We start from the raw sequence: 109,799 nt of genomic DNA, 5'->3' as shown, positions 1-109,799 counted from the left end.
AGGCCATGCGCGCCAGCCCCTGCCTGCGGGTGGACCTGCCGGAGGACGAGCGCGTGGCGCTGTTGCTGGAGGACTACCCGTTCTTCGTCAGCGACCCGGATTTCTTCTGCCGGCGGCTGGACACGCTGGCGGCGCTGCGCGGGCGCGCCGTCGTCGACGCGTGGAAGACCCAGGTGGCCGCCGGGCAAACCGAAGCCGTGGTGCGCGAGCTGCTCGAGAAGCACTACGACCCCGGCTACGCCGCGTCCACGCGCCGCCACTTCGCGCAGTTCGACCAGGCCGTGCCGGTGCTGCTGGCCGACCGCTCCGACGCCACCTTGGCGCGCGCCAGCAGGGACATCCTGGCGCGGAGCTAGATCCGGGCGCCCTGCTTCGGCGCCGCTACCTGCCGGATCCGATCCAGCAGCCAGGCCAGGGCAGGGTCGAACTCGAAGCGTGCGTGCCATGCATGGAAGAGTGTGAACGGCGGGAGGTCGACGGGCGGCTGATGCACGCTGAGGTCGAACAGTTCGGCGAATCGGTTGCCAATCTGGTCCGGGACATTACAGATGTATCCGGTTTTTTCTGCGATCGCCGGCATGGCCAGAAAGGTCTGGACGATGGCACCCACGTGGCGCTTGTGCCCCTGTGCGGCCAACGCCTGATCAACGATGCTGCCGACATTGTTGCGCAGTTGGAACACAACGTGCGGCCGTTGAAGATAGAGCGTCAGCGGAAATTTCCTGCGCCGCAGTTCTTCACGCTTCCAGATGAGCGTGACGAGTTTCACTTGGCTCAGCGGCTTGCTGCGAACACTCATGCCCATGAGCGGCTGCCCGCCAATGACGACGTCGATATCGCCGGACTCCAGCAGGTCGGAAACTGAACCGGGCTCCGGCACCGGAACGATGCGGATCACGACGCCGGGCGCTTCCTTGCTGACCGTCTCCACCAGGGCCGGCAGAAGCCAGAACTCGACCAGATCGTGTGCGGCAATGCGGAACTCGCGATGCGCTTCGGCGGGCTCGAAGGGCGGCGCATCCTCCAGCGCCTGCTCGATATGCGTCAGTGCTTTGCGCACCGGGTTGATCAGTTCGGTGGCACGCGCCGTCGGCACCAAGCCCTGACGGCCCGGCACGAACAGGGCATCGTCCAATCGCTCGCGCAGCCGCTTGAGGGCATGGCTCACCGCAGGCTGCGTCAGCGCCAACCGGTCGCTGCGGCTCACGCTGCGCGTGTCCCACAGGATCACGAACACCGACAGCAGGTTGAGGTCGAGTGACCTGATATTAAATCGGCTCATAGGGTTGATTCCAACACTTCATTATCTTTATACGACAAGCCGCCCTAAATTTGATGTCGATCAACGGCCAACACGGAGACATCACATATGGCGACTCAGCATCCCCTCTCAATGGGGTGGTTCATTCCCACCATCGGCGACACCAGCGCCTTCAGCGACCCTGAAAAGGCCATCCCGCAGTCGCTGGCGCACTTCGAGCGCGTCGCGCTGGCGGCCGAGAACGCCGGCTTCGACTACGTACTGGTGCCGGTGTCCCCGTTTTGTTGGGACGCCTGGATCACCGCCTCGTTCATCGCCGCACGCACCACGAAGCTGAAGGCGCTGCTCGCGATCAAGCCCGGCTTCATCCACCCAGTGGCGCAGGCCAAGATGGTCGCGAGCTTCGACCAGATGTCGGGCGGGCGCATTTACGTCAACCTGATCGCCGGGTTGAGCGAGAAGGACGCCTACGCCGAGGGCCAGGTCATGTCCAAGGAGGGCCGCTACGAGCAGCTCGAAGAAGAAGTCGTGCTGCTCAAGCGCCTCTGGACCGAAGAGAAGGTCGAGCACGAGGGCAAGTACTACCAGGTCCACGGTCCGACGATCATCCCCAAGTGCGTGCAGCAGCCGCATCCGCCGTTCTTCCTGGGCGGTGGTTCCGAGCAGGCGGCGGAAATCTCGGCCAAGCATTCGGCGATCCACCTCTTCTGGGGCGACTACCCCGAGCGCATTGGCGAGCAGATCAAGGAGTTGCGCGCGCGTGCCGCCAAGTACGGCCGTGCCGACGAGCTTCGCTTCGCGATGCGGCTGCAGATCATCTGCCGCGAGACCGAGGACGAGGCATGGGCCTTTGCTGACCAGTTGATCGCCGGCGCCGACGAGGGCTGGAAGGATCAGGTCAAGACCATGATGGCCGAGTCGGTGGCTAGTCAGCGCCAGAAGGAGCTGTCCAAGACGGTGGGCCGCAAGCTGACGCCGCATCTGTGGACCGGCATCACCGAGGTGCGCGCCGGTGCCGGGGTCGCCGTCGTCGGCAACCCGAAGCAGGTTGCCGCGCAACTGCAGGAATTCATCGACGTTGGCTGCTCGGGCTTCTGTCTCTCGGGCTATCCGCACCACGAGGAAGCGGAACGCTTCGGCCGCCTCGTGATGCCGCTGCTTCAAAACCGTGCCTGAGGAGGAAGACATGACCCACTCTTCGAACGTCGATGCCAAGCAGTTCCGCCAGGCCCTGGGCTCGTTCACCACCGGCGTCACGGTGGTCACCACGCGTGGCACGGAAGGCGAGGATGTCGGCCTGACGGCCAACAGCTTCAATTCGGTGTCGCTCGATCCGCCGATGGTGCTGTGGAGCCTGGACCGCAAGTCGTCGAGCGCTGCCGCATTCATGGCTGCCGAGCATTTCGCGGTTCACATCCTGGCGTCGGACCAGGAGCACGTCTCGAACCAGTTCGCCAAGCGCGGCGTTGATCGTTTCGCCGGGCTCGCCGTCGAACGCGGCCATGGCGAGGTGCCGCTGCTCGACGGTTGTTCGGCGCGATTCGAGTGCCGCACATCGTACCGCCATGACGGCGGCGACCACGTGATCTTCGTCGGCGAGGTGGTGTCGTTCGACAGCTTCGGCCGCGCACCGCTGGTTTTCCATGGCGGCAACTACGGGCTGCTGATGAAGAAGAAGACCGCAGACGTCGAGGACGCGAGCTCCAGCTTCGGCGACGACTGGCTCGGCTTCCTGCTCGGCCGCGCCTACTACCAGATGCTGATGCCGTTGCGTGCCAAGGTGGAACGGCAAGGGCTCGGCGACGTTCACTACAACCTTCTGTCGGCCTTGAGCATGGGCGACGACCGCAGCGTGGCGGAGTTGAGCCGCCTGGTCGAGATCACCGGCCACCGCGTCACCGACGAGCACTTCGAGGCCCTCGCTACGTGCGAGCTGATCGTCGTCGAAGACGGCGAGCGGGTCCGCTTCACCGAGGCCGGCCGTCGCTACGCGATCGAGCTGATGGCGGCCGGCAAGGCCGCCGAGGGAGACGCCGAGCGCGAGCTCGACTACAACGAAGCGCGCCTGCTCAAGCTGCTGCTCAAGCGCGTGATTCGGGCCACCGGGCAGACCTTGCCGGACCAATGGCGCAAGGAGAACTTCTGGCGCGAGAACAACGTATGGGGCCAGGCTGCGGCTGCGCCGAACGCGGCGGCCTCACCCTCGCCTGAATCGCCTCGCTCATGACGCGTCACGAAAACAAACAGGAGACAAACATGCATGAAGTCAAAGGTGGATGCTTGTGCGGCAGCATCCGTTACGAAAGCGCCGATCATCCCGCCTTGATCGCAGCGTGCCACTGCACGCACTGCCAGAAGCAATCCGGCGGTGCTTTCTCAGTCAATCTGGTCATGCCCTTGGCTGGCGTCAAGCTGACAGGCTCGACGCTGGCGACCTTCAACGACGTGGGCGGCAGCGGTATGCCAGTGAAACGTCATTTCTGCAGCAGCTGCGGCTCGCCGATCTTCAGCGAGCTGGATGCGATGCCGGGCGTCGCCGCAGTCAAGGCGGGCACCCTCGACGATCCGGCCTGGGCCAGCCCGCAAGTGAACCTGTGGTGCCAGTCGGCTCTGCCCTGGGTTCCGATGGCTGAGGGGAGTGCGCAGTTCGACCAGAACCCGCCCGCCTAGACACCCCGTCCGCCTAGACATCCCCGCCTGGTGATCGGCTCAGCCGAGCCGTGGCATCGCCATGCCCGTGGGCGGCCAGGCAGGTCGCGCCCGCCCACGTCCCTCTTTGACCCCAAGAACCAAATGACCGGAGACATTGAAATGAAACTCTTGAATTTTTTGCGCGCTGCGGTGCTGGCCGTGAGTGGCTGTGCCTTGAGCGCCGGAGCCCAAACATTTCCGGGCAAGACGGTGTCCCTGGCCGTTCCCTACCCCCCGGGAGGCTCGGGTGACTACATGGCTCGCTTGATACAGCCTGGTTATCAAAAGCAACTGGGTCAGACCGTGATCGTCGAAAACGTCAGCGGTGCCAGCGGTGCCCTGGCCGCGCAGAAGGTGTTGACGGCGCCGCCGGATGGCCACACTCAGTTGCTGGGCACGCCGATGGACCTGATGCTGGGGCCGCTGGCGCTCTCCGCCGTCAAGCACAAGCCCGAGGACTTTCGCCTGGCGGGCATGATCTCCACGGGTTCCCTGGTGCTGCTGATTCCCGGCGGCATTCCCGCCCACAACATCGACGAGTTCATCGCATGGGCCAAAGGGCGCAAAAGCATTTCCTATGGATCCACGGGGCATGGGTCGCTGTTCCATCTGGTGGGCGAGAAATTCGCATCGGTCACAGGCCTTCAGATGGTCAACGTCCCGTACAAGGGTGGCAGCCAGTTCTTCGCGGACATCGTTGGCGGGCAGGTCGACATGGCCTTCTGGACGCTGTCCGGCCCGGTGCTTGGTTTGGTGAAGCAAGGACGTTTGCGTGCCATCGGAATCACTGCACGCGAGGCGCACCCGGATCTTCCTGACGTCCTTCCGATGCACAAGCACGCGTTGCTGAAGGATTTCACGTTCGACCTGTGGATGGGCGCCCTGGTGACGAAATCAACGCCTGAGCCCATCGTGGCGGCGATCCATCGGGCGATGGCCGAAGTCGTTCAACTGCCCAACGTGAAGAAAGGCATTGTCGAGACCGGCGCGCAGACCGTCAAACCCATGAACCAGGCCCAACTCGACAAGTTCTACGCTGATGAAAACGACCGCTACCGCGAACTGGCGCGGTCGATCAACCTGCAGCGGCAATGACGCCGTGACGCACGCGGCGCAATCCGCGCGTGCCCATCTTTCTCGCAACCAGCCACCACGGAGACATTCATGACCATCGAACACAACGCATTCTTCATCGGAGGCGACTGGGTATCGCCCTCGTCGTCGAAACGCTTCACCCTCATCAACGCCAGCACCGAAGAGGCCATTGGCAGCGTGCCCGAAGGGGTCGAGGCTGACATTGATCGCGCCGTCGCGGCGGCACGCAAAGCCTTCGACGGCTCCGGCTGGTCCGACATCGCCCCGGCGGAGCGGGCGGCAGCGATGCTCCGCTTTGCCGACGCGATCGAGAAGCGCAGCGCGACGCTGGCGCAAACCGTCACGCTGCAAAACGGCATGCCCATCGCGCTGAGTCAGGCGTTCGAGGGTGGATTCGCGGTCGGCATGCTGCGTTACTACGCGGACCTTGCCAACTCCCTGCCGGTCGAGGACCAGCGGCCGTCGCAGCTGGGCAAGGAAACGCGGGTCAGGCGCAGCCCCATCGGCGTGGTCGGCGCGATCGTGCCGTGGAACTACCCGGTCGTGCTGGCGATGAGCAAGATCGCGCCAGCGCTCGCCGCCGGCTGCACGCTGGTGATGAAGCCTTCGCCGAACACGGTGCTCGACAGCTATATCCTGGCCGAAGCCGCACTGGAAGCGGGGCTTCCTCCCGGGGTCATCAACTGGGTGGCCGCCGATCGCACGGCCGGTGCGCATCTGGTTGCCCATCCAGATGTGGACAAGGTCAGCTTCACCGGGTCGACCGCCGCAGGCCGCGCCATCGGCCGCGTGTGCGGCGAGTTGCTCAGGCCCGTGTCGCTGGAACTCGGCGGCAAGTCGGCGGCCATCGTGCTTGACGACGTGGACCTCGGCGCCATCATGCCGAGCCTGCAATTCGTCAACTTCATGAACCAGGGCCAGACCTGCGTCACCTGCAGCCGCCTGCTCGCGCCGCAAAGCCGCTACAAGGAGGTGGTGGAGGCAGTGGCAGCGATGGCATCGTCGATGAAGGTCGGCAACCCGCTGGAGGCCAGCACCGAGATCGGGCCGATGGCGACGGCCGAGCACCGCAGCAAGGTCGAAGGCTACATCGCCAAGGGCAAGGCAGAGGCGACACTGGTTGCCGGCGGCGGCCGGCCCAAGGGGCTTGAGCGTGGCTGGTTCGTCGAGCCCACTGTGTTTGCCGACATGAGCAACTCGGCGACGATTGCACGGGAAGAGATCTTCGGCCCGGTGTTGTCGGTGATCCCGTACAAGGATGACGCCGATGCGGTGCGCATGGCCAACGACTCGATCTACGGCCTGGGAGGCTCGGTCTTCAGCGCGGACCCCGAGCGAGCCATGGCGGTCGCGCGGCGGGTTCATACCGGCACGATCGGCATCAACGGCTATCCGGTCGCCATCGGCTCGCCATTCGGCGGTGTCAAGGCCAGTGGCATCGGCCGCGAGTTCGGCCCCGAAGCGATGCAGGGCTATCAGCAACTGAAGTCGATCTACGTCGCCGGCTGACATCGGCCAAGGTGTCCCAGACGCGGATTTCCACCGTGGCGCTTCTGCGCCACGGTGGCACGCGTCACCGGGAGCTGGCAACCAGCAAAGGGCGGCCGTGCGCCGCAGCCACCAGAACGACCATCACGATGACTCTCCATTCCTTCGGCCTCCGCGCGGCGGCCTGCCAAGCCCGGCTGCCGGGACTGCTGACCGCGGTCACGCTCGCACTGGCAGCGAGCTTCATTGCCGAGCATCACGGCGGCCCGGCACTGTTGTATGCGCTGCTTTTCGGGATGGTGTTCAACTTCGCCGCAGAGGGTCCCAAGGTCAAGGAGGGCCTGGAATTTACCGCGCGCCACGTGCTGCGCCTGGGCATCGCACTACTGGGGGCGCGCATCACGCTGGACCAGATTGTCAGTCTCGGGCCCTGGCCGGTTGCGCTGGTGCTCGGCGCAATGGCGTTGACCATGGCGCTCGGCGCCTGGTTCGGACGCCGCCTCGGACACACCGGCGCCGAAGGGCTGCTCGCCGGTGGTGCCGTCGCCATTTGCGGCGCGTCCGCGGCGCTCGCGTTGTCGGCGGTCCTGCCTCGCTCGGCTTCGTCGCAGCGCTTCACGTTGCTCACCGTCGTCGGCGTCACCACGCTGTCGACCATCGCCATGGTCGTCTACCCGCTGCTGGGCAAAGCGATCGGACTCGACACCCGTGCGATGGGCACCTTCCTCGGCGGCACGATCCACGACGTGGCGCAGGTCGTCGCATCGGGCTACATGGTGTCCGCTCAGGTTGGAGATGTGGCGACCGTCGTCAAACTGATGCGCGTGTCCATGTTGGTGCCAGTCGTGCTGCTGATGTCCATGATCTATCGCGGCACCGGGACAGACCCGAGCTCGCGACCACCTCTTCTGCCAGGGTTCCTGGTCGTGTTCGTCGTCTTGGCAATTTGCAACAGCCTCGGATGGATTCCTGTGGCCGCCGGTCACGCAGCGGGTGAACTGTCGCGCTGGTGCCTCATCGTTGCGATCGCCGCACTGGGCGTGAAGACTTCGTTCAAGCAACTGGCCGAGCTCGGCTGGCGCCCCGTATGGCTGTTGGTCATCGAAACGACCCTGCTCGCGGCCATCGTGCTCGGGGGCATGCTGGCAGTCGGCTGAACGGGCTCGATGATACAAAGCGTCGTTGGCAGGCTCCCTCCATGCCAGCGTCAAACGTGCATGTTCTCGGGTTGCGTTCCATCTGGAGCGGAGTCAGAGCATCTGGTCCGGCGCCAGTCACAGCGCCAGGCAGCCTTCGCGCAGGCTGCGCGCGATCAGTTCGGTGGCCCGCGCCGACAATTGACGGCTGCGGATTAGCAGCGCGACTTCGGTGTTCTGCAACTGCGAGCGCAGGTCCAGATTCATGAAGCAGACCACCAGCAGCCAGCTATGTAAGTGGGCTAAAGGAACTTCACCCTCAGCCTCTCGCAGACCCGGACGTGAGCCTCCCGCTCATCCGGCTCCGATCATCCAATCTTGTCCATCATGCGCCAATGCTCGAACATTCCGGGGTACGCGCGCTCTATCCTGCAAAGCCACTCGACACTGCTTGGCTTGTAACCCTACAGGAATTCGTGTTTGCGCCGCATCCAGCGTTCTAGTACATCAACACGCAAATTTCGGAACGAAATGCGTAGCGAGTTTCTGATCCGCATCCTGTCGAGTGAACCGCCATTCGATGGTTCGTCGCTGGTCGTTGCGCGCCTGCTGCCAAGCATCAACCTCGGATCGCAGCAGGTCGCGGTTGGGGATTCGCCGGTCCAGGCATTGACGACTCAAGATGCCGATCTCGATCTCCGCCATGTTCAGCCAACTCGCGTGCTTGGGTGTGTGGTGGAACTGCACGCGACGCAAGAGCCTTGCGGCCGCGCGCCGGCCCAGCACATCGTCGAAGCACTTTCTGAAGTGAGTGTTCAGGTTGTCCAGCACCAGATGAACACGGCGTGCCTGGGCGTATGCGCCGGTGAGAAGCTCGCCGATGAAGGCCACGAAGTCAACCTTGCCCCGGTGCGCGGTGACCGAGACGATGCGCTGGCCGGCCTTGGGTTCCACGGCCACGAACAGATTGGTGGTGCCGTGGCGCTTGTACTCGTAGTCCTGTTTGAGCGGGCTGTGCGAGGCCATGGGCAGCGCCTCGCGACCGTGACCGAGGAGTTGCAAGCTCTTCTCGTCGATGCAGATCACGGGTTCGGCCTTGGACACCGGCCGCGCATACAGCTCGAGCAGGTTGTACATGCGCGCGCGGTACTCCTCGGTCAACGCCCCGATGCACCACATCAGTCGGCGCCAGGGCTTGAGGTCGTTTTTTTGAGCATGCGTCGCACGGTTTCCCGACTCACCGTGCCCAGACCGGGCTCCTGGCGGGCAGCACGTTCGAGTTCGACCATCGTCCAGCGCTGCCGGCCCTTGGGAGGCGCCGAGCAGGCCAGTGCCGTCACCCGCGCTTGGGCGTCGGTGTCATACCGCGGAGGTCGACCCGAGCGCGCCACGTCGAACACCGCCAGGTCGACCCCACCTTGCAGATACGCCGCGCGGGTGCGCCACACGGCGGTGCGACCGATGCCCAGCACGGCCATGATCCGGGCCTCCGGGATGCCCCGATCCAGGCATGACAGCACATGAGCGCGATTGACCTCCCGCGAAGAATGAACACCCTTGCTGCGAATTTCCTCGATGACCGAGCGATCCTCCTCGCTCAAGTGCAGTTCGGTCTGGCGCATGACAACTCCTTCGTGAGCCAAGTGGCAACGAATGGAGTCTATTCATGTTTCGTTAATTACGTGTCAATGTACTAGTTCACTCCCTCGCCTTCCTGCAAACGCTGCCGCAGCGCCAGGCAGAAGCGCCTGACGCGCTCGTCGAAAGCCAGTTGCACGTGCGCCACGTCGGTCAGGGACTGTTCGGCGCTGTGCGGCAGCGTCGCCACCGGCCAGGGAAAGACGATGTTGTCGCAGGCGCTCCACCAGCAGGTGAAGGGCACCTCGGCGGGCGCGCCCGCCAGTTGCCGCAGCCAATCGCTGTCCTGGCGCATCTCGTGCCCCGGCAGGCTCCGCGAAAAGCGCGCCAGCCAGGTGCCGCGGTGCGGCGTGCCCAAGGTCACCACGTGGGCCGCCAGCGCACGCCGCTCCTGCGGTGCCAGTTGACGCAGCCAGGCACGCGCCGCCAAGCCGCCCATGCTGTGGGCCACGATCAGCGGCGGCCGCCCCGTGGCCTGCGCCATGCGGCGCGCGCAGGCGTCCAGGCTGGGCACCATGGCATCGATGGACGCGCCCTGCGCCGGCTCCAGCGTCATGGCCGCGCAGGCGATGCCCTGCGCCTTGAGCGCGCGCAGCCACGGCGCCCAGAACCCGCGGTTGCAGAAGTACCCATGCACCAGCACCACGCCGACCTGTCCGCCGCCGTGCCCGGCCTGCGGCCAGCCGTCGGGCTCGGCCTGCTCGCGAAACGGCACGCGCCAGCCGAACACGCGCAGCATCAGCCAGCCTTCGGCCCGCCAGGCGGCCACCGCCACGCGCCAGGGCGGCATGGGCGCCCCGGCCGCGCGGGCGACGCGGCGCATCAGCGCCATCTGCAGGCCCAATTGCAGGCCCGGCGCGATCAGCCCGAGCGCCAGGCCCGCCGCCGCCACGGCCGGCGAGCGCGGCCACCAGAACCCCAGCCAAGCCAGCGCCGACGCCAGCGCGCCCAGCACCACCCATTGCAAGATACGTGCGTTCACGAAATCAGGCTCCCTTCATGGCTTTCAGGTTCATGCCAGGCCGTGGCATCGTCCGCATGCCGCCGCGCAGGTCAATGACGTGCATGGGCCAGAGTCAGTCGCCGTCGCCGCTGCCGCCCGCGCTGCCCGCATCGCCGCCGGCGGCATCGGGGGCGTCGCCGTCCTGCTCGGGCGCGTCATCCCCGTGCACGGGGTCCGTCTTGCGCGCGGCTTTGGCCTGCGCCTTTTCTGCCTTCTTGCGCTTCTTCTCCAGTTCGCGCTGGCGCTTCTCGTAGCCGTAGTTGGGGGTGGCCAAGGGGATGTTCTCCGGTTCGTTTCAGTCGGCGGGGGTGCCGGCGGGTTCCTGCCAGCGCACGGCGCCGCGGTAGGCGTGCCAGGTGGCATGCCCCAGGACGGGCCCGGCGATCACCAGGCCCGCGCCCCAGGGCAGCAGGGCCAGCACGATCAGCAGCGTGATCAGCAGGCCCCACCACAGCATGGTAACGGGGTTGGCGGCCACCACGCGGATGCTGGTGATGGCGGCCGAGATGGCGTCGGTGTCGCGGTCCAGGATCATCGGGATCGACACCACGGCGGTCGAGTACACCAACAGCGCGAAGATGCCGCCGACCATCAGGTAGACCAGCACGAATTCCAGGTTGTCGGGGTTGAAAATGGCCTGCAGCACGCCCGTGGTGGAAGGCATGCCGGTGTTGAAGAACACGGCGAACACCACCAGCGACGCGCGGCCCCACAGCAGTTCCAGCACGATCAGCACCAGCACGAGCATGCTCATGCTGCGCAAGTGCCGGTCCCAGCAGGTGAGCGAGGCCGCCAGTTCGGGCGCCACGCCCTGCTCGCGCCGGCGGCTGACCTCGTACAGGCCCATGGCCATGAACGGCCCCACCAGCAGGCAGCCCGAGGCGATGGACATCACGTACTCGGGCTGGCGGCTGAACACCAGCGCCAGCACCGCCGCCATGGCCCAGAAGCACAAGCCATAGAACAGGCCGATGCCCGGCGCGGCGCGGAAGTCCGCCCAGCCCGCGCGCAGCCAGCGCAGCGGATCGACCAGCCCCAGCGGCGCCATGACGGCCTGGGGCACGGTGGACGGCGGGGGCACGTAGGGCTGGTAGGCGCCCCCCGGCGGCGCAGGCGGGTCGGAAGGGGCGGCGGCGGGACGGTCGGACATCGTTGGGAGCGTGGCGGTGCGGGAAGCGGCTTGCGGCGCGCAGCATAGCCGCTGGGGGCGGCGGCGGCAACCGCCGGGCTAGGAGCCGACGGCCGGCTCGTGCCAGATGCGCCGCCAGATGGCGCGCCATGCGGGCGCCAGGCCGCCGGGCGACAGGATGCCGCCCTCCCCGGCTGGCACGGCCTGCGGGGCGATGGGCCGCCAGCGCCCGCCCGCGCGCGCGGCGACGGCGAAGTTGAAGGTGTAAGCCGGCTCCAGGCCCATGCGCAGGTCGCTCAGCACCAGGGCGTCGCCCCGCGCCTGCGCGCGCATGAACCCGTGGTTGAACCAATTCAGGCGCCGCACGGCGGGCGCGCCGGCCACCTCGGCCAGCGCCGCCGTGTCGGAGGCATGGTGGGTGAAGCGCATCGGCGCGCGGTCCACCAGCACCGAGCGGTCGCCGACGACGTAGCCGTCGGGCGTCATCGCCACCACGCGCCACAGCAGGGTGTTGAAAGGCATCGGCACCGAGAAGCGCGGCGCCCCGGCCAGCCCCAGCGGCGCCAGCGCCGCGTCGGCGGCGCGCTCGACCATCGCCTTGGCCGCCACCGACCAGGCCAGGTAGCCGCACGACAGCGCCAGCCCCGCCAGCAGCGCGCCGCGGGCCAGCGGGCGCCGGGGCACGGCCCACGCGACGATGCAGGCCAGCAGCAGCCAGACGGTGTAGAGCGGGTCGATGATGAACACGCTGGACCCCATGGCCGGCCGCACGGGCAGCGGCCACCACAGCTGCGTGCCGTAGACGGTGAAGGCGTCCAGCATCGGATGGGTGATGAGCGCCAGGAAGATGGCCCAGAACCACGCGCGCGGCGCCTGCGCCACGCGAGCGCCCCGGCGGCGATGCCAGGCCCAGATCGCCCAGGCCGCGAAGGGCAGCACCAGCAGCGAGTGGGACGGGCCGCGGTGCCAGGTCATGCGCAGCACCGGATCGGCGGTGAGCAACGCGACCGGCAGGCCGTCCAGGTCGGGCAAGGTGCCCAGCGCGGCGCCGGCCAGTAGCGCGGCGCGGCGGTGCGGCGCGGGCACGCAGGCCGCCGCCACGGCCCCGCCCAGAACGATTTGCGACAGGGAGTCCATGCAGAGCCGTAGCAAACGCTGTTGATGAAAGAAAAGGCCGATTTCCCGCGTGGATCAAGCGCCAGCAGCTATTAAGAAATGAGCATCCAAATAGCCGCCGTCACACCGGCAGCGCCCGCGCCAGGGCCTGCGCCAGATCGGCCTGCAGGTCGGCCGGGGCCTCCAGCCCGATCGAGAAGCGCACCAGCGTGCCGCGCGCCAGGTGCGCTGGCCAGGCGGCGCGCATGGCGGCCAGGTCGTAGGGCACGGCCAGGCTGACGGGCCCGCCCCAGCTGTAGCCCAGCCGGAACAGGCGCAGCGCGTCGCAGAAGGCATCGACCTGGGCCGGCGCATGGCGCTCGTGCACCAGCACGCCGAACAGGCCAGCCGCCGCGCCGCCGCCGCGGTCGTCGGCCGCGCCGCACACCTGCCGCCAGTGCGCGTGGCCGGGCGCGCCAGGCAGCGCCGGGTGCAGCACCTGGGCGATCTGCGGCTGGGCCGCGCACCAATGCGCCAGCGCGCGGCCGGCCTGGTCCTGCGCGCGGTAGCGCAGCCCGATGCTGGGCAGCGCGCGCAGCACGGCCTCGGCGTCGTTGGCGCCCACGCCCAGGCCCAGGCGCATGTGCGTCAGCTTGATCCTGCGGTGCAGCGCCTCGTCGCGGGTGACCACGCTGCCCATCAGCACGTCGCCGCCGCCGCTGGGGTATTTGGTGAGCGCGTGCGCCGTGGCATCGACGCCCAGGCCCTGGCCGTCGAGGTCGAAAGCGTTGAAGGCCAGGCCCGCGCCCCAGGTGTTGTCGAGCACGCAGGCCACGCCGCGCGCGCGACACGCCCGCACCTGCGCGATCAGGTCGGGAAACTCCATGGTCACCGAACCGGCGGCCTCCAGCCACACCAGCCGGGTGCGCGGGCCGATGCGCGCGGCCAGGTCGGCCACGTCCATCGGGTCGTAGAACTGATGGGCGATGCCGAAGGCCGCCAGCTCGCCCTCGGCCAGCGCCTTGTTGGGGCCGTAGGCGTTGTCGGGGATCAGCACCTCGTCGCCCGTGCGCAACAGCGCCAGCGCCACGTGGGCGATGGCCGCCAGGCCGCTGGGCACCAGCACGCAGTGCAGGCCGCCCTCCAGGGTGGCGATGCGCTCCTCCAGCATGAAAGTGGTGGGCGTGCCGTGCAGGCCGTAGGTGTAGCCGCTCTTGTGCTTCCAGTCGCGCGCGCGCATGGCGGCGACGTTGGGGAAGATGACGGTGGAGGCCTTGAACACGCCCGGCTGCGGCGCTTCGAAGCCGGCGGGCGGCTGGTAGGGATGGTGGATGAGCTGGGTGATGGCGTCGGTCATGGGCCGATGGTAGGGCAGCGCCGGGCTCAGGCGCTCCGAGGCGCTTGAGCCGCCTCGGCCATGCACACCAGCACCAGCAGGGCGCGGTTGACGGGCGTGGCCACGCCCAGGGCCGCGCCGCGCCGCGCCGCGTAGCCGTTCAGGTGCTCGATCTCGGTCGGCTTGCCGCGGGCCAGGTCCTGCGCGGTGGACGAGCGCTGGTCCGGCATGGTCTGCGCGATGCCGCGCACGGCGGCGTGGATGTCGCCGGGGATGCGCACCCCGTCCGCCCGCGCCACGGCCAGGCACTCGGCCACCAGGTCGTCGATCACCTCGGTGGCGCCGCTTTGCCGCACCAGCCAGCCGTAGGGACGCTGCGCGAGGGCGGACAGCGCGTTGTAGGCGCAGTTGACGACCAGCTTGGCCCAGAGCGCGCCGCGCACGTCGCCGGACACCTGCGTGGCGATGCCGGCTTCACTGAACTCGCGGGCCAGGCGCTCGCCGAGGGGAGACGGCGCCACGATCAGCTCGCCGCGCCCGAAATGCCGCACGTGGCCGGGCCCGGCCATGGCCGTGGCCACGTAGACGACAGCGGCGGCCACGGGGTGGCCGGGGCCGAGCACGACGCGCACGCGCTCGTCGTTGTCCACGCCGTTCTGCAGCGTGAGAACCAGCGCGCCGGGCGCCAGGTGCGGCCCGATCTGCCGCACGGCGGCCTCGGTGTCGGTGGACTTGACGCACAGCAGCACCACGTCGGCGCCGCGCACGGCGCTGGCCTCGATGCTGGCGGCCAGCGGCACGTGACTGTCCTGCGCCGCCGTCTGCAGCCGCAGGCCGCGCGCGGCGATGGCCTCCACGTGGGCGGGCCGGCCGATGAGGGTGACGGCGTGCCCCGCCCGCGCCAGCAGGGCGCCGAAGTAACAGCCCACGGCGCCCGCGCCCATGACGGCCACGCGCAGGCGGGCGGAAGACGGGCTCAGGCCTTCAGGGCTCAGACTTTCCATTTGGCCAGCAGCTTGTCCGGCGTGAGGCTGTCGTAGCCCTCGAAGGGCTGGTGGATCCAGGGGTTGGTGGGCAGGTCCTCGACCGAATAGTCGGCCTGGAAGGTGGAGCAGCCCTTGGTCCAGATGACGGCGGTGCGCAGCTCGGCGATGGGCTGATAGCTGCGCCGCAGCAGATCGACCACGGCCTGCTGCGTCACGCCGGTGTCGGCCAGGTCGTCCACCAGCAGCACGCGGCCGGCGATCTGGCCCTTGGGCGTGGTGATGTAGTGGGCGATGTCCAGGTGGCCCTGCACCGTGCCATCCTCGGCGCGGTAGGAACTGGTGGACATGATGGCCAGCGGCACGTTGAAGATGCGGCTGAGGATGTCGCCCGGCCGCATGCCGCCGCGCGCCAGGCACAGGATGGTGTCGAACGCCCAACCCGACTGGTGCACCTTGATGGCCAGCTTCTCGATCAGGTTGTGGTACTCGTCGTAGCTCACGTACAGGTGCCTGCCGTCTTCGGTCAACATGGGTCGTTCACTCCTGATTTAATAGCTTTCATCGTAATGCGGACGCGGGCTAGTGGCTGATTTTTCTTGAAACCCGGCGCATCAGTCGGCCAGGTACGGGTGCCGCATCATGATGGTGTGGTCGCGATCCGGGCTGGTGGAGATCAGATCGATGGGCACGCCCGTCACCTGCTCGATGCGCTGCAGGTACAGGCGCGCGTTGATGGGCAGGCGGTCGAACTGCGTGACACCCACGGTGCTCTCGCTCCAGCCCTGCATGGTCTCGTAGATGGGCTGGCAGCGCTCGATCTCGTCGGCGCCCAGGGGCAGGATGTCGATGGTCTCGCCGTCCAGCTCGTAGCCGATGCACAGCTTCAGTTCCTCCAGGCCGTCCAGCACGTCCAGCTTGGTGATGCACAGGCCCGACAGGCCGTTGACCTGCGCCGAGCGCTTGAGCAGCGCGGCGTCGAACCAACCGCAGCGGCGGCTGCGCCCGGTGGTCACGCCCTTCTCGGCGCCGACGGTGGAGAGGTGGTGGCCGACGGTACCCGGCGTCTCCCAGTCCAGCTCGGTCGGGAACGGGCCGCCGCCCACGCGGGTGCAATAGGCCTTGGTGATGCCCAGGATGTAGTGCAACAGGCCCGGCCCCACGCCCGCGCCGGCGGCGGCGTTGCCGGCCACGCAGTTGCTCGACGTCACGTAGGGGTAGGTGCCGTGGTCCACGTCCAGCAGCGTGCCCTGGGCGCCCTCGAACAGCAGGTTGGCGCCGTTGCGGTGCGCCTCGTTCAGCTCGCGCGAGACGTCGGCGATCATGGGCCGGATGATCTGCGCATAGCGCATAGCGTCGTCGTACACCGGCTGGTAGTCGATCGCCTCGGCGCCCAGCACCTGCGTCAGCACGTGGTTGTGCAGCTCCAGCAGCACCTTCAGCTTCTCGGCGAAGCGCGCCGGGTGCTTCAGGTCTTGCACGCGCAGGGCGCGGCGGGCGATCTTGTCCTCGTAGGCCGGGCCGATGCCGCGGCCGGTGGTGCCGATCTTGGCGATGCCGCCTTTCTCGCGGTAGGCCTCGCGCGCGATGTCCAGCGCGGCGTGGAAGGGCAGGATCAGCGGGCAGGCCTCGCTGATGCGCAGGCGCTCGCGCACCTCCACGCCAGCCTTCTCCAGCCCCTCGATCTCTTCCAGCAGCTTGGGCACGGACAGCACCACGCCGTTGCCGATGTAGCACTTCACGCCGGGGCGCATGATGCCGCTGGGAATGAGGTGCAGGGCCGTCTTCACGCCGTTGATGACCAGCGTGTGGCCGGCGTTGTGGCCGCCCTGGAAGCGGACCACGCCCTGGGCGCTCTCCGTCAGCCAGTCCACCAGCTTGCCCTTGCCCTCGTCGCCCCACTGGGTGCCGACGACGACGACGTTGCGTCCAGTTGTCACGCTTTGGCTCCTATCGCTCGAAAAATGGAAGAAAGGTCAGAGCGCGATCACGACCCAGCGCTCGCCATGCCGGACCAGCTCGCGGTCGCAGTGGAACTCGTCGATCTCGCTCTCGTGGCCCGGCAGCACGCACACCACGGTCTCGCCCTGGCGGCGCAGCCCGGCCACCGCCGCCGGCAGGCCCGGCGCGTCGCTCCAAGGCGCGCGGATGGCCGCGCGCAGCGGGCGCGACGCGGCCACGCGCACCAACTGCTTGACGTCCAGGCTGAAACCCACGGCCGGCCGCTCACGGTCGAGCTTGTGGCCGAACACCGCGCCCACGCCGTCGTAGCGCCCACCGCGCAGCAACGCATCGCCCGCGCCCTCGGCATAGATGGCGAAGCGCGCGCCGCTGTAGTAGCCCCAGCCGCGCGCGTCGGCCAGGTCGAAGCTGACGCGAACGCCCTCCAGGCGAGACGCCAGCCACTTCAAATCCGATAGCGCCTGGCGCAATTCCGGCGCGGGCTGGAGGACTTTTTCGGCCTTATCCAGCACCTCGGCGCCGCCGTACAGGCCGACCAGCGCCCGCAGGCCCTCGCGCGTGGCCGCCGGCAGGCCGCGGCTGACGCGCGCCAGTTCGCTGGCGTCCTTGGTGGCCAGGGCGCGGTGGATGTCGGCCCGCACGGTCTCGTCGGCCGGCACGTCCGCCAGCAGCGCGCGCACGATGCGCGCGTCGGCCAGGTCCACGCTCAGGCCCTCCACGGGCGCGGCGCGCAGGCAGTCGAGCGCCAGCGAGAGGATCTCGAGGTCGGCCTCGCGCCCCGGGTGGCCGTAGATCTCGGCGCCGAACTGCAGCGGCTCGCGCGTGGCGTGCGGGCGTTCGGGGCGGGTGTGCAGCACCGGACCGCAGTAGCACAGGCGCGTGACGGCGCCGCGGCCCAGCAAGTGGGCGTCGATGCGCGCCACCTGGGGCGTGGTGTCGGCGCGCAGGCCGAGGGTGCGGCCGGAGAGCTGGTCCACCAGCTTGAAAGTCTGCAGGCCCAGCGCCTCGCCGGTACCGGTGAGCAGGGATTCGAGGTGCTCGATGAGCGGCGGGATCACCAACTCATAACCGTACCCGCGGGCGGTGTCGAGCAGTTGACGGCGGAGTTCCTCGATGTGCCGGGCCTCGGAGGGCAATACATCGGCGATGTGATCCGGCAGGAGCCAGGCGGACATGGCTTGTCAGCTTTCGCGGGGCTGTTAAAAACGTGATTCTACCGGCCAGGTGGATGTGGCCCCCACGCTTCCCCGCTGCGCGTGGTCCGCTGCCCCCCGAGGGGGCTCCGGCCGCCTTGGGGCGGCCCGGCAGCGGCCGGCGGCCCCCAACGCTTCCCCGCTGCACGGGGCTCGCTGCCCCCGAGGGGCCTCAGCTCAGCCAGAGCAGGATCAGCCCGCCCAGCACCCCGGCCAGGCCGAAGAAGCGGATCTGCCCGTCGTGCAGTTGCAGCATCTGGGTGAAGACCCGGCGCCAGGCGCCGGGGGCCAGGAGGGGCAGCAGGCCCTCGATGAGGAAGACCAGGCCCAGGGCGGCCAGCAGGACGTCGCTGTTCATGCGGCGCGTCCTGCCCGCGGGTCTACCGACGCGCTGGCGCGCCGCGCAGGTTCTTGAAGAAGTCCGACGAGGCGGGGTCGATGACCAGCACGTCGCCCTTCTGGCCGATGCTGGCCTTGTAGGCGTCGAGGCTGCGGTAGAACTCGGCGAACTGCGGGTCCTTGCCGAAGGCTTCGCCGTAGGTGCGGGTGGCCGCGGCGTCGCCCTCGCCGCGCACCTTCTCGGCGTCGCGGTAGGCATTGGCCACGGTGATCTCGCGCTGGCGGTCGGCGCTGGCGCGGATCTGCTCGCCCTCGGCGGCGCCGGTGGAGCGCAACTCGTTGGCGACGCGCTGGCGCTCGGCCTGCATGCGGCGGTACACCGATTCGGTGATGGACTCGACGTAGTCGGCGCGGGTGATGCGCACGTCGACGATGTCGATGCCCCAGGGCTTCTCGCCCTTGACGGATTCGGTCACCTCTCGCTTGACGTCGGCCATCAGGGTCTCGCGCCGGGTGGAGATCAGCTCGCGCACGGTGCGGCGGTTGATCTCCTCCTGGAAGGCGTTGCGCACGACGCGGTTGAGCTGCATGGCGCCGGCGTTCTCGTCCAGGCCGACGTTGCGGATGTAGGCCTGCGGATCGGTGATGCGCCAGCGCACGTACCAGTCGATGACGACACGCTGCTTCTCGGCCGTGAGCACCGGTTCGGTGTCCATGCTGTCGAGGGTGAGCAGGCGCTTGTCGATGTAGTTGACGTTCTGGAACGGCGGTGGCAGTTTGAAGTTAAGGCCCGGCTGGACGATGACTTCCTTGATCTGGCCGAGCTGGTAGACCACGCCGAACTGGCGCTGGTCAACGACGAACATGGTCGAGGCCAGCAGGGCCAGGGCGATGAGGACGGTGGTGCCGATGAAGCCGACTTTATTCATGGTGTGCAGCCTCCTGATCAGCGGGATTCGCGCTCGCGGCCGCGAGCGTCGCCCCGGGCGCGCGCGTCGGGCGCGGTCTGCGCGGCGGGCGCGGGCGCCGGTGACGGCGCGGCGGCCGCCGGCGTGGCGGCGCCGGCCGACTGCAGGATCTTGTCGAGCGGCAGGTACATCAGGTTGCCGCCGGCGCGGCTGTCGATGATGATCTTGTTGACGCCGCCGTATATCTGCTGCATGGCGTCGACGTACATGCGGTCGCGGGTGACCTGCGGTGCCTTCTGGTATTCGGCCAGCACGGACGAGAAGCGCTGCGAATCGCCCTGCGCTTGCGCGACGATGCGGGCCTTGTAGCCCTCGGCCTCCTGCGTCAGGCGGGCGGCGGTGCCGACGGCGCGCGGCACCACGTCGTTGGCGTAAGCCTGGGCCTCGTTCTTCACGCGCTCGCGCTCCTGGCCGGCCTTGAGCACATCGTCGAAGGCGGCCTGCACCTGCTCGGGCGGACGCACGCCGCCCTGCTGCATGTTGACGGCCACCACCTCGACGCCGACCTTGTAGCGGTCCAGGATGGTCTGCATCAGGTCGCGCACGCGCGGGGCGATCTGGTCGCGTTCCTCGGCCATGGCGGTGTCCATGGTCATCTTGCCGACGACCTCGCGCACGGCGCTCTCGGCGGCCTGCACCACGGCGTCGTCGGGGCTCTTGCTCTCGAACAGGTAGGCGCGCGCGTCGTTCAGGCGGTACTGCACGGCGAACTTGATCTCGACGATGTTCTCGTCCTGCGTCAGCATGGCCGACTCGCGCAGGCCGGTGGACTTGATGACGTTGTCGCGGCCCACGTCGACCGAGCGGATCTGCGTCACGCGCACGGTCTCGTGGCGCTGGATGGGGTACGGCAGGCGCCAGTTGAAGCCGGCGCCCACGGTGGACTGGTAGCGCCCGAACTGGGTGATGACGGCCTGTTGGCCTTCCTGCACGATGAAGAAGCCCGTGCCCAGCCAGATCAGCACGGCGACGGCGCCGATCAGGCCCATGCCGAGGCCGGCGCTCTTCATGTCGGGATGGAAGTTGCCGCCCCCCCCGCCACCGGGACGGCGGCCGTTGCCGCCCCTGCCGAACAGACCGTTCAGCTTGCGGGTAAGGTCGCGCCACAGCTCGTCCAGGTCGGGCGGGCCCTGGCTGGGGCCGCGGCCGCGCAGGGGCTGCGACGGCGGCGAGGGAGGCTGCGGGCGCGGCGGCTCGGCGGGACGCTGGTCGTCCGGGCGCGGCTCGTCCGGGCCGCCGGCATCGCCGCCACGCCCCCACTGCGGGTCATTCAGGTTGAACATGCCCCGGAGGCGACCAGGCCAGGCGGCCAGGCGCGGGGAGCTGAAGCGGTCTTTCATTCGTCGAGGTCTCGGCTGTGCAACCCATGATTGTGCCCAATCGGGGTGGCGGGACCGGAAGTCGGGTTGTTCAGCGGCGGCGCGGCCTGGGCGCGACGCGCCAGTTCGGCGCGCAGCAGCGGCAGGCCCTCGCCGGTGCGCGCGCTCACGAACACGCGGCCCACCGAGCGGCCTTCCACGTCCATCGTGTCCTGCAAGGCGTGGGGACGGCGCGACTCGTCCAGCGCGTCGAGCTTGTTAAACACCGCCAGTTGCGGCACGCCGCCGGCGCCGATGTCGTGCAGCACCCGCTGCACCTCGGCCATCTGCTCGGGAAAGCCGGGGTTGGCGGCATCGACGACGTGCAGCAGCAGGTCGGCGTCGGCGGCCTCCTGCAGCGTGGCCTGGAAAGCCTCGACCAGGCCGTGCGGCAGGTCGCGGATGAAGCCCACGGTGTCTGACAACGAGACCGAGCGCCCGGCGCTGCCGTCCTCGGCGGCGCCGGCGTGGGCGAGGTAGAGCTGGCGCGTGGTGGTGTCCAGCGTGGCGAAGAGCTGGTCTGCCGCGTAGGCGCGCGCCTTGACCAGAGCGTTGAACAGCGTGGACTTGCCGGCGTTGGTGTAGCCGACCAGGGAGATGTTGAAGGTCTCGCGCCGCTCGCGCTGGCGGCGCTGGGTGCGGCGCTGGCGCTTGACCTTGATCAGGCGCTCCTTGGTGCGCTTGATGGACTCGCCGATCATGCGACGATCCAACTCGATCTGGGTCTCGCCGGGACCGCCGCGCCCGCCGATGCCGCCCTGCTGGCGCTCCAGGTGCGACCAGCGGCGCACCAGGCGGGTGCTGAGGTACTGCAGGCGCGCCAGCTCGACCTGCAGCTTGCCCTCGTGGCTGCGCGCGCGCTGGGCGAAGATTTCCAGGATGAGCAGGGTGCGGTCGTTGACCGGCAGGCCGATGGCGCGCTCCAGGTTGCGCTGCTGCGCCGGGCTGAGGGCCTGGTCGAACAGCACTTCCTGCGCACCCTCGGCCTCGGCCAGCAGGCGGATCTCGTCGGCCTTGCCGCTGCCGACGAACAGCGCCGCATCGGGCGCCTTGCGGCGGCAGGTCAAGCGCGCCACCGGGTCCATGCCGGCGGTCTCGGCCAGCAGGCCGAGCTCCTGCAGCTCACCGTCGAAATGCGGCGCGCCAAGGTCCACCCCCACCAGCACGGCGGCGGCGCGTTGAGGAGGTGCGGTGGCGGGCAACGTGGAAGGGCGGCTGGTTCGCCGATCCACGCGTTTGCTCCTTTTTTAGGAGCTGTTGGCGCAGATGTGGCGCGGGCTGCAGGCTTATTTGGCTTCGGATTCAGGGTTGTCGGCGCTGGCCGAGAAATTGACGGGGCGTCCCGGCACGATGGTCGAGATGGCGTGCTTGTAGACCATTTGCGTGACGGTGTTGCGCAGCAGCACGACGTATTGGTCGAAGGATTCGATCTGACCCTGGAGCTTGATGCCGTTCACCAGATAGATGGAAACCGGGATGTGCTCGCGCCGCAGGGTGTTCAGAAACGGGTCTTGTAGGAGTTGCCCTTTGTTGCTCACGATATTCTCCGTGTTCAAAATGGAGGTGTTGAAGAGGAATGAACTTACCACATGGGGATGGTCAAGCCCATCACAAGAGGCGCGATCAGGGCCATGGACGCCGAATTGGCGATATCGGCCTACAAAGGCGCTTCATCGGGAGTTAGGAGTCTTTTTCGGCGTAGGGGTTCCGCGCCGTTTTCATCTCGACGCGCAGCGGCGTGCCGGTCAGATCGAACGCCTTGCGGAAGCGCCCTTCCAGGAAGCGCTTGTAGGCATCGGTCACGCCTTCGAGCGAGTTGCCGTGCACCACGATCACCGGCGGGTTCATGCCGCCCTGGTGGGCGTAGCGCAGCTTGGGCCGGTACATGCCCGAGCGCTTGGGCGCCTGGAACTGCACCGCCTCCTGCAGCAGGCGGGTGAGCTGCGGCGTCGGCATCTTGCGCATGGCCGCCTGGTGCGCCTTGGCGATGGAGCGCCACAGCGGGCCCAGGCCCTGGCGCTTCCTGGCCGAGATGAAATGCAGCTCGGCGAACTTCAGGAACGCCAGCCGCGTCTCGATGGAGCGCTGGACCAGCTCGCGCTGGTAGGCATCCACCGCGTCCCACTTGTTGATGGCCAGCACCACGGCGCGGCCGGCGTCCAGGATGAAGCCGGCGATGTGCGCGTCCTGGTCGGTCACGCCCTGCGTGGCGTCCAGCAGCAGCAGCACGACGTTGGCCGACTCGATGGCCTGCAGTGTCTTGACGACGGAGAACTTCTCGATCGCCTCGAACACCTTGCCCTTGCGGCGCAGGCCAGCGGTGTCGATCAGCGCGAACTTCTGGCCGTCGCGCTCGAACGGCACCGTGATGGCGTCGCGCGTGGTGCCCGGCAGGTCGAAGGCGACCAGCCGCTCCTCGCCCAGCCAGGTGTTGATGAGGGTGGATTTGCCGACGTTGGGGCGCCCGGCCACGGCCAAACGGATGGTGCCGTCGTCCTCGGCCGCCGCATCCTCCTCGGGCTCGGACAGGCCGATGGCGTCCAGCGCGGCTTCCACCAGGTCGCGCACGCCCTGGCCGTGCGCGGCCGACACGGGGATGACCTCGCCCAGGCCCAGCTCGTAGAACTCGGCCAGTTGCGCGCCCTCGCGCATGCCCTCGGCCTTGTTGGCCACCAGCAGGCAGTGCTTGCCCAGGCGGCGCAGGTAGACCGCGATGTCGTGGTCCTGCGCCGACAAGCCGGCGCGCGCGTCGACGACGAAGAGCACCACGTCCGCCTCGGCCACGGCCTGCTGGGTCTGGCGGGCCATCTCCTTGACGATGCCGGACTCGGCGTCCGGCTCGAAGCCGCCGGTGTCGATGACGATGTACTCGCGCCGGCCCAGGTGGCCCTGGCCGTAGTGGCGGTCGCGCGTGAGGCCGGCGAAGTCGGCCACGATGGCGTCGCGGCTCTTGGTGAGCCGGTTGAACAGCGTGGACTTGCCGACGTTGGGGCGGCCGACGAGAGCCAGGACAGGTTTCACGCAGGGGCCTTGGGAGTCAGTCCGGCACGTAGCCGAACACGCCGCCGGCGCGCGTGACGACCACCAGCGTGTTGCCCGCCGCCACGGGGGTGGCGGCGATGCCGGAGCCGTCGGTGCTGAAGCGGTTGAGCGGGCTGCCGCCCTCGCGCGAGAGCATGTGCACCAGGCCCGTGCTGTCGCCGACGATGACGGAGCGGCCGAGCACCAGCGGCCCGGTGAGGTGGCGCCACTGCAGGCGCTCGCTGGCCCAGGCGCGCTCACCGGTGTCGGCGCGCCAGGCCAGCACGCGACCGTCGGATTCGGCGCCGTACAGGCGCTGGTCGTCGCCGTGCACGCCGGTGGCGCCGTTGGCCGGGCGCGCCCAGCGCAAGTTGCCGTTGCTGGCGTCCACGCAACCCACGGCGGCCTGGAAGGCGCGCACGCAGACCGTGTCGCCCTGGCGGCTGAAGCCGCCCACCAGATCGACCAGGCGCTCCACGTCGTTGGTGCCGCGCGCCGAGGCCACGGGCGCTTCCCAGCGCACGCCGCCGTCGTCGGGGTCGATGCCGATCAGGCGGCCCGCCATGCCGGCCACCAGGGTGTTGCCCACCGGCAGCAGCACGCCGGCCTGGCGCAGCACCAGCGGCTCGGCCGGGCGCTGCAGTTTCCACAGGCGCGCGCCGCTGCGGCCGTCGAGCGCGGTCAACGAGCGGTCGGCCCCCAGCACGAACACGCGTCCGCCGGCCACCAGCGGCGCGGTGTAGCTCTGCGTCGGCAGCCGCTGGCGCCACAGCTCGCGGCCGCCTTCCAGCGCCACGACCTGGTTGGCGCGCGTGACCACGGCGGTGATCCGGCCGTCGCTGCCGACCCCGGCCGACAGCTCGGCGCCGGCGCTGGCGCGGCCCAACTCGCGGCCGCTGACCGCGTCGAGCGTGACCACCGTGCCGTCGCTGGCGGCCACCACCACCTGCGTGCCCTGGGCGTGGACCTGCAGCGGGAAGCTCACCGCCGGCAGCCTGACGGCCCAGGCCTGGCGCACGGCGACCAGCGCCACGTTAGGCGGCAGTTCGGCGGGCGTGGGCCGCGCCGAGCCGCCGGCGCAGCCGGCCAGCACGGCGGCCATCGCCAGGGCCAGCACGGCAGGGCGAGAAGGGAAGGCGCGCCGCATCATGATGCCGCTCCGGTCTTGCCGGCCTCGGGGTCGATGCCCAGCGCGTTGAGCTTGATGCCCACCAGGCGCCGGTAGTCGCCGCTCTCGGCGGCGAGGCCCTGGTAGGCCTTGCCGAACTCGGCCCCCGCCTCGCTGCGCTTGCCCTGCAGCAGCAGCACGTCGCCGCGGCGGTCGGCGGCCAGCGCCACGTACTGCGGCGGGAAGCTGGCCGAGAGGGTCTTCAGCGCCTCGTCGTAGGCTTTCTCGCCGGTCTGCAGCGAGGCCAGGCGCAGGCGCGCCACGGCGCGCAGCCCGTCGTCGGGCGCCTTGTCGGCGACCCAGGCCAGCGCGGCCTTGGCCTCGGCGGGCTTGGCCTTGTCCTGCAGCACCTTGGCGGCCAGCAGCGCGCCGTGCGCGGCGTAGGCGGTGCCGCCGTACTTGTCCTTCATGTCGACCAGGGCGCGCTCCAGGCGGGCCACGTCGCCGGCCTCGGCGCTGCGGTCGATCTCCTCGTACAGGGCCGAGGACAGCGCGCCTTGCCGGCGCTCCCAGTATTGCCAACCGTTCCAGGCGGCGTAGGCGCCCAGCGCGACGATCAGCACCCAGGTGATGAGGTTGCCCCAACGGTTCCAGAAGTGCTTGAGCGCGTCAAGCTGCTCCTGTTCTTCGAGGTCGAGATGTTTCGCCATGTGTGTTCAGTCTGCGGTCAAGCGGGGGATTTTAGGCTGTCGGCCCAGGTGGCCGGATCGGCCAGCGGCCGGCGCGCCTGCGCGCCCGCGCCGTCACGCAGCGCCTTGACGGTGACTTCGCCCGCGGCCACCTCGTCGGCGCCGAAGATCAGGGCGAAGCGCGCGCCGGAGCCGTCGGCCTTCTTGAACTGGCTCTTCATGCTGCCCAGGCCAGCCTCGCCGCCAGCGTGCATCTGCACCGCCACGCCGCGCGCGCGCAGCGCCCGCAGGCAGCGCATGGCCTGGGGCACGCCGCCGGCGTCGGGGATGACGGCGTAGGCGTCAGGCACGGGGTCGGGCACGGCCACGCCCTCCTCCTTGAGCAGCTCCAGCACGCGCTCCACGCCCAAGGCCCAGCCGACGGCCGGGGCCGGCTTGCCGCCGATCTGCTCGATGAGGTAGTCGTAGCGTCCGCCGCCGCAGAGGGTGCCCTGCGCGCCCAGGTGCTCGGTGATGAACTCGAACACCGTCAGGTTGTAGTAGTCGAGCCCGCGCACCAGGCGCGGGTTGATGGCGAAAGCGATGCCGTTGGCGGCGAGCACGTCCTGCACGGCCTGGAAGTGCGCGCGCGAGGCCTCGCCCAGGTGGTCGATCAGCTTCGGCGCGCCCTCCACCAGCGCCTGCATGGCGGGGTTCTTGGTGTCGAGGATGCGCAGCGGGTTGCTGTGCAGGCGCCGGCGCGCGTCTTCGTCGAGCTGGCCCTGGTGTGCCTCGAAGTAGGCGATCAGCGCCGCGCGGTGCCCGCGCCGCTCGTCGGGCTGGCCCAGGCAGTTGAGCTCCAGCCGCCAGTGGCGAATGCCCAACTCGGCCCACAGGTGGGCGGCCAGCAGGATCAGCTCGGCATCGACTTCCGGCCCGCCGAAGCCCAGCGCCTCGGCGCCGATCTGGTGGAACTGGCGGTAGCGGCCGCGCTGCGGGCGCTCGCGCCGGAACATGGGGCCCATGTAGTACAGCCGCTTGCCGCCGTCGTACAGCAGGTTGTGCTCGGCGGCGGCGCGCACCACGCCGGCGGTGTTCTCGGGGCGCAGGCTCAGGTGGTCGGCGTGGCCGTGTTGGTCCTGCCGGTCTTCGAAGGAGTACATCTCCTTCTCGACGATGTCCGTCACCTCGCCCAGCCCGCGCGTGAACAGCTGCGTGTGCTCCATGATCGGCGTGCGCACGTTGCGGAAGGCGTGCGCGGCCATGGCGCGGCGCACCACGGCCTCCAGCCATTCCCAGCGCGCCGACTCGGGCGGCAGGATGTCGTTCATGCCCTTGACGGCGGTGATGCGGAGCGGCTTGGACATTCGATGGAAACTATGATTTTTATAGCTAATGGCGCTTGTTCCGCGCCGGCTGGAGGCCGATTTGTCTTGAAATCCCGGGTTCAGGCCGCTGCCTCGCCGAAGCGCTGCTCGATGTAGCGCTCGACGATGGCGTGGAACTCGCGCGCGATGTGCTCGCCGCGCAGCGTCAGGGCCTTCTCGCCGTCGATGAACACCGGCGCGGCCGGCGCCTCGCCGGTGCCGGGCAGGCTGATGCCGATGTCGGCGTGCTTGCTCTCGCCCGGGCCGTTGACGATGCAGCCCATCACCGCCACCTTGAGCGACTCCACGCCGGGGTAGCGCGCGCGCCACACCGGCATCTGCGCGCGCAGGTGGTCGTCGATCTGCTTGGCCAGTTCCTGGAACGTGGTGCTGGTGGTGCGCCCGCAGCCGGGGCAGGCGGTGACGCTGGGCACGAACACGCGCAGGCCCAGCGACTGCAGTATCTCGGACGCCACCACCACCTCCTGCGTGCGCGCCTCGCCCGGCTGCGGCGTCAGGCTGACGCGGATGGTGTCGCCGATGCCCTCCTGCAGCAGGATGGCCAGCGCGGTGCTGGAGGCCACGGTGCCCTTGGTGGCCATGCCGGCCTCGGTCAGGCCCAGGTGCAGCGGGTAGTCGCAGCGGCGCGCCAGCGCGCGGTACACGGCGATCAGATCCTGCACGCCGCTGACCTTGCAGCTCAGGATGACCTGCGCCGGGTCCATGCCCAGTTCCACCGCCTGCGCGGCCGAGCCGACGGCGGACTGGATCAGCGCCTCGTACATCACCTGGCGCGCCTCCCACGGCTCGCGCCGCCGGGCGTTCTCGTCCATCAGGCCGGCCAGCAGCTCCTGGTCCAGGCTGCCCCAGTTGACGCCGATGCGCACCGGCTTGTCCCATTTCAGCGCGGCCTCCACCATCTGGCCGAACTGCGCGTCGCGCTTGGCGCCCTTGCCGACGTTGCCGGGGTTGATGCGGTACTTGCTCAAAGCCTCGGCGCAGGCCGGATGATCGGTCAGCAGCCGGTGGCCGTTGTAGTGGAAGTCGCCGATCAGCGGCACGTCCACGCCCATGCGGTCGAGCTGCTCGCGGACGTAGGGCACCTGCGCCGCCGCCTCGGGCGTGTTGACGGTGATGCGCACCAGTTCGCTGCCGGCCAGCGCGAGTTCCTTCACCTGAATGGCGGTGGCGATGGCGTCCTGCGTGTCGGTGTTGGTCATCGACTGCACGCGCACCGGCGCGTCGCCGCCCACCGTGACCACGCGCGCGCCCCAGGCCACGCGCGCCTGGCGCGTGCGGCGCGGCGCGGGCCCGGCCACGGCGATCGGCTGCGGGGAAGCCAGCGGCGCGTCCATCAGTTCACCTCGAAGCGGGACACGGTGGTTCTGCTCAGGGACTTGTGGTCGAACGGCTGGCCGCGCACCGTCACCGTGACGGCGTCCTTGCGGCCGACGGTGACCGCCAGCGGCAGCACGCCGGTCACGCCCACGATCTGGCCGCTGGCCAGGGTGCGGTTGAGCAGTTGCCGGCCCGCCGCGTCGCGCACCGCAACCCAAGTCTCGCCCGTCGCGGTGAAGACCAGCAGGTCACCGGCGGTGGCGGAGCCGGGCTGGGACGCCGCCGCGGTCGCGGGCGCTCCCTGTTCGGCCGACGCGGCGCCCTCCGGCATCTCGGCCGGCGCCGAGGGCTCGGGCGCTGCCACGGAGGGCGTCACGCTCTCGCGCACCGTGCCGTCGCCCGACGGCGTGACCGCCGGCTCCGGCGCGCCCAACCGGATTGGCAGCGTGGGCAGCAACCACAACAGGGCCGCGCCCGCCAGCAGCAGCGCCACGGCGATCAGCAGCGGCCGCGAGAAGCTGCCGGACAGCATCGACGCCGGCCCATCGCTGGCGCGGCGGAAGGGCTGGTTGATGCTGGGGCCGGACGACGGCAGGCCCGGCGCGACCACCGGCATGCGCTCCAGCACCGGCGCCGGGTCGGCGCCGAAGGAGCGGCAGATGGACGAGGCCAGACCGCGCGCGAACGTCACGTCGGGCAGCAGTTCCAGCCGGTCGGCCTCCAGCGCCTCCAGCTTCTGCACCGACACCTTCATGGCGCTGGCCAGCACGGCCGCGTTCACGCCGGCCGACTCGCGCAGCTGGCGCAGCATGGCGCCGGCCGAGGGCTGGTCCGCGGAAGGCGGCGCGACGTGCGCGCCGGCCGGGCCCTGCTCCTGCTCACTCATCGAAATTTCCTTGTTCATAGGCCAGCAGCTCGCGCGACTGCGGGAAGCGCCGGCGCAACTGCACCCCCAACTGCTCCATGGCGCGGCGGTCGTTCAGGCGCCGCTCGACCCGGATACCCAGCCACAGGGACTCGGCGTTGGCCAGCTCACTGTTGTTCAGGCGCCGGATATAGAACTGCGCACGGGCGTTGTCGCCGCGCCGGAACAGCAACTGGGCCAGGGTGTAGCCGGTGACGGGGTTGCCGGCGTCCAGCTCGTAGGAGCGCATCAGCGTCGCCTCGGCCTGGGACGCGTCGCCGCCACGCGCCTCGCAGATGCCCTGCGCCATCAGCGTTTTGGCGCGGCCGGGGTAGGTCGGCACCGCCACGGCGCGCTGGAACTGCTGCACGGCCTGCGGATACTGCCCTTGCTGGCACTGCAGCCAGCCCAGATTGTGCAGGGCGTCGGCGTCGCGCGGGTTGAGCGCGATGGCGCGCTGGAAGTGCGAGCCGGCCAACGCCATGTCGCCCAGCGCCATGTAGACCAGGCCGCCCAGGTTGTAGGCGTCGGCGAAGGACGGGTCGGCCTGCAGCGCCTTCTTCTGCTCGTCCAGCGCGATGGTGTACTGGCCGTTCTCGTAGTAGCCCGTGGCCAGGGCCAGCCGGGTGCGGGCGCGCTTGCGCGCGTCGGTGTCGTCGGAGGCCGTGTGCCACTCGGCCGGCGCGTCGCCGCCGACGGGCTGCGTGCCGCAGCCGGCCAGCAGCCCGACCCAGCCCAGGGCCAGCAGCGCCAGGAGCTTGCGTGAACGGAGGGAAGCAAGGGTCATGAAACGGCCTTTCCGGGCAGTGCATCGGCCGTGTCCGCCACGCGCAGCATCACCGTGCGCTGGCGCGCCATGCGTTGGTGGACCCGGGTGCGGTCCTGCACGTCGCCGGCCAACTGGCCGCAGGCGGCGTCGATGTCGTCGCCGCGCGTCTTGCGCACGGTGGTGACGATACCAGCCTCGTTCAGCACCTGGGCGAAGGCCTGCACGCGCGGCGCGGGCGAGCGCACCAGGCCCGAGGCCGGGAACGGGTTGAAGGGAATCAGGTTGAACTTGCAGCGCAGGCCACCGGCGGCGTGCGCGCGCACCAGATCGACCAGGTCGCGCGCCTGCTCGGGCGCGTCGTTCACGCCGTCGAGCATGCAGTACTCGAAGGTGATGAAGTCGCGCGGCGCGCTGGCCAGGTAGCGCGTGCAGGTCCGCAGCAGCTCATCGAGCGGGTACTTGCGGTTGAGCGGCACCAGGTGGTCGCGCAGCGCATCATCCGGCGCGTGAAGCGACACCGCCAGCGCCACCGGGCAGTCGTGCGCCAGGCGGTCGATCATGGGCACCACGCCGGAGGTGGAGACCGTGACGCGCCGGCGCGACAGGCCGTAGCCGTGGTCGTCGAGCATGGTGCGCAGCGCGGGCACCAGGCGGTCGTAGTTCTGCAGCGGCTCGCCCATGCCCATCATCACCACGTTGGAGATGACGCGCTCGTCCGTAGCGAGGTGCCGGCGCAGGAAGTGCTCGGCGAACCAAAGCTGGGCGACGATCTCGCCCGTCGTCAGGTTGCGGCTGAAGCCCTGGTGCCCGGTGGAGCAGAAGCGGCAGCCGACGGCGCAGCCGGCCTGCGACGAGATGCACAGCGTGCCGCGGTCAAGCGCTGACAGCCCCCGGCCGCCTGCGGCAGCCGCGCCCCGAGGGGGCGGTACGGCGTCGCCGTACTCGGGGATGAACACCGACTCGACCGCGTTGCCCCCGCCGACGTCGAACAACCACTTGATGGTGCCGTCCTTCGACTCGTGCTGGCTGATGACAGACAGCGCGGCCACGTGGGCGCGGCCGGCCAGCTTTTCGCGCAACGACTTGGCCAAGTCGCTCATCTGGCCGAAGTCGGCGACGCCGCGCTGGTGAACCCAGCGGAACAGCTGCGTGGCGCGGAACCGCTTCTCGCCCAGCCCCTCGCAGAACGCGGCGAGGCCGTCCAGATCGAAATCGAGCAGGTTGACGGGAGCGGTGGTCATGCCAGCGGGGCCGGGCCGCGCAGCGGCCTCAGCGGCTGTAGATCGCGAGGCCGGGGAAGAAGAACGCCACTTCGGCGGCGGCCGTCTCGGGCGCGTCGGAGCCGTGCACGGCGTTGGCGTCGATGCTGTCGGCGAAGTCGGCGCGGATGGTGCCCTTGTCGGCCTTCTTGGGGTCGGTGGCGCCCATCAGGTCGCGGTTCTTGGCGATGGCGCCCTCGCCTTCCAGCGCCTGGATCATCACCGGGCCGGAGATCATGAAGTCCACCAGGTCCTTGAAGAACGGGCGCTCCTTGTGCACGGCGTAGAACTGCTCGGCCTCGCGGCGCGACAGGTGCTGCATGCGGGCGGCGGCGACCTTCAGGCCGGCGGCCTCGAAGCGGGCGTAGATCTGGCCGATGACGTTCTTGGCGACGGCGTCGGGCTTGATGATGGACAGGGTGCGTTCGGTGGCCATGTGCTTGGTTTTCCTGATGGATTGAAAGGGACTTCCGCCCGTTGGGCAAAGCCTATGATTTTAACCGGGGCTGGTCATCCGCGGCGCTTGCCGCCGCCTTGCCCGCGGCGCGGGCCGGCCGGCCCGCCCGCGGCCTTGCTGGCGCGCTGGCGGGTGAAGCTGTCGGCGCCGATGTAGCCCAGCGAGGTCTTCATCGGATCGGGCTGCGGACTGTCGCCGCCCGCGCCGAGATTGCCGCCGCCGCGACGCTTACCGCCGCCCGGCCCCTGGCGCGGCGGCTGCTCGCGCGGGCCGCCGGCGCCCGCGCCCGCGCCGGCCATGTTGGGGCGCGGTCCGCTGCCGCGCGAGCGGTCGCCCCGCCCGCGGCGCGGCTTGTCGGGCACTGCCGCGTCCGGATCGCGCCCGCCGCGCAGCACCCGGTCGGGCGTGCCGGAGGCCTCGCCCAGCGCGCGGATGTCGCGCTCGCCCAGCTCCATCCACATGCCGCGCCGCAAGCCGCGCGGCAGCAGCATGGCGCCGTAGCGGATGCGGATCAGGCGGCTGACGGCGTGGCCGACGGATTCGATCATGCGCCGCACCTCGCGGTTGCGGCCCTCGGAGATGGTCACGCGGTACCACTGGTTGGCGCCCTCGCCCAGGCCCTCTTCCTGGATCGAGCTGAACTGCGCCGGGCCGTCGTCCAGCGGCACGCCGTCCAGCAGGCGCTGCTTCTCGCCGTCGGTGAGCGCGCCCAGCACCCGCACGGCGTACTCTCGCTCCAGGCCGAAGCGGGGGTGCATCAGCCGGTTGGCCAGCTCGCCCGAGTTGGTGAACAGCAGCAGCCCCTCGGTGTTCAGGTCCAGCCGGCCGACCGACTGCCACTTGCCCTGCGGCAGACGCGGCAGCCGGCGGAAGACGGTGGGTCGGTTCTGCGGGTCGTCGTGGGTGACGACCTCGCCCACCGGCTTGTGGTAGGCCAGCACGCGCGCGGGCGGCGGCGCGATGCGCAGCGTGATCGGCCTACCGTTGATCTTGACCTGATCGCCGAACTGGATGCGCTGGCCGATGTGCGCCGGCTGGTTGTTGACCGAGATGCGGCCCTCCACGATGAGCTGCTCCATCTCCAGCCGCGAGCCCAGGCCCGCCTGCGCCAGCACCTTGTGCAGCTTGGGCTGCTCGGGCTGGGGCAGCAGCACGCGCTTGGGCGCGGCCGCCGGCGCGGCGGCGGCGTCCTCGTCGAAGCGGCCTGAAACCAGGTCGTCGAAGGCCACGGGCTGATCGTCGGCGGCGGACGGCACGGCGCTGTCCGGCATGTCGATTGCTATATTTTCAATAGCTTCCGGCGCTTCATCCATGCTGGCTGGAGTCACTTTTTTCTCCAGATTCTCAGGATGCCCGGAGGGCTCGCCGGCGTCGCCGGACTGCGGTGCGGAAGGCTCGTCGGGGCTCATGGCGTGGTGGGGTCTGGAACGGGGGATTCGGAAACGGCGGCGGCCTGCGGATCGGCGTCCGCGTCGGCGGCAACGGCTGCGGGAGGTTCGGGTATCGGGGTTTCGCCGGAGAGCGTCGCGGTGGCCAGCGCGTCTTGCGCGGCCGGGCCGAGGGCGTCGAACATGCTGGCCGCCTGGTCGGAGGCGGCTTCCAGCAGCGGCAACTGGTCCAGCGACGCCAGGCCCAGGTCGTCCAGGAACTGCCGGGTGGTGGCGTACAGCGCCGGCCGGCCCACGGTTTCGCGGTGGCCGATGACCTCGACCCAGCCGCGGTCCTCCAGTTGCCTGAGCAGCAGGGAGTTGATGGTGACGCCGCGGATGTCTTCCATGTCGCCGCGCGTCACCGGCTGGCGGTAGGCGATGATGGCCAGCGTCTCCAGCGTCGCGCGGGTGTAGCGGGGCGGCTTCTCGGGGTGCAGGCGGTCCAGGTATTCGCGCATCTCGGGCCGGCTCTGGAAACGCCAGCCGCTGGCCACCTGCACCAGTTCGACGCCGCGCTGCGCCCACTCGTCCTGCAGCTCCAGCAACAGGGTCTTGAGGGTGTCGGCGCCGACCTCGTCGGCGAACAGCACGCGCAGCTCGCGCATCGGCAGGGGCTGCTGCGCGCAGATCAGCGCGGTTTCGAGGATGCGCTTGGCGTCCGCGGAAGTCAAGGCTTGAGTCTCTTTGCTGGGAAAGGGCGCGCCTGGGACGCGCGGTTCGGGCCCGGGGCCCGGGACTGGAATGACGGGGCCGCTGGCGCGGCGCCCACGACGAAACGGTCAATCAACCTAGCTGTCCGGCGGCCGCGTCGTCAGCGCCAATTGTAAGGCCCCAGGCCGCCAGCGCCGCCGCCAGGTCGCCGGGCAGCGGCGCGGCGAAGGCCAGCGGCGCGCCAGTGACCGGGTGCGCGAAGGCCAGCCGCCGCGCGTGCAGCGCCTGCCGCGCCATCCCGGCGGCCGGCAAGCCGCCGTACAGCGCATCGCCCACCAGCGGATGCCCCAGGCTGGCCAGGTGCACGCGGATCTGGTGCGTGCGGCCGGTGCGCAGCAGGCAGCGCACGAGGCAGCCCTGCTCCGCATTCTGGAGCAGCTCGCACAAAGTCTGCGCGGGCTTGCCGGCGTTCCGGTCCGGATCCACCACGGCCATGCGCAGGCGGTTGCGGGGATCGCGCCCAATGGGGGCGTCCACCTCGCGCCGGGCCGGGCCGGCCCAGGGCCGGTGCGCCAGGGCCAGGTATTCGCGCCGCACCTCGCGCGCGGCGATGCGCGCGACCAGGGCGTCCATGGTCGGGCGCGAGCGCGCCACCATCATCAGGCCGCTGGTGTCCTTGTCCAGCCGGTGCACGATACCGGCGCGCGGCAGCAGCGCCGCCCGGGGGTCGCGCGCCAGCAGGGCGTTGAGCAGGGTGCCGCTCCAGTTTCCCGGCGCGGGGTGCACCACCAGGCCGGCGGGCTTGTTGATCACGGCCAGGTGCTCGTCCTCGTACACCACGTCCAGCGGCAGAGCCTGCGGCACGAAGGCCTGGCTCATGGGCGTGGGGCGCAGCTCGATGGTCAGCGCGTCGCCGGCCTTGACCTTCTGCGCCGGCTTGGCGGCGGCGGCGCCGTTCAGGCGCGCGGCGTCCTGCTCGATGAGCTGACTCAGGTAGCTGCGCGAGAACTCGGGCACCAGCGCGGCCAGCGCGCGGTCCAACCGCTGGCCGTGCAGCCCGGCCGGGACGGCCAATTGGCGCTTCTCGGCCGCGCCGCCGGGGTCGGCCGCGTCGTCCTCGGGGTCTTCGAAGGGGGGCGCCGATATAATCGACCGAGCTTGTTTCAAGAGGAATGCCACCGATGCAACGTGCCCGATTATCGGCGGCAGGCGCTGCGGCGCTGACCGCCGCCGCGCTGCTGGCGGCCTGCTCGTCCACGCCGACCGACCGCACCGCCGGCTGGAGCCCCAACCGCATCCACGCCGAGGCCAAGGACGAACTCAATTCCGGCGGCTACGACAAGGCCATCCCGCTGTACGAGAAGCTGGAAGGCCGCGCCGCCGGCACGCCGCTGGCGCAACAGGCGCAGCTGGACAAGGCCTACGCGCAGTTCAAGAACGGCGAAAAGGCCGAGGCCGTGGCCACCCTGGACCGCTTCATGCGGCTGCACCCGGCCAGCCCGGCGATCGACTACGCGCTCTACCTGAAGGGCGTGATCAACTTCAACGACGAGTTGGGGCTGTTCTCGTTCCTGTCGCGGCAGGACTTGTCCGAGCGCGACCAGAAGGCGGCCAAGGAAGCGTTCGAGTCGTTCAACGACCTGGTCACGCGCTTCCCCGACTCGCGCTATGCCCCCGACGCGCGGGCACGCATGCGCTACACCGTGAACGCGCTGGCGCAGTACGAAGTGCACGTGGCGCGCTACTACTACACGCGCGGCGCCTACGTGGCGGCGGTCAACCGAGCGCAGCAGGCCCTGGCCGACTACCGCGACGCGCCGGCGCTGGAAGAAGCGCTCTACATCCTGGTGCAGTCCTACGACAAGCTGAACCTGGCGCAGTTGCGCGACGACAGCAAGCGCGTGCTGGAGCAGAACTACCCCAACAGCGAATACGTGGCGCGCGGCTTCAAGCCCAAGTCGTCGGCGTGGTGGCAGTTGTGGTGAGGCCCTGCCCTTGCTGATGCCCCGCGCCTTGCCCGTGATCCCAGTGCCTTCTTCGTGACCGCCGCCCTCACCCATCAGGAAATCTACGAGCGCATCTACTCGGCCATCAGCGAGCGCCGGCTGCTGCCCGGCATGAAGCTGAGCGAGGAGCGCCTGGCACAGACCTTCCGCACCCACCGCGCTCGCATCCGGGAAGTGCTGATGCGGTTGAACCAGGAGATGGTGATCGAATTGCGTGCCAACCGGGGCGCGTTCGTGGCCTGCCCGACGCCGCGCGATTTGCAGGACGTGTTCGACATGCGGCGCGCGCTGGAGCGGGCGATCGTGATCCAGCTTGCCGAGCGCCATGGCGGCCAGCCGGTCGTCGCGCTGCGCAGCCACGTGCAGAGCGAGGACGAGGCGCGCGCCAGCGGCGACCGCGCCCGGCTGGCGCAACTGACGGGCGAGTTCCACGTGCAGTTGGCGCTGATCACCGAGAACCGGATGTTCAGCGACACGCTGCGCCGGCTGTCGGCGCTGACCAGCCTGGCGATCGCCCAGTACGACGCGCTGGCGGCCGGCGCCTGCCCGCCGCACGAACACGCGGAACTGGTGGCCGCGATCGAGCAGGGCGACGTCAAGCGCGCCGAGCGCTTGATGCTGGACCACCTGGACCACGTGGAGCAGGGCATCCAGCACCCCACGTCCGAGCCGGCTGAACTCGACTTCGAGCAAATTTTCCAGTTGCCCTCCCACCGGCCCGGCCCGGCGGCCAAGCCCGCCCGCAAGCGGGGCTGAGCGGCCCGCGTTACGCGGGCCGACGCGGCGGCGCCCCGCGCCCCATTTCATCGCCCAGAGCCCCCTGTCAGAACCGAATGCCGTCTCCTGGTGCGGTGAATTGGCGTAAATGGGGCATTGCGCCTGACGACAACCCGTGAGCCAGGATGGTCGAACACCTGCGCAGCGCACGCTCTCGGCCGCCCCCGCGCACGTGAAAAATTCAACCGAATCAATTACTTGACGACAATCTTAATCCGGCCAGAGAACAAGATATCAAATATTTTGTCGTCTTTGGCCCGCTTCTTGCATCACGAGAGAGACGGCCAGGATCGGGGCCGTCAAAGCCCGGGCCGTGCGGTGGCAGCCGCCGGACCACTTTCGAGCTCCCGATGCTCTTTCCATCGACACGCAAGGAGTAAGTCATGTCTCACAGTGATCGCAAGGGCGATGACATCGAAGTCATCCCCAACGCCTCGCCCAGTCTGTACAACCACGAGTTGGCGCCCCTCAAAAACCAGACTTGGTCCCGCTTCAACATTTTTTGTTACTGGATGAGCGACGTTCACAGCGTCGGCGGCTACATCTTTGCCGGCAGCCTGTTCGCGCTGGGCCTGACGAGCTGGCAGGTGCTGGTCTCGCTGCTGGCGGGCATCCTGATCGTGCAGTTCTTCTGCAACCTGATCGCCAACCCGAGCCAGACGCACGGCGTGCCCTATCCAGTGATGTGCCGCTCGCCCTTCGGTGTGCGCGGCGCGCAGATTCCGGCGCTGATTCGCGGGCTGATCGCGGTCGGCTGGTACGGCATCCAGACCTACCTGGCCTCGCATGCGCTGGTCGTGCTGGCGCTCAAATTCTTCCCCGAAGTGGCGCCCTACGCGCAGCTTGAGCTGCACGGCTTTGCCGGCCTCTCGACGGTGGGCTGGGCGGCGTTCATGACGATGTGGGTGCTGCAGGCCCTGGTCTTCTGGAACGGCATGGAGGCGATCAAGAAGTTCATCGACATCGCCGGCCCCGCCGTCTATGTCGTGATGTTCGTGCTGGCGGGCTGGATGCTGTGGAAATCGGGCGGCGACCTGAGCCTGAAGCTGGGCGACAAGCAGCTCGAAGGCTGGGGTGTGGTCACCACGATGATCACCTCCATCGCGCTGGTGGCGGGCTACTTCGCCGGGCCGGTGCTGAACTTTGGCGATTTTTCGCGCTACGCCAAGAGCTTCGACGAAGTGAAGAAGGGCAACTTCCTGGGTCTGCCGATCAACTACCTGGCCTTCTCCATCGTCACCGTGGTGACGACGGCGGCCACGGTGCCGGTGTTCGGCGCACTGATCACCGACCCGGTCGAGATGGTCGGCCGGATGGATTCGCCCACCGTGGTGCTGCTGGGCGCCGTGACCTTCGTGCTGGCCACCATCGGCATCAACATCGTCGCCAACTTCGTGCCTTCGGCCTTCGACTTCACGAACCTCGCGCCGAACAAGATCAGTTGGCGCATGGGCGGCATGATGGCCGCAGTGGGCTCGATCTTCGTGACGCCGTGGAACCTGTTCAAGAACCCCGAGATGATCCACTACACGATCGACATGCTGGCCTGCGCCATCGGCCCGCTGTACGGCATCCTGCTGGTGGACTACTACCTGGTGAAGAAGCGCTCGGTCACGGTGCCCGACCTGTACACGATGAACCCGAATGGGCGCTACTGGTACCAGAACGGCGTCAACATGAAGGCGGTCTACGCGCTGATTCCGGCCTCGCTGATCGGCTTCGCGACGGCGATGCTGCCGGCACTCTCGGCCTTCTCCCACTTCTCGATCTTCGTCGCGGGCGCCGTGGCGGCCGTGATCTATTGGGCACTCAACCACCAGGCCATCAGCGCAGCGGTCCCGGGCGCCTACGCGCCGAAGCGCACCGCCACGTGAGGTTCTGAAGCCATCCGCGCACGCGAATCGGGCCCCCTGGCTGGGGCAGGCTCGACTCCCCGTGCGGACCAACCAGTGCCCGCCCGGCCTCAAGCCCAGCGGGCACTGGCGCCACCACGAGGGCGTGGCGAGAACACGATCCGACCCGGACCCCGCCTTGGAGATGACATCCCATGCCCATCCGCATCAAAGCCTCCTTCATGCAGCCGCTGATCTGCGCGACCGCTTCCGCCGCCATGGCCAGACTCCAACCGCTGCTGCATGACCTTCACGCCGCGGGCGGCCTGCATTCAGGCGACGTCATCGTGTGCGCGAACATGCACTTTCGCATTGCCCAGCGCATCTGGCACGGCGGCCCCGACGGACTGGCGCTGGAGATCGTTCTGCAGCACGAGTCGTGGCATGGCCACGCCACCAAGCTCGCCGCCCGCGATTGAGCTTTGCCGACGGGCGCTGCACGCACGGAAGACCTTTCGCAGGCATAGATGACTTGAAATAGAAGACAATTCAAGTATTTTTTGAAGACAATCCAAGTTGTCGCCATTGAACGAGCCCGGAACACCAGCAATGCGCATCAAGGTCATCAACCCCAACACCAGCCAGTCCATGACCGGGCTGATCCGCGTCGCGGCGCAGGCCGTCGCGTGGCCAGGCACCGTGATCGAGGCCGTCTGCCCGCGGCACGGCCCGGCGTCGATCGAAGGGCATTACGACGAGGCGCTGGCCTGCGTCGGCCTGCTCGAAGAAGTTCGCCGTGGCGAGCTGGAGGGCGTGGATGCCTATGTCATCGCCTGCTTCGGCGACCCGGGCCTGGACGCCGCGCGGGAGTTGGCCCGCGGCCCGGTGATCGGCATCGCCGAAGCGGCCATGCGCAGCGCCAGCTACCTGGCCACCGGGTTCTCGGTCGTCACGACGCTCAAACGCACCAACGTGATCACCCAGCACCTGGTCGACAAGTACGGCGTGCGCCGCCACTGCCGGCGCGTACGCGCCACCGAGATCGCGGTGCTCGATCTGGAGAACCCGGCCACCGATGCCTACCGCACGATCCTGGCTGAATGCCGGCGTGCGCTGGCCGAGGACGATTGCGGCGCCATCGTGCTGGGCTGCGCCGGCATGGCCGATCTGTGCCAGCGGCTCGGCGACGAACTCGGCGTGCCGGTGATCGACGGCGTGGCCGCCGCCATCGTCACCGCCGAGGGACTGGTGCGCGCCCGGCTGGCCACCAGCAAGCGGGGCGACTATGCGCCGCCGCTGCCGAAGGCCTACGACGGCCTCGTGGCCGCGTTGGCGCCGGCAGGCTGAATCCAGGCGCGGTCACCCGACGCCCGGGAGCAGCCAGGTGCTGGACGGGCCCCCAACCACTTCTACTATCATAACGATAGCTTTTACCGCAGTATTGGCGCGGGCTATGGGCTGATTTTCCTTGAAATTCTAGCAACAAGCATTGCCACCGCTGACAACCCCGCCGACAGCGTCAAGGCCACCTACGGGTTCGGCGCGCTGGCGTCGGCGCACGACGGCGCCATGCTGTCCGGTGGGCCTGCCGCCAGCGCATTCAGCGCCGCGGCCCATGCCGGCTCGTCGAGCAGGCGGCGCATCGGCGGCAGGGCCGCCAGCAGGCGCCGGCCGTAGCCCATGGTGACCAGGCGGGTGTCGCAGATGACCAGCAGGCCGGTGTCGGTCTCGCGCCGGATCAGGCGCCCTGCCCCCTGCTTGAGCGCCACCGCCGCCTCGGGCACCGAATGGTCGGCGAAGGCGCTGCGTCCCTCGGCTTCGATGCGGCGGCAGCGCGCCTCCACCAGCGGGTCGCCCGGCGGCGGGAAGGGCAGTTTGTCGATCACCACCAGTTGCAGCGCCTCGCCCGGCATGTCCACGCCCTCCCAGAACGAGCTGGACGCGACCAGCACGCAGCCCGGCCGGCCCTGCGCGCCGCCCTCGCGGAAGCGCTCCATCAGCACGCGCTTGGGCAGCTCGCCCTGCGCCAGCACCTCGATGCCGGCGCCGGGGCCAAAGCGCTGCGACAGCGCCTCGGCGATGCCGCGCAGCGCCCGCAGCGTGGTGGTGAGCACCATCGTGCGCCCGCCCAGCCGCGCCGCCGCGTCGCCGGCCAGCCGCGCCACCTGGGCGCTGTGCGCCGGATCGCCGGGGCGCACGAGGTGCGCGGGCACATACAGCGCGGCCTGGCGCGTGTAGTCGAACGGGCTGCCGACGCGCAACACCTCGGCGTCCTGCAGGCCGCAGGGGCCGGTGAACCAGCTCAGCCGGTCGTCGTCGCCCAGGGTGGCGGAGACGAACACCCAGGCGCGCCCGCGCGCCTCCTGCCCGTCCTGCGGGTCGTCCGGCGTGGCCAGCAGGCGCGTGCGCACGGCCTCGGCGATGTCCAGCGGCGACTCGACCAGCCGCAGCGCCAGCCCGGCGTCGACCCAGCGCACCAGCGCCGGATCGCACGGGGCGGCGAAGCCCGCCGCGCGGGCGGCCAGCAGCGCCGCGCGCTCGTGCAGGCGCGGGAAGTCGGGGGCCAGCTCGCTCACGGTGTCCAGCGCCTCGGCGGCCTGCGCCAGCGCCTGGCCCACGCGCGCCAGGGCGGCCTGCCATTCATCGGCATCAACGCCTTCGGGCGCGCCGTCGATCCAGCGCAGGCGGGTGCCGCCGCGCACGCTGCCGGCCGCCAGCCGCAACTGGCGCGCCGCCATCTCCACGCCGCCGGCCAGTGCCGTCCAGTCCACCAGCCCGCGCGCGTGCCGCAGCCCGGTGGCCAGCAGGTCGCGCGCCAGGTCGAGCAACTGGCCGGTGCCGAGTTGCCGGCCGAGGAACTGGATGCCTGTCTCGTTGAGCTGGTGCGCCTCGTCGAAGACCACCACGCGCGCCGTGGGCAGCAGCTCGGCCATGCCCGATTCGCGGATCGCCAGGTCGGCGAAGAACAGGTGGTGGTTGATGACCACCACGTCGGCCGCCATCGCCTCGCGCCGCGCCAGGTTGACGTGGCAGGCGCGGAACTTGGGGCAGTCGGCGCCCAGGCAGTTCTCGCGGGAGGAGGTGACCAGCGGGATGACGGGCGAGCGCTCGTCCAGGCCCGGCAGCTCGGCCAGGTCGCCGGTGCGCGTGGTGGCCGCCCATCGCTCCACTTTCGATAGCGAATGGCGCAGTCTGGGCGCCGACTGATCGATGCTTTGGCCCGCAAAACCGAGCCGGTGCAAGCACACGTAGCTGCCGCGCCCCTTGAGCAGCGCCATGCGCACCGGCAGGCCCAGCGCCTGCGCCAGCCGGGGCAGGTCGCGCCCGAAGAGCTGGTCCTGCAGCGCCTTGGTGGCGGTGGACAGCAGCACCCGCTCGCCCGACAGCAGCGCGGGCACGAGATAGGCGAAGGTCTTGCCCACCCCGGTGGCGGCCTCGGCCACCAGCACGCCGCCCTGCTCCAGCACGCGCGCCACGGCCAGCGCCAGGCGCGTCTGCCCCTCGCGCGCGCGAAAGCCCTCGGCCGCGCGGACCAGCGGGCCGTGGGGCTCGAACATCGCCTGCACGGCCTGCTGCAGGGACGTGGGCAGGCCGGTCCCGGGGCTCTCCACGGCGCGTGGTTCGCCGCTCATGCCGGCTCTTTGGGGTCCAGCGCCGCCTCCAGCCGCGCGATGGCGTCGCGCAGGGCCAGGCGCCGCTTCTTCAGGCGCTGCAGCATCAATTGATCGGCGGGCGGGGGCTCGTGGACGAGGCGGTCGATCCAGGCGTCGAGGTCGGCGTGCTCGATGCACAGCTCGATCAGCCGGCGATCGGGCGAATGCAGGTTGGATGTCACGTTCGGCGAGGGGAAGCGGGCGGCGGCGTGGTCACTTCGCTCGATGATACGGCGTCACCAGCCAGCGGCTGCCATGGACACGCGCGGCCGGCGTTCAGTCGGCGGCCTTCCGCTTGCCCTCGAGCTGGCGGCGGCGCGCCTCGGTGCGGCGCTGGCGCTCCAGCTCGTTCAGCGCCAGGTCCTGCGCGCGCAATTCATCGGCCGCGGCACGGCGCCGCGCGCGCGCCTCGCGCACGCAGTCGTTGACGGCAAAGCGCCGCCAGCAGGCGGATTCGTCGTCCTGGAAGCGCTGCTGCACGCCGGCGCGCGCGCTGGCGAGGCGCGCGCGCTCGGCCTGCAGCCACGGCTCGAACTGCGCGTCGGCGGTTGGCGGGACCAGCGCCGGCGGCACGGTGACCGCATCGGACACGGGTACCCGCGCGCACGCCGTGACGAGCGCCAGCGCCGAAAGAAGGACAGGCAGGCTTCTCATGTGATGTGGGTATCGACGGTGCGGTGTTCCTGCGCCAGGTACTCGGCCGACTGCATCTCGTTCAGGCGCGAAACGGTGCGGGGAAACTCGTGCGCCAGCGGCCCTTCGGTGTAGAGCAGCTCGGGCGCCACCTCGGCCGACAGGATGAACTTGACGCGCCGGTCGTACAGCACGTCCACCAGCCAGGTAAAGCGCCGCGCCTCGGAGGCCATGCGCACCGGCATGTGCGGTACGCCGGACAGCAGCACGGTGTGGAACTGGCTGGCGATCTCCAGGTAGTCGTTCTGCGAGCGCGGTCCGCCGCACAGCGTGCGGAAGTCGAACCACACGACGCCGCCGGCGCGGCGCCGGGCGCGGATCTGGCGCGCCTCGATGTGCAGCGTGGGATCCTCGTCGGGCGAGGCCACCAGTTGGCTGAACGCGGCGTCCATCGCGGCGTCGGCCTCGAGGCCCAGGGGCGTGTGGTAGAGCCGCACCTGCTGCAGCGTGCGGTGGCGGTAGTCGGTGCCGTTGTCGACGCTGAGGACCTCCATGCGCGCGTTCAGCAGCGCGATGGCGGGCAGGATGCGGTCGCGGTGCAGGCCGTCGGGGTACAGGCCGTCGGGCTTGAAGTTCGACGTGGTGACGAAACCCACGCCGTTGTCGAACAGCGCCGCCAGCAGGCGATGCAGGATCATGGCGTCGGTGATGTCGGCGACGTGGAACTCGTCGAAGCAGATCAGCTTGAACCGCGCCGCCATGCGCCGGCCCAGCTCGTCCAGCGGGTTGACGGTGCCCTGCAGGCCGGCCAGCTCGCGGTGCACCTCGCGCATGAATTCGTGAAAGTGCAGCCGCGTCTTGCGCCGGATCGGCACGGCGTTGAAGAAGCAGTCCATCAGGAAGCTCTTGCCCCGCCCGACGCCGCCGTGCATGTACACGCCCTTGGGGACGTCGGGGCGGTTGAAGATCTTCTTGAGGGCGTTGGAGCGCTGGATCTTGTACGCGGCCCAGTCGTCGGCGCAGCGCTGCAGCGCCTCGACGGCGCGCAGCTGCGCCGGGTCGCTCTGGTAGCCGCGCGCTGCCAGCTCGGCCTCGTAGGTGGCGCGCACGCTGGTCATGCGACAGCTTCGATTACTATTATTTTCATAGCTAATGGCGCAATACCCGTGCAGGTCAGCGCCTATTTTTGCTTGAAAACCGCCGGTCAGAAGTTCAGCGTGCGCTTGTCCACCGCCAACGCGGCTTCCTTGGTCGCCTCGGACAGCGAGGGGTGGGCGTGGCAGATGCGCGCGATGTCCTCGCTGCTGGCCTTGAACTCCATCGCCACCACGGCCTCGGCGATCAGCTCGCTGGCCATCGGGCCGACGATGTGCACGCTCAGGATCTCGTCCGTGGCCGCGTCGGCCAGCATCTTGACCATGCCGGTGGTGTCGCCCAGCGCGCGCGCGCGGCCATTGGCCAGGAAGGGGAAGGTGCCAGCCTTGTACTTCACGCCATCGGCTTTGAGCTGCTGCTCGGTGCGGCCGACCCACGCGATCTCGGGGCTGGTGTAGATCACCCACGGGATGGTGTTGAAGTTGACGTGCCCGTGCTGGCCGGCGATGCGCTCGGCCACCGCCACGCCCTCCTCCTCGGCCTTGTGCGCCAGCATCGGGCCACGCACCACGTCGCCGACGGCCCACACGCCCGGCAGGTTGGTCTTGCACTCGTCATCCACCACGATGGCGCCGCGCTCGTCGAGCTTCAGGCCCACGGCCTCGGGGTTCAGGCCGATGGTGTTGGGCACGCGGCCGATGGAGACGATGAGCTTGTCCACCTCCAGCGTCTGGTCCTCGCCCTTGGCATTGGTCCAGGCGATGGAGACGCCCTTCTTGGACGGCTTGATCTCGCCCACCTTGACGCCCAGCTCGATCTTCAGGCCCTGCTTGTCGAAGGCCTTCTTGGCCTCCTTGGCGATCTGCTCGTCCACCGCGCCCAGGAAGGTGGGCAGGGCTTCGAGCACCGTCACTTCAGCGCCCAGGCGGCGCCACACGCTGCCCATCTCCAGGCCGATCACGCCAGAGCCGATCAGCGCCAGCTTCTTCGGCACGGCGCCGATGCGCAGCGCGCCGTCGTTGCTGAGGACGTTCTCTTCGTCAAAAGGCACGCCCGGCAGCGCGCGCGCGTTCGAGCCGGTGGCGACGATGATCTGCTGGCCCACGAGGGTGTCCTCGGCGCTGCCGGCCACCGTGATCTCGTAGCCGCCCTGGACGGCGCGCGCGAACGCGCCGCGGCCATGGAAGAACGTGACCTTGTTCTTCTTGAACAGGTACAGGATGCCGTCGTTGTTCTGCTTGACCACCGCGTCCTTGCGGCCGACGAGCTTGGCCAGGTCCAGCCCGAGGCCCTTGACGGTGATGCCGTGCTCGCCGAAGTGCTTGGCGGCGTGCTCGTAGTGCTCCGAGCTTTGCAGCAGCGCCTTGGAGGGGATGCAGCCCACGTTGGTGCAGGTGCCGCCGGGCGCGGGGCCACCCTGGGCGTTCTTCCACTCGTCGATGCAGGCGACGGTGTAGCCCAGTTGCGCGGCGCGGATGGCGGCGACGTAGCCGCCGGGGCCGCCGCCGATGACGATGACGTCGAATTGCTTGTTGCTCATGATGGATCGTTTCGAACCGGGCGAAGCCCGCCACAAGGACACGGCCCCACGAAGGGGGCCGTGTTTTTTCCGTTTAAATGTCGAACAGCAGGCGCGACGGATCCTCCAGCGCCTCCTTCATGGCCACCAGCCCCAGCACGGCCTCGCGGCCGTCGATGATGCGGTGGTCGTAGCTCATCGCCAGGTAGTTCATCGGGCGCACCACGACCTGGCCGTTCTCGACCATGGCGCGGTCCTTGGTGGCGTGCACGCCCAGAATGGCCGACTGCGGCGGGTTGATGATGGGCGTGGACATCATGGAGCCGAACACGCCGCCGTTGCTGATGGAGAAGGTGCCGCCGGTCATCTCCTCGATGCCCAGCTTGCCGTCGCGCGCCTTGGCGCCGAATTCGGCGATCTTCTTCTCGATGTCGGCGAAGCTCATTTGGTCGGCGTTGCGCAGGATCGGCACCACCAGCCCGCGCGGCGAGCCGACGGCGATGCCGACGTCGAAGTAGCCGTGGTAGACGATGTCGTTGCCATCGACCGAGGCGTTGAGCACCGGGAACTTCTTGAGCGCGTGCACGGCGGCCTTCACGAAGAAGCTCATGAAGCCGATCTTGACGCCGTGCTCCTTCTCGAACTTGTCCTGGAAGCGCTTGCGCATGTCCATCACCGGCTGCATGTTCACTTCGTTGAACGTGGTCAGGATGGCGTTGGTGGCCTGCGACTGCAGCAGGCGCTCGGCCACGCGGGCACGCAGGCGCGTCATGGGCACGCGCTGCTCAGGCCGGTCGCCCAGGTGGGGGACGGCGGGGCCGGCCACCTGCGGCAGGCTGGCGGCGGGCACGCCGGTGGGGATCTGGGCAGCCTTTTGGCCTCCAGTCCCCGCCGATGCTGCGCCAGATGCTCCTGATTGAATAGCACCCAGCACATCGCCCTTGGTCACTCGGCCGTCCTTGCCGGTGCCGGACACCGAGCCCGCGCCAAGGTTGTTGTCGGCCATCAGCTTGGCGGCGGCCGGCATGGCGATGCCGGACTTGTCGCCACCCGCGGGCGCCGCGGCGGCTGCAGGTGCGGCGGCGGCGGGGGCCGCGGCCGGCGCGGCAGTCCCGGCGACGGCGGCGGTGTCGATGCGGGCCAGCAGCTGGTCGGCCACCACGGTGGCGCCGTCGGCCTCGACGATCTCGGTCAGCACGCCGGCGGCGGGCGCGGGCACCTCCAGCACGACCTTGTCGGTTTCGACCTCGATCAGTATTTCATCGGCCTTGACGGCCTCGCCCGGCTGCTTTTTCCACTGCAGCAGCGTGGCCTCGGCCACGGATTCGGACAGTTGGGGGACTTTGACTTCGACGATAGCCATTTCGTTGTTTCCTGGTTCTTATGGGTGCGGTGAGACGCCCGGACGCTCGACGTGCTTCATGCTCGACGCCGAATGCCCAGGGCCCGGTGCGTGTTCACTTGTTCAGCACGAAGCCCTTGAGCCGCCCGAACGCCGCATCGACCAGCGCCTTCTGCTGCTCTTGGTGCAGATGCGCGTAGCCGGCGGCGGGCGAGGCCGACGCGGCGCGGCCGGCGTAGCCCAGCTTCTGGCCCGCGAGCATGTTCTCGTGCACGTAGTGCTGCACGAAGAACCAGGCGCCCTGGTTCTGCGGCTCGTCCTGGCACCACACGATATCGGTCGCGTTGGGGTACTTCTTGATCTCGGCCCCGAAGGCCTTGTGCGGGAAGGGGTAGAGCTGCTCGACGCGGATGATGGCCACATCGTCAGCGCCCTTGCTTTCGCGCCTCTTGACCAGGTCGTAATACACCTTGCCGGAGCAGGCGATGATGCGCTTGACTTTGTCGGCCTTGAGTTCGCCCCGGTCGGTGATGACGGTCTGGAAGCCGCCCTTGGTGAACTCGGACAGCGGCGAAGTGGCGTCCTTGTTGCGCAGCAGGCTCTTGGGCGTCATGATGACCAGCGGCTTGCGCAGCGGGCGGATCATCTGGCGGCGCAGCACGTGGAAGATCTGGCTGGCGGTGGTGGGCTGCACGATCTGCATGTTGGTGTCGGCGGCGAGTTGCATGAAGCGCTCCAGGCGCGCCGAGCTGTGCTCCGGCCCTTGCCCCTCGTAGCCGTGCGGCAGCATCAGCGTGAGGCCGTTGACGCGGCCCCACTTGACCTCGCCCGAGGCGATGAACTGGTCGATCAGCACCTGCGCGCCGTTGACGAAGTCGCCGAACTGAGCCTCCCAGATCACCAGCGTGTTGGGATCGTTGGAGGCGTAGCCGTACTCGAAGCCCAGCACCGCCTCCTCGGACAGGATGGAGTCGATGACGACGAAGGGCGCCTGATTGTCGGCGACGTTCTGCAGCGGGATGTAGATGCCCTCGTCAAACTTCTCGCGCTTCTGGTCGTGCAGCACGGCATGGCGGTGCACGAAGGTGCCGCGGCCGCAGTCCTCGCCCGACAGGCGCACCGGGTAGCCGCTGGCCACCAGCGAGGCGAAGGCCATGTGCTCGCCCATGCCCCAATCGACGTTGACCTCGCCGCGACCCATGGCGGCGCGGTCCTCCAGCACCTTCTTCACCAGGTTGTGGACGGTGAAGCCCTCGGGCACGGTGGTGATGCGCTCGGCCAGGCGCTTCCACTCGGTCATCGGGATGGCGGTCTCGGCGGCGTCGGTCCACTTGGTGTGCAGGAAAGGCTGCCAATCGACGGCGTACTTGCTCTTGAAGTTGGTCAGCACCGGATCGACGGTGTGGCGGCCGGCGTCCATGGCGGCGCGGTAGGCGGCGACCATGCCGTCGGGCCCGTCGTCGGCCAGCAGCTTCTGGGTGATCAGCCTGTCGCCGTAGAGCTTGCGCGTGCCGGGGTGCTGGCCGATCTTCCTGTACATCAGCGGCTGCGTCAGCATGGGCGTGTCCTGCTCGTTGTGGCCGAGCTTTCGGAAGCACACGATGTCGACCACCACGTCCTGGTTGAACTCCTGGCGGTACTCCAGCGCCAGTTGCGTGCACAGCACCACGGCCTCGGGGTCGTCGCCGTTCACGTGCAGCACGGGCGCCTCGATCATCTTGACGATGTCGGTGCAGTACAGCGTGGAGCGGCTGTCACGCGGGTCGCTGGTGGTGAAGCCGATCTGGTTGTTGATGACGATGTGCACCGTGCCGCCGGTGTAGTAGCCGCGCGTCTGCGCCAACGCCAGCGTCTCCATCACCACGCCCTGTCCGGCGAAGGCCGCGTCGCCGTGCACCTGCACGGGCAGCACGGTGTCGCCCTCGGCGTCGCCGCGGCGGTCCAGGCGGGCGCGTACGCTGCCCTCGACCACCGGGTTGACGATTTCCAGGTGCGAGGGATTGAACGCCAACGTCAGGTGCACCGGGCCGCCGGGCGTGGCCACGTCGCTGGAGAAGCCCTGGTGGTACTTCACGTCGCCGGAGGCCAGTTCTTCCGGCGCCGTGTGGTCGAACTCGGCGAACAGCATCGAGGGCATCTTGCCCAGCGTGTTGACCAGCACGTTCAGGCGGCCGCGGTGGGCCATGCCAATCACGATCTCCTGCACGCCCGCCTTGCCGGCCTGGGTGACGAGTTCGTCCATGGCGACGATGAAGCTCTCGCCGCCTTCGAGCGAGAAGCGCTTCTGGCCGACGTACTTGGTGTGCAGGAAGCGCTCCAGCCCTTCGGCGGCGGTCAGGCGCCCCAGGATGTGGGTCTTCTCCTCGGCGTTCAACTGCGGCTTGGCGCGCACACTCTCCAGCTTCTGCTGCCACCAGCGCTTCTGGCCCTGGTCGGTGATGTACATGTACTCGGTGCCGATGGTGCCACAGTAGGTCTCGCGCAGCGCGTTGACCAGTTCGCGCAGCGACATGGCCTCCTTGCCGAAGAAGGTGTTGCTGGTGTTGAACACCGTCTCCATGTCCGCATCGGTGAAGCCGTAGAACGAGGGTTCCAGCTCGGGGATGGAGGGGCGCTCGGTGCGCTTGAGCGGATCGAGGTCGGCCCAGCGGGCGCCGACGTTGCGGTAGGCCGCGATCAGCTGCTGGACGGAGGTGCGCTTGCGCCCCAGGTCGGAGTCGGCGCTGGTGGCACCCACGACCCGGGTGCCGCCCTGCTTGGCGCGCTCGGCAAAGGCGTTGATGACCGGCAGGTGCGGCACGTCGCGGGCGCTGCCGCCATCGGCGGCCGGCACGTGCTGCAGGGCGTCGAAGTAGTCCCGCCAGGAGTCGGGCACGCTGCCCGGGTTGGCCAGGTAGTTCTCGTACATCTCCTCGACGTACGGCGCATTGCCGCCGAAGAGGTAGGTGTTCCCCTGGTAGGTTTGGTATACGGACTTTGTCTCACTCATTGTTGCGCTGACCTTCACACCCCTTGAGGGTGCTCAAGATGGTAAAGAAACCTTCCGCGTCACGGCTGAACCGGATGGCGGACGCGACTGGCTAGGAAGGGCCGGGGGTACTTCGCAAAGCTTGGATTCTGCCACCGAACGGTGCGGGCGACGCGTCGCGTCAGGGCGCCCGCACCCGCAGCGGGCATCCGCGCCGGCGCGCATCAGGCCTGGCCGGCCACGATGTCCTTGATCTGCTGCAGTGCCGTCGGGTCTTCCATCGTGGTCAGGTCGCCCGGATCGCGCCCCTCGCACACCGCCTGTACGGCCCGGCGCAGCAGCTTGCCCGAGCGCGTTTTGGGCAGCAAGTGGACGAAGCGCACGCGCGCCGGGCGCGCCACGGCGCCCAGCGACGCATCCGCGGCCTTCATCACCTCGCCCTCCAGCCTGAGCAGGGCCGGGCCGTCGCCCAGCAAGCCGGCGTCCCGGAGCACGGCGAAGGCCATCGCCACCTGCCCCTTGAGCTGATCGGCCACGCCCACCACCGCCACCTCGGATGGCGGGGTGGCCGGCGATGGCCTCTTCGATCTCGCGCGTGCCCAGGCGGTGGCCGGCGACGTTGATGACGTCGTCGGTGCGCCCCAGGATGAAGTAGTAGCCGTCGGCGTCGCGGATGCCCCAGTCGAAGGTGCTGTAGACCTGCCGGCCCGGCACGCTGGACCAGTAGGTGTCCACGAAGCGCGCGTCGTCGCGCCAGACGGTCTGCATGCAGCCGGGCGGCAGCGGGCCCTCGATGGCGACCACGCCCTTCTGGCCCGGGCCGGTCAGCTCGGCGCCGGTCTGGTCGTCCAGCAGCTTGACGTCGTAGCCGTACACCGCCTTGCCGGGCGAGCCGAATCTGGACGCCTGCTTCTCGACGCCGTTGCAGACGGTGAGGATCGGCCAGCCGGTCTCGGTCTGCCAGTAGTTGTCGATGATGGGCTTGCCCTTCAGGCCCTCGCTGATCCACTGGGCCGTGGGCTCGTCCAGTGGCTCGCCGGCCAGGAACAGCGCGCGCAGGCTGGACAGGTCGTACCGGGTCAGGAAGGCCGGGTCCTGCTTCTTCAGCACCCGCACCGCAGTGGGCGCGCTGAACATCACGGTGACCTTGTACCTCTCGACCAGTTGCCACCAGATGCCGCCGTCGGGCCGCGTCGGCAGGCCCTCGTACAGGACGGTCGCCATGCCGGCGATCAGCGGGCCGTAGATGATGTAGCTGTGCCCCACCACCCAGCCGATGTCGCTGGTGGAAAAGAAGGTTTCGCCCGCCTGCCCGCGGAAGATGTGCTTCATCGACGCGGCCAGCGCCACCGCGTAGCCGCCCGTGTCGCGCTGCACGCCCTTGGGCTTGCCCGTGGTGCCGCTGGTGTAGAGCGTGTAGCTGGGATGCGTGGCATCGACCCAGGCGCAGGGCACCTGGGCCCGCAGGTGTTTCTCGCGCAGCGGCGCCCACAGGTGGTCGCGGCCGGCGGCCAGGTCCATCGGCACCAGGCCGCGGTCGACCAGCACCACGGCGCCGGGCTTGTGGCGGGACAGGCGGAGCGCCTCGCCCAGCAGCGGCTTGTAGGCCACGGCCTTGCCCCCGCGCGAGCCGGCGTCGGCACTGACGATGACCTTCGGCTCGGCATCCTCGATGCGGCTGGCCAGCGAGCCCGAGGCAAAGCCGCCGAACACCACCGAATGCAGCGCCCCGATGCGCGCGCAGGCCAGCATGGCGAAGCAGGCTTCGGCGATCATGGGCATGTAGATCAGCACGCGGTCGCCCTGCCCCACGCCCAGCTCCAGCAGCGCCGCCGCCATGCGCTGCACCTCGGCGTGCAGTTCACGGAAGCTGTACACGCGCTCCTGGTCGGTTTCGGTGGACACCCAGACCAGCGCCGACTGGTCGGCCCGCTCGCCCAGGTGCCGGTCCACGGCGTTGTGGCACAGGTTGGTGGTGCCGCCGGCGAACCAGCGTGCGAACGGCGGGTGGCTGTAGTCGCACACCACCTGCGGCGGCGTGTGCCAGTCGATCAGCCGGGCCTGCTCGGCCCAGAAGGCGTCGCGGTCCTCGATGGAACGGCGGTAGAACTCGGCGTAGCTCGTCATGCGGGTCTCCTCGGCCTCGTGCGGCGGCGAGCGCACGCCGGCCGCACCTCGCGACCCGCCTGGCCAGCCCGTCACCCGATTGCTGAATTTTTAATTATGGCGAGCGGGGACTTGCGCCAGGCTGACGCAGCGCAAGATCACCAAAGCAAACCGCCGCCGCGCTGCCCCGGCGCGCGCCGCGTCAGGGGCCCGAGCGATTCAGCCGGCGCGCATTGGCCACCGCGCGCCGGTGCACGGGCGCCATGCCGCGCGCCGTCATGTCCAGCACCGCGCCAGCCCACTGCCGGCCGGCGCCGAAGAAGAGCTGGCTGACCGCGGGCGGATTCATCCACCCGCCCGGCGCCATCTGCCACCAGGCGCGCCACCACCACAACATGAACTGCTGCTGCGCCGCGAACGCCTGCGACGACATGGCCAGCCACGACTCCTGGAACGCCGCCACCTTCTCGGCCCCCATGCGGTAGAACTCCTGCTGGTCGCGTGCGCCCGGCAGGGGGCCGGCGGCCATCATGCGGCCCACGCGGTGCGCGACGACCTGCGGCACCGCCGCCGCCAGCTCGCCGGTATGGCGCGACAGCCGCAGTTGCTTGGATGCGATCATGGTTGCGATTCCTTCATGCAGGTGTTTGCTATATTAATGAGAGCTTATGGCACAATGACCATGCGGGCCAGGGCACGAAATGATTCATGATCATGCCCTGGCGCCACCGGGTCACCTGACCAGCGCTTGCAGCGCCTTGAAGCGCGGGTGCTCGCAGTCGCGCAGCCATTCGAAGCCGACCATCTCGGTCGTCACCAGCTCGCAGCCCGCGCCGGCCAGCCGGTCGTAGGCGGCGTCGCGGTTGCGCTCGGTGCGCGAGCCGCAGGCGTCGGTCACCACGCACACGTCCCACTCGGCCTCCAGCAGCATCAGCGCGGTCTGCAGCAGGCACACGTGCGCCTCGCAGCCAGCGATGACGACCGTGCCGCGCGCCGGCTCGGCCGCGGCCGGGGCGCGCAGATGCTTGGGCAGGCTGCGCACGTTGCCGCGCGGCGCGGCAACGGGTGGCGCCAGCAGCGGCTGCAGTTCCTCGGCGCCGCTGAACGCCATCTTGGGCACGATGCGGTCGCACAGCGCCGCCAGGCTCTCGTCGGTGCCGCCCAATTTTTCGGGGTACTGTTCCGTGGCCCACACCGGCACCTGCATCAGCCGGGCCATCTGCGCCAGCCGGCGCGCGTTGGCCAGCACGGCCGGCGCGTCGTGGATGGCGGGCATCAGGCGTGCCTGGTAGTCGATCAGCACGAGTTGGCAATCGTCGGCGTCGAGCAGCATGGGTTTCCTTCGCGGCGGGCAGTCCGTGCGCCCCGCCAGAAAGCACAAAGGCCGCTGGAAGCGGCCTTGGGCGTTGGAATCGGTGGTGGGTGATGCAGGGTTTGAACCTGCGACCCCTGCCGTGTGAAGGCAGTGCTCTACCGCTGAGCTAATCACCCGCTTCGCCGAGGTCATCAGCGAAAGATGGAATTATATACCGGCCCGGCCCACCTCGTCCGGCGCGCGGCGCCACACGGTCTTGCCGCCGCTGGCCTTGTCGAGCTGCGCTAGCACCTCGTCGTGCGCGGCGGCCTCCTGCGCATTGGCGCACAGCACGGGCAGATCGAACCCGCTGAGGTCGATGCGCTGGGCGCCCTCGCCCGGGCCGCCGACGTCGCCCAGGTCGATCAGCAGCGCCTCCTGGCCGCGCGTGAGGTTGATGTAGACGTCGGCCAGCAGCTCGGCGTCGAGCAGCGCGCCGTGCAGCGTGCGGCCAGAGTTGTCCACGCCGAGGCGGTCGCACAGCGCGTCGAGCGAGTTGCGCTTGCCGGGGTAGAGCTCCTTGGCCATCGCCAAGGTGTCGGTCACGCCGCCGACGAAGGTGCGAAACGGGAGGTGGCCCAAGCGCTCCAGCTCCTTGTCGAGAAAGCCGACGTCGAAGGCGGCGTTGTGGATGATGATCTCGGCGCCTTCGAGGTAGCGCAGGATGTCGGCGGCCACCTCGGCGAACTTGGGCTTGTCGCGCAGGAACTCGTTGCTGATGCCGTGCACCTTGAGCGCGTCCTCGTGGCTGTCGCGCTCGGGGTTCAGGTAGAAGTGCAGGTTGTTGCCGGTCAGCTTGCGGTGCAGCAGCTCGACGCAGCCGATCTCGATGATGCGGTCGCCGCCTTCGGCCGACAGGCCCGTCGTCTCGGTGTCCAGGACGATCTGGCGCATCAGTGTTTTTCCTTGGCGTGGTTGATGGAGTAGCGCGGGATCTCGATCGTCAGATCGTCCTTGGCCACGATGGCCTGGCACGACAGGCGCGACTGCGGCTCCAGGCCCCAGGCGCGGTCGAGCAGGTCCTCCTCCTCCTCCTCGGGCTCCTCCAGCGAGTTGTAGCCCTGGCGCACGACGACGTGGCAGGTGGTGCAGGCGCGGCTCATCTCGCAGGCGTGCTCGATGGGGATGTCGTGGTCCAGCAGCGCCTCGCAGATCGAATCACCCACGCTGGCCTGGATCTCGGCGCCCCGCGGGCAGTACTCGGGGTGAGGAAGGATCTTGATGGTGGGCATGGTCAGAAGTTCTCGACGTTCTTGCCGGCCAGGGCCTTCTGGATGCCGGCGTTCATGCGCGCGGCGGCGAAGGCCTCGGTGCCATCGGCCAGGGCCTGGGTGGCCGCCTCGATCGCGGCCGCGTCCACGCTGTTGGCGGCGATGCCGCGCAGCGACAGCATCAGGGCCTCGATCTGGGCGTGCTCCCCGGGCGACAGCAGGGCGCCGTCGGCCTGCAGCGCGCTGTGCGTGGCCAGCAGCATGCGGTCGGCCTCGACCTTGGCCTCGGCCAGGGCGCGCGCCTTCACGTCGGCCTCGGCGGTGGTGAAGGATTCCTGCAGCATGCGGGCGATCTGCTCATCGCTGAGGCCGTAGGAGGGCTTGACGTCGATCCGCGCCTCCACGCCGCTGCCCTGCTCGCGCGCGGCGACGTGCAGCAGCCCGTCGGCATCGACAGTGAAGGTGACGCGGATGCGCGCCGCGCCCGCCGCCATGGGCGGGATGCCGCGCAGCTCGAAGCGCGCCAGGCTGCGGCAGTCCTGCACCAGGTCGCGCTCGCCCTGCACCACGTGCAGCGCCAGGGCGGTCTGGCCGTCCTGGTAGGTGGTGAAGTCCTGCGCCATCGCGGTGGGGATGGTCTGGTTGCGCGGCACGATGCGCTCGACCAGCCCGCCCATGGTCTCCAACCCCAGCGACAGCGGGATCACGTCCAGCAGCAGCAGGTCGCCCGCCGGGTTGTTGCCAGCCAGTTGGTTGGCCTGGATGGCGGCGCCCAGGGCGACCACCTCGTCCGGGTTCAGGTCGGTGAGCGGCGCGCGCCCGAACAGATCGGCCACGGCGCGGCGGATGACAGGCATGCGGGTGGAGCCGCCGACCAGGACGACGCCCTGCACGTCCGCGGGCGCCAACCGGGCGTCGCGCAGCACGCGGCGCACGGCGGCCAGGCAGCGGGCGGTCAACTCGGCCGTGGCCTTCTCGAAATCGGCCTGTTTCAGGTCAAAAGTGATGGAAGCCCGCTCCAGCTCTGCGCTGAACGCTACTTTATCTGCAGCACTCAAGTGCTCCTTGGCGGCGCGCGCGGCGATGCGCAGCAGCGCCTTGTCGGTGGGGCTGACGGCCTGCGCACCGGTGCGCGCCAGCACCCAGTCGGCCAGCGCGCGGTCGTAGTCGTCGCCGCCCAGGGCCGAGTCGCCGCCGGTGGCGATGACCTCGAACACGCCCCGCGCCAGGCGCAGAATCGAGACGTCGAAGGTGCCCCCGCCGAGGTCGAACACGGCGTACACGCCCTCGCTGCCGTTGTCCAGCCCGTAGGCGATGGCGGCGGCCGTGGGCTCGTTGATGAGGCGCAGCACGTTCAGGCCGGCGAGCTGCGCCGCGTCCTTGGTGGCCTGGCGCTGCGCGTCGTCGAAGTACGCGGGCACGGTGATGACGGCGCCGTGCAGGTCGGCATCGAAGCTGTCCTCGGCGCGCTGGCGCAGCGTGGCCAGGATCTCGGCGCTGACCTCGACCGGCGACTTGGCGCCCTGCGCGGTCTGCACCGCCACCATGCCGGGCTGGTCGATCAGTTGGTAGGGCAAGTGGCCCTGCCCGGCGATGTCGGCCAGGCCGCGCCCCATCAGGCGCTTGGCCGAGGCGATGGTGTTCTCGGGGTCGCGCGCGGCGTGGGCCAGCGCGTCGTGGCCGATCTGGCGGCCGCCTTCGACCAGGTAGCGCACCACCGAAGGCAGCAGCACGCGCCCTTCGGCGTCGGGCAGGGATTCGGCCACGCCGTGGCGCACGGCGGCGACCAGCGAATGCGTGGTGCCCAGGTCGATGCCGACCGCCACGCGCCGCTGGTGCGGGTCGGGCGAGTGACCGGGTTCGGAGATTTGGAGCAGGGCCATGGGAGCTGACGTTGACGTGGTGGGAGCGGCGCCGGGCGCCTCGTTCTTTTTTGGATTCTCAGGGCTGCAGCGCCTCGGCCCTGGCCTCGATGTCGTCGGCGAAGCGCTCGATGAACATCAGCGCCCGCACCTGCCGGGCCGCGGCGGCGTGGTCGCCCTGCTCGTCGAGGAGCCCGCCGAGCGCGGACACGGCCCGCGCCCGCGCGGCCTGCACCTCGGCGCGCAGGGCATCCAGGCCGGCGGCGTCCCGCACCTCGTCCAGCGACTCGCGCCAGGCCATCTGCTGCATCAGGAAGTCGGCCGGCATGGCGGTGTTGTTCTCGGCCTGGATGGGCGCGCCGTGCAGCTCGCACAGGTAGGCGGCGCGCCGCAGGGGATCCTTCAGGCGGCGGTAGGCCTCGTTGATGCGCGCCGACCACTGCATGGCCACGCGCTGCGCGGCGGCGCCCTGGGCGGCGAAGCGGTCGGGGTGCACCTCGCGCTGCAGCCCCTTCCAGCGCGCGTCGAGGGCGCCCGCGTCCTGCGCGAAGCGCGCGGGCACGGCGAACAGCTCGAAATCGGTGGACTGCAGGTTCATGCTGGGGCGGACGGGAGGGGGGCGACCATGTCGGCGGGCAGCTCGCTGAAGGCTTCGGGCGGCGCCTCGACGCGCCAGACGTCCATGCAGCAGCCGCAGCCCTGGTTGTCGGAACAGCGGATGCGCGGGCCCCAGCGGCGCAGCCAGGCGTTGAGGGCGGCGATGTCGCGCTCGTTGTCGATGGTGACGGTGACCGTCGCGCGGGCGCGCGCGTCGCCGGCGGGCGCCATCAGACGCGGAACGATTCGCCGCAGCCGCAGCGGTCGCGCTCGTTCGGGTTGTTGAAGCGGAAGCCCTCGTTCAGGCCCTCGCGCACGTAGTCCAGCTCGGTGCCGTCGATGTAGGCCAGGCTCTTGGGATCGATCATGAGCTTGACGCCGTGCTGCTCGAACAGCGCGTCCTCGGGCGCCACCTCGTCCACGTACTCGAGCTTGTAGGCCAGACCCGAGCAGCCGGTGGTCTTGACGCCCAGGCGCACGCCCACGCCCTTGCCGCGCCGGGCAAGGTATTTGTTGACGTGCCGCGCGGCGGCTTCGGTGAGTGAGACGGCCATCGTGCGGGCGATCAGGCGTGCTTTTTCTTGTAGTCCTCGACCGCCGCCTTGATGGCGTCCTCGGCCAGGATCGAGCAGTGGATCTTCACCGGCGGCAGCGCCAGCTCCTCGGCGATCTGACTGTTCTTCAGCTCGGCGGCCTGGTCCAGCGTCTTGCCCTTGACCCATTCGGTCACGAGCGAGCTGGAGGCGATGGCCGAGCCACAACCGTAGGTCTTGAAGCGCGCGTCCTCGATCACGCCCGTGCTGGGGTTGACCCGGATCTGCAGCTTCATCACGTCGCCGCAGGCCGGCGCGCCGACCATGCCGGTGCCCACCGCGTCGTCGCCCTTGTCGAACGAGCCGACGTTGCGGGGGTTTTCATAGTGGTCGATGACTTTGTCGGAATAGGCCATGATTTACTCCTTTTATGATAGCTGCCTGCGCAATGTCCATGCGGGATTCAGGCAGTTTTCATTCAAAAAAACTCAGTGGGCCGCCCACTGGATGGTGGACAGGTCGATCCCGTCCTGGTGCATCTCCCACAGCGGCGACAGCTCGCGCAGCTTGGCCACGTTCTCGCGGATGACCTGGACGGCGTAGTCGATGTCCGCCTCGGTGGTGAAGCGGCCGATGGTGATGCGCAGGCTGCTGTGCGCCAGTTCGTCGCTGCGGCCCAGGGCGCGCAGCACGTAGCTGGGCTCCAGGCTGGCCGAGGTGCAGGCCGAGCCGGACGACACCGCCAGCCCCTTGATGCCCATGATGAGCGACTCGCCCTCGACGTAGTTGAAGCTCATGTTGATGTTTTGCGGCACGCGCTGCGTGGCGTGGCCGTTGAGGAACACCTCCTCGAGGCCCTGCATGCCGTCGATGAAGCGCTGGTGCAGCGCATGGGCCTTGGCGTTGTCCTGCGCCATCTCGGCCTTGGCGATGGCAAAGGCCTCGCCCATGCCCACGATCTGGTGCGTGGGCAGCGTGCCCGAGCGCATGCCGCGCTCGTGGCCGCCGCCGTGCATCTGCGCCTCCAGGCGCACGCGCGGCTTGCGACGCACGTACAGCGCGCCGATGCCCTTGGGCCCGTAGGTCTTGTGGCTGGCCAGGCTCATCAGGTCGATGGGCTGGCGCGCCAGGTCGATGGCGACCTTGCCGGTGGCCTGCGCGGCATCGACGTGGAAGATCACGCCCTTTTCGCGGCAGATGGCGCCCAACGCGTCCACGTCCTGGATGACGCCGGTCTCGTTGTTGACCAGCATCACGCTGGCCAGGATGGTGTCGGGGCGGATGGCGGCCTTGAACTGCTCGATGTCCAGCAGGCCGTCTTCCTTCACGTCGAGGTAGGTCACCTCGAAGCCCTGGCGCTCCAGCTCGCGCATGGTGTCCAGCACGGCCTTGTGCTCGGTCTTGACGGTGATGAGGTGCCGGCCCTTGCCCTTGTAGAACTGGGCCGCGCCCTTGATGGCCAAGTTGTCGGACTCGGTGGCGCCGCTGGTCCACACGATCTCGCGCGGGTCGGCGCCCACCAGGTCGGCCACCTGCTGGCGCGCGGCCTCGACGGCCTTCTCGGCCTCCCAGCCCCAGGCGTGGCTGCGGCTGGCCGGGTTGCCGAAATGCTCGCGCAGCCAGGGGATCATGGCATCGACCACACGCGGATCGACCGGCGTGGTGGCGCCGTAATCCATGTAGATGGGGAAATGCGGGGTCTGGCTCATGGCGGTTCGGTTCGTGGGTAAAACAATGATTTTTTAACGATTTCAGGCGCCAGCCAGCGTCCAGCTTGCGCCGTCAGCTCTCTATTTCGTAGTCATCCCGCCCAGCGCGAAGACCGAGTTGGGTGCGTTCACGCGGATCGGCTTGACCACCGGGCTGCTGGAGATGGCGCGCTTGGTGGCGGGCTTGTCCTCGACCTCGACGCCGTTGGCGTGCTGGTCGTCCACCAGCTTCTGCAGCGTGACCGACTCCAGGAACTCCAGCATGCGGGCGTTCAGCGTGGTCCAGAGGTCGTGCGTCATGCAGCGGCCGCCGTCGCCCCGGCAGTTTTCCTTGCCGCCGCAGTGGGTGGCGTCCAGCGGCTCGTCCACCGAGACGATGATGTCGGCCACGGTGATGTCGCTGGCCTTGCGCCCCAGCGAATAGCCGCCGCCGGGGCCGCGGGTGGATTCGACCAGCTCGTGCCGGCGCAGCTTGCCGAACAGCTGCTCCAGGTACGACAGCGAGATCTGCTGGCGCTGGCTGATGGCCGCCAGGGTCACGGGGCCGCTTTCCTGCCGCAGGGCAAGATCGATCATCGCGGTGACGGCGAATCGTCCCTTGGTGGTCAGGCGCATGGCTCACTCCTTGATCGGTCGATGAACATCGGCGGCGCTGCGCGCCCCGCCGTCAAAACTGCCCGGACCGCCGCCCCGGCGCCGCGCCAGCAGGCGCCGCCGCCAAGGTTCGGCCATTTCCGAGTATTTTTATCAAGTATACATCAAAGTTGACTGCGGCGCGGGGGCATCGGTTCCCCTGGCCCGCTCTGGCGCCTTGTGGACGGCCCTTTCGGCGGCACCGGCGTGGTGCGATTTCCTACATGCATTTCATCCCTGGACGACGCGGGCGCCGCCGCCAGGCGCCTATTGTCGAACCCAGGCGCCTCGCTGCCCGAGGCCCATCCAAACCCAAAAGGAGCCCTTCCCATGTCCGCACCCCATGCATCCCTGCGCCGCCACACCATGGTGGCCGCCGCCCTGATGGCGGCCCTCGGCCTGGCCGCCTGCAACAAGCAGGACGACCGCACGGCCAGCCAGAAGCTCGATTCGGCCATCACCCAAGGCCAGGAAGCGGCCCGCGAAGCCGGCCAGGAGATCAAGCAGGCCGGCCAGAACGCGGCGGCCGACATCCGTGAAAGCACGGCGGAGATGCGCGCCGACGCCAGCGCGGCCCTGTCCAAGGCCGAGGAGGCGGTGAGCGACGTCAGCATCACCGCCGCCGTCTCGGCGGGGCTGGCCAAGGACCCGGACCTGAGCGCCCTGAAGATCAACGTGGACACGCGCGATGGCGTGGTGTCGCTGAACGGCCCCGCCCCGTCGGCCGCCGCCAAGGCGCGGGCCGAGAGCATCGCCCAGGCGGTCAAGGGCGTGAAGTCGGTCCACAACAACCTCAGCGCGCCAGGCTGAAGAACGCCGCCGCCCCCCTCAGGCCGCCGCCGGAGCGCTCTCGCCCGACGCGCCGAAGGTGCGGGCCTTGAGCGCGGCCAGCTGGTCGCGCACGCGCGCGGCCTGCTCGAACTCGAGGTTGCTCGCATGGTCGAGCATGAGCTTTTCCAGTCGCCGCAGCTCCTTCGATAAATCCTTTTCTGACATTTCGATGGGCGCCGCGCCCACGGGCAGGCGCTCGGCGTCGCGCCCGCTCTTGTCGCTGTAGACGCCGTCGATCAGGTCGCGCACCTGCTTGACGATGCCGCGCGGCGTGATGCCGTGCTCGGCGTTGTACGCGGTCTGCCGGGCGCGGCGGCGGCTGGTTTCGTCCATCGCCCGCTTCATCGAGTCGGTGACGCGGTCGGCGTACAGGATGGCCTTGCCGCGCACGTTGCGCGCGGCGCGGCCGATGGTCTGCACCAGGCTGCGCTCGGCGCGCAGAAAACCTTCCTTGTCGGCGTCGAGGATGGCGACCAGCGACACCTCGGGAATGTCCAGGCCTTCCCGCAGCAGGTTGATGCCCACCAGCACGTCGAAGGCGCCCAGGCGCAGGTCGCGGATGATCTCCACGCGCTCCACCGTCTCGACGTCGCTGTGCAGGTAGCGCACCTTCACACCGTTGTCGCTCAGGTATTCGGTGAGCTGCTCGGCCATGCGCTTGGTCAGCGTGGTGATGAGCACGCGCTCGCGCAGCTTCACGCGCTCGTGGATTTCCTGCAGCACGTCGTCCACCTGGTGGGTGGCGGGGCGCACCTCCACCTCGGGGTCCACCAGGCCGGTGGGGCGCACCACCTGCTCCACCACCTGGCCGGCGTGCGTCTTCTCGTAGTCGGCCGGGGTGGCGCTGACGAAGATGCACTGGCGCATGCGGCGCTCGAACTCGGCGAACTTGAGCGGCCGGTTGTCCAGCGCCGACGGCAGGCGAAAGCCGTACTCGACCAGCGTGGTCTTGCGCGAGCGGTCGCCGTTGTACATGGCGTTGAGCTGGCCGATCATCTGGTGGCTCTCGTCCAGGAACATCAGCGCGTCCTTGGGCAGGTAGTCGGTCAGCGTGGCCGGCGGGTCGCCCGGCGCGGCGCCGGAGAGGTGGCGCGTGTAGTTCTCGATGCCCTTGCAGTGGCCCAGCTCGGCCAGCATCTCCAGGTCGAACCGGGTGCGCTGCTCCAGGCGCTGGGCCTCCACCAGCTTGCCCTCGTCCACGAACTGCTTCAGCCGCCCGGCCAGCTCCAGCTTGATGGTTTCCACGGCGGCCAGCGTCTTCTCGCGCGGGGTGACGTAGTGGCTGCTGGGGTAGATGACGAAGCGCGGCACCTTCTGCTGCACGCGGCCGGTGAGCGGGTCGAAGAGGGAAATGGCCTCGACCTCGTCGTCGAACAGCTCGATGCGCACCGCCAGCTCGCTGTGTTCGGCCGGGAACACGTCGATGGTGTCGCCGCGCACGCGGAAGCACCCGCGCGCGAAGTCGGTGTCGTTGCGCTGGTACTGCATGCGCACCAGCTGCGCGATGGCGTCGCGCTGGCCCTGCTTGCCGCCCACCTTCAGGATCATCCGCATCTGCAGGTAGTCGTCGGGCGCGCCGATGCCGTAGATGGCGCTGACGGTGGCCACGATCACCACGTCGCGCCGCTCCAGCACGCTCTTGGTGGCCGACAGGCGCATCTGCTCGATGTGCTCGTTGATGGCGCTGTCCTTCTCGATGAACAGGTCGCGCTGCGGCACGTAGGCCTCGGGCTGGTAGTAGTCGTAATAGCTGACGAAATATTCCACCGCGTTCTTCGGGAAGAACTCGCGGAACTCGCTGTACAGCTGCGCCGCCAGCGTCTTGTTGGGCGCGAACACGATCGCCGGCCGGCCCAGCTGCGCGATGACGTTGGCCATGGTGAAGGTCTTGCCCGAGCCGGTGACGCCCAGCAGCGTCTGGAACGCTTCGCCGTCCCGCACGCCCTCCACCAACTGCGCGATGGCCGTCGGCTGGTCGCCGGCCGGCGGGTAGGGCTGGTAGAGCTGGAAGGGCGAGTCGGGAAAGCTGATGAACTGGCCGCTTTCACCGGATGCGGCAGGCGGCGCGGCGGAGACTTCTTGCAGGGGCATGGCGCGATTGTCGTCGTCGGGGCGGGCCCGTGCCGGCGTGGCAGAAATCGCGCGATGGATGTCATTGCCGCCACGTCCGGGCGCTGCGATAGTGCCCGCCATGCCCCGCCCGTCGCCCTCCAGCCCGCGTCCCCCGCCGCACCGCGTCGTCTGCCTGGCCTTTCCTGGCGTGATGAGCCTGGACGTGCTCGGCCCCTTGCAGGTCTTTGCCACCGCCAACGACCTGCGCCGCAAACACGGGCAGGCGCCGCGCTACCGGGTGGAAGTGGCCGGGCCGCAGGCGGGCGTGGTGCTCACGTCGGCAGGCATCGGGCTGATGGCCACCCGCGCCTGGGCCGCGGTGCGCGGCGGCGCCGATTGCACGGTGCTGGTGCCGGGCGGCGATGGCATCGACGCGGCCGTGCGCGAGACGCCGCTGCTGGCCGTGCTGCAGCGGCTGGCGCCGCGCGTGGGGCGGCTGGGCTCGGTGTGCTCGGGCGCGCTGGCGCTGGGGCAGGCGGGGGCTGCTCGACGGGGTGCTGGCGACCACGCACTGGTCGCGCGCCGAGCAACTGCGCCAGTGCGCGCCGCGCGCCACCCTCGACGCCGACCGGCTGCACACCTTTGACGCCGCGCACCCGGTGCGGTCGCGCCGCTTCACCTCGGCCGGCGTCACGGCCGGCATCGACCTGGCGCTGGCGCTGGTCGAAGCGGACTGCGGCCGCCCGCTGGCGCTGGCCGTGGCGCGGCAACTGGTGATGTTCATGCGCCGACCCGGCGGGCAGCCGCAGTTCAGCCCGCTGCTGGCGCCGGAGCCGGTGCGCGCGCCCCGGCTGGCGCGGCTGCTGGACTGGATTCCTGGCCAGATCGGCAGCAACCTGACGGTGGACGCGCTGGCCGCCCAGGCCCGCCTGGCGCCGCGCACGCTGGCCCGCGCCTTTGCGCAGGAGCTGGGCACCACGCCGGGCCGCTACGTGGAGCAGGTGCGGCTGGAGGCGGCCACCGCCCTGCTCGGCCAGCGGCAGGCCTCCATCGCCACCGTGGCGCGGCTGTGCGGCTTTGGACACCCGGACACGCTGCGGCGCAGCTTTCAGCGGCGCATGGCGATCAGCCCGCGCGCGTTTGCCGAGCGCTTCGGGCTGGGGTGAGCCCTGACCCGTCCGCCGCAGCACCAGATACTCCTGTTTTCATAGCTACAGGTCGTTTTAAATCAACGGCTGGTGCCACTTTTTATTCATAATTTTTCATCTTCCATGCCCGCACCCAGAACGCCCTTGCAAGACCTCGTCGTGCTCGCCATCGGGCAGGCGCTCACCAGCACGGTGACGGCGCTGCTCACCGCCGTCTCCAGCCTGTCGGGTGAGCGGTTGGCGCCCTCGCCCGCGCTGAGCACGCTGCCCGTCACCGCCACGGTGCTGGGCGCGCTGGCGATGGTGTACCCGGCCTCGGCGCTGATGGCGCGGCTGGGGCGGCGCAGCGGCTTCATGCTCAAGGCGGTGGTGGGCATCGCGGGCGGGCTGCTCGCCTGCGTGGCGCTGTGGGCGGGCAGCTTTGCGCTGCTGGTGCTGGGCACCTTCCTGCTGGGCGTGTTCAGCGCCTTCGGGCAGTACTACCGCTTTGCCGCCATCGACGCCGCGCGCGATGAAGGGGAGCGCACCCGCGCCGTCTCGCTGGTGATGGGCGCCGGCGTGGCGGGCGGCATCGCCGGGCCGTGGCTGGGCGAGCGCTTCAGCGCGTGGTGGCCCGGCGTGCCCTACGCGGGCGCCTTTGCCGCGTTGGCGGGGGTGTGCGTGGCGCTGGCGGTGTCGCAGCTTTTTCTATCGGCGCAGCTGGGGCGGCAAGACCATGCACCGCACACACGGGTGGCAACAGCGAGCCCTGCCCCGCTCGGCGCGGCCTTCTACGCCGCCGCCGCCCTGTGCGCCATCGGCTTCGCGGTGATGACGCTGGTGATGAACGCCGCGCCGCTGGCCATGCACCACGACGGCCATTCGATGCACGCCTCGTCGGTGGTGCTGCAGGCGCACTTCGCGCTGATGTACCTGCCGGCCTTCATCCAACCCTGGCTGGCGGCCCGGCTGGGCCTGCGCGGACTGGTGGCGGCGGGCGTCGCGGCCGGTGGGGTGGGCACGCTGCTGGCGCAGTGGCCGCAGCAGAACTTTGCGCTGTACCTGGTCGAACTGGGCCTGGCGGGCATGGCCTGGAGCTTCATCTTCAACGGCGGCACGCTGCTCTCGGCCCGCACCTACGCCCCGGCGCAGCGGGCGCGGGCGCAGGGCCTCAATTCCACGCTGGTCTACCTGGCCAACGTGGCCGCCGCCTTCGCCGCCGGCGGGCTGCTGCATTGGCAGGGCTGGGCGGTCGTCAACCTGGCGTGCCTGCCGCTGCTGGCGGCGGCGGGGTGGTTGCTGCTTCGGATGCGGCGAGCGGGGTAGCGGGCTGGTTGCGGCGCAGGGGTGGCGACCGCCGCGCTACGGCGCGACGACCGCCAAGCGTGGAAAGTAGTTTCGGTACGGCACGGGATCGCGCGTGAGCACCGCCAGATTCGCCACCGCCGCGTGGGCGCCGATGTAGAAGTCCGGCAAAGGCTTGGCTCTGTGGCCGCCTCGGCTGCGGTACCGCGCAAAGGCGGCGGCGGTCAATGCGGCGCAGGCCCAGGGCAGGGGGCTGCGCACGGTGTCGTACACATCGAGCAGCGCATCCAGCGCCTCTGGGTCGGGGCCGGGAACCAGCAGTTCGGTATAGACCACCAGGTTGATGTGCAGCGCAGCGCGCTCGCTGCGCGACTGAAGCTGCGTCACGGCCCATTCATGCCAGGGGCTGGTCGCGTCGATGCAGTCGATCCAGATGTTGGTATCGACCAGGGTTCCGGCGCTGCCGTCGTAGCTGGCGAGCCTAGCGGTGCGCATTGCGCACCGCGCCTGGCGTGGCCGGAGCGCCCTCGTCGTCGCGCAGAAAGGCCATGATCTCGTCAGCCCCGAGTTGCCTGAACTCGGGCTGGAGGCTGCCTCGCACGCGCGCGGCGGCGGCACGCAATTTCGCGCGCCGGTCTTCCTTGACGCCGGTGCCCACCAGGGTGATGACGATCTTGCCGCCTTCCAGGCTGAAGGCCACTTCGCTGCCCGGCGCAACACCCGCGGCCATGCGAATGGGCTTGGGAATGGTGACCTGGCCTTTTTCAGTGACTTGCATAGGGCCTAAAGTTGGAATTGAAAGTAGGAATCTTACTACTACGGATGCCAACCCGCGAGTTGCCCAAACGCCGGGCTGGCCGCATCAGCGCCGATGACGCTTTGAGGCCGCAGCGCCCTAGAATTCAGGGTTTCCCCTTCATCCACCCCCCACTGGCAGGCCCGCCCATGTCTCTTTTCACCGCCGTCGAAATGGCCCCCCGCGACCCGATCCTGGGTCTGAACGAACAATTCGCGGCCGACCCCAACCCCAACAAGGTCAACCTGGGCGTGGGCGTGTACTACGACGACAACGGCAAGCTCCCGCTGCTGGCGTGCGTGCGGGCAGCCGAGGCCGACATGATGAAGGCGCCCAGCGCGCGCGGCTACCTGCCCATCGACGGCATCGCCGCCTACGACGCGGCCGTCAAGGCGCTGGTATTCGGCGAAGACAGCGAGCCGGTCACGTCCGGCCGCGTCGCCACCGTGCAAGGCCTGGGCGGCACCGGTGGCCTGAAGATCGGCGCCGACTTTCTCAAGAAGCTGACCCCTGGCGCCACGGTGCTGATCAGCGACCCGAGCTGGGAGAACCACCGTGCCCTGTTCACCCAGGCCGGCTTCCCGGTCGAGAGCTACCCGTACTACGACGCGGCCAAGCGCGGCGTGAACTTCGACGGCATGCTGGCCGCGCTGAACGCCGCCGCCGCCGGCACCATCGTCGTGCTGCACGCCTGCTGCCACAACCCGACCGGCTACGACATCACCGCCGCGCAGTGGGACCAGGTGGTCGCCGCCGTCAAGACGCGGAACCTCACGCCCTTCCTCGACATGGCCTACCAGGGCTTCGGCCACGGCATCCAGGAGGACGGTGCCGTCATCGGCAAGTTCGTCGCCGCGGGCATGGACTTCTTCGTCTCCACCTCGTTTTCCAAGAGCTTCAGCCTGTATGGCGAGCGCGTGGGCGCCCTGTCGGTGCTGTGCGAAAGCAAGGAAGAAGCCGCGCGCGTGCTGTCGCAGCTCAAGATCATGATCCGCACCAACTACAGCAACCCGCCCACGCACGGCGGCGCGGTGGTGGCGGCCGTGCTGGGCAACCCCGAATTGCGCGCTCTGTGGGAGAAGGAACTGGGCGAGATGCGCGTGCGCATCAAGGCCATGCGCCAGAAGCTGGTCGACGGCCTGAAGGCCGCCGGCGTGCAGCAGGACATGGGCTTCATCACCGAGCAGATCGGCATGTTCAGCTACTCGGGCCTCTCCAAGGACCAGATGGTGCGCCTGCGCGGCGAGTTCGGCGTCTACGGCACCGACACCGGCCGCATGTGCGTGGCGGCGCTGAACAGCAAGAACATCGACCACGTGTGCCAGAGCATCGCCAAGGTCGTTGGCTGAACAGGCGGGCGCTTTGACCGAGCCGGGCCGCGCCGATGCGCCGGCCCGGCTTTTTGTCGACCAGGCGCTGGCCAACCCGGCCAACCGCGCCATCCTGCAGCGGCTGCCGGCCCTCGGCCTGCCCGACGCCTGGCTGGTGGCCGGGTGCCTGTTCCAGACGGTGTGGAACCTGCGCGGCGGCCGTCCGCCGGCCGAGGGCATCCGCGACCACGACCTCTTCTACTTCGACGCCTCGGACCTGTCACTCGAAGCCGAGGTCGCCATCGGCCGCCGCGTGCAGGCCGCCTGCGCCGACCTGGGCGTGACACTGGAGGTAAAGAACCAGGCCCGCGTCCACACCTGGTACGAGGCGTACTTCGGCGCGCCCTACAGCCCGCTGCGCAGTTCGATGGAAGGCATCGACCGCTTCCTGGTGGACGGCACCTGCGTCGGCCTGCAGCCGCGGCCGGGCGGCCTGACGCTCTACGCACCGGACGGCCTGGGCGGGCTGATGCACGGCGTGCTGCGCCCGAACCCGCGCAGCCCGGACGCCCGGCTGTACGCGGCCAAGGCGCGCGACTACCAGCGCCGCTGGCCCGGGCTCCAGGTGCTGGACGACGTGGCGACGCAACGTGCCGGGGCCCTTCTCGTGCACGGGATCGCTGCGGCGCAGGGTTGATTGGTCACCCGCCCCATTTCGGCCACGCCCTTCAAGCTATCTTATTAATAGCTATTAGCGTAATAGGTATGCGGGCCATCGCCCGTTTTGTTCAAAGAAAGCCACCGGTCGCTGCTGAACGTTTTCAGGCATTGCCTCCACCCTCATGACCATCCTGGAGACTGACCATGCAAGCCGCACAGAACATCGCCGCCGCGCCCGCCCTGGGGCTGATCGGCAAAGCCCGGCGCATGGCCGAGGGCATTGCCCAGCCGTGGCTCGCGCAATTCGTGCTGCGCATCGCGCTGGCCGTGCCGTTCTGGAAATCCGGCATCCTGAAATGGGATGGCTTCCTGCAACTCAATGACACGGCGGTCTACCTGTTTTCCGACGAGTTCCAGCTGCACCTGCCGGGCGGGCCCTACCCCTTCCCCGCGCCCGCCGTGGTCGCTTTCCTCTCGGGCTGCGGCGAAGTGCTGCTGCCGGTGCTGCTGGTGCTGGGCATCGGCACGCGCTTTGCCGCCCTGGGCCTGCTGGCGATGACCTGCGTGATCGAACTGACGGTGCCGGAGGGCTGGCCCGTGCACCTCACCTGGGCCGCGATGGCGCTGGCGATCGCCGCCTGGGGGCCGGGCCGCCTCTCGATCGACCATGCGCTGGGAGACCGCGCGCCCCGGTCGTGAGCGGCGGGAGGGCAGCGCTCCCTACAATCGCCCGCATGCCGCAAACGCCCGCCCCTCGCGCCGCCCAGGTTCACCACATCACCCACCCCCTGGTGCAGCACAAGCTCACGCTGATGCGCGACAGGGAGGCCAGCAGCACCACCTTCCGCACCCTGTTGGGCGAGCTGGCGATGCTGATGGCCTACGAGGTGACGCGCGACATGCCGACCCAGATGGTCGAGATCGAGACCCCGCTGGAGAAGATGGCCAGCCCCATGATCGACGGCAAGAAGCTGGTGTTCGCCTCCATCCTGCGCGCCGGCAACGGCATGCTCGACGGCTTGCTGCGCGTGGTGCCCAACGCCCGCGTCGGGCACGTCGGCCTGTACCGCGATCCGAAGACGCTGGAAGCGGTGGAGTACTACTCAAGATGCCCACCGACATGGCCGAGCGCGACGTGATCGCGGTGGACCCGATGCTGGCCACCGGCCACTCGGCGGCGGCGGCGCTGGCGCGGCTGAAGGCCCTGCGGCCGCGCTCGCTCAAGTTCCTGTGCCTGCTGGCGGCGCCGGAGGGCATCCGCACCTTGCACGCCGAGCACCCCGACGTGCCCATCTACACCGCCGCCATCGACCGCGAGCTGAACGACCACGGCTACATCCTGCCCGGCCTGGGCGATGCGGGCGACCGCATCTTCGGCACCAAGTAGCGGCGCGCGGCGGGCAGCATGTTTGCTGCGTTTTAAATAGCGGGTTACGCAAGACTGGCGCTGGATAGAGGCCGAATTGATTCAAATTTCGGTGTGCGAATGCGGAATTGACTTCCCGGCAATAGCGCTGCGGATCTAGCTCCAATACTGTTCAGATAGACAAATGGCCAGCATAATTCGGCTCCATCTAATCCATGGAGGACGGAGCCGATGGCAAGAACGCGCAAGGTACTGCCGCACCAGGTCGATGTCGCCCACCTGATCAGCACAGGTGTACTGGCAAGCGTGTGTTCGAGGCCTCTGATCGACGAGGTGCTGGCCGAGACAGGGCGAGGCAGTCAGCGCAATCGGCTACCCCACAGCCGTACGCGGCCAGAGCGCCTTCCCGCAGGCGCGCCTGCTCGGCCTGGTCGAGTGCGGCACGCACGCCATCGTGGCCGCCGGCATCGCCGCGTACGCACGCAGCGAGAAGGCGATGGCCACGGAACTGCTGCCGGGCTGGCTGCGCAAGGACATGTTGGTAATGGCCGACCGGGGCTTCTACAGCTTCAAGCTCTGGGCGCTCGCTTGCGACAGCGGCGCCACGCTGCTGTGGCGCGTGAGTTCCAACATCAAGCTGGCGGCGCAGCAGGTCCCGCCCGATGGCTCGTACCTGAGCACCGTCTTCGACAGTGAAGACAGCGCCCGGCGGCATGGCCGCACGGTGCGCGTCATCGAGTACACGCTGCGCGACTTGGCCGTCCCCACAAAGGACAGCTACCGCCTGGTGACCACTTTGCTCGACCCCGAGCAGGCGCCCGGCCAAGAATTGGCGGCGCTGTACCACGAGCGCTGGGAGATCGAGGGTGTGTTCGATGAGTTCAAGACGCACCTGCGCGCCAGCAGCACCGTGCTGCGCAGCAAGACGCCCGATCTGGTGAAGCAGGAACCGTGGGGGCTGCTGCTGGCGCACTTCGCCATCCGCCAACTCATGGCACAAGCGGCTTGGCAGCGCGCACTCGACCCGGATCGCCTGAGCTTCAGCCACGCGGCGCGCGTGATCAAACGCAAGATGCCGCAAGCCGCGGCCGTTCCCCCTGAGCGCCTCGAAAGCTGGCGTGAGTCCCTGCTGGCCGAGATTGCCCGTGGTCGCTGCGTTAGTAGCCGCGGACGCCTCAACCCGCGCGGAGTCAAGCGCAAGATGAGCAGCTTCACCGTCCGCCATCGCGGCGCGTTGCTCCACCAGCGACATCAGCCCACGCCAGTACTGCGTATCTGAACAGTATTGGATTTAGCCCACAACTGCGTCCACGCCCAGCCATGCCCCAAACAGTCAACGTCCGCGACGCCAAGACCCACTTCTCGCGCCTGCTTGAACAGGCGCACGCGGGTGAAGAAATCATCCTGGCCAAAGCCGGCAAGCCCTACGCACGTCTGATGCCGCTGGCGCCCGACACCCCCGAGCGCCGCCCCGGCCGGATCAACGGCAAGGTGGATGCGGCCTTCTTCGCCCCCCTGACCGACGAAGAACTGGCCGGCTGGGAACCACGGTGAAACTGCTGCTGGACACCCATGCCCTTCTGTGGTGGTGGACCGACGACCAACGCCTGTCACCCAACGCCCGCGCGGCCATCCTCGACCCTGGCCACACGATCCTCGTGAGTGCCGCCAGCGCGTGGGAAATTGCCACCAAGCACCGCTTGGGCAAGCTGAGCCTGGCAGACGAGATCGTTCCGCGGATGGACGAACTGGTGCGCGCCGACGGTTTTCGAACTGCTGCCTATCCTGCACACCCACGCACTGCGCGCTGGCAGCTACCCACAACACCATCGCGACCCTTTCGATCGCATGCTGGCCGCGCAAAGCGAGACCGAAGCCGCCACCTTGCTCACCGCCGACCCCGCTTTCGAGCTGTTTGGCACGCGAACGCTCTGGTAGCGCCGGAAGACGCAGCCCTCGTCACAGTGGGCCGTGCGTGGCGATCTTGATGAGACCCAGTATTCTTTGTGTGGAAATTTTGATCTGACCCCAGTTCTCACCAGTTCTCAGACCCCAGTTCTCAGCATTGAAATTGAGCTTAGACACTCGCCGCAACAATTACCTATTTTTCATCTATATTTCGGTCCAGCCACTCAGATACCGCCGCGTTAGTAATGCTGGCTGGAATGCCTACGCTACTGACATACGTCGGCAAAGCCAAATTGCATTTAGCACAAATGGTAGCTACATGCATCATTATAGACTCGCCGCATCCTGGGCAATTTCTCCCTGGCATCGCCTCTTGACCCTCATAATTCAGTACCCTCAAAGTTCTCGCCGAATTGATCACACACAACGCCAACAGCATACGATAATCCCAATCAGATATTTTTCCCTTAAATTCATACACTTCGTCATATCCAGGAGCCCGGAATTGACTCGGAAAGTACGTTGGCAAATCATCCTCAATTCCCCTTCTCAAGGAAAATTCGAGGGCCATCATTTGATTCGGGCCGATTAATTTTACTCTATACTTCAAAATATCGCACAATATTTGTGTCAGCGCATCGAAATCAATGTAACCCTCATTTGAATCAATGAGTTGAACGACTTGTTGATGGCAATATTGCATCGCAACGTTATTTGAAATAATACTCATATTGGTGTTCTCAATTTTAATACTGCACCCTCTCAATAGGATGTGGCGCTTTTCTATGAACTATTGCATCCATGGCGGGCGCAACCAGCTCGGTCAATCGTGAGCCATTGCATCCCGGCCAGTTCTCCAGAATTGCGAAAAAACGCAATCGGTGGGCCCGTTCGATCGGTGTGAACGCATTCCACGCGTCGGCGGAGTAGCGACCATTCAGCCATCCGCTATATGGTTCAACGTCCATTGGCAATGAGGTTGTCGGCTCGACTTCAAGTGTCTTGGATTCCTCCAGATATTCCTGCAACCCCTTGCGCCGCCACGTGCCATGCTGCTGGCGCTCGCGGCTGGTGATTTGTAGTGCCTGCTGGAATTTCTGAAAGTCACTGGCGGACAACGCGGCCAATGCGGTAACGATATCGTCTGATTTGACATCAGCAATCAGCAGGCGCCACGCCTGATCCGTCTTCAGGCATTCATAGCGGAAGGGGTCATAGAATGGGCTTTCCACGAACCGACGCAAGGCTGAATAGATCGTCAACGCCACGTCGAGTCCTGGCGCGCGCACGGTGCGCCGATATTCCTTCCCGTCCTCTTGGTGCCACTCGATAGCCAAGGCGACCAAGAATTTGTCGCTTGACTCTGCGTATCGAGATAATTCCCTGCGCCATTCGAGTTTTCCCCATGCGCCATCACATTCCCATCCGTGGCTTCCGCCCGGTTTCCCCTCTGCCATGGCATCGCACTGCGCAAGCACCCATTTGATATCACAGGTCGTTTGCACAGAAAAGGCAACCGTGAGATCGAACGGCTCAGCTGAGTTGGGCAGAGTGCGCTGCGGCTCCTCTGGCGCGAACTGGCGCAGTCTCAATTCCACGACATGCGGGCGTGGCGAGGCTGAAAAATGAGCGTCGAAGTTTTGCTGGGCACCTGACTTCCAGGCCACGACTTCGGGAAGCAGGTTGTTGTAAAGATGAAAAACCGGCGCGCCCTTGATTACTCGGTCATCGCGCTCGGTGCGCATGGCACGCAACACGCCGTTTTTTATTTCTAGATAAACGTTGTCGCGATAGAGGACGCCATACGTCGTTCCGCGTGATGTCCGGACGCGGGCACCAGTGCCAAGGTGCAGTTCACCGCTGAACCACTCTGCAAAGATGGGTGGCTGGGCGTTCGGAAGCAGTTCGTCGAGCGCGAGAAGCTCTTCGCGGCCCTCAACATGGCCTTGAAGTTTGTCCAAATACAAGCGGCCGTCCTTGATCTTCCATGTACCGTGATAGCCGCGCCAGTTGGCGGTCATGGTGGCTCGGAAAGCAGGAAAACCTACTGGCCACAGTTTGCAGCCGTTCAATGGCGTGCTGTAAAGCGGGAATCTCCAACCGTTCCAGTACAGTGTCTCACTAGCTTGCACAGTCATACGTGGGTCACCTTTGAAACTTTTCAGTTTAGCATTTTTCGGTGGCCGATACAAAAATACAATGAAATGACCGATAATTCGGCAAAACTCCCCTGTATTTCGTCTTGTTTATAGATTTTCTCTATTGATTCGATGCCCTGGCACCCTGACCCATCAGAACTCACTGCACCTGCTGCTCCGGCCCCGCGTGCAGGTTCCGCACCAGCCACGCCAGCACCGAATCGACGGTGACCGTTTCGATGCGGTCGGCAAAGCGCTGCGCATTGGGATGGTCGTCAAACGCCACGTTGGCCGAGGTGAGGCGACCGCCCAGCCGGATGAGCGCGCCAAGGAATTAATGGAGGAATTAATGGGGTCAGATGACAATTTACACGCTGGCACCTTCGTCGACCGCACCGATGGAGAACGTCGGGTGGCTGTGCGGCCGGTAGCAGGCCCGGCTGCGGCAGGCGCGCCGACTTTCAGCGCAGGGCATCGCGGGGTCGCTCCAGAACTGGACGGTGCTTTTCATGCCCGCTGTCTACTATGTTTTCAATAGCTTCTCGCGCTTGCTGGACGCCGGCCAGCAGCCGATTTAGCTTAAATTTCTGATGTTCAGGTCGGACCCGCGCCGTAGTCCTCGTGCAGCCCGCGCCCGGTCTTGGCGCCCAGGTTCCCTTCGGCCACCAGTTTGCGCAGCAGGGCGCGCGGCGCTTCGGGCAGGCCGGTGCGCTTCTCGGCGTAGTGCTCCTCGATGCTCAGCACCACGTCCAGGCCCACCGCGTCCATCAGCCGGCACGGGCCGTAGGTCATGCCGGTCGCCTGGACGTAGATGGCGTCCACCTCCTGCGGCGTGGCCACGCCCTCGGCCACCACGGCCAGCGTCTCGCGCTTGATGGCGGCCCAGATGCGGTTGAAGATGAAGCCCATGCTTTCGCGCCGCACCACGTAGGGCGTCAGGCCGTAGCCGGGCAGCACCCGCGCCAGCAACCCGATCACCGCCGGGTCAGTATGGCCGCAGGACATCAGCTCCACCGGAATCATGTCCGGCGGCATCAGGAAGTGCGTGTTCAAAAGCCGCGCGGGGTTCTTCACGCTCGCCGCGAATTCGCTGGACGCGTAGGACGAGGAGTTGCTGGCCAGGATGGCGTCAGGCTCGGCCAGCGCATCGACCTGGGTGAAGAGGTCCTGCTTCAGCGCCAGCTGTTCGGGCACCGACTCGATCACCAGCCAAGCGTCTTTCACCGCGTCGGTCAGGTTGTCCACGGCCACGATGGTGCCGGCGGTGCTGCCGGGCAGCTTGGCCAGCAGGGCGGGCAACTGCTCTTGCGCATAGGTCACGCCCGCATCGCGCGTAGCGGCGCTGCGCGCGTACAGGCGCACCTCGGCGCCGCGCGTGGCCAGCATCAGCGCGATGCGGCGGCCCAGCGTGCCGGCGCCCAGCACGGCGATGGGGCGGGTGTCGATGCGGTCGGGAAGGGTGAAGCTCATGGGGTCTCCTGCTGTTGTTCGGGGATTGTCGCAGGCTGCGCAGGCGGGTGTCAGCCCGCGAGGACTCCTGTTTTCATAGCTTCAGGCGCATATTCCGCGCCGGCTAGCGGCTCAAAAAGCTCAGTAGTCGTCGCTGGAGCCCATGGCCAGGCTCTCGAAGCGCGTGAGCGGCTTGAGGAAGGCGAGCTTGACCGTGCCCGTGGGCCCGTTGCGCTGCTTGCCGATGATGATCTCGGCCACGCCGGGCTCGCGCGAGTCCTTGTTGTAATAGTCGTCGCGGTAGATGAACATGATGATGTCGGCGTCCTGCTCGATGGCGCCAGACTCGCGCAGGTCGCTCATCATGGGGCGCTTGTCGGTGCGCTGCTCGACGCTGCGGTTGAGCTGCGACAGCGCGATGACGGGGCACTGCAGCTCCTTGGCCAGGGCCTTCAGCCCGCGCGAGATCTCGCCCAGTTCGGTGGCGCGGTTCTCGTCGGCTGAGTTGCTGCCGCTCATCAACTGCAGGTAGTCCACCACGATCAGGCCCAGCTTGCCGCACTGGCGCGCCAGGCGCCGCGCGTTGGCGCGCAGCTCGCTCGGGGTCAGGCCCGGCGTCTCGTCGATGTGCAGGCTGACGTTGCGCAGGCGTTCGATGGCCTCGGTCAGGCGCGGCCATTCTTCGTCGGTCAGCTTGCCGGTGCGCAGGTGGCCCTGGTCGATGCGGCCGATGGAGCCGACGATGCGCACCGCCAGTTGCGAGGCGCCCATCTCCATCGAGAACACCGCCACCGGCAGGCCCTCGTTCAGCGCCACGTGCTCGGCAATGTTGATGGCGAAGGCGGTCTTGCCCATCGACGGGCGCGCGGCCAGCACCACCAGGTCGCCCGCCTGCAGGCCGGCGGTCATGCGGTCCATGTCGACGAAGCCGGTGGGCACGCCGGTGACGTCGTTGGGGTTGTCGGCCATCTCCTGCACGCGGTCGAGCAGTTGCACCACCAGCGAGTCCATGGCCTGGAAGCCCTGCTTCATGCGCGAGCTCTGCTCGCCGATCTTGAAGATCTTGGCCTCGGCGTCGTCCAGGATCTTGGCGACCGGCTTGCCCTGGGTGCTGAAGGCGCTGGTGGCGATCTCGTCGCTGGCGCTGACCAGCTGGCGCAGGATCGAGCGCTCGCGCACGATCTCGGCGTAGCGGCGGATGTTGCTGGCGCTGGGCACGTACTGCGCCAGCGAGTTCAGGTAGGCCAGCCCCCCGATCTCGTCGGCCTTGCCCTGGCGCTGCAGCTCCTCGTGCACCGTGATCACGTCGGCGGGCTTGGTCTCGTTGATGAGCTTGCCGACGACGGCGTAGACCAGGCGGTGCTCATAGCGGTAGAAGTCCGCGTCGATCAGCACGTCGCCCACGCGATCCCAGGCGCCGTTGTCCAACAGCAGCCCGCCCAGCACGCTGGACTCGGCCTCGATGGAATGCGGCGGGATGCGCAACTGCGCGACCTGGCGGTCGGGCGGCGCGTCGTCGCCGAGGTCGGCGTAGCCGGGTTGGAAAACGGAGGACATGGGCGGTGGAAGGAAACAGCTCATCCGATGCTACGCCGCGCGCCTAGCCCTGTCATCGGACAAGCCTGTGGACAAGGTGTGGGTCGGCGGTGCATGCGGGCAACGAAGCTGTGATTAAAAACGGCTGGCCAAGAAAAGCAAAAAGCCGCCCGAAGGCGGCCTGGCCAGCGCGGGGGCCGGGGATCAGGCGCTTTCGCCGTAGACCGAGACGGTGATCTCGGCGTCCACGTCGGTGTGCAGGGACACGGCCACCGTGGTGTCGCCCACGGTCTTGATCGGGCCGTTGGGCAGGCGCACCTGCGACTTGTGCACGTCGAAGCCCTGCTTCTTCAGCTCGTCGGCGACGTCGTGGTTGGTGACCGAGCCGAACAGGCGGCCATCGACGCCGGCCTTCTGCGTCAGCTTGATGGTCTGGCCGTTCAGCTTCTCGCCCAGGCCCTGGGCCTGGGCCAGCTTGTCGGCGGCCTGCTTCTCCAGCTCGGCGCGGCGGGCCTCGAACTCGGCCTTGGCCGCGGCGGTGGCGCGACGGGCGCGGCCGGAGGGAATCAGGAAGTTGCGGGCGTAACCGTCCTTGACCTTGACGATTTCACCCAGGCTGCCCAGGTTGAGGACTTTGTCCAGAAGAATGACTTGCATGGGGGCGGCTCCTTCAGACCTTGTGCTGGTCGGTGTAGGGCACCAGCGCCAGGAAGCGCGCGCGCTTGATGGCGGTGTTGAGCTGGCGCTGGTAGATGGCGCGCGTGCCGGTCAGGCGCGCGGGCACGATCTTGCCGTTCTCGCCGATGAAGTCGCGCAGGATATCGACATCCTTGTAGTCGATCTCTTCCACGCCGGCCACGGTGAAGCGGCAGAAACGCTTGCGCTTGAACAGCAGCGACTGGGTATTGCGCTTGGGGCGCTTGTCCTTGTTGAATTTCTTGAACGTGGCCATGAGGCCTCCTTGAAACTAATCTTGCTGAAAATCCTGGATGTGCAGGGCAACGTGCCTGCCGTGCCGCGGACTGGCCAGGAAGCCGGTGAAGCACCAGCGCGATCCGACCGCCTGCCGCCCGAGCCGCTCGGCCACCGCGCCCAGCGCGATGGCCTTGAGCACCGCCTTGACCTGCCGCTGCTGGCCCGCTTCCTCGACGCTGGACTCGTGTTCGAGCCGCAGATCGAGCGCGGGCACGCCAGCGGGTGTGTGACGCGCGGCGCCCACTTCGGCGATGCAGGCGGTCAGACGGGTCTGGTTCACCACCGGCTCGCCGCGCGGCCGCGTGTCAGTTGCTGGTCTCCGCCTGCTGAGCCTTGCGGGCCTCTTCGCGCTCGACGGTCTTCATCATGGACGAAGGGCCGGTATCGGCTTTCTTCTTCTGCACCGTCAGGTGGCGCAGCACGGCGTCGTTGAACTTGAAGGCGTGTTCCAACTCGCCCATCACGGCCTGATCGGCCTCGATGTTGACGCACAGGTAGTGGGCCTTGCCCAGCTTGTTGATCTGGTAGGCCAGTTGGCGGCGGCCCCAGTCTTCCACGCGGTGGATCTTGCCGCCGCCGGCGGTGATCATGCCCTTGTAGCGCTCCAGCATGGCCGGAACCTGCTCGCTCTGATCCGGGTGGATCAGCAGAATGATTTCATAGTGACGCATCGACTCTCCTTGTGGATGGCGGCCTCGCTGTCCGCGAAGCCCAGTGCAAAAGCCGCCCCTGGCGTCGATCAGGGTGCGGCAAGGGAACCAAGGATTATAGCGACTGGCGAAAACCCGGCCTGGCTACTTCAGTCGCGCCAACCGCTCGCGCCCGGCCTGCGCGGCCTCGGACTGCGGGTAGGTCTTGGTCAGCGACTCCAGCGTGGCGCGGGCGGCGCGCGCGTCCTTCAACTCGATCTGACAGTTGGCGATGGACAGCAGGGCCTCGGGCGCCTTGGCGTGGTTGGGCGCGGCCGTCAGCAGGGAGCGGAAGTTGGTGACGGCTTCCTTATAGTCGCGCGTGGCGTACTGCGCGTTGCCCAGCCAGAACAGCGCCGAGGGCGCCAGGCTGCTGCGCGGATGGCGCTTGATGAAGTTGGCGAAGCTGGTCTGCGCGGCGTTGAAATCGCCGGAGCGGAACACGGCCAGCGCCGCGTCGTATTCGGCCTTGTCGCCGCCCTCGCCCGTGCTGGCCGCCGCGCCGCTGGCCGGATCGGTGGCCGCCGGCGCACCGGATTCGAGCTTGCGCAGGCGCTCCTCCAGGGGCTCCAGCGTGGCCGCCTGGCGCTTTTGCAGCTCGGCGATGTCGCGCGTGAGCTGCTCTTCCTGGCCGCGCGAGCGGGCCAGTTCGCCGCGCAGCGACTCGATCTGCTGCTGCAGGTCGAGCATGCTGCGGCGCATCTGGGTGTTCTCGTCCACCAGGCGGTTCTGCGCCGCCACGGCCTGATCGAAGCGCTGGCGCAGATCCAGGATGGCCTGGCGCGCCTGGTCGTCACCGAAAAGCTGCGCGTGCGCGCCCTGCCCGGCCAGACAGGCCACGGCCAGCACGGCGGCGCGGAAATAAGGCGTCGGCATGCGGCTCATGCTCAGCGGTAGCGCAGCTCGACGCGGCGGTTCTGCGAGTAGGCGTCCTCGGAGCTGCCCGACACGGCGGGTTTTTCCTCGCCCAGGCTGACGGCTTCGATCTGGCCGTCGCTGGCGCCCACCAGCGTCAGCGCTCGGCGCACGGCCTCGGCGCGCTTCTGGCCCAGGGCCAGGTTGTACTCGCGGCTGCCGCGCTCGTCGGTGTGGCCTTCCAGAATCACGTTGCGACCGCGGTTGGCCTGCAGGAAGCGGGCATGCTGGTCCACCACGGGCTGGTAATCAGCCTTGACCGAGAAGCTGTCGTAGTCGAAGTAGATCACGCGCCCCACCCCGGCCGGCCCGGCCGCGTCAGCGCCCGCGCCGCCCGCCTGCACCTGCGTCACCGAGCTTTGGCCCGCGCCCTGGCCGGCCGCGCCGGAGCCCTCCGTGCCCGTGGTGGCGCTCGCGTCGCCCTGCACCGGCGGATCGAGCTTGACGTTGGAGCCGCAGCCGGCCAGCGCCAGGGCCAGAGCGGCCAGCAAGACATGACGTTTGATCATTCGTGTACTCCTGAAGTGGATGTCAAAGCAAGTAAATCAGCGCTGGAACGGGCCCCACGAGGGTTCGCGGATGTCGCCGCCCTGGCCTGCCAGGCGCGCCTTGATCTTGCCGTCCAGCGTGGTGGTCATCAGCGCCTCGCGCCCGCCCTGGCGGGTGGCGTAGACGATGAGCCTGCTGTTGGGCGCGAAGCTGGGGTTCTCGTCCTCGGCGGTGTCGGTGAGGGAGGTGACGTTGCCGGACGCCACCTCCATCACCTGCAGCTTGTAGCCGCCGCCATTGCGCGACACGTAGGCCATCCAGCGGCCGTCGGGGCTGATGGCGGGCGACACGTTGTAGCCGCCGCTGAAGCTGACGCGTTGCGCCGCGCCGCCGCCGGCCGGCATGCGGTAGATCTGCGGCGCGCCGCCGCGGTCGCTGACGAAGTAGATCGATGCGCCGTCGGGCGAGAACACCGGCTCGGTGTCGATGCTCTGCGATTGGGTCAGCCGGCGCGGCTCGCCGCCGCTGGCGCTGATCAGGTAGAGCTGCGAACCGCCGTCGCGCGACAGGGTGACGGCCAGCGAGCGGCCGTCGGGCGACCACGCCGGCGCGCTGTTGGAGCCGCGGAAGTTTGCCAGCAGGCGCCGGCGCCCAGTGGCCACGTCGTGCACGTAGATCACCGGCTTGCGCGACTCGAAGGACACGTACGCCAATTGGCTGCCGTTGGGCGACCAGGTGGGCGAGATGATGGATTCGGGACTGGAAAGCGCGGCCTGCGCGTTCTCGCCGTCCGAATCCGCCACCCACAGCGTGTAGCGGCTGCCGCCCTTGGTCACGTAGGCCAGGCGGGTGGAGAACACGCCCTTCTCGCCCGTGAGTTTCTCGTAGATGTAGTCGGCGATCTTGTGCGCCGCCAGCCGCAGGTCGGCCTGCGGCACCACGTAGCCCTGGCCGCCCAGGTCCTGGCCGCGCACCACGTCCCACAGGCGAAAGCGCACGTCCCAGCGGCCGTCGGGCAGGCGCGTGACGCTGCCGCCGGCCAGCGAATCGGCGTTGCGCTGGCGCCAGACCGACATGTCCGGCCGCGTGGTTTCGTCCATGGCCTCGCCGCCGGGTTCGACGGCGCGGAACCGGCCGGTGCGCTCCAGGTCGGCGCGGATGATGGCGCTGATCTTCTGCGGCGCGCCGGACTCGCCGCGAAACGGCACCAGCGCGATGGGCAGCTGCGTCAGGCCGACGCCGGACACCTCGACGCGGAACTGCGCCAGCGCCGGCAGGGAAGGCGCCGTCATGAGCGCGGCGATCAAGCCGCGGCGGCGGAAGTCGGGGGAGAGGCTGGGGATATTGTCAGAGGTCATGCGATGCGGTTTCGATGCCGGCGGATCCGGCTGCGCACGGGCGTGCATGTTACACATTCGGGGCGGTGGCACGTCACAAACTGTAGAGCGCGCGCAGCGGTCCGGGCTCGCCGTGGGAGCGCGCCGCGCGGCGATTGGTTCCCGCCGCGCCGGGCCGCCATCCTAGAATCGCCGGTCACCTGACACGCCCTTCATGCCCCCCGCTCCCGACCCAGCCTCCGCCGCCGCCAGCCTGTCCCTGACGCAGCGCCTGCGCCGGCTGTGGCCATATTTCCGCCAGTACAAGGCCGGCTGGGCGCTGGCCGTGGCCGCCACGCTCACCAGCGCGCTGACCGAACCGGCGATCCCCGCCCTGCTGCAGCCGCTGCTCGACCAGGGCTTCACGCAGGGCAACCTGCGGATCTGGATGGTGCCCGTGGCCATCATCGGCCTGTTCGCCATTCGCGGGCTGGCGCAGTTCGCCAGCCAGTACGCCCTCTCGCGCATCGCGGGCGACGGCATGGTGGTGCTGCGGCGCCGGTTGTTCGAGCGCCTGCTCACGGCCGACCTGTCGCTGTTCACGCGCCAGTCGGCCAGCCAATTGGCCAACACCATCGTGTACGAGGTACAGACCGGCGCGGCGCAGCTCGTGCAGGCGCTGCTCAACCTGGCGCGCGACGGCTTCACCGTGGTCGCCCTGCTGTCCTATCTGGTCTACCTGAACTGGCGGCTGACGCTGATCGTGCTGGTGCTGGTGCCCTGCGTGGCCTGGATCCTGAAGACCCTGTCGCGGCGCCTGTACCGGGTGACGCGCGAGAGCCAGACGGCCACCGACGAACTGGCCTACGTGGTCGAGGAGAACGTGCTGGCCCACCGCATGGTGCGCCTGCACGGAGCGCAGGCGCGGCAGGCCGAGCGCTTCGACGCCCTGAGCCGCCACCTGCGCGGCCTGGCCCTCAAGGCCACGCGCGCCTCGGCCGCCACCACGCCGCTGACGCAGCTGGTGGCCGCCGTGGCCCTGTCCTCGGTCATCGCCATCGCGTTGTCGCAGGGCCAGGGCGCCCCCGGCCAGGGCGTGACGGTGGGCGGCTTCGTCGCCTTCATCGGCGCCATGCTGATGCTGGTGGCGCCCACGCGCCGGCTGGCCGACGTGGTCAACCCCATCACGCGCGGGCTGGCGGCGCTCGAGCGCGGGCTGGAGCTGATGGACGGCGTGCGGCCCGAGACCGACGCGCCCCAGCCCGCCGCCGCCGTGCCCGAGCGCGCGCGCGGCGACCTCGTGCTGGACGCCGTGCGCATGGTCTACCGCGACGACGCCGCGCCCGCGCTCGACGGCGTGAGCCTGCACGTGCGCGCGGGCGAGACGGTGGCCCTGGTCGGCCCCTCCGGCTCCGGCAAGACCACGCTGGTCAGCCTGCTGCCGCGCTTCGTGGCGCCCACCGGCGGCCAAGTGAGGCTGGACGGCATCGACATCGCGCGCTGGCCCCTGGCGCTGCTGCGCCGGCAGTTCGCGCTGGTGAGTCAGGACGTGACCATGCTCAACGACAGCGTCGCCGCCAACGTGGCCCTGGGCGCCGCCGCCATCGACCGCGAGCGCGTGCAGCGCTGCCTGGAGGACGCCAACCTGGCCGCCCACGTCGCCGCGCTGCCGCGGGGCATGGACACCGTGCTGGGCCACAACGCCACGCAGTTGTCGGGCGGGCAGCGCCAGCGCCTGGCCATCGCCCGCGCCCTCTACCGCGACGCGCCGGTGCTGCTGCTGGACGAGGCCACGTCGGCCCTCGACACCGAGAGCGAACGCCTGGTGCAGCAGGCCGTGGCCCGCGCCATGGCCGGGCGCACCACCGTCGTGATCGCGCACCGGCTCTCGACCATCGAGCACGCCGACCGCATCGTCGTCATGGAGCGCGGCCGCATCGCCGAGCAAGGCACCCACGCCGAGTTGGTGGCCGCCGGCGGCCTGTACGCGCGGCTGCACAGCCACCCGGCGGCATCGCCCTCGGCACCTGCCTGACACTATCTTTTTGATAGCTTCTGGCGCAATACCAGCACCGGCATTCGGCCTTCTTATTTCAAATCTCGGACTGCGGGGGCGGCTCGGTCAGCACCCTCAGGACGTCCGCGTACCAGACGCAGTTGAGTCCCAGGGACTCATCTTCCGTCAGGTGGCGCGTGCTCATGTCCATGCGCGTGGAATGCACGCCGAGCAACTGCCAGGGCAGCGGCGCGCCGTCCCCGCGCGGCCCGCTCCTGCGCCGCAGCACGGGGGCGCCGCTGCTGCCGCGGTGCGTCCTGGCGTCGGACAGGAAATAGCCCTGCTGCTGGAAGCGCACGCCATAGGCCGACGCGATCGAGGCGGCGCGCGCGACGGCCAGGTGGTGCACCGTGTCGTGGAACCCCAGCGGAAAGCCGATGACCGTCAAGGCATCGCCGATGGCGACGTCCTCGCCTCGCGGGTCGAGATGCGCGTCATCGAACGCCTGCAGCACCGCGTCCGCTGGCAAGCGGTCGACCTCGATCTCGATCACCGCGACGTCCACGGTCCCGGCGCTGTCGGCGGCCTGACGCCACAGCCCCAGCCCATGGCGGTACAGCGGTATCGAAAAGGCCGTGTACCGCGTCAGATCGCGCGCATCGGTGTGCACCTCGATCTCGATGCGGTCCGGGACATGGCCGCTCGGCTCGTCGACGAGGACATGGCGATTGGTCACCAGGAACAATCGCCCGTCGCGGCGAAAGAAGAAACCGCTGGCCCCGGTCAGGCTTTGCGCCCCCACGAAGGTGCTGATGCGCGTGGTGGTCAGCAGCACCGCCTCGACGGCGCCGCGGGGCGCCGGGACCTGCTCCGCCGGGATGAGTCCGGCCAGCACCGCGCGGGTCCGGGCGATGTCGCGCTCGAAGGCGACCAGCACGTGTTCGGAGATGTCGGTGTTCAGCATGACCGTGCGCGCCGCTTCGGCATGCGCCTCGAAGGAGCGCACCAGGGCGGCGTGGGCGGCCGGCGGTACCGTTTCCAGCAAGGCCGGAAGCAGTGCGTCCATCGCGATCAGGCTGCCCTTGAGGTCACAGATGCGTTCGGTGGCTTCCTGCAGATTCTTCATTGCGAGAGCCCTCCAAAAATGAAAAAAGCGCGGACAAGCCGCGCTTCAGGTCAGGGTCGGGGCGGCTGCGAGGCCGCCGGAGCCCTGCACGGTTCAGCCCAAGACACGAATGTTGGAAGCCTGGGGACCCTTGGCCCCTTGGGTGACTTCGAACTCCACGCGCTGGTTCTCGGTCAGCGTCTTGAAGCCGCCGGCCTGGATTTCACGGAAGTGGGCGAACAGATCCTTGCCGCCATCGTCGGGGGCGATGAAGCCGAAGCCCTTGCCATCGTTGAACCATTTCACGGTTCCGGTTTGAGTTGTCATAGCGATTCCTTTCAAAGTTGCCAGGGCGCAAAAACCGCGCCTGGCGAAGAGACGCCAAGAAAATCATCAAGAGGGGGATTCGACAGATCCGCCAGCAGAACGCCGGGGAGAGAGCAGAAAAAGCCTAAGAGGTGACGGTCTTGCACATATCAACAAGCCGATGGTACACCGCTTAAGAGATGCATGCCGCTTTGCGCGCGAATATAAGCTCTTGCGTCCGCTACAGCAGCACGATGTCGTACTGGTCCGGCCCCAGCGCGCGCTCGGCCTGCAGCGAGATCGGCTTGCCGATGAAATCCGACAGCCCCGCCAGGTGCTGGCTTTCCTCGTCCAGCAGCATCTCGATCACGGCCGGCGCGGCCACGATGCGGAACTCCTTGGGGTTGAACTGCCGCGCCTCGCGCAGGATCTCGCGCAGGACGTCGTAGGCCACGGTGCGCGCGGTGCGCACGCGGCCGGCGCCCTGGCATTGCTCGCAGGGCTCGCACAGCAGTTGCGCCAGCGATTCGCGCGTGCGCTTGCGCGTCATCTCCACCAGGCCCAGCGTGGAGAAGCCGCCCACCTGCGTCTTCACGCGGTCGCGCGCCAGCTGCTTGCGAAACTCCGACAGCACGGCCTGCTGGTGCTCGGGCTGCGTCATGTCGATGAAGTCCACGATCACGATGCCGCCCAGGTTGCGCAGCCGCAACTGCCGCGCGATGGCCTGCGCGGCTTCCAGGTTGGTCTTGAACACCGTGTCGTCGAAGCTGCGCGCGCCGACGTAACCGCCGGTGTTGACGTCGATGATGGTCAGCGCCTCGGTCTGGTCGACGATCAGGTAGCCGCCGGACTTGAGGTCCACGCGCCGGCCCAGCGCCTTGGTGATCTCCTCGTCCACCGAGTACAGGTCGAAGATCGGTCGCTCGCCCGCGTAGTGCTGCAGGCGCGCGGCGGCGGCGGGCATGAACTCGCGCCCGAAGGCCATCAGCACCTGGAACTGCTCGGCCGAGTCGATGCGGATCGACTGCGTGTGCTCGCCCGTCAGGTCGCGCAGCACGCGCTGCAGCAGGCTCAGGTCCTCGTGCAGCAGCGAGCCCGGCGGCAGGCGCGTGCTGCCCTCGCGGATGCGCGCCCAGGTCTTGCGCAGGTAGGCAATGTCCTCGGCCAGCTCGGCGTCGCTGGCGTCCTCGCCGTTGGTGCGCAGGATGAACCCGCCGGTCTTGCCGCCAGCGACGCCCTCGCTGGCCAGTTGCTGCACGCGCCCGCGCAGCAGCTCGCGCTGGCCGGCGGGGATGCGCTGCGACACGCCGACGTGGTCGTCCTGCGGCAGGAACACGAGCAGGCGCCCGGCGATGCTGATCTGCGTGGACAGGCGCGCGCCCTTGGTGCCGATGGGGTCCTTGATGACCTGCACCATCAGCGTCTGGCCCTCGTACACCTGCTTCTCGATGGGGCGCGGCGGCGCGCCGTGGCGGTGCGCCGGCAGGCTCTCGCCCTCCAGCGGGAGCTGCCACAGGTCGGCCACGTGCAGGAAGGCCGAGCGCTCCAGCCCGATGTCGATAAAGGCCGACTGCATGCCCGGCAGCACGCGCGCCACCTTGCCCAGGTACACGTTGCCGACCAGGCCGCGCTCCAGCGCGCGCTCGACGTGCAGCTCCTGCACCGCGCCGTGTTCCACGATGGCCACGCGCGTCTCCTGCGGCGACCAGTTGATGAGGATGTCTTGCTGCATTTTGAATAGCGGGGTTTCAAGTCTTCACGCCGGCCTGCCGCAGCAAGGCAGCCGTCTCGTGCAGCGGCAGCCCCATGATGCCGCTGTAGCTGCCGCTGATGTGTTCGATGAACGCCGCGGCGCGGCCCTGGATGGCGTAGGCGCCGGCCTTGCCCTGCCACTCGCCGCTGGCGACGTAGGCGTCGATGGCGGCCTCGGGCAGCGGGGCGAAGCGCACGCGCGAGTCGCTCAGCGCCTCGCCGCGCCAGTCGCCCTGCTGCAAGGCCACGGCGGTGATGACGCGGTGCGTGCCGCCCGACAGCGCGCGCAGCATGCCGGCGGCCTCCTGCGCATCGCGCGGCTTGCCCAGGATGCGGCGGCCCACCGCCACCGTGGTGTCGGCGCACAGCACCGGCGCGGGCGGCCGCTGCTGCTGCTGCTGCGCGAGCCGCCGCGCGGCGTCGCCCAGCTTCAGGCGCGTGACGCGCCGCACGTAGGCCGCAGGCGCCTCGCCCGGACGCACCGCCTCCAGCGCCTCGGCGGCCTCGGCGTCGTCGGGCAGCAGCAGGCTGACGGCAACGCCCAACTGGTCGAGCAGTTGGCGCCGGCGCGGGCTCTGGGAGGCGAGGTAGATAAAGGTCACGTTGAGCGTTTGGCGTTGAGCGAGGATTAGCGCGCGCTGAATGCTGGGCGCCGAACGTTCGACCTCATTATTCCCGGTGGTACGGATGCCCCGCGTTCACCGACCACGCGCGGTAGAGCTGCTCGACGAGCAGCACGCGCACCATGGCGTGCGGCAAGGTCAGGTCGGACAGGCGCAGGCGCTCGTGCGCCGCCTGGCGCAGGCCCGGCTCCAGCCCGTCCGGGCCGCCGATGAGCAGGGCCACGTCGCCGCCCAGCCCTTGCCACTCGGCCAGCCGCGCGGCCAAGGCGTGCGTGGTCAGCGCGGCGCCGTGCTCGTCCAGCGCCACCACGTGGGCGCCCTTGGGCACGGCGGCCTCGATGCGATGGCGCTCGGCCGCCATGGCCTGGGCGGCGGTCTTGCCGCCGGCGCGCGGTTCGGTCTTGATCGCCTTCAGCTCCACCTTCAGCTCGGGCGGAAAGCGCTTGGCGTAGTCGTCCCAGGCCGTTTGCGCCCAACCGGGCACGCGCTGGCCGACGGCGACCACGACGAGCTTCATCGCGCCGTGCGAGGCGCGGCTTTCTTGGCGGCGGCGGCGGTGCGGGCCGTGGCCGCCTTCTTGGCCGTGGCGGGCTTGCCGACGACCATCACTTTCGGCGCCGCCGCTTTCCGGGCGGGGGTCTTGCGAGGCGCGGCCTTTCCGGCGACCGCTTTCTTGGCCGCCGCCTTCCTGGCCACGGCCGGCTTGCCGGCGGCGGCCTTGCGGGCCGGGGCGGGCTGGGCGGGTGTTTTCTTGGCCGCTACCTTTTTAGTAGCTGCAGGCGCAGTATCGGCGCTGGCTTCAGATGCTTTTTTCTTGGAATCGGCGGCTTTCCGCTCGGCCGGCGCGGCCGAGCGCAGCCGCACGGGCTTGTCGCCCCAGATTTCTTCCAGGTTGTAGTACTGGCGAATGGCGGGCTGCATCACGTGGACCACGGCAGCGCCGCAGTCGACGACGATCCATTCACCGTTCTCCTCGCCCTCCATGCGCGGCTTGGCGAAGCCAGCGTCGCGCACCTTGTCGCGCACGCTGGAGGCCAGGGCCTTGGTCTGCCGGTTGGAGGTGCCGCTGGCGACGATCACGCGCTCGAACAGCGGCGAGAGGTGCTCGGTGTTGAAGACGCGGATGTCCTGGGCTTTGACGTCCTCCAGGCCATCGACGATGGCGCGCTGGAGTTTCTGGACATCTTTCTTGGCGGCGGTTTCGCTCATCTAGGCAGTGGTGTAGAGGTGGTGGTCGGCAATATACCCCGCGACGGCCGCGGGAACCAGGTGATCGATGGGCCGTCCCGCCGCGGCGCGCGCGCGCACGTCGGTGGCGCTGTGCGGCAACACGGGCAGGCCGAGCAGGCGCACGCCGCGTTCCCCCAACCCCAGGCCAGGCAACGGATTTTTTGGATCAAATTGGCATTCAGCCCGCTCCGGATAAGAGCGAATAGCTATTGAAATAGTAGCAATCTCGATGATGTCCCGCGCCCGCCGCCAGCCGTGGAACGCCAGCGCCTGGTCGGCACCGATCAGCAGGAACAGCTCGGCGCCAGGGTAATCGGCGCGCAGCGCGGTCAGCGTGTCGATGGTGTAGGTGGGGCCGGCGCGGCGCAGTTCGCGGTCGTCCACCACCACGCCGGGCAGGTCGGCGAAGGCCAGGCGGCACATCGCCAGGCGATCGGCGGCGGGGCTCAGGGGGCGCGACTTGTGCCACGCGTCGCCGGTGGGCATGACGTGCAGGCGGTCCAGCGCCAGCTCGTCGAGCGCGGCGCGCGCCAGCGTCACGTGGGCGTCGTGCGGCGGGTCGAACGCGCCGCCGAACAGGCCCACCCGACGAATCTGGCGCACGCCGGCCGTCAGACCCATGCGCGCGGCACCAGGTAGCGCGCGGTCAGCTCGGCCTCGGGCGAGCCCACGGGCGGCTGGTGCTGGTAGGCCCACGCGGCCTTCGGCGGCATGGACAGCAGGATGGATTCGGTGCGCCCGCCCGACTGCAGGCCGAAGTGCGTGCCGCGGTCCCACACGAGGTTGAACTCGACGTAGCGGCCGCGCCGCACCAGTTGGTGCTCGCGCTCGCGCTCGCCCCAGGGCAGGCCGTGGCGTCGCAGCACGATGGGCTGGTACGCGGGCAGGAAGGCGTCGCCCACGGCGCGGATGAGGTCGAAGCCCTGCCCGGCCCCGTCCTCGTTGAAGTCGTCGAAGAAGATGCCGCCGATGCCGCGCGGCTCATGGCGGTGCTTGTTGACGAAGTACTCGTCGCACCACTGCTTGAAGCGCGGGTACTTGTCGGCGCCGAAGGGCGCCAGCGCGTCGCGGCAGGTGGCGTGGAAGTGGCGGGCGTCTTCGTCGAAGCCGTAGTACGGCGTGAGGTCCATGCCGCCGCCGAACCAGCACACGGGTGGCTGGCCCGGATGGCCTGCAGCGATCATGCGCACGTTCATGTGCACCGTGGGCACGTAGGGGTTGCGCGGGTGGAACACCAGCGACACGCCCATGGCCTCGAACGGCGCGCCCGCCAGCTCGGGCCGGTGCTGCGTGGCCGAGGGCGGCAGCCGGGGGCCGCGCACGTGCGAGAAGCCGACGCCGGCGCGCTCGAACACGGCGCCGCCTTCCAGGATCTTCGTGATGCCGTCGCCTTGCAGCGGCTCGCCGGGCGCCTTCCGCCAGCGGTCCTCGAGAAACCGGGCCTGGCCGTCGATCGATTCGATGGCGCTGGTGATGCGGTCTTGCAGGCCGGCCAGCCACACGCGCACCGCGCCGGTGTCGATAGTCAACATCTCAGTCATTCATGGCGCCGACGCACGCTTCGCAGCGCACCGCCCCGAAAGAGCCTGATGGTCGCGGAGCAGGCCATGCCAGTGCACTCGTGGCCGGGGTCTCCCCGGCCACGGGTGCGCCCCCTTGAGGGGGGGATGCCGGAACATCGCGCAGCGAGTGGAGCAACGGGGGGTGGTCATTTGATCGCGCGGTGGCCGATGTCGCGGCGGTATTGCATGCCGTCGAAGTGGATGCCGCGCGCCACGTCGTAGGCACGCGCCTGGGCCTGCTTGACCGAATCGGCCAGCACGGTGACGCACAGCACGCGCCCGCCGGAGGTGGTGACCCTGTCGCCCTCGGCCTGCGTGCCGGCGTGGAACACCATGGCATCGTCCGCGGGCCGGGGCAGACCGGCGACCAGGTCGCCCTTCTTGGGATTCAGCGGGTAGCCGCCGGCCGCCATCACCACGCCCAGGGCGGCGCGGCGGTCCCATTGCAGATCGACCTCGTCCAGGCGGCCAGCGGTGGCGGCCAGCAGCACGTCCACCAGGTCGGACTTCAGCCGCATCAGGATGGGCTGGGTCTCGGGATCGCCCATGCGGGTGTTGAACTCCAGCGTCCTGGGCCGGCCCTCGGCGTCGATCATCAGGCCGGCGTACAGGAAGCCGGTGAACGGGATGCCGTCCTGGTCCATGCCGCGGATGGTGGGCAGGATGACGTCGTGCATCACGCGCGCATGCACCCTCGGCGTGACGATGGGCGCCGGCGAGTACGCGCCCATGCCGCCGGTGTTGGGGCCCTCGTCGCGGTCCTTCAGGCGCTTGTGGTCCTGGCTGGTGGCCAGCGCGGCGACGTTCTTGCCGTCGCACAGCACGATGAAGCTGGCCTCCTCGCCGGCCAGGAACTCCTCGATGACGACGCGCGCACCGCCTTCGTTGTGCGCCACGCCCAGCGTGTTGCCACCCAGCATGTCGTCGATGGCGGCGTGCGCCTCGTCCGCGGTGGCGGCCACCACCACGCCCTTGCCGGCCGCCAGCCCGTCGGCCTTGACGACGATGGGCGCGCCCAGGCGCTCGACGTAGGCGTGCGCGGCCGCCGGGTCGCTGAAGGTCTCGTAGGCCGCGGTGGGGATGCCGTGGCGCTTCATGAAGTCCTTGCTGAAGGCCTTGGAGCTTTCGAGCTGCGCGGCGGCCTTGGTCGGGCCGAAGATGCGCAGGCCGTGCGCGCGGAAGTCGTCCACCACGCCGGCGGCCAGCGGCTGCTCGGGACCGACCACGGTGAGCGCGATCTTTTCCTTCAGCGCCCAGTCGCGCAGCGCGGCCAGGTCGGTGATGGGCACGTTCTTGAGATGGGGCGCCAGCGCCGTGCCGCCGTTGCCGGGCGCCACGTACACCTGCTGCACCTTGGGCGATGCGCTGAGCTTCCAGGCCAGCGCGTGCTCGCGGCCGCCGCCGCCGATGACGAGGACTTTCATGTCACAGCGCCGCGTTGTGGAAGACTTCCTGCACGTCGTCCAGGTCTTCCAGCATGTCCAGCAGTTTCTGCATGCGGGTGGCGTCGTCGCCGGCCAGGTCGACGGTGTTCTCGGCGCGCATCGTCACCTCGGCCACCTCGGGCGCCAGGCCGGCGGCCTCCAGCGCGTTCTTCACGGCCTCGAACCGGGCCGGGTCGGTCAGCACCTCGATGGCGCCCTCGTCGTCGGCGATGACGTCGTCGGCGCCGGCTTCGAGCGCCAGCTCCATCACCTGGTCCTCGCTGGTGCCGGGCGCGAAGATGATCTGCCCGCAATGCTTGAACTGAAACGCCACCGAACCCTCGGTGCCCATGTTGCCGCCGTGCTTGCTGAAGGCGTGGCGCACTTCGGCCACGGTGCGCACGCGGTTGTCGGTCATGGTGTCGACGATGATCGCCGCGCCGCCGATGCCGTAGCCCTCGTAGCGGATTTCCTCGTAGCTCACGCCTTCGAGGTTGCCGGTGGCCTTGTCGATGTTGCGCTTGACGGTGTCGGCGGGCATGTTGGCCGCCTTGGCCTTTTCAATCGCCAGGCGCAGGCGCGGGTTGGCCGTCGGGTCGCCGCCGCCGGTGCGCGCGGCCACCATGATCTCGCGCACCACGCGCGTCCAGACGCGCTGGCGCTTTTCGTCCTGGCGCCCCTTGCGGTGCTGAATGTTTGCCCATTTGCTGTGGCCGGCCATGACGAGTCGCTTTCTCGGGAAGTCGCTTGATAATCGGGCGATTTTACTTTTCAAAGGCGCCGCACCATGGCCGACCCCTTGCTGATCGCCAAGCACGGCGACATCGAAGCCCTTCTCCTGCCCGGCTTGGCCAACCGCCACGGCCTCGTCACCGGCGCCACCGGCACCGGCAAGACGGTGACGCTGCAGAAGATGGCCGAGGCCTTCAGCCGCATCGGCGTGCCGGTGTTCATGAGCGACGTCAAGGGCGATCTCTCCGGCATCAGCCAACCCGGCAGCGTGCAGGGCAAGATGGCCGAAATTCTGAAGGAGCGCGGCCTGCCCGCGCCCGAGCCGCTGGCCTGTCCGGCCACCTTCTGGGACGTGTTCGGCGAGAAAGGGCACCCGGTGCGCGCCACCATCTCCGACATGGGGCCGCTGCTGCTGGCGCGCATGCTGGATTTGAACGACACGCAGGCCGGCGTGCTGAACCTCGTCTTCAAGATCGCCGACGACAGCGGCATGCTGCTGCTGGACCTGAAGGACCTGCGCGCCATGCTCATCCACGTGGGCGAGAACGCCAAGGACTTCACCACCAAGTACGGCAACGTCAGCACCGCCAGCGTCGGCGCCATCCAGCGCGGCCTCATGCAACTGGAGAGCCAGGGCGCCGACCGGTTCTTCGGCGAGCCCATGCTCGACATCGCCGACCTGATGCAGACCGTCCACGGCCAGGGCGTGATCAACATCCTCTCGGCCGACAAGCTGATGACCGCGCCGCGCCTGTACGCCAGCTTCCTGCTGTGGCTGCTGTCCGAGCTGTTCGAGCACCTGCCCGAGGTCGGCGACCCGGAGAAGCCCAAATTCGTCTTCTTCTTCGACGAGGCGCACCTGCTGTTCGCCGACGCGCCCAAGGTGCTGCTGGAGCGCATCGAGCTGGTGGTGCGTCTGGTGCGCTCCAAGGGCGTGGGTGTGTACTTCGTCACCCAGAACCCCATCGACGTGCCCGACACCGTGCTGGCCCAGCTCGGCAACCGCGTGCAGCACGCGCTGCGCGCCTTCACCCCGCGCGACCAGAAGGCCGTCAAGGCCACGGCGCAGACCATGCGCGCCAACCCCGGGCTCGACATCGAGACCGCCATCACCGAACTCGGCACCGGCGAAGCGCTGGTGAGCTTCCTCGACGCCAAGGGCCGCCCCGCCGTGACCGAGCGCGTGTTCGTCATTCCGCCGGGCAGCCAGATCGGCCCCATCACCGAGACCCAGCGCGCCGAGCTCATGAAGAGTTCCCTGGTGGCCGGCGCCTACGACCAGGCGGTGGACCGCGAATCGGCCTACGAGATGCTGGCCGCGCGCGGCGGCGCGCAGACCGCGCCGAGCGCCGCCGCGCCCGCCACGGCCGACGACGGCGGCCTGCTGGGCAGCGTGGGCAACGTCGTCAAGGAAGCCCTGTTCGGCCGCACCGGCCCGCGCGGCGGCCAGTACGACGGCATCGTGCAGAACGTGGTCAAGGGCGAGATGCGCCGCATGGGCCGCGAACTGGTGCGCGGCGCCCTGGGCAGCCTGCTGGGCGGCAAGCGGCGCTGAGCCCGCCCGGACCCGGGACGTCGGCGCACGGCAGCCCGTTTCATGGTCAAAACGGGCTAGATCCCGCTTCCAATAAGCGCCAATAGCTATTATTATGATAGCTATCGGCGGGTGCGCCGACTCGGTCAGTCCTTCAGCTTGATCTTCTTCTCGACCTCGGCGCCGGCTTTTTCCGCCTTCTTGCGGCGGTTGAACACCCGCCGCATGTAGCGCACGTCGGCCAGCGCCAGATGCTTCTGGGCGGCGACGAACTGCTCCTGCTCCTCCTCGCGCACGTGGTGCAGGTATTCCTCGCGCAGCTTGGCGAAGCGCCGCAGCCAGCCGCTGGAGGCCATGTCGCGCGCGGCCAGATCGGCCAGCATCTCGTCCATCTCGTGGTGTTCAGCCACCGCGTGGCGCGCGTCCTCGGTGGTGGCCGGATCGCGCAGCACGGTGGACCACAGCGCCTGCTCCTCGGCGGCGGCGTGGCCCTTGATCTCCAGCACCAGTTCCTTGAACAGGCGTTGACGCTCGGGCGACTTGCCCTCGGTGGCGTCGATCATGGCCAGCAGCGCCCGGTGCCGGTCGTGATCCTCGACCAGGCGGCCGAAGATGTCGGGATCGCCACGGAACCGGGTGGCGGGCGTGGCGCCGATGCGCGCGGGCAATTCGGGCGCCAGCGCCTTGGCCTTGGCGACGGCGGCTGACTTGGCCTGCCGCTCGGTGGCGGCGCGGGTGGCGCTGTTGACGGTCTTCTTGGCAGTCTTCATCGTGGTCTTCCTCTTTCTGTTGCGTTCAAGCCAGCATGCGCACCTTGGGCTCGCGCGCCCAGCGCCGCGCGATGCCGGTCTCGACCAGGGCCTCGTACGGCACCACCCCGTCGTCCGGCTCGACGCCGGCCTTGTCCAGCAGCACCTGCGAGCCCTTGCAGTGGCCGATGACCTTGCAGTGCCCGTAAGCGTCCATGAACCACTGCACCGCCGCGCCGTCGCGCGCCAGCTTGTCGGCCTGCGCGGGCATCAGGATGCTGGCCACGGCGTCGAACAGCACCGAGGGCGAGCCGGCCAGCTGCCCGTCGGCCTTCAGCGTGCCGCCCTTCACTGCAATGCCACCCACCTTGGGGGCCACCAGGAACACGCCGCCGCCGGCCTGCTCGATGTCGCCCTTGAGTTTCTGGATGGCCGCCTTGTCCGAGCCTTCGTCGAACAGGATGGCCACCTTGCGGCCAGCGAAGGTGTGCTTGGCGTTCTTCTGGATCGAGAGCGCGTCCGACGGCGGCAACGCCACCGACTCGCGCGCGGCAGGGGCCTTGGCCGGCAGGTCGATGGCCAGCCCCGCCGCCACGCGCGCGGCCAAGTCTTCATCGATATTGCGCAGACGCGCGACGATGCGCGCGCGCACGTGCGCCAGTGTCACCTTGGACAGCTCGAACACCAGCGCGGAGGCGATGTGGGCCTGCTCGCTGACGGTCTGCGAGACATAGAACTGGCGCGCCTGGCTGTAGTGGTCGGCGAACAGCTCGGCGCGCACGCGCAGTTTCTCGCCGCCGTCGTTGCGCTCGTCGTTGACGGGGAAGGTGGTGAAGCCGGTCTCGGGGCAGGCGCGCGGGCCGCCGTCCTCGCCCGTCTCGGCCAGGCTGTTCGGCTCGTAGTTGGCGCGGCCGGTGGGCACCAGCGTCTGCATCATGCCGTCGCGCTGGAAGTTGTGGAACGGGCACTTGGGCGCGTTGATGGGGATCTGGTGGAAGTTGGCGGTGCCCAGGCGCGATTTCTGCGTGTCCAGGTACGAAAACAATCGCCCCTGCAGCAGCGGGTCGTTGCTGAAGTCGATGCCGGGAATGACGTTGGTGGGCATGAAGGCCACCTGCTCGGTCTCGGCGAAGAAGTTGGACGGGTTGCGGTTGAGCGTCATGCGGCCGATGCGCTGCACCGGAATGTCTTCTTCGGGGATCAGCTTGGTCGGGTCCAGCACGTCGTAGGGCTGCCGGGCCGCGAACGCTTCGTCGAACACCTGGATGCCCAGATCCCAGGCCGGGAAGTCGCCCGCGGCGATGGCGTCGTGCAGGTCGCGCCGGTGGAAGTCGGGGTCGGCGCCGGCGATCTTGACGGCCTCGTCCCAGCAGGTGGATTCGAGCCCCAGCACCGGCTTCCAGTGGAACTTGACGAGGTGCCCCTGCCCTTGAGCGTTGACCAGACGAAAGGTGTGCACCCCGAAGCCTTCGATCATGCGCAGGCTGCGCGGAATGGCGCGGTCGGACATCGCCCACATGATCATGTGCATCGACTCGGGCATGAGCCCGATGAAGTCCCAGAAGGTGTCGTGCGCCGAGGCCGCCTGCGGAAAGCCGCGGTCGGCCTCCATCTTCACGCTGTGCACCAGGTCCGGGAACTTGATCGCGTCCTGGATGAAGAACACCGGGATGTTGTTGCCCACCAGATCCCAGTTGCCGCTGTCGGTGTAAAGCTTGACGGCGAAGCCGCGCACGTCGCGCGGCGTGTCCACCGAGCCAGCGCCGCCGGCCACGGTGGAAAAGCGCACGAACACCGGGCAGGTGGCGCCCTCCTTCTGGAAGATGGACGCCTTGGTCAATTCAGGAATGGCCCGCGTGCATTCGAACACGCCGTGCGCGCCGGAGCCGCGCGCATGCACGATGCGTTCGGGGATGCGCTCGTGGTCGAAGTGGAAGATCTTCTCGCGCAGGATGAAGTCTTCCAGCAGCGTGGCCCCGCGCGCGCCGGCGCGCAGCGAATTCTGGTTGTCGGCCACGCGGTGGCCGAAGTTGTCGGTCAGGGCGGCGGCGATGTCGTCGTCGGCCGTGGCGGGCGCCAGGTTCTGGTGCAGCTCGCCGCCCTCGCCCACCACGTCCACCAACGGCGCGTGCCGCGCGCCAGGGGCGTGGTGGTGCAAGCCGTTGTCCAGCGCAGGGGAGGCTTGGGCGGCAGGCGAGGTGTTGGCGCGGGGCGCCTTGGGCTGACGAGGCATGGCAGGTTCCTTGAAAAGAGAGCCGCACAGCCGCACGCCGATGGGCAGGCGGTGGCGCAGCCGGTGAGGGGTGCCCCAGCTTAGGTGGCACGCGCCAGCCCGCGCGTATCCGCACACGCGCCATCGCTGTCGTCCGGCGCCGCCGCCGGGCGTCGGCGCTGGCCTACGCCCGCGGCGGCCGGCGCGGCGCGCTTGTAGGACAGATGACCTGTTCAAGGCGGGTGCAAGGTGCTACAACGATTCCCTACGGTAGCCACCGCCTTGCCACTTTGCGGCACCCTCAGCTTCCGAAGTGCCGCCACGGAGGTTGTATGGATGTCATCAGCAACTCTGTCGCACGCTACGCTCGCCTGCGCGAAGAGGAAATGTCGATCGACGAGTACCTCGTGCTGTGCCAGCGCGATCCCATGGCCTACGAGGGTGCTGCCCGGCGCATGCTGGCGGCCATCGGTGAGCCCGAGATGGTGGACACGCGCAATGACCCGCACCTGTCGCGCCTGTTCGCCAACAAGGTCATCCGCCGCTACCCCGCCTTTGCCGAGTTCTACGGCATGGAAGACGCCATCGAGCAGGTGGTGAGCTTCTTCCGCCATGCGGCCCAGGGCCTGGAGGAGCGCAAGCAGATCCTGTACCTGCTGGGGCCGGTGGGCGGCGGCAAGAGCTCGATCGCCGAGCGCCTGAAGTACCTGATGCAGAAGGTGCCGTTCTACGCGCTCAAGGGCTCGCCGGTGAACGAGTCGCCGCTGGGCCTGTTCGACCCCATGGAGGACGGGCCGGTGCTGGAGGAGCAGTTCGGCATTCCCAGGCGCTGCCTGCAGCACGTGCTGTCGCCCTGGGCCGTCAAGCGCCTGGAAGAATATGGTGGCGACATCCGCCAGTTCCGCGTCATCAAGCGCTACCCCAGCATCCTGAAGCAGATCGCCATCGCCAAGACCGAGCCGGGCGACGAGAACAACCAGGACATCTCCAGCCTGGTGGGCAAGGTGGACATCCGCAAGCTGGAGAACTTCGCCCAGGACGACACCGACGCCTACAGCTACAGCGGCGGCCTGTGCCTGGCCAACCAGGGCATCCTGGAATTCGTCGAGATGTTCAAGGCCCCCATCAAGGTGCTGCACCCGCTGCTCACCGCCACGCAAGAGGGCAACTACAAGGGCACCGAGGGCTTTGGCGCCATTCCTTTCGACGGCATCGTGCTGGCGCACAGCAACGAGAGCGAGTGGAAGGCCTTCCGCAACAACAAGAACAACGAGGCCTTCCTGGATCGCATCTACATCGTCAAGGTGCCCTACTGCCTGCGCGTGTCCGGGGAGGTGAAGATCTACGAGAAGCTGATCCGCGAGTCGTCGCTGGCCAAGGCCGTGTGCGCGCCCGGCACGCTCAAGATGATGGCTCGGTTCTCGGTGCTCACGCGCCTGAAGGAGCCCGAGAACTCCAGCATCTTCAGCAAGATGCAGGTTTATGACGGCGAGAGCCTGAAGGACACCGACCCGCGCGCCAAGAGCTACCAGGAGTACCGCGACTTCGCTGGCGTGGACGAGGGCATGTCGGGCATCTCCACGCGCTTTGCCTTCAAGATCCTGTCGAAGGTGTTCAACTACGACAGCACCGAGGTGGCGGCCAACCCGGTGCACCTGATGTACGTGCTGGAGCAGCAGATCGAGCGCGAACAGTTCCCCGCCGAGCTGGAGACCAAGTACACCGGCTTCATCAAGGAATACCTGGCGGCGCGCTATGCCGAGTTCATCGGCAAGGAAATCCAGACCGCCTACCTTGAGAGCTACAGCGAGTACGGCCAGAACATCTTCGACCGCTACGTCACCTACGCCGACTACTGGATCCAGGACAACGAGTACCGCGACAACGACACCGGCGAAGCCTTTGACCGCGCCGCGCTCAATGCCGAGCTGGAAAAGGTCGAAAAGCCCGCCGGCATCGCCAACCCCAAGGATTTCCGCAACGAGATCGTCAACTTCGTACTGCGCGCGCGGGCCAACAACCAGGGCAACAACCCCAGCTGGACCAGCTATGAAAAGCTGCGCCTGGTGATCGAGAAGAAGATGTTCTCCAACACCGAGGAGCTGCTGCCGGTCATCAGCTTCAACGCCAAGGCCAGCGCCGAGGACGCGCGCAAGCACGAGGATTTTGTCACCCGCATGGAGGCCAAGGGCTATACGCCCAAGCAGGTGCGCCTTCTGTGCGAGTGGTACCTGCGCGTGCGCAAAAGCAGTTGAGCGACCTACCGGCGTCCAGTGCGCCGGGCCATGCATTGGGGGCACCGATGGCATTGCAAATCATCGACCGCAGGCTTTCGGGCAAGAACAAGTCCGTGGGCAACCGCGAGCGTTTCGTGCGCCGCTACAAGCAGCAGATTGCCGAAGCGGTGCACCGGGCCATATCCGGGCGCGACATCCGCCACATCGAGCAGGCGGAGAGCATCACCATCCCCCGCAAGGACATCCGCGAGCCGGTGTTCCACCACGGCCCGGGCGGCATACGCGACACAGTGCACCCTGGCAACAGCGAACATGTGCGCGGAGACCGCATCGCCCGCCCCCCCGGCGGGGCGGGCGGTTCGGGCGCCCAGGCCAGCGACAACGGCGAAGCGGAAGACGACTTCAGCTTCACCCTGACCAAGGAAGAGTTCATGGAGCTGTTCTTCGAGGACCTGGCGCTGCCGCGCCTGCTGCGCACGCATCTGGGCCACACCCTGCAATACAAGACGCGCCGCGCCGGCTACAGCCACGACGGCACGCCGCACAACCTGGCGCTGCTGCGCACCATGCGCGGCGCCTTAGGCCGGCGCATCGCGCTGACCAAGGCGCCGCACCGCGAACTGCAGGCGTTGCAGGACGCGCTCGACGCGCTGCTGGCGCAGGACGACGGCACCAGCGAGGCCGTGGCCGCGCTGCGGCAGTGCATCGACGCGCTGACGGCGCGCATCCGCAAGGTGGCCTTTCTCGAACCCCTGGACCTGCGCTTTCGCAACCGCACCAAGGTGCCCGTGCCCAGCAGCCAGGCCGTGATGTTCTGCGTGATGGATGTCTCCGGCTCCATGGACCAGGCGCGCAAGGATCTGGCCAAGCGCTTCTTCATCCTGCTGTACCTGTTCCTCACGCGCCACTACGAGAAGATCGACATCGTCTTCATCCGCCACCACACCCAGGCCGCCGAGGTCGGCGAGGACGAGTTCTTCCACTCCACCGAAAGCGGCGGCACGGTGGTCAGCAGCGCGCTGGTGCTTCTGGAGCAGATCATCCGCATGCGCTACCCCGTGGCGGACTGGAACATCTACGTGGCGCAAGCCAGCGATGGCGACAACTTCGCCAGCGATGGCGACAACTGCCGCCACCTGTTGGCGGGCAGCATCCTGCCGCTGGTGCGCTATTTCGCCTACGTGCAGGTGGTGCCGGATGAACAGAACCTGTGGCGGGAATACAGTCAGCTGGCGCCGCTGTTTTCCCACTTTGCCATGCGCAAGGTGTCCGCGCCAGCCGACATCTACCCGGTGTTCCGCGACCTGTTCAAGAAGGAAGGCGTATCGGCATGAACCCTTCTCAATACCCCGTGCTGGCGCGCCGCGCGGGCTCCCACCACGGCAAGCAGATCGCCCGGGGCGAACGCGCGCAGCGCGGCGTGCCCCCCGACCTGTTGCCGGCCGGCAGGCACCCGGTCCGCCCGCTGCCCGACCCCAGCGACTGGACCTTCGAGCTGATCGAGCGCTACCACGCGGTCATCGCCGCCACGGCCGCGCGCTACGGCCTGGACACCTACCCCAACCAGCTGGAGGTGATATCGGCCGAACAAATGATGGACGCCTACGCCAGCGTGGGCATGCCGGTGGGTTACCGCCACTGGAGCTACGGCAAGGAGTTCCTGGCCACCGAGCGGCGCTACCGGCGCGGCCACATGGGCCTGGCGTACGAGATCGTCATCAACTCCAACCCATGCATCAGCTACCTGATGGAGGAAAACACCACCGCCATGCAGGCGCTGGTGATCGCCCACGCGGCCTACGGGCACAACAGCTTCTTCAAGGGCAACTACCTGTTCGGCATGTGGACCGACGCCGGCAGCATCATCGACTACCTGGTGTTTGCCCGGGACTACGTCGCCCAGTGCGAGGAAAAGCATGGGCAGGACACCGTGGAGCAGTGGCTGGACTCCTGCCACGCGCTGGCCACCCTGGGGGTCGACCGCTACCACCGCCCGTCCAAGAAGACCCTGGCGCGCGAGCGCGCCGAGCGCGAGCAGCGCGAAGCCTATGCCCAGCAGCAGGTGAACGAGCTGTGGCGCACGCTGCCGGCGCGCCCGGACAAGGACAGCGCGGTGCCGGAGCATGAGCGCTTTCCCAAGGAGCCCGAAGAAAACCTGCTGTACTTCATCGAGAAGAACGCCCCGCTGCTCGAGCCCTGGCAGCGCGAGATCGTGCGCATCGTGCGCAAGATCGCCCAGTACTTCTACCCGCAGCGCCAGACCCAGGTGATGAACGAGGGCTGGGCCACCTTCTGGCACTACACGCTGCTGAACACCCTGTACGACGAAGGCTGGTTGACCGACGGCGTGATGATCGAGTGGCTGTCGTCGCACACCAACGTGATCCACCAGCCGCCCGCCGGGCACCGCGCCTACAGCGGCATCAACCCCTACGCGCTGGGCTTTTCCATGTACCGCGACATCCGGCGCATCTGCCAGAGCCCCACCGAGGAAGACCGGGTCTGGTTCCCCGACATGGCCGGCACCCCGTGGCTGCCGGCGCTGCACCACGCCATGCAGAACTTCAAGGACGAGAGCTTCATCGGCCAGTTCCTGAGCCCGCGGCTGATGCGCGACATGCGCCTGTTCGCCATCCATGACGACGCCAGCAAGCCCGAACTGCTGGTCAGTGCCATCCACGACGAGGACGGCTACCGCGCCCTGCGCCAGACCCTGTCGCAGCAGTACGACCTGGGCGCGCGCGAGCCCAACATCCAGGTCTGGAACGTGAACCTGCGCGGCGACCGCTGCCTGACCCTGCGCCACACCCCCTACCAGGGCCGCCCGCTGGCCGAGGATGCGCTGGAAGTGCTCAAGCACACGGCGCGCCTGTGGGGTTTCGGCGTGCGGCTGGAAACCGTCAAGGGCGACGGTGACGCGCCGGTGCTGCTGCATGCCGTGCCGGCACCGGCCGCCTGAGCGCTTTTTTTTAGCATTTCAGCCATCCAGCCAGCACCAGCATTACGCTTTCAGCTATTTATTATATAGCATTCCAGTGCTTGCATGCGCCTCACCACCGCAGCACGCGCGGCCCCAGCCAGGCGCCCAGCGCCACCGGCAGGGCCATGCCCAGCATGTACCACACGGCGATGAAGGGGGCGCTCAGTTCGGGACAGTGCAGCGCGTAGACGGCGGCGCCGGCCCCGCCGGCCAGCGCGCCGGCTGCCGCACCGGCCAGGCGCAGCCGCGTGGGCGCCATTTCGCGCAGCGCGCCCAGCGCGGCCACCAGCACGGGCAGCGCGATCAGGCCGATGCTGAAGGCGCAGCTGCGCCAGGTCTGGCCCCACAGCAGTTCGGCGCGCGCGGACGGCGGCGCCGCCAGCCACTGGCCGGCCGCCACGCCCCACACCACCACCAGCGCCAGCGCAATGCCCCAGCCGGCACGGCCGGCCGGCACGCCGGGGCGTGCCAGGCGCGCCGCCATCACGCCCGCGCACAGCGCCACCAGCATCGGCATGCCCAGCTTCATCCAGAACAGGGGCATGCCCAGCACCCGCGGAAACTGGTGGTTGAGGCCGTAGCCCGCCAGCACGATGGCCAGCGCCCCCAGCAGCCCCAGGCACACGGCGCGCGCCAGCGCCGCGCCCGTGGCGGGCCGGCGTTCGGCCCCGGCGTGGGTGGCCAGCAGGGCAATCAAGTCGTCGGTTTTCATGCGTGACCCTCCAGGCGCCGCGCGGCGCCAAAACGCGCGGCCAGCACCTTCAGGCCGCGATGGATGCCCACCTTCACGGCCGATTCCGACAAGCCCGTGAGCTGCGCCGTCTCCGCCACCGACAGGCCCTCGATCTTCACGCACTCGATGGGGCGGCGCTGCTTGTCGGGCAGGCTTTGCAGCATGCCCATCAGGTCGCGCTGGGCATCGTGCGCGTCGTGCGTGCTGGCGGCGAACAGGGGCATCTCCTCATCCAGTGGGTCGTGCAGCGCTTCGCGCGCGCCACGGGCGCGCAGCAGGTCGATCAGTTTGTAGCGCGCAATGGCATGCACCCAGGCGGTAAGCGGCTGGTCGGGCTGGTAGGTGTGGCGCTTGTTGTGCATGGCAAGCAGGCATTCCTGCACCAGGTCTTCCACGTCGTCCGGCCAGCCAAACAGGCGCCGCCGCAGGTAGGCGCGCAGGTGCCCCGCCAGCAATTGCAGAAAGCGCCGGTAGGCAGCTTCGTCGCCACCCAGGCCGGCCAGCAGCAGGCGGTGCAATTCGGTTTCGGGGTCGGGTGTGGACATGGGCGGACAGGTGACGACTATGCCTTCGGATCGGCCCGCGATCCGGTTACAGCGCCATTGCAGATTATTTGAACCCGGTTTTTTTTCCGGGACATCGCAGCCGGTGAAGATTTTCTTGTCGCCGGGCCGCCCCAAGATAAAAACGCCCCCTCGGGAGGCAGCGGACCACGCGCAGCGGGGGAGCGTGGGGGGATTTTTTTCCCGCGCTGTAACCCAGCCAGCGGCGCCGACGAATTAGTCCACGTATCCGTCCTGGATACCTTGCACATCAACCCGAGGAGTTATTTCATGTCCACCACCACCAAAGTCACTTCCGCACTCCTGGCCAGCGCCGTCGCCGGCCTGCTGGCATCGGCCGCCCATGCCGCCCCGCTGACCAAGGCAGAAGCCGATGCCGCCATCGCCGCGCACAAGGAAAAATGCTACGGCGTGGCCCTGAAGGGGCAGAACGACTGCGCCGCCGGCCCCGGCACCACCTGCCAGGGCACGTCCACCATGGACTTCCAGGGCAATGCGTGGAAGTTCGTGCAGAGCGGCACCTGCGCCAAGATCCAGACGCCGAACGGCGGCCACGGCACGCTCATGCCGATGAAGTCCTGATTCTTCAAGAGAACCCAGGGGACGGCCATGCGCGCGGGCACCAGCTTCAAGCACCCACACCTGCCCGCGATCCTCGCGGAGCCGCCGGCCGATGGCTTGTTCTTCGAGGTGCATGCCGAGAACTACATGGGCGCGGGCGGCCCGCCGCACCGCATGCTCACCACCCTGCGCGAGCGGCACGCACTGTCCCTGCACGGGGTGTGCATGTCCATCGGCGCGCCGGGCCTGCTGGACCCGCGCCACCTGGCGCGCTTTCGCGACCTGGTGCTGCGCTACCAGCCCGCCTTGGTGTCGGAGCATTTGGCCTGGTCTTCGCATGGCGGCACCTTCTTCAACGACCTGCTGCCCCTGCCCTACACCCGCGCCACGCTGGAGCGGGTGTGCGAGCACATCGACCAAGTGCAAGAGGCGATCCAGCGGCCCCTGCTGCTGGAGAACCCCGCCACCTACGTGGCGTTTGCGTCGTCCACGATGGGCGAAGCGGAGTTCATCCGCGCGGTGGCGCGGCGCACCGGCTGCGGCCTGCTGCTCGACCTCAACAACGTCTTCGTCTCGGCGGCCAACCACGGCTATTCGGCCGCAGGGTATCTGGACGCCTTTCCGCTCGAACAGGTCGGCGAAATCCACCTGGCCGGGCACAGCGAACAGCGCGACGACGAGGGCGCACCGCTGCTCATCGACAGCCACGACCGCGCCGTCGCGCCACCGGTCTGGGACTTGTACCGCAGCGTCATCGACCGCATCGGCCCCGTGCCGACGCTGATCGAATGGGACAGCGACCTGCCCGACTGGCCCACCCTGCGCGCGCAGGCCCAGGCGGCGTGCCGCGTGATGCAGCAGGAGGCCCACCATGCAACCTGCTGAATACAGCGCGGCGTTCGCGCCAGGCCTGACCTGCCCGCGGTACCCGGCGCCCGCCGATGTGGCCGCCCACCGGGGCAAAGGCGTGGTGCAGCGCTACAACGTCTACCGCAACAACGTGACCGTGAGCCTCATCCATGCGCTGGCCGACATCTACCCGGCCGTTCAGCGCATCACCGGCGCCGAATTTTTCCGCGCGATGGCGCGCTTCCACCTGCGCGCCACGCCGCCCACGTCGCCGCTGCTGTTCGACTACGGGCGCGACTTTCCCGCCTTCATCGCCGCCTACGAATACGCGCAAGCGCTGCCCTGGCTGGCCGACGTCGCGCGCATCGAACGCGCCTGGCTGGACGCCTACCATGCCGCCGACCGGCCGGCGCTTGGCGCGGGCGCGCTGGCCGCCGTTGATCCGGCCCTGCTGGCCGACCTGCGCTTTGAACCCCACCCCGCCGCGCGCATCGTGCGCTCGCGCTACCCCGCCGTGGCGATCTTCACGCAGCACAAGACCGAGGGCGCGGCCCCGCCGCCGCAGTCTCATGGCGCCGAAGACGCGCTCATCAGCCGGCCCGGCATGGACGTCATCGTCTCGCGCCTGCCCGCGGGCGGCGCGGCCTTTCTCGGCAACCTTCTCGCAGGCGCCCCGCTGGGCACGGCCGCCGCCGCCGCGTTCGACGAGGCGCCGTCCTTCGACCTGTCCGCCAACCTGGCGGGCATGGTCTCGGCGGGCGTATTAACCGCCCTTCAACCAGGAGACTAGACATGTCAGCGACACACCCTGCGGCACGCACGTCCGCAACCGCGCCCGCCCTGGGGCTGATCGGCAAAGCCCGGCGCATGGCCGAGGGCATTGCCCAGCCGTGGCTCGCGCAATTCGTGCTGCGCATCGCGCTGGCCGTGCCGTTCTGGAAATCCGGCATCCTGAAATGGGATGGCTTCCTGCAACTCAATGACATGGCGGTCTACCTGTTTTCCGACGAGTTCCAGCTGCACCTGCCGGGCGGGCCCTACCCCTTCCCGCGCCCGCCGTGGTCGCTTTCCTCTCGGGCTGCGGCGAAGTGCTGCTGCCGGTGCTGCTGGTGCTGGGCATCGGCACGCGCTTTGCCGCCCTGGGCCTGCTGGCGATGACCTGCGTGATCGAACTGACGGTGCCGGAGGGCTGGCCCGTGCACCTCACCTGGGCCGCGATGGCGCTGGCGATCGCCGCCTGGGGGCCGGGCCGCCTCTCGATCGACCATGCGCTGGGAGACCGCGCGCCCCGGTCGTGAGCGGCGGGAGGGCAGCGCTCCCTACAATCGCCCGCATGCCGCAAACGCCCGCCCCTCGCGCCGCCCAGGTTCACCACATCACCCACCCCCTGGTGCAGCACAAGCTCACGCTGATGCGCGACAGGGAGGCCAGCAGCACCACCTTCCGCACCCTGTTGGGCGAGCTGGCGATGCTGATGGCCTACGAGGTGACGCGCGACATGCCGACCCAGATGGTCGAGATCGAGACCCCGCTGGAGAAGATGGCCAGCCCCATGATCGACGGCAAGAAGCTGGTGTTCGCCTCCATCCTGCGCGCCGGCAACGGCATGCTCGACGGCTTGCTGCGCGTGGTGCCCAACGCCCGCGTCGGGCACGTCGGCCTGTACCGCGATCCGAAGACGCTGGAAGCGGTGGAGTACTACTTCAAGATGCCCACCGACATGGCCGAGCGCGACGTGATCGCGGTGGACCCGATGCTGGCCACCGGCCACTCGGCGGCGGCGGCGCTGGCGCGGCTGAAGGCCCTGCGGCCGCGCTCGCTCGGGTTCCTGTGCCTGCTGGCGGCGCCGGAGGGCATCCGCACCTTGCACGCCGAGCACCCCGACGTGCCCATCTACACCGCCGCCATCGACCGCGAGCTGAACGACCACGGCTACATCCTGCCCGGCCTGGGCGATGCGGGCGACCGCATCTTCGGCACCAAGTAGCCCCGGGCTCGCCACTCCCCTTTCCTACGCGGATGTCGGCCTCGGCCGACAGGAATGCCGTCGCCCCGCCGACGCGCCGGCGCCCGCGCCCCTGCCAAGAATGGTCTGGCAGAGGCGCCCACCCATGGCCCCTCTCCCGACCACCAGAAAGGAAAAGGTCCATGTCCCTCACGCTTCGAACATCACCGCCCGCTCCTCGCGCGCCGCTGTGGGCCGCGCTGGCCGCCGCGCTGGCGCTGGGCGCCTGCTCCGGCACGCCGGCGCCGCGCGAGGAGATGGCCGTGGCCAAGACCACGGTCGACCGCGTCACCACCGCGCCCGACACCGCCGCCGCCGCGCCGGTCGAACTGCAGGCCGCGCGCGACAAACTCTCCCGCGCCGAGCGCGCCATGGCCGACAAGGACTACGACCAGGCCCGCCGCCTGGCCGAGCAGGCCCAGGCCGATGCGCGGCTGGCCGAGGCCAAGGCCCAGGCCACGCGCAGCGAGCGGGCCGTGAACGAACTGCAGGATTCGGTCCGCGCGCTCAACGAGGAGCTGCAGCGCCGCAGCCCCCCGAAGTGACCGCCACCCGCCCTGCATCGACACGGAGTTCCCCATGACCACACGACTTTTCCCCACCCGAGGCGCGCCGCGCGCCGGCGGCGCCCTCGCGCTCGCCGCCGCCCTGGCCCTGGCCGCCTGCGCCACGCGCGGTCCCCTGCCTGAGCTGGAAGAAGCGCGCTCGCAGGTCAACGGCGCCGCCGCCAACCCCGACGTCGCCCGCCGTGCGCCGCTGGAGCTGAAGGCCGCCACCGACACCCTGGCCCGCGCCGACTGGGCCTGGCGCGACGACGGCGACCAGGACGAGGCGCGCCACCTGGCCTACCTGGCGCGCCAGCGCGCCGAGACCGCCACGGTGCTGACCCGCGCGCGCACGGCCGACGACCAGATGAAGGATGCCAGCGCCCAGGCCGACCGCCTGCGCCTGGAGGCCCGCACGCGCGAAGCCGACGCCGCCCGTGGCGAGGCGCGCGCGGCGCAGGCCCAGGTGGGTGCCGCGCAGGCCCAGGCGGCGCAGGCCAACGCCCGCGCCGCCGCGCTGGAGGCACGGCTGAAGGAGCTGCAGGCGCAGCAGACCGAGCGCGGCCTGCTGGTGACGCTGGGCGACGTGCTGTTCGAGTTCGGCAAGGCGCAGCTGCTGCCCACCGCTGGCCAGCGCCTGGACCAGTTGGCCGACTTCCTGAGGCAGTACCCCGACCGCCGTCTGCTGATCGAGGGCCACACCGATTCGGTGGGCTCCGAGGCCGCCAACCTGGCGTTGTCCGACCGCCGCGCCCAGGCCGTGCAGCAGGCACTGACCATGCGCGGCGTGGACGCCGGCCGCATCACCGCGCGCGGCTACGGCAAGGCCTACCCGGTGGCCAGCAACGGCACGCCCGAGGGGCGCGCCCTGAACCGCCGCGTGGAAGTGGTCATCGCCGACGACAAGGGCACCTTGCGCTCGCGCAACTGACCGCATCGCCGGTAGCTATGTTATTCATAGCTACCGATGCAATGCCAGCGCAGGCTGGAACCTTGGAACACCCGCATTCCGGCGCCACCCCCTTCACGAGAAAAACGGCAAACGGCTCTCCTGGGGAAGACGTCATACCCCGCCGAAGCGCAACGACACGCCCACCGCGACGAAGGCCACCGACAGCAGCGTGACCGCCGCGACGTGCCCGGCCATCAGCGGCAGCGTCCGCGCCGACAGGCTCGGAATGACGCGAAAGCGCGCGTGCAGCGCGACCAGCGCGGTGGCCGCCAGCAGCGCCAGCTTGAGCGCGATGGCGCGCGCCACCGGCGTGGACGGCGAGAGCCAGTCCGACACGTCGGGCACCAGCAGGTGCGCCATCCACACGCCGGTGACGACCTGCACCGCCAGCGCCGGCATGCCGATGCGCTCGTAGCCCTGCTCGAAGCGCAGCAGTTGCTCCGGCGAGCGCTCGCGCAGCACGCGCGGCAACACGGCGAAGGCCAGCACCAGGTGGCCGCCCGTCCAGACGGTGGCGGCGAGCACGTGGAGGAACAGGGCGAAGGCGTACATCGGGGTCGCAAGGCGGATCGAGCGCCGATTGTCGCTCACGCCAAGGGCGGGCCATGGCGCGCCGTTCACCCCGGATTACTATCAATACAATAGCTTCTGACGCAATATCCGCGCGGGCATTCAGGCGTTTTCATCCATAACCAAGCCGGCTGCCGCCTCATTGCCGCGACCAGTCGCGGAAGGTCTTGCGGAACTTGGCCACCTTGGGCGCCGCGACGGCCATGCAATAACCCTGGTAAGGGTTGCGCTCGAAGAAGTCCTGGTGCTCGTCCTCGGCCGGCCAGTAGTTCGCCAGCGGCGCGACCTCGGTGACGATGGCGCCGTCGTACACCCCGTCCTGGCTCATCTCGCGGATCAGGGCCTCGGCCACGTCCTTCTGCTCGGGCGTGGTGAAGTAGATGCCGCTGCGGTACTGCGTGCCCACGTCGTTGCCCTGGCGGTTGAGCTGCGTGGGGTCGTGCACGACGAAGAAGATCTCCATGATTTGCCGCGCGCCGATCCGCGCCGGGTCGTAGACGAGCTTGACCACCTCGGCGCAGCCGGTGCGGCCGGTGCACACCTGCTCGTAGGTCGGCCGCCCGGGCTGGCCATTGCTGTAGCCCGACTCGACGTCGAGCACGCCGCGCACTTCCTTGAAGACGGCCTCGGTGCACCAGAAGCAACCACCGCCTAAAACGACGGTTTCAAGTTTTTTATCTTGTTGGTTTTCAATGATTTTTTCCATTTGGACTGCTCTCCGCCCTGCGTCAAAACAAACAAGACCAAGCTGGAGATTGGCAGAAATCCGCCCAAGAATCCACAGGCAAAGCAAAGCACCCACGGCGCAGGACGCCGGGGTGCTTTCAAATCAATAGCTTCTAGCGCAGCGCCGATGCGGGCCAGCGCCGGATTTGGTGCTTATTTCTTGTAGGCGGCCATGCCGTCGGTGATTTCCTTTTGGGCCGAGGCCACGCCTTCCCAGCCCAGCACCTTGACCCACTTGCCCTGCTCCAGGTCCTTGTAGTGCTCGAAGAAGTGGCTGATGGCGCTCAGGCGCATGTCGTTGACGTCTTCCACCGTCTTCCAGTGGCTGTAGATGGGCAGGATCTTGTCGGTGGGCACGGCCAGCACCTTGCCGTCGATGCCGGCCTCGTCTTCCATCTTCAGGATGCCCAGGGCGCGGCAGGTAACCACCACGCCGGGGTGCAGCGGGTACGGCGTGATGACCAGCACGTCCACCGGGTCGCCGTCGCCCGACAGCGTCTGCGGCACGTAGCCGTAGTTGGTCGGGTAGTACATGGCGGTGGTCATGAAGCGGTCGACGAAGATCGCGCCGGATGCCTTGTCCACTTCGTACTTGATCGGGTCGGAGTTCATCGGGATCTCGATGACCACGTTGAACTCTTCGGGCGCTTTCTTGCCGGGGGATACGTTGTCGAAGGACATGTTTGTCTGCCGTTATGGTTGGAGTGGGGGAGGCTGGAATCGGTGCTGATTCTACGAGTGCGCCAAGGGCATTGGCCACCGGCCGCGTTTTCGGGCTAAATTTGGCCTGTTGGCCAATCGTCCGCCCCAGCCTGCAGCCAGGGAGCGAGGAAGCAACGCAGTGGAGGAGCCGGCTGCGTTGTCCCAGGGACAGGGCCGGCCCCTCCGAGGCGCAATCGCTTTGTGAGGAGATTCATTCATGACAGGCAACTCGGCGCTGGTTCTGGCGCTCATCTGCGGCCTCATCGCCGTCATCTATGGCTTCTGGGCGCGGGGCTGGATCCTGGCGCAGGACGCCGGCAACGCCCGCATGCAGGAGATCGCCGCCGCCATCCAGGCCGGCGCGGCGGCCTACCTGGCGCGGCAGTACAAGACCATCGCCCTCGTCGGCGTGGTGCTGGCGGTGCTGATCGGCATCGTGCTGGACCTGACGACGGCCGCCGGCTTCGTCGTCGGCGCGGTGCTCTCGGGCGCCTGCGGCTTCATCGGCATGAACGTCTCCGTGCGCGCCAACGTGCGCACGGCGCAGGCGGCCACGCGCGGCATCGGGCCGGCGCTGGACGTGGCCTTCCGCGGCGGCGCCATCACCGGCATGCTGGTGGTGGGTCTGGGCCTGCTGGGCGTGGCGGCGTTCACGTGGGTCCTGGTCGGCACCGGAGCGGCGGCGCCCGGCGGGCTGGCCACGCTGCTGAACCCGCTGATCGGCTTCGCCTTCGGCTCGTCGCTGATCTCGATCTTCGCGCGGCTGGGCGGCGGCATCTTCACCAAGGGCGCCGACGTGGGCGCCGACCTGG

At 68.7% G+C, this 109,799-nt stretch carries 112 protein-coding genes, 1 tRNA gene and 6 pseudogenes (2 of these 119 running past the window's edge); 36 read left to right on the top strand and 83 right to left on the bottom strand.

Annotation, left to right across the window (positions count from 1 at the left end; translation table 11 throughout):
• Positions 1–356, top strand: the 3' portion of a protein-coding gene (gene mnmH, locus IPG65_RS03400) for a tRNA 2-selenouridine(34) synthase MnmH (RefSeq protein WP_293187865.1). The gene continues 703 nt to the left of window position 1, outside the view; 356 of the gene's 1,059 nt are visible here — the last part of the coding sequence; its start codon lies beyond the left edge, outside the window; the stop codon is at positions 354–356.
• Here mnmH and IPG65_RS03395 read toward each other — a convergent pair.
• Positions 353–1,282 carry a LysR family transcriptional regulator gene (locus IPG65_RS03395; protein ID WP_293187864.1) on the bottom strand — a complete coding sequence of 310 codons (930 nt, stop codon included), beginning with the start codon at positions 1,280–1,282 and terminating at the stop codon, positions 353–355. The two genes, mnmH and IPG65_RS03395, sit on opposite strands and share 4 nt — an antisense overlap.
• A 111-nt stretch (positions 1,283–1,393) precedes the next feature.
• Here IPG65_RS03395 and IPG65_RS03390 point away from each other — a divergent pair, with 111 nt between their 5' ends.
• From IPG65_RS03390 to IPG65_RS03365, 6 genes are all read left to right on the top strand, one after another.
• On the top strand, positions 1,394–2,437 hold the full coding sequence (locus IPG65_RS03390; protein WP_293187863.1) for an LLM class flavin-dependent oxidoreductase: 1,044 nt from the start codon (positions 1,394–1,396) through the stop codon (positions 2,435–2,437).
• A gap of 10 nt (positions 2,438–2,447) precedes the next feature.
• On the top strand, positions 2,448–3,488 hold the full coding sequence (locus tag IPG65_RS03385) for a flavin reductase family protein (RefSeq protein WP_293187862.1): 1,041 nt from the start codon (positions 2,448–2,450) through the stop codon (positions 3,486–3,488).
• 29 nt (positions 3,489–3,517) lie between these two features.
• Positions 3,518–3,931 carry a GFA family protein gene (locus IPG65_RS03380; RefSeq protein ID WP_293187861.1) on the top strand — a complete coding sequence of 138 codons (414 nt, stop codon included), beginning with the start codon at positions 3,518–3,520 and terminating at the stop codon, positions 3,929–3,931.
• A 123-nt stretch (positions 3,932–4,054) separates the two neighbouring features.
• Complete coding sequence (locus IPG65_RS03375) at positions 4,055–5,047, top strand: tripartite tricarboxylate transporter substrate binding protein (RefSeq protein ID WP_293187860.1); 993 nt, start codon at positions 4,055–4,057, stop codon at positions 5,045–5,047.
• A gap of 69 nt (positions 5,048–5,116) precedes the next feature.
• Positions 5,117–6,556, top strand: a complete 1,440-nt coding sequence (locus IPG65_RS03370; protein ID WP_293187859.1) for an aldehyde dehydrogenase — start codon at positions 5,117–5,119, stop codon at positions 6,554–6,556.
• A 128-nt stretch (positions 6,557–6,684) separates the two neighbouring features.
• Positions 6,685–7,692: a putative sulfate exporter family transporter gene (locus tag IPG65_RS03365; RefSeq protein WP_293187858.1), complete on the top strand. Its 1,008-nt coding sequence runs from the start codon at positions 6,685–6,687 to the stop codon at positions 7,690–7,692.
• Between the two features lie 117 nt (positions 7,693–7,809).
• Here the strand turns inward: IPG65_RS03365 and IPG65_RS03360 are convergent, their stop codons facing one another.
• The 29 genes from IPG65_RS03360 to IPG65_RS03220 form a co-directional block, all read right to left on the bottom strand.
• Positions 7,810–7,938 carry a hypothetical protein gene (locus tag IPG65_RS03360; protein ID WP_293187857.1) on the bottom strand — a complete coding sequence of 43 codons (129 nt, stop codon included), beginning with the start codon at positions 7,936–7,938 and terminating at the stop codon, positions 7,810–7,812.
• Positions 7,939–8,178: 240 nt separating this feature from the next.
• A complete protein-coding gene (locus tag IPG65_RS03355) occupies positions 8,179–8,850 on the bottom strand; it encodes an IS630 family transposase (protein ID WP_293187856.1) in 672 nt (223 codons plus the stop codon).
• Complete coding sequence (locus tag IPG65_RS03350) at positions 8,850–9,293, bottom strand: helix-turn-helix domain-containing protein (protein ID WP_293187855.1); 444 nt, start codon at positions 9,291–9,293, stop codon at positions 8,850–8,852. The genes IPG65_RS03355 and IPG65_RS03350 overlap by 1 nt, the downstream gene beginning before the upstream one ends.
• Positions 9,294–9,364: 71 nt before the next feature.
• Positions 9,365–10,291, bottom strand: coding sequence for an alpha/beta fold hydrolase (locus IPG65_RS03345; RefSeq protein WP_293187854.1), 927 nt, complete (start codon positions 10,289–10,291; stop codon positions 9,365–9,367).
• A gap of 94 nt (positions 10,292–10,385) precedes the next feature.
• Positions 10,386–10,586: a hypothetical protein gene (locus IPG65_RS03340; RefSeq protein ID WP_293187853.1), complete on the bottom strand. Its 201-nt coding sequence runs from the start codon at positions 10,584–10,586 to the stop codon at positions 10,386–10,388.
• Positions 10,587–10,607: 21 nt separating this feature from the next.
• Positions 10,608–11,360 (bottom strand): DUF2189 domain-containing protein, encoded by a 753-nt coding sequence (locus IPG65_RS03335; RefSeq protein WP_293187948.1) that lies wholly within the window; start codon positions 11,358–11,360, stop codon positions 10,608–10,610.
• 180 nt (positions 11,361–11,540) lie between these two features.
• The gene (locus IPG65_RS03330) at positions 11,541–12,578 is read right to left on the bottom strand and encodes a metal-dependent hydrolase (protein ID WP_293187852.1); all 1,038 of its coding nucleotides are present in this window, start codon (positions 12,576–12,578) and stop codon (positions 11,541–11,543) included.
• 100 nt (positions 12,579–12,678) lie between these two features.
• Complete coding sequence (locus IPG65_RS03325) at positions 12,679–13,893, bottom strand: PLP-dependent transferase (protein WP_293187851.1); 1,215 nt, start codon at positions 13,891–13,893, stop codon at positions 12,679–12,681.
• 26 nt (positions 13,894–13,919) lie between these two features.
• Positions 13,920–14,876 carry a ketopantoate reductase family protein gene (locus IPG65_RS03320; protein WP_293187850.1) on the bottom strand — a complete coding sequence of 319 codons (957 nt, stop codon included), beginning with the start codon at positions 14,874–14,876 and terminating at the stop codon, positions 13,920–13,922.
• Positions 14,864–15,388, bottom strand: a complete 525-nt coding sequence (locus tag IPG65_RS03315; RefSeq protein WP_293187849.1) for a phosphoribosyltransferase — start codon at positions 15,386–15,388, stop codon at positions 14,864–14,866. Before IPG65_RS03315 ends, IPG65_RS03320 begins: the two co-directional genes overlap by 13 nt.
• A gap of 81 nt (positions 15,389–15,469) precedes the next feature.
• Positions 15,470–16,795 carry an adenylosuccinate synthase gene (locus tag IPG65_RS03310; RefSeq protein WP_293187848.1) on the bottom strand — a complete coding sequence of 442 codons (1,326 nt, stop codon included), beginning with the start codon at positions 16,793–16,795 and terminating at the stop codon, positions 15,470–15,472.
• Between the two features lie 36 nt (positions 16,796–16,831).
• Complete coding sequence (locus IPG65_RS03305) at positions 16,832–17,992, bottom strand: ATP phosphoribosyltransferase regulatory subunit (protein WP_293187847.1); 1,161 nt, start codon at positions 17,990–17,992, stop codon at positions 16,832–16,834.
• Positions 17,993–18,182: 190 nt separating this feature from the next.
• Positions 18,183–18,368, bottom strand: coding sequence for a DUF2065 domain-containing protein (locus IPG65_RS03300; protein WP_293187846.1), 186 nt, complete (start codon positions 18,366–18,368; stop codon positions 18,183–18,185).
• Positions 18,369–18,390: 22 nt separating this feature from the next.
• Positions 18,391–19,278 carry a protease modulator HflC gene (locus tag IPG65_RS03295; RefSeq protein ID WP_293187845.1) on the bottom strand — a complete coding sequence of 296 codons (888 nt, stop codon included), beginning with the start codon at positions 19,276–19,278 and terminating at the stop codon, positions 18,391–18,393.
• A 17-nt stretch (positions 19,279–19,295) separates the two neighbouring features.
• Complete coding sequence (gene hflK, locus IPG65_RS03290; protein WP_293187844.1) at positions 19,296–20,657, bottom strand: FtsH protease activity modulator HflK; 1,362 nt, start codon at positions 20,655–20,657, stop codon at positions 19,296–19,298.
• Positions 20,654–21,841, bottom strand: a complete 1,188-nt coding sequence (gene hflX, locus IPG65_RS03285) for a GTPase HflX (protein WP_293187947.1) — start codon at positions 21,839–21,841, stop codon at positions 20,654–20,656. The genes hflK and hflX overlap by 4 nt, the downstream gene beginning before the upstream one ends.
• A 120-nt stretch (positions 21,842–21,961) precedes the next feature.
• Positions 21,962–22,231: an RNA chaperone Hfq gene (hfq, locus tag IPG65_RS03280; RefSeq protein ID WP_293187843.1), complete on the bottom strand. Its 270-nt coding sequence runs from the start codon at positions 22,229–22,231 to the stop codon at positions 21,962–21,964.
• Positions 22,232–22,355: 124 nt separating this feature from the next.
• The gene (der, locus tag IPG65_RS03275) at positions 22,356–23,696 is read right to left on the bottom strand and encodes a ribosome biogenesis GTPase Der (protein ID WP_293187842.1); all 1,341 of its coding nucleotides are present in this window, start codon (positions 23,694–23,696) and stop codon (positions 22,356–22,358) included.
• A 16-nt stretch (positions 23,697–23,712) separates the two neighbouring features.
• Positions 23,713–24,846, bottom strand: a complete 1,134-nt coding sequence (gene bamB, locus IPG65_RS03270; RefSeq protein WP_293187841.1) for an outer membrane protein assembly factor BamB — start codon at positions 24,844–24,846, stop codon at positions 23,713–23,715.
• Positions 24,843–25,514 (bottom strand): tetratricopeptide repeat protein, encoded by a 672-nt coding sequence (locus IPG65_RS03265; RefSeq protein ID WP_293187840.1) that lies wholly within the window; start codon positions 25,512–25,514, stop codon positions 24,843–24,845. The genes bamB and IPG65_RS03265 overlap by 4 nt, the downstream gene beginning before the upstream one ends.
• A gap of 17 nt (positions 25,515–25,531) precedes the next feature.
• The gene (hisS, locus tag IPG65_RS03260; RefSeq protein ID WP_293187839.1) at positions 25,532–26,839 is read right to left on the bottom strand and encodes a histidine--tRNA ligase; all 1,308 of its coding nucleotides are present in this window, start codon (positions 26,837–26,839) and stop codon (positions 25,532–25,534) included.
• An 80-nt stretch (positions 26,840–26,919) separates the two neighbouring features.
• Complete coding sequence (gene ispG, locus IPG65_RS03255) at positions 26,920–28,194, bottom strand: flavodoxin-dependent (E)-4-hydroxy-3-methylbut-2-enyl-diphosphate synthase (protein WP_293187838.1); 1,275 nt, start codon at positions 28,192–28,194, stop codon at positions 26,920–26,922.
• Positions 28,194–29,063 carry a helix-turn-helix domain-containing protein gene (locus tag IPG65_RS03250; RefSeq protein WP_293187837.1) on the bottom strand — a complete coding sequence of 290 codons (870 nt, stop codon included), beginning with the start codon at positions 29,061–29,063 and terminating at the stop codon, positions 28,194–28,196. The genes ispG and IPG65_RS03250 overlap by 1 nt, the downstream gene beginning before the upstream one ends.
• Positions 29,056–29,868: a type IV pilus biogenesis/stability protein PilW gene (gene pilW / locus IPG65_RS03245; RefSeq protein ID WP_293187836.1), complete on the bottom strand. Its 813-nt coding sequence runs from the start codon at positions 29,866–29,868 to the stop codon at positions 29,056–29,058. The genes IPG65_RS03250 and pilW overlap by 8 nt, the downstream gene beginning before the upstream one ends.
• Positions 29,865–31,091, bottom strand: coding sequence for a 23S rRNA (adenine(2503)-C(2))-methyltransferase RlmN (gene rlmN / locus IPG65_RS03240; RefSeq protein WP_293187835.1), 1,227 nt, complete (start codon positions 31,089–31,091; stop codon positions 29,865–29,867). The genes pilW and rlmN overlap by 4 nt, the downstream gene beginning before the upstream one ends.
• A 28-nt stretch (positions 31,092–31,119) precedes the next feature.
• Complete coding sequence (gene ndk, locus IPG65_RS03235; protein ID WP_293187834.1) at positions 31,120–31,545, bottom strand: nucleoside-diphosphate kinase; 426 nt, start codon at positions 31,543–31,545, stop codon at positions 31,120–31,122.
• Between the two features lie 74 nt (positions 31,546–31,619).
• Positions 31,620–32,975, bottom strand: coding sequence for a pseudouridine synthase (locus tag IPG65_RS03230; protein ID WP_293187833.1), 1,356 nt, complete (start codon positions 32,973–32,975; stop codon positions 31,620–31,622).
• The gene (gene scpB, locus IPG65_RS03225; RefSeq protein ID WP_293187832.1) at positions 32,972–33,667 is read right to left on the bottom strand and encodes an SMC-Scp complex subunit ScpB; all 696 of its coding nucleotides are present in this window, start codon (positions 33,665–33,667) and stop codon (positions 32,972–32,974) included. Before scpB ends, IPG65_RS03230 begins: the two co-directional genes overlap by 4 nt.
• A gap of 112 nt (positions 33,668–33,779) precedes the next feature.
• On the bottom strand, positions 33,780–34,721 hold the full coding sequence (locus IPG65_RS03220; RefSeq protein WP_293187946.1) for an RluA family pseudouridine synthase: 942 nt from the start codon (positions 34,719–34,721) through the stop codon (positions 33,780–33,782).
• Positions 34,722–34,828: 107 nt separating this feature from the next.
• On the opposite strand from IPG65_RS03220, the gene IPG65_RS03215 reads away from it, so the two are divergent.
• From IPG65_RS03215 to IPG65_RS03195, 5 genes are all read left to right on the top strand, one after another.
• Entirely contained in the window at positions 34,829–35,632 is an 804-nt protein-coding gene (locus IPG65_RS03215; protein WP_293187831.1) for an outer membrane protein assembly factor BamD, read from the top strand.
• A 54-nt stretch (positions 35,633–35,686) separates the two neighbouring features.
• Complete coding sequence (locus tag IPG65_RS03210; protein ID WP_293187830.1) at positions 35,687–36,409, top strand: GntR family transcriptional regulator; 723 nt, start codon at positions 35,687–35,689, stop codon at positions 36,407–36,409.
• A 404-nt stretch (positions 36,410–36,813) separates the two neighbouring features.
• Positions 36,814–38,304 carry an NCS1 family nucleobase:cation symporter-1 gene (locus IPG65_RS03205; protein ID WP_293187829.1) on the top strand — a complete coding sequence of 497 codons (1,491 nt, stop codon included), beginning with the start codon at positions 36,814–36,816 and terminating at the stop codon, positions 38,302–38,304.
• A 173-nt stretch (positions 38,305–38,477) separates the two neighbouring features.
• On the top strand, positions 38,478–38,741 hold the full coding sequence (locus IPG65_RS03200; protein WP_293187828.1) for a hypothetical protein: 264 nt from the start codon (positions 38,478–38,480) through the stop codon (positions 38,739–38,741).
• Between the two features lie 130 nt (positions 38,742–38,871).
• Positions 38,872–39,609, top strand: coding sequence for an aspartate/glutamate racemase family protein (locus tag IPG65_RS03195; RefSeq protein ID WP_293187827.1), 738 nt, complete (start codon positions 38,872–38,874; stop codon positions 39,607–39,609).
• Between the two features lie 182 nt (positions 39,610–39,791).
• On the opposite strand, the gene IPG65_RS03190 is transcribed toward IPG65_RS03195, so the two are convergent.
• From IPG65_RS03190 to iscR, 20 genes and pseudogenes are all read right to left on the bottom strand, one after another.
• A complete protein-coding gene (locus IPG65_RS03190; protein WP_293187945.1) occupies positions 39,792–41,819 on the bottom strand; it encodes an ATP-dependent DNA helicase in 2,028 nt (675 codons plus the stop codon).
• A 71-nt stretch (positions 41,820–41,890) separates the two neighbouring features.
• Positions 41,891–42,097 carry a YdcH family protein gene (locus IPG65_RS03185; protein ID WP_293187826.1) on the bottom strand — a complete coding sequence of 69 codons (207 nt, stop codon included), beginning with the start codon at positions 42,095–42,097 and terminating at the stop codon, positions 41,891–41,893.
• Positions 42,098–42,191: 94 nt separating this feature from the next.
• Positions 42,192–42,569 carry a hypothetical protein gene (locus IPG65_RS03180; protein ID WP_293187825.1) on the bottom strand — a complete coding sequence of 126 codons (378 nt, stop codon included), beginning with the start codon at positions 42,567–42,569 and terminating at the stop codon, positions 42,192–42,194.
• Complete coding sequence (zapE, locus tag IPG65_RS03175) at positions 42,566–43,666, bottom strand: cell division protein ZapE (RefSeq protein ID WP_293187824.1); 1,101 nt, start codon at positions 43,664–43,666, stop codon at positions 42,566–42,568. The genes IPG65_RS03180 and zapE overlap by 4 nt, the downstream gene beginning before the upstream one ends.
• An 86-nt stretch (positions 43,667–43,752) precedes the next feature.
• A complete protein-coding gene (gene lpdA, locus IPG65_RS03170; protein WP_293187823.1) occupies positions 43,753–45,183 on the bottom strand; it encodes a dihydrolipoyl dehydrogenase in 1,431 nt (476 codons plus the stop codon).
• Between the two features lie 73 nt (positions 45,184–45,256).
• Complete coding sequence (gene odhB, locus IPG65_RS03165; protein WP_293187822.1) at positions 45,257–46,525, bottom strand: 2-oxoglutarate dehydrogenase complex dihydrolipoyllysine-residue succinyltransferase; 1,269 nt, start codon at positions 46,523–46,525, stop codon at positions 45,257–45,259.
• A 94-nt stretch (positions 46,526–46,619) separates the two neighbouring features.
• Positions 46,620–49,493: a 2-oxoglutarate dehydrogenase E1 component gene (locus IPG65_RS03160; RefSeq protein WP_293187821.1), complete on the bottom strand. Its 2,874-nt coding sequence runs from the start codon at positions 49,491–49,493 to the stop codon at positions 46,620–46,622.
• Positions 49,494–49,696: 203 nt separating this feature from the next.
• Positions 49,697–51,599, bottom strand: a pseudogene (locus tag IPG65_RS03155) (propionate--CoA ligase).
• Positions 51,600–51,780: 181 nt separating this feature from the next.
• Positions 51,781–52,200 carry a polyhydroxyalkanoate granule-associated phasin gene (locus IPG65_RS03150; protein WP_293187820.1) on the bottom strand — a complete coding sequence of 140 codons (420 nt, stop codon included), beginning with the start codon at positions 52,198–52,200 and terminating at the stop codon, positions 51,781–51,783.
• 111 nt (positions 52,201–52,311) lie between these two features.
• Entirely contained in the window at positions 52,312–52,911 is a 600-nt protein-coding gene (locus IPG65_RS03145; protein WP_293187819.1) for an isochorismatase family protein, read from the bottom strand.
• Between the two features lie 83 nt (positions 52,912–52,994).
• A tRNA-Val gene (locus IPG65_RS03140) sits at positions 52,995–53,069 on the bottom strand.
• Positions 53,070–53,100: 31 nt separating this feature from the next.
• Positions 53,101–53,829, bottom strand: coding sequence for a DNA polymerase III subunit epsilon (gene dnaQ, locus IPG65_RS03135; RefSeq protein ID WP_293187944.1), 729 nt, complete (start codon positions 53,827–53,829; stop codon positions 53,101–53,103).
• The gene (gene fdx / locus IPG65_RS03130; RefSeq protein ID WP_293187818.1) at positions 53,826–54,164 is read right to left on the bottom strand and encodes an ISC system 2Fe-2S type ferredoxin; all 339 of its coding nucleotides are present in this window, start codon (positions 54,162–54,164) and stop codon (positions 53,826–53,828) included. Before fdx ends, dnaQ begins: the two co-directional genes overlap by 4 nt.
• Positions 54,165–54,166: 2 nt before the next feature.
• The gene (gene hscA, locus IPG65_RS03125; protein WP_293187817.1) at positions 54,167–56,026 is read right to left on the bottom strand and encodes a Fe-S protein assembly chaperone HscA; all 1,860 of its coding nucleotides are present in this window, start codon (positions 56,024–56,026) and stop codon (positions 54,167–54,169) included.
• Between the two features lie 58 nt (positions 56,027–56,084).
• Positions 56,085–56,603 (bottom strand): Fe-S protein assembly co-chaperone HscB, encoded by a 519-nt coding sequence (hscB, locus tag IPG65_RS03120; protein WP_293187816.1) that lies wholly within the window; start codon positions 56,601–56,603, stop codon positions 56,085–56,087.
• Positions 56,600–56,833 carry a hypothetical protein gene (locus tag IPG65_RS03115; protein ID WP_293187815.1) on the bottom strand — a complete coding sequence of 78 codons (234 nt, stop codon included), beginning with the start codon at positions 56,831–56,833 and terminating at the stop codon, positions 56,600–56,602. Before IPG65_RS03115 ends, hscB begins: the two co-directional genes overlap by 4 nt.
• A complete protein-coding gene (gene iscA, locus IPG65_RS03110; RefSeq protein WP_293187814.1) occupies positions 56,833–57,156 on the bottom strand; it encodes an iron-sulfur cluster assembly protein IscA in 324 nt (107 codons plus the stop codon). The genes IPG65_RS03115 and iscA overlap by 1 nt, the downstream gene beginning before the upstream one ends.
• An 11-nt stretch (positions 57,157–57,167) precedes the next feature.
• Positions 57,168–57,551 (bottom strand): Fe-S cluster assembly scaffold IscU, encoded by a 384-nt coding sequence (iscU, locus tag IPG65_RS03105; RefSeq protein ID WP_293187813.1) that lies wholly within the window; start codon positions 57,549–57,551, stop codon positions 57,168–57,170.
• Between the two features lie 72 nt (positions 57,552–57,623).
• Positions 57,624–58,844: an IscS subfamily cysteine desulfurase gene (locus IPG65_RS03100; protein ID WP_293187812.1), complete on the bottom strand. Its 1,221-nt coding sequence runs from the start codon at positions 58,842–58,844 to the stop codon at positions 57,624–57,626.
• 81 nt (positions 58,845–58,925) lie between these two features.
• Positions 58,926–59,459 carry a Fe-S cluster assembly transcriptional regulator IscR gene (gene iscR, locus IPG65_RS03095; protein ID WP_293187811.1) on the bottom strand — a complete coding sequence of 178 codons (534 nt, stop codon included), beginning with the start codon at positions 59,457–59,459 and terminating at the stop codon, positions 58,926–58,928.
• A 348-nt stretch (positions 59,460–59,807) separates the two neighbouring features.
• On the opposite strand from iscR, the gene IPG65_RS03090 reads away from it, so the two are divergent.
• Positions 59,808–60,287 (top strand): BON domain-containing protein, encoded by a 480-nt coding sequence (locus tag IPG65_RS03090; protein WP_293187810.1) that lies wholly within the window; start codon positions 59,808–59,810, stop codon positions 60,285–60,287.
• An 18-nt stretch (positions 60,288–60,305) separates the two neighbouring features.
• Here IPG65_RS03090 and uvrB read toward each other — a convergent pair whose 3' ends face one another.
• Positions 60,306–62,399, bottom strand: coding sequence for an excinuclease ABC subunit UvrB (gene uvrB, locus IPG65_RS03085; RefSeq protein ID WP_293187809.1), 2,094 nt, complete (start codon positions 62,397–62,399; stop codon positions 60,306–60,308).
• A 100-nt stretch (positions 62,400–62,499) separates the two neighbouring features.
• Here uvrB and IPG65_RS03080 point away from each other — a divergent pair, with 100 nt between their 5' ends.
• From IPG65_RS03080 to IPG65_RS03070, 3 genes are all read left to right on the top strand, one after another.
• Positions 62,500–63,006 carry a DJ-1/PfpI family protein gene (locus IPG65_RS03080; RefSeq protein WP_293187808.1) on the top strand — a complete coding sequence of 169 codons (507 nt, stop codon included), beginning with the start codon at positions 62,500–62,502 and terminating at the stop codon, positions 63,004–63,006.
• A complete protein-coding gene (locus tag IPG65_RS03075) occupies positions 62,915–63,526 on the top strand; it encodes a helix-turn-helix domain-containing protein (RefSeq protein WP_293187807.1) in 612 nt (203 codons plus the stop codon). Before IPG65_RS03080 ends, IPG65_RS03075 begins: the two co-directional genes overlap by 92 nt.
• 105 nt (positions 63,527–63,631) lie before the next feature.
• On the top strand, positions 63,632–64,813 hold the full coding sequence (locus IPG65_RS03070) for an MFS transporter (RefSeq protein ID WP_293187806.1): 1,182 nt from the start codon (positions 63,632–63,634) through the stop codon (positions 64,811–64,813).
• Between the two features lie 36 nt (positions 64,814–64,849).
• Here the strand turns inward: IPG65_RS03070 and IPG65_RS03065 are convergent, their stop codons facing one another.
• Complete coding sequence (locus IPG65_RS03065) at positions 64,850–65,287, bottom strand: type II toxin-antitoxin system VapC family toxin (protein ID WP_293187805.1); 438 nt, start codon at positions 65,285–65,287, stop codon at positions 64,850–64,852.
• Positions 65,274–65,570: an AbrB/MazE/SpoVT family DNA-binding domain-containing protein gene (locus IPG65_RS03060; RefSeq protein ID WP_293187804.1), complete on the bottom strand. Its 297-nt coding sequence runs from the start codon at positions 65,568–65,570 to the stop codon at positions 65,274–65,276. Before IPG65_RS03060 ends, IPG65_RS03065 begins: the two co-directional genes overlap by 14 nt.
• Positions 65,571–65,737: 167 nt before the next feature.
• Here IPG65_RS03060 and IPG65_RS03055 point away from each other — a divergent pair, with 167 nt between their 5' ends.
• From IPG65_RS03055 to IPG65_RS19295, 7 genes and pseudogenes are all read left to right on the top strand, one after another.
• Positions 65,738–66,937, top strand: coding sequence for an amino acid aminotransferase (locus IPG65_RS03055; protein WP_293187803.1), 1,200 nt, complete (start codon positions 65,738–65,740; stop codon positions 66,935–66,937).
• 13 nt (positions 66,938–66,950) lie between these two features.
• Complete coding sequence (locus tag IPG65_RS03050; RefSeq protein WP_293187802.1) at positions 66,951–67,595, top strand: nucleotidyltransferase family protein; 645 nt, start codon at positions 66,951–66,953, stop codon at positions 67,593–67,595.
• Positions 67,596–67,825: 230 nt separating this feature from the next.
• Complete coding sequence (locus IPG65_RS03045; protein ID WP_293187943.1) at positions 67,826–68,257, top strand: DoxX family protein; 432 nt, start codon at positions 67,826–67,828, stop codon at positions 68,255–68,257.
• Positions 68,258–68,292: 35 nt separating this feature from the next.
• A pseudogene (gene upp, locus IPG65_RS03040) lies at positions 68,293–68,882 on the top strand (uracil phosphoribosyltransferase); the annotation flags it as partial.
• A gap of 273 nt (positions 68,883–69,155) precedes the next feature.
• Positions 69,156–70,023 (top strand): annotated as a pseudogene (locus tag IPG65_RS03035) (IS4 family transposase); the annotation flags it as partial.
• Positions 70,024–70,244: 221 nt separating this feature from the next.
• A complete protein-coding gene (locus IPG65_RS03030) occupies positions 70,245–70,478 on the top strand; it encodes a type II toxin-antitoxin system Phd/YefM family antitoxin (RefSeq protein WP_293187801.1) in 234 nt (77 codons plus the stop codon).
• A 219-nt stretch (positions 70,479–70,697) separates the two neighbouring features.
• The gene (locus IPG65_RS19295) at positions 70,698–70,862 is read left to right on the top strand and encodes a PIN domain-containing protein (protein WP_366932118.1); all 165 of its coding nucleotides are present in this window, start codon (positions 70,698–70,700) and stop codon (positions 70,860–70,862) included.
• A gap of 163 nt (positions 70,863–71,025) precedes the next feature.
• Here the strand turns inward: IPG65_RS19295 and IPG65_RS03020 are convergent, their stop codons facing one another.
• The 13 genes and pseudogenes from IPG65_RS03020 to tolB form a co-directional block, all read right to left on the bottom strand.
• Positions 71,026–71,562 carry a hypothetical protein gene (locus tag IPG65_RS03020; RefSeq protein ID WP_293187799.1) on the bottom strand — a complete coding sequence of 179 codons (537 nt, stop codon included), beginning with the start codon at positions 71,560–71,562 and terminating at the stop codon, positions 71,026–71,028.
• Between the two features lie 16 nt (positions 71,563–71,578).
• Complete coding sequence (locus IPG65_RS03015; RefSeq protein ID WP_293187798.1) at positions 71,579–72,853, bottom strand: hypothetical protein; 1,275 nt, start codon at positions 72,851–72,853, stop codon at positions 71,579–71,581.
• A gap of 277 nt (positions 72,854–73,130) precedes the next feature.
• Positions 73,131–73,301: pseudogene (locus tag IPG65_RS03010) on the bottom strand (DUF2145 domain-containing protein); the annotation flags it as partial.
• A gap of 42 nt (positions 73,302–73,343) precedes the next feature.
• Positions 73,344–73,481: pseudogene (locus IPG65_RS03005) on the bottom strand (AraC family transcriptional regulator); the annotation flags it as partial.
• 83 nt (positions 73,482–73,564) lie between these two features.
• A complete protein-coding gene (locus tag IPG65_RS03000; RefSeq protein WP_293187797.1) occupies positions 73,565–74,440 on the bottom strand; it encodes a 3-hydroxyacyl-CoA dehydrogenase family protein in 876 nt (291 codons plus the stop codon).
• Positions 74,441–74,560: 120 nt separating this feature from the next.
• Positions 74,561–75,976 carry a replicative DNA helicase gene (gene dnaB / locus IPG65_RS02995; RefSeq protein ID WP_293187796.1) on the bottom strand — a complete coding sequence of 472 codons (1,416 nt, stop codon included), beginning with the start codon at positions 75,974–75,976 and terminating at the stop codon, positions 74,561–74,563.
• Between the two features lie 183 nt (positions 75,977–76,159).
• The gene (rplI, locus tag IPG65_RS02990) at positions 76,160–76,612 is read right to left on the bottom strand and encodes a 50S ribosomal protein L9 (protein ID WP_293187795.1); all 453 of its coding nucleotides are present in this window, start codon (positions 76,610–76,612) and stop codon (positions 76,160–76,162) included.
• Between the two features lie 13 nt (positions 76,613–76,625).
• Positions 76,626–76,907: a 30S ribosomal protein S18 gene (rpsR, locus tag IPG65_RS02985; RefSeq protein WP_293187794.1), complete on the bottom strand. Its 282-nt coding sequence runs from the start codon at positions 76,905–76,907 to the stop codon at positions 76,626–76,628.
• Between the two features lie 15 nt (positions 76,908–76,922).
• Positions 76,923–77,213, bottom strand: a complete 291-nt coding sequence (gene priB, locus IPG65_RS02980; protein ID WP_293187793.1) for a primosomal replication protein N — start codon at positions 77,211–77,213, stop codon at positions 76,923–76,925.
• 22 nt (positions 77,214–77,235) lie between these two features.
• Positions 77,236–77,601, bottom strand: a complete 366-nt coding sequence (gene rpsF / locus IPG65_RS02975; RefSeq protein ID WP_293187792.1) for a 30S ribosomal protein S6 — start codon at positions 77,599–77,601, stop codon at positions 77,236–77,238.
• A 123-nt stretch (positions 77,602–77,724) separates the two neighbouring features.
• A complete protein-coding gene (gene ybgF, locus IPG65_RS02970) occupies positions 77,725–78,495 on the bottom strand; it encodes a tol-pal system protein YbgF (RefSeq protein ID WP_293187942.1) in 771 nt (256 codons plus the stop codon).
• Between the two features lie 11 nt (positions 78,496–78,506).
• A complete protein-coding gene (gene pal, locus IPG65_RS02965) occupies positions 78,507–79,043 on the bottom strand; it encodes a peptidoglycan-associated lipoprotein Pal (protein ID WP_293187791.1) in 537 nt (178 codons plus the stop codon).
• 36 nt (positions 79,044–79,079) lie between these two features.
• Entirely contained in the window at positions 79,080–80,381 is a 1,302-nt protein-coding gene (gene tolB / locus IPG65_RS02960) for a Tol-Pal system beta propeller repeat protein TolB (protein ID WP_293187790.1), read from the bottom strand.
• 193 nt (positions 80,382–80,574) lie between these two features.
• Between tolB and msbA the strand changes: the two genes are divergently transcribed.
• The gene (gene msbA / locus IPG65_RS02955; protein ID WP_293187789.1) at positions 80,575–82,374 is read left to right on the top strand and encodes a lipid A export permease/ATP-binding protein MsbA; all 1,800 of its coding nucleotides are present in this window, start codon (positions 80,575–80,577) and stop codon (positions 82,372–82,374) included.
• Positions 82,375–82,432: 58 nt separating this feature from the next.
• On the opposite strand, the gene IPG65_RS02950 is transcribed toward msbA, so the two are convergent.
• From IPG65_RS02950 to IPG65_RS02905, 10 genes are all read right to left on the bottom strand, one after another.
• Positions 82,433–83,461, bottom strand: a complete 1,029-nt coding sequence (locus IPG65_RS02950; RefSeq protein ID WP_293187788.1) for a serine protease — start codon at positions 83,459–83,461, stop codon at positions 82,433–82,435.
• A gap of 93 nt (positions 83,462–83,554) precedes the next feature.
• Positions 83,555–83,767 (bottom strand): cold-shock protein, encoded by a 213-nt coding sequence (locus tag IPG65_RS02945; protein WP_293187787.1) that lies wholly within the window; start codon positions 83,765–83,767, stop codon positions 83,555–83,557.
• Between the two features lie 220 nt (positions 83,768–83,987).
• Positions 83,988–85,478: a ribonuclease G gene (gene rng, locus IPG65_RS02940; RefSeq protein ID WP_293187786.1), complete on the bottom strand. Its 1,491-nt coding sequence runs from the start codon at positions 85,476–85,478 to the stop codon at positions 83,988–83,990.
• A gap of 16 nt (positions 85,479–85,494) precedes the next feature.
• Positions 85,495–86,100: a nucleoside triphosphate pyrophosphatase gene (locus IPG65_RS02935; protein ID WP_293187785.1), complete on the bottom strand. Its 606-nt coding sequence runs from the start codon at positions 86,098–86,100 to the stop codon at positions 85,495–85,497.
• A gap of 67 nt (positions 86,101–86,167) precedes the next feature.
• Positions 86,168–86,638 carry a 23S rRNA (pseudouridine(1915)-N(3))-methyltransferase RlmH gene (gene rlmH, locus IPG65_RS02930; protein WP_293187784.1) on the bottom strand — a complete coding sequence of 157 codons (471 nt, stop codon included), beginning with the start codon at positions 86,636–86,638 and terminating at the stop codon, positions 86,168–86,170.
• Positions 86,635–87,330: a ribosome silencing factor gene (gene rsfS / locus IPG65_RS02925; protein WP_293187783.1), complete on the bottom strand. Its 696-nt coding sequence runs from the start codon at positions 87,328–87,330 to the stop codon at positions 86,635–86,637. Before rsfS ends, rlmH begins: the two co-directional genes overlap by 4 nt.
• A complete protein-coding gene (gene nadD / locus IPG65_RS02920; RefSeq protein WP_293187782.1) occupies positions 87,331–87,972 on the bottom strand; it encodes a nicotinate (nicotinamide) nucleotide adenylyltransferase in 642 nt (213 codons plus the stop codon). It lies immediately after the preceding gene.
• The gene (gene hemF, locus IPG65_RS02915; protein WP_293187781.1) at positions 87,963–88,892 is read right to left on the bottom strand and encodes an oxygen-dependent coproporphyrinogen oxidase; all 930 of its coding nucleotides are present in this window, start codon (positions 88,890–88,892) and stop codon (positions 87,963–87,965) included. Before hemF ends, nadD begins: the two co-directional genes overlap by 10 nt.
• 167 nt (positions 88,893–89,059) lie before the next feature.
• A complete protein-coding gene (purD, locus tag IPG65_RS02910) occupies positions 89,060–90,337 on the bottom strand; it encodes a phosphoribosylamine--glycine ligase (protein WP_293187780.1) in 1,278 nt (425 codons plus the stop codon).
• A 1-nt stretch (position 90,338) separates the two neighbouring features.
• Entirely contained in the window at positions 90,339–91,058 is a 720-nt protein-coding gene (locus IPG65_RS02905; RefSeq protein ID WP_293187779.1) for a YebC/PmpR family DNA-binding transcriptional regulator, read from the bottom strand.
• A 66-nt stretch (positions 91,059–91,124) separates the two neighbouring features.
• Here IPG65_RS02905 and IPG65_RS02900 point away from each other — a divergent pair, with 66 nt between their 5' ends.
• Positions 91,125–92,624, top strand: coding sequence for a helicase HerA-like C-terminal domain-containing protein (locus IPG65_RS02900; RefSeq protein WP_293187778.1), 1,500 nt, complete (start codon positions 91,125–91,127; stop codon positions 92,622–92,624).
• Between the two features lie 125 nt (positions 92,625–92,749).
• On the opposite strand, the gene IPG65_RS02895 is transcribed toward IPG65_RS02900, so the two are convergent.
• Both IPG65_RS02895 and IPG65_RS02890 read right to left on the bottom strand, forming a co-directional pair.
• Complete coding sequence (locus tag IPG65_RS02895; protein ID WP_293187777.1) at positions 92,750–93,373, bottom strand: hemerythrin domain-containing protein; 624 nt, start codon at positions 93,371–93,373, stop codon at positions 92,750–92,752.
• 25 nt (positions 93,374–93,398) lie between these two features.
• Positions 93,399–95,585, bottom strand: coding sequence for a catalase (locus IPG65_RS02890; protein ID WP_293187776.1), 2,187 nt, complete (start codon positions 95,583–95,585; stop codon positions 93,399–93,401).
• Between the two features lie 311 nt (positions 95,586–95,896).
• Here IPG65_RS02890 and IPG65_RS02885 point away from each other — a divergent pair, with 311 nt between their 5' ends.
• From IPG65_RS02885 to IPG65_RS02875, 3 genes are read left to right on the top strand one after another with little or no spacing between them, the layout of a single operon-like run.
• A complete protein-coding gene (locus tag IPG65_RS02885; protein WP_293187775.1) occupies positions 95,897–97,819 on the top strand; it encodes a PrkA family serine protein kinase in 1,923 nt (640 codons plus the stop codon).
• Between the two features lie 47 nt (positions 97,820–97,866).
• Positions 97,867–99,135 carry a YeaH/YhbH family protein gene (locus IPG65_RS02880; protein WP_293187774.1) on the top strand — a complete coding sequence of 423 codons (1,269 nt, stop codon included), beginning with the start codon at positions 97,867–97,869 and terminating at the stop codon, positions 99,133–99,135.
• Complete coding sequence (locus IPG65_RS02875; protein WP_293187773.1) at positions 99,132–100,760, top strand: SpoVR family protein; 1,629 nt, start codon at positions 99,132–99,134, stop codon at positions 100,758–100,760. The genes IPG65_RS02880 and IPG65_RS02875 overlap by 4 nt, the downstream gene beginning before the upstream one ends.
• A gap of 91 nt (positions 100,761–100,851) precedes the next feature.
• Here the strand turns inward: IPG65_RS02875 and IPG65_RS02870 are convergent, their stop codons facing one another.
• The gene (locus IPG65_RS02870) at positions 100,852–101,493 is read right to left on the bottom strand and encodes a DUF1109 domain-containing protein (protein ID WP_293187772.1); all 642 of its coding nucleotides are present in this window, start codon (positions 101,491–101,493) and stop codon (positions 100,852–100,854) included.
• Entirely contained in the window at positions 101,490–102,059 is a 570-nt protein-coding gene (locus IPG65_RS02865) for a sigma-70 family RNA polymerase sigma factor (protein ID WP_293187771.1), read from the bottom strand. The genes IPG65_RS02870 and IPG65_RS02865 overlap by 4 nt, the downstream gene beginning before the upstream one ends.
• 288 nt (positions 102,060–102,347) lie before the next feature.
• Here IPG65_RS02865 and IPG65_RS02860 point away from each other — a divergent pair, with 288 nt between their 5' ends.
• From IPG65_RS02860 to IPG65_RS02830, 7 genes and pseudogenes are all read left to right on the top strand, one after another.
• Positions 102,348–102,659 (top strand): DUF2282 domain-containing protein, encoded by a 312-nt coding sequence (locus IPG65_RS02860; RefSeq protein ID WP_293187770.1) that lies wholly within the window; start codon positions 102,348–102,350, stop codon positions 102,657–102,659.
• Between the two features lie 27 nt (positions 102,660–102,686).
• On the top strand, positions 102,687–103,523 hold the full coding sequence (locus IPG65_RS02855; protein WP_293187769.1) for a DUF692 domain-containing protein: 837 nt from the start codon (positions 102,687–102,689) through the stop codon (positions 103,521–103,523).
• A complete protein-coding gene (locus tag IPG65_RS02850) occupies positions 103,510–104,277 on the top strand; it encodes a DNA-binding domain-containing protein (RefSeq protein WP_293187768.1) in 768 nt (255 codons plus the stop codon). Before IPG65_RS02855 ends, IPG65_RS02850 begins: the two co-directional genes overlap by 14 nt.
• A 77-nt stretch (positions 104,278–104,354) precedes the next feature.
• A pseudogene (locus IPG65_RS02845) lies at positions 104,355–104,785 on the top strand (DoxX family protein).
• A gap of 35 nt (positions 104,786–104,820) precedes the next feature.
• Complete coding sequence (gene upp / locus IPG65_RS02840) at positions 104,821–105,474, top strand: uracil phosphoribosyltransferase (RefSeq protein WP_293187767.1); 654 nt, start codon at positions 104,821–104,823, stop codon at positions 105,472–105,474.
• 161 nt (positions 105,475–105,635) lie between these two features.
• Positions 105,636–106,037: a DUF4398 domain-containing protein gene (locus tag IPG65_RS02835; protein ID WP_293187766.1), complete on the top strand. Its 402-nt coding sequence runs from the start codon at positions 105,636–105,638 to the stop codon at positions 106,035–106,037.
• A 34-nt stretch (positions 106,038–106,071) separates the two neighbouring features.
• Positions 106,072–106,968, top strand: a complete 897-nt coding sequence (locus IPG65_RS02830) for an OmpA family protein (RefSeq protein WP_293187765.1) — start codon at positions 106,072–106,074, stop codon at positions 106,966–106,968.
• A 132-nt stretch (positions 106,969–107,100) separates the two neighbouring features.
• Here IPG65_RS02830 and IPG65_RS02825 read toward each other — a convergent pair whose 3' ends face one another.
• The 3 genes from IPG65_RS02825 to ppa all read right to left on the bottom strand — a co-directional run bounded on the left by IPG65_RS02825 (position 107,101) and on the right by ppa (position 108,966).
• Positions 107,101–107,541 carry a CopD family protein gene (locus IPG65_RS02825; RefSeq protein ID WP_293187764.1) on the bottom strand — a complete coding sequence of 147 codons (441 nt, stop codon included), beginning with the start codon at positions 107,539–107,541 and terminating at the stop codon, positions 107,101–107,103.
• 157 nt (positions 107,542–107,698) lie between these two features.
• Positions 107,699–108,265, bottom strand: a complete 567-nt coding sequence (gene msrA / locus IPG65_RS02820) for a peptide-methionine (S)-S-oxide reductase MsrA (protein WP_293187763.1) — start codon at positions 108,263–108,265, stop codon at positions 107,699–107,701.
• A 173-nt stretch (positions 108,266–108,438) separates the two neighbouring features.
• On the bottom strand, positions 108,439–108,966 hold the full coding sequence (gene ppa, locus IPG65_RS02815; protein WP_293187762.1) for an inorganic diphosphatase: 528 nt from the start codon (positions 108,964–108,966) through the stop codon (positions 108,439–108,441).
• A 238-nt stretch (positions 108,967–109,204) separates the two neighbouring features.
• Here ppa and IPG65_RS02810 point away from each other — a divergent pair, with 238 nt between their 5' ends.
• A protein-coding gene (locus IPG65_RS02810) for a sodium-translocating pyrophosphatase (RefSeq protein ID WP_293187761.1) crosses the window boundary here: on the top strand, positions 109,205–109,799 show its start. Its footprint extends 1,856 nt past the window's final position; 595 of the gene's 2,451 nt are visible here — the first part of the coding sequence; its start codon is at positions 109,205–109,207; its stop codon lies off the right edge, out of view.

It is taken from the genome of Ottowia sp. (assembly GCF_016703145.1).
Taxonomy (GTDB): Bacteria; Pseudomonadota; Gammaproteobacteria; order Burkholderiales; family Burkholderiaceae_C; genus Ottowia.
The sequence above is the reverse complement of the archived record's forward strand: the minus strand, read 5'-3'. Positions and strand labels throughout refer to the sequence as shown.

Coding starts and splice junctions, on each gene's coding strand:
- IPG65_RS03395 (WP_293187864.1), bottom strand. CDS start 1,282: ATGAGCCGATTTAATATCAGGTCACTCGACCTCAACCTGCTGTCGGTG.
- IPG65_RS03390 (WP_293187863.1), top strand. CDS start 1,394: ATGGGGTGGTTCATTCCCACCATCGGCGACACCAGCGCCTTCAGCGAC.
- IPG65_RS03385 (WP_293187862.1), top strand. CDS start 2,448: ATGACCCACTCTTCGAACGTCGATGCCAAGCAGTTCCGCCAGGCCCTG.
- IPG65_RS03380 (WP_293187861.1), top strand. CDS start 3,518: ATGCATGAAGTCAAAGGTGGATGCTTGTGCGGCAGCATCCGTTACGAA.
- IPG65_RS03375 (WP_293187860.1), top strand. CDS start 4,055: ATGACCGGAGACATTGAAATGAAACTCTTGAATTTTTTGCGCGCTGCG.
- IPG65_RS03370 (WP_293187859.1), top strand. CDS start 5,117: ATGACCATCGAACACAACGCATTCTTCATCGGAGGCGACTGGGTATCG.
- IPG65_RS03365 (WP_293187858.1), top strand. CDS start 6,685: ATGACTCTCCATTCCTTCGGCCTCCGCGCGGCGGCCTGCCAAGCCCGG.
- IPG65_RS03360 (WP_293187857.1), bottom strand. CDS start 7,938: ATGAATCTGGACCTGCGCTCGCAGTTGCAGAACACCGAAGTCGCGCTG.
- IPG65_RS03355 (WP_293187856.1), bottom strand. CDS start 8,850: ATGTGGTGCATCGGGGCGTTGACCGAGGAGTACCGCGCGCGCATGTAC.
- IPG65_RS03350 (WP_293187855.1), bottom strand. CDS start 9,293: ATGCGCCAGACCGAACTGCACTTGAGCGAGGAGGATCGCTCGGTCATC.
- IPG65_RS03335 (WP_293187948.1), bottom strand. CDS start 11,360: ATGGCGCCGCTGGGGCTGGTCGATCCGCTGCGCTGGCTGCGCGCGGGC.
- IPG65_RS03330 (WP_293187852.1), bottom strand. CDS start 12,578: ATGGACTCCCTGTCGCAAATCGTTCTGGGCGGGGCCGTGGCGGCGGCC.
- IPG65_RS03325 (WP_293187851.1), bottom strand. CDS start 13,893: ATGACCGACGCCATCACCCAGCTCATCCACCATCCCTACCAGCCGCCC.
- IPG65_RS03320 (WP_293187850.1), bottom strand. CDS start 14,876: ATGGAAAGTCTGAGCCCTGAAGGCCTGAGCCCGTCTTCCGCCCGCCTG.
- IPG65_RS03315 (WP_293187849.1), bottom strand. CDS start 15,388: ATGTTGACCGAAGACGGCAGGCACCTGTACGTGAGCTACGACGAGTAC.
- IPG65_RS03305 (WP_293187847.1), bottom strand. CDS start 17,992: ATGTCCGCCTGGCTCCTGCCGGATCACATCGCCGATGTATTGCCCTCC.
- IPG65_RS03300 (WP_293187846.1), bottom strand. CDS start 18,368: ATGAACAGCGACGTCCTGCTGGCCGCCCTGGGCCTGGTCTTCCTCATC.
- IPG65_RS03295 (WP_293187845.1), bottom strand. CDS start 19,278: ATGAATAAAGTCGGCTTCATCGGCACCACCGTCCTCATCGCCCTGGCC.
- hflK (WP_293187844.1), bottom strand. CDS start 20,657: ATGAAAGACCGCTTCAGCTCCCCGCGCCTGGCCGCCTGGCCTGGTCGC.
- bamB (WP_293187841.1), bottom strand. CDS start 24,846: ATGATGCGGCGCGCCTTCCCTTCTCGCCCTGCCGTGCTGGCCCTGGCG.
- IPG65_RS03265 (WP_293187840.1), bottom strand. CDS start 25,514: ATGGCGAAACATCTCGACCTCGAAGAACAGGAGCAGCTTGACGCGCTC.
- hisS (WP_293187839.1), bottom strand. CDS start 26,839: ATGTCCAAGCCGCTCCGCATCACCGCCGTCAAGGGCATGAACGACATC.
- ispG (WP_293187838.1), bottom strand. CDS start 28,194: ATGGACGCGCCGCTGGCTTCCCCGCAGCCGATCGCCGTGGCCGGGCCC.
- IPG65_RS03250 (WP_293187837.1), bottom strand. CDS start 29,063: ATGAGTGAGCAGGAGCAGGGCCCGGCCGGCGCGCACGTCGCGCCGCCT.
- pilW (WP_293187836.1), bottom strand. CDS start 29,868: ATGACCCTTGCTTCCCTCCGTTCACGCAAGCTCCTGGCGCTGCTGGCC.
- rlmN (WP_293187835.1), bottom strand. CDS start 31,091: ATGACCACCGCTCCCGTCAACCTGCTCGATTTCGATCTGGACGGCCTC.
- ndk (WP_293187834.1), bottom strand. CDS start 31,545: ATGGCCACCGAACGCACCCTGTCCATCATCAAGCCCGACGCCGTCGCC.
- IPG65_RS03230 (WP_293187833.1), bottom strand. CDS start 32,975: ATGAGCCCCGACGAGCCTTCCGCACCGCAGTCCGGCGACGCCGGCGAG.
- IPG65_RS03215 (WP_293187831.1), top strand. CDS start 34,829: ATGCAACGTGCCCGATTATCGGCGGCAGGCGCTGCGGCGCTGACCGCC.
- IPG65_RS03205 (WP_293187829.1), top strand. CDS start 36,814: ATGTCTCACAGTGATCGCAAGGGCGATGACATCGAAGTCATCCCCAAC.
- IPG65_RS03200 (WP_293187828.1), top strand. CDS start 38,478: ATGCCCATCCGCATCAAAGCCTCCTTCATGCAGCCGCTGATCTGCGCG.
- IPG65_RS03195 (WP_293187827.1), top strand. CDS start 38,872: ATGCGCATCAAGGTCATCAACCCCAACACCAGCCAGTCCATGACCGGG.
- IPG65_RS03190 (WP_293187945.1), bottom strand. CDS start 41,819: ATGTTCGAGCCCCACGGCCCGCTGGTCCGCGCGGCCGAGGGCTTTCGC.
- IPG65_RS03180 (WP_293187825.1), bottom strand. CDS start 42,569: ATGAGAAGCCTGCCTGTCCTTCTTTCGGCGCTGGCGCTCGTCACGGCG.
- zapE (WP_293187824.1), bottom strand. CDS start 43,666: ATGACCAGCGTGCGCGCCACCTACGAGGCCGAGCTGGCAGCGCGCGGC.
- lpdA (WP_293187823.1), bottom strand. CDS start 45,183: ATGAGCAACAAGCAATTCGACGTCATCGTCATCGGCGGCGGCCCCGGC.
- odhB (WP_293187822.1), bottom strand. CDS start 46,525: ATGGCTATCGTCGAAGTCAAAGTCCCCCAACTGTCCGAATCCGTGGCC.
- IPG65_RS03160 (WP_293187821.1), bottom strand. CDS start 49,493: ATGAGTGAGACAAAGTCCGTATACCAAACCTACCAGGGGAACACCTAC.
- IPG65_RS03150 (WP_293187820.1), bottom strand. CDS start 52,200: ATGATCGCATCCAAGCAACTGCGGCTGTCGCGCCATACCGGCGAGCTG.
- IPG65_RS03145 (WP_293187819.1), bottom strand. CDS start 52,911: ATGCTGCTCGACGCCGACGATTGCCAACTCGTGCTGATCGACTACCAG.
- fdx (WP_293187818.1), bottom strand. CDS start 54,164: ATGCCCACCATCAAGATCCTTCCTCACCCCGAGTACTGCCCGCGGGGC.
- hscA (WP_293187817.1), bottom strand. CDS start 56,026: ATGGCCCTGCTCCAAATCTCCGAACCCGGTCACTCGCCCGACCCGCAC.
- hscB (WP_293187816.1), bottom strand. CDS start 56,603: ATGAACCTGCAGTCCACCGATTTCGAGCTGTTCGCCGTGCCCGCGCGC.
- IPG65_RS03115 (WP_293187815.1), bottom strand. CDS start 56,833: ATGGCGCCCGCCGGCGACGCGCGCGCCCGCGCGACGGTCACCGTCACC.
- iscA (WP_293187814.1), bottom strand. CDS start 57,156: ATGGCCGTCTCACTCACCGAAGCCGCCGCGCGGCACGTCAACAAATAC.
- iscU (WP_293187813.1), bottom strand. CDS start 57,551: ATGGCCTATTCCGACAAAGTCATCGACCACTATGAAAACCCCCGCAAC.
- IPG65_RS03100 (WP_293187812.1), bottom strand. CDS start 58,844: ATGAGCCAGACCCCGCATTTCCCCATCTACATGGATTACGGCGCCACC.
- iscR (WP_293187811.1), bottom strand. CDS start 59,459: ATGCGCCTGACCACCAAGGGACGATTCGCCGTCACCGCGATGATCGAT.
- IPG65_RS03090 (WP_293187810.1), top strand. CDS start 59,808: ATGTCCGCACCCCATGCATCCCTGCGCCGCCACACCATGGTGGCCGCC.
- uvrB (WP_293187809.1), bottom strand. CDS start 62,399: ATGCCCCTGCAAGAAGTCTCCGCCGCGCCGCCTGCCGCATCCGGTGAA.
- IPG65_RS03080 (WP_293187808.1), top strand. CDS start 62,500: ATGCCCCGCCCGTCGCCCTCCAGCCCGCGTCCCCCGCCGCACCGCGTC.
- IPG65_RS03070 (WP_293187806.1), top strand. CDS start 63,632: ATGCCCGCACCCAGAACGCCCTTGCAAGACCTCGTCGTGCTCGCCATC.
- IPG65_RS03065 (WP_293187805.1), bottom strand. CDS start 65,287: ATGCGCACCGCTAGGCTCGCCAGCTACGACGGCAGCGCCGGAACCCTG.
- IPG65_RS03060 (WP_293187804.1), bottom strand. CDS start 65,570: ATGCAAGTCACTGAAAAAGGCCAGGTCACCATTCCCAAGCCCATTCGC.
- IPG65_RS03055 (WP_293187803.1), top strand. CDS start 65,738: ATGTCTCTTTTCACCGCCGTCGAAATGGCCCCCCGCGACCCGATCCTG.
- IPG65_RS03045 (WP_293187943.1), top strand. CDS start 67,826: ATGGCCGAGGGCATTGCCCAGCCGTGGCTCGCGCAATTCGTGCTGCGC.
- IPG65_RS03030 (WP_293187801.1), top strand. CDS start 70,245: ATGCCCCAAACAGTCAACGTCCGCGACGCCAAGACCCACTTCTCGCGC.
- IPG65_RS03020 (WP_293187799.1), bottom strand. CDS start 71,562: ATGAGTATTATTTCAAATAACGTTGCGATGCAATATTGCCATCAACAA.
- IPG65_RS03015 (WP_293187798.1), bottom strand. CDS start 72,853: ATGACCGCCAACTGGCGCGGCTATCACGGTACATGGAAGATCAAGGAC.
- IPG65_RS03000 (WP_293187797.1), bottom strand. CDS start 74,440: ATGAGCTTCACCCTTCCCGACCGCATCGACACCCGCCCCATCGCCGTG.
- dnaB (WP_293187796.1), bottom strand. CDS start 75,976: ATGTCCTCCGTTTTCCAACCCGGCTACGCCGACCTCGGCGACGACGCG.
- rplI (WP_293187795.1), bottom strand. CDS start 76,612: ATGCAAGTCATTCTTCTGGACAAAGTCCTCAACCTGGGCAGCCTGGGT.
- rpsR (WP_293187794.1), bottom strand. CDS start 76,907: ATGGCCACGTTCAAGAAATTCAACAAGGACAAGCGCCCCAAGCGCAAT.
- rpsF (WP_293187792.1), bottom strand. CDS start 77,601: ATGCGTCACTATGAAATCATTCTGCTGATCCACCCGGATCAGAGCGAG.
- ybgF (WP_293187942.1), bottom strand. CDS start 78,495: ATGCCGACGCCTTATTTCCGCGCCGCCGTGCTGGCCGTGGCCTGTCTG.
- pal (WP_293187791.1), bottom strand. CDS start 79,043: ATGATCAAACGTCATGTCTTGCTGGCCGCTCTGGCCCTGGCGCTGGCC.
- tolB (WP_293187790.1), bottom strand. CDS start 80,381: ATGACCTCTGACAATATCCCCAGCCTCTCCCCCGACTTCCGCCGCCGC.
- msbA (WP_293187789.1), top strand. CDS start 80,575: ATGCCCCCCGCTCCCGACCCAGCCTCCGCCGCCGCCAGCCTGTCCCTG.
- IPG65_RS02950 (WP_293187788.1), bottom strand. CDS start 83,461: ATGAAGAATCTGCAGGAAGCCACCGAACGCATCTGTGACCTCAAGGGC.
- IPG65_RS02945 (WP_293187787.1), bottom strand. CDS start 83,767: ATGACAACTCAAACCGGAACCGTGAAATGGTTCAACGATGGCAAGGGC.
- rng (WP_293187786.1), bottom strand. CDS start 85,478: ATGCAGCAAGACATCCTCATCAACTGGTCGCCGCAGGAGACGCGCGTG.
- rlmH (WP_293187784.1), bottom strand. CDS start 86,638: ATGAAGCTCGTCGTGGTCGCCGTCGGCCAGCGCGTGCCCGGTTGGGCG.
- rsfS (WP_293187783.1), bottom strand. CDS start 87,330: ATGAGCGAAACCGCCGCCAAGAAAGATGTCCAGAAACTCCAGCGCGCC.
- nadD (WP_293187782.1), bottom strand. CDS start 87,972: ATGGGTCTGACGGCCGGCGTGCGCCAGATTCGTCGGGTGGGCCTGTTC.
- hemF (WP_293187781.1), bottom strand. CDS start 88,892: ATGACTGAGATGTTGACTATCGACACCGGCGCGGTGCGCGTGTGGCTG.
- purD (WP_293187780.1), bottom strand. CDS start 90,337: ATGAAAGTCCTCGTCATCGGCGGCGGCGGCCGCGAGCACGCGCTGGCC.
- IPG65_RS02905 (WP_293187779.1), bottom strand. CDS start 91,058: ATGGCCGGCCACAGCAAATGGGCAAACATTCAGCACCGCAAGGGGCGC.
- IPG65_RS02900 (WP_293187778.1), top strand. CDS start 91,125: ATGGCCGACCCCTTGCTGATCGCCAAGCACGGCGACATCGAAGCCCTT.
- IPG65_RS02895 (WP_293187777.1), bottom strand. CDS start 93,373: ATGAAGACTGCCAAGAAGACCGTCAACAGCGCCACCCGCGCCGCCACC.
- IPG65_RS02890 (WP_293187776.1), bottom strand. CDS start 95,585: ATGCCTCGTCAGCCCAAGGCGCCCCGCGCCAACACCTCGCCTGCCGCC.
- IPG65_RS02885 (WP_293187775.1), top strand. CDS start 95,897: ATGGATGTCATCAGCAACTCTGTCGCACGCTACGCTCGCCTGCGCGAA.
- IPG65_RS02880 (WP_293187774.1), top strand. CDS start 97,867: ATGGCATTGCAAATCATCGACCGCAGGCTTTCGGGCAAGAACAAGTCC.
- IPG65_RS02875 (WP_293187773.1), top strand. CDS start 99,132: ATGAACCCTTCTCAATACCCCGTGCTGGCGCGCCGCGCGGGCTCCCAC.
- IPG65_RS02870 (WP_293187772.1), bottom strand. CDS start 101,493: ATGAAAACCGACGACTTGATTGCCCTGCTGGCCACCCACGCCGGGGCC.
- IPG65_RS02865 (WP_293187771.1), bottom strand. CDS start 102,059: ATGTCCACACCCGACCCCGAAACCGAATTGCACCGCCTGCTGCTGGCC.
- IPG65_RS02860 (WP_293187770.1), top strand. CDS start 102,348: ATGTCCACCACCACCAAAGTCACTTCCGCACTCCTGGCCAGCGCCGTC.
- IPG65_RS02855 (WP_293187769.1), top strand. CDS start 102,687: ATGCGCGCGGGCACCAGCTTCAAGCACCCACACCTGCCCGCGATCCTC.
- IPG65_RS02850 (WP_293187768.1), top strand. CDS start 103,510: ATGCAACCTGCTGAATACAGCGCGGCGTTCGCGCCAGGCCTGACCTGC.
- upp (WP_293187767.1), top strand. CDS start 104,821: ATGCCGCAAACGCCCGCCCCTCGCGCCGCCCAGGTTCACCACATCACC.
- IPG65_RS02835 (WP_293187766.1), top strand. CDS start 105,636: ATGTCCCTCACGCTTCGAACATCACCGCCCGCTCCTCGCGCGCCGCTG.
- IPG65_RS02830 (WP_293187765.1), top strand. CDS start 106,072: ATGACCACACGACTTTTCCCCACCCGAGGCGCGCCGCGCGCCGGCGGC.
- IPG65_RS02825 (WP_293187764.1), bottom strand. CDS start 107,541: ATGTACGCCTTCGCCCTGTTCCTCCACGTGCTCGCCGCCACCGTCTGG.
- msrA (WP_293187763.1), bottom strand. CDS start 108,265: ATGGAAAAAATCATTGAAAACCAACAAGATAAAAAACTTGAAACCGTC.
- ppa (WP_293187762.1), bottom strand. CDS start 108,966: ATGTCCTTCGACAACGTATCCCCCGGCAAGAAAGCGCCCGAAGAGTTC.